The organism is Bartonella rochalimae ATCC BAA-1498 (assembly GCF_000706645.1).
In the GTDB taxonomy this organism is placed as follows: Bacteria; Pseudomonadota; Alphaproteobacteria; order Rhizobiales; family Rhizobiaceae; genus Bartonella; species Bartonella rochalimae.
The window spans coordinates 623,380-714,782 of the sequence record NZ_KL407337.1; the positions used below are offsets into that span (position 1 = coordinate 623,380).

79 protein-coding genes are annotated in these 91,403 nt (G+C 34.9%); 34 read left to right on the top strand and 45 right to left on the bottom strand.

Going from position 1 to position 91,403, the window contains the following annotated elements; translation table 11 throughout:
- On the top strand, nucleotides 1–873 hold an 873-nt coding region (locus O99_RS02750), incomplete at its 5' end, for a BID domain-containing T4SS effector (protein WP_035006232.1).
- Between the two features lie 336 nt (nucleotides 874–1,209).
- Here the strand turns inward: O99_RS02750 and serS are convergent.
- From serS to O99_RS02790, 8 genes are all read right to left on the bottom strand, one after another.
- Nucleotides 1,210–2,487, bottom strand: a complete 1,278-nt coding sequence (serS, locus tag O99_RS02755) for a serine--tRNA ligase (protein WP_035006234.1) — start codon at nucleotides 2,485–2,487, stop codon at nucleotides 1,210–1,212.
- A 56-nt stretch (nucleotides 2,488–2,543) separates the two neighbouring features.
- Entirely contained in the window at nucleotides 2,544–3,323 is a 780-nt protein-coding gene (tatC, locus tag O99_RS02760) for a twin-arginine translocase subunit TatC (RefSeq protein WP_035006235.1), read from the bottom strand.
- Nucleotides 3,320–3,763, bottom strand: coding sequence for a Sec-independent protein translocase protein TatB (gene tatB / locus O99_RS02765; protein WP_035006236.1), 444 nt, complete (start codon nucleotides 3,761–3,763; stop codon nucleotides 3,320–3,322). Before tatB ends, tatC begins: the two co-directional genes overlap by 4 nt.
- A 71-nt stretch (nucleotides 3,764–3,834) precedes the next feature.
- The gene (tatA, locus tag O99_RS02770; RefSeq protein ID WP_035006701.1) at nucleotides 3,835–4,131 is read right to left on the bottom strand and encodes a twin-arginine translocase TatA/TatE family subunit; all 297 of its coding nucleotides are present in this window, start codon (nucleotides 4,129–4,131) and stop codon (nucleotides 3,835–3,837) included.
- 205 nt (nucleotides 4,132–4,336) lie between these two features.
- Nucleotides 4,337–5,368, bottom strand: coding sequence for a beta-N-acetylhexosaminidase (nagZ, locus tag O99_RS02775; protein WP_035006704.1), 1,032 nt, complete (start codon nucleotides 5,366–5,368; stop codon nucleotides 4,337–4,339).
- Nucleotides 5,369–6,476: 1,108 nt separating this feature from the next.
- A complete protein-coding gene (locus tag O99_RS02780) occupies nucleotides 6,477–7,385 on the bottom strand; it encodes a 4-(cytidine 5'-diphospho)-2-C-methyl-D-erythritol kinase (RefSeq protein WP_035006237.1) in 909 nt (302 codons plus the stop codon).
- A gap of 251 nt (nucleotides 7,386–7,636) precedes the next feature.
- Nucleotides 7,637–8,485: a S49 family peptidase gene (locus O99_RS02785; RefSeq protein WP_035006238.1), complete on the bottom strand. Its 849-nt coding sequence runs from the start codon at nucleotides 8,483–8,485 to the stop codon at nucleotides 7,637–7,639.
- 82 nt (nucleotides 8,486–8,567) lie between these two features.
- Nucleotides 8,568–9,356 carry a tRNA1(Val) (adenine(37)-N6)-methyltransferase gene (locus O99_RS02790; protein ID WP_035006239.1) on the bottom strand — a complete coding sequence of 263 codons (789 nt, stop codon included), beginning with the start codon at nucleotides 9,354–9,356 and terminating at the stop codon, nucleotides 8,568–8,570.
- Nucleotides 9,357–9,569: 213 nt separating this feature from the next.
- On the opposite strand from O99_RS02790, the gene O99_RS02795 reads away from it, so the two are divergent.
- The 4 genes from O99_RS02795 to glyS all read left to right on the top strand — a co-directional run bounded on the left by O99_RS02795 (nucleotide 9,570) and on the right by glyS (nucleotide 15,576).
- Nucleotides 9,570–10,583: a polyprenyl synthetase family protein gene (locus O99_RS02795; protein WP_035006240.1), complete on the top strand. Its 1,014-nt coding sequence runs from the start codon at nucleotides 9,570–9,572 to the stop codon at nucleotides 10,581–10,583.
- A 99-nt stretch (nucleotides 10,584–10,682) separates the two neighbouring features.
- Complete coding sequence (locus tag O99_RS02800; RefSeq protein ID WP_035006241.1) at nucleotides 10,683–12,359, top strand: tetratricopeptide repeat protein; 1,677 nt, start codon at nucleotides 10,683–10,685, stop codon at nucleotides 12,357–12,359.
- 44 nt (nucleotides 12,360–12,403) lie between these two features.
- Nucleotides 12,404–13,348: a glycine--tRNA ligase subunit alpha gene (locus tag O99_RS02805; protein ID WP_035006242.1), complete on the top strand. Its 945-nt coding sequence runs from the start codon at nucleotides 12,404–12,406 to the stop codon at nucleotides 13,346–13,348.
- On the top strand, nucleotides 13,348–15,576 hold the full coding sequence (gene glyS, locus O99_RS02810; protein WP_035006243.1) for a glycine--tRNA ligase subunit beta: 2,229 nt from the start codon (nucleotides 13,348–13,350) through the stop codon (nucleotides 15,574–15,576). The genes O99_RS02805 and glyS overlap by 1 nt, the downstream gene beginning before the upstream one ends.
- Before the next feature lie 232 nt (nucleotides 15,577–15,808).
- On the opposite strand, the gene O99_RS02815 is transcribed toward glyS, so the two are convergent.
- A complete protein-coding gene (locus O99_RS02815) occupies nucleotides 15,809–16,678 on the bottom strand; it encodes a methyltransferase domain-containing protein (RefSeq protein WP_035006245.1) in 870 nt (289 codons plus the stop codon).
- Between the two features lie 236 nt (nucleotides 16,679–16,914).
- Between O99_RS02815 and O99_RS02820 the strand changes: the two genes are divergently transcribed.
- Nucleotides 16,915–17,658, top strand: coding sequence for a ComF family protein (locus tag O99_RS02820; protein WP_235692190.1), 744 nt, complete (start codon nucleotides 16,915–16,917; stop codon nucleotides 17,656–17,658).
- A gap of 43 nt (nucleotides 17,659–17,701) precedes the next feature.
- Nucleotides 17,702–17,959, top strand: a complete 258-nt coding sequence (gene grxC / locus O99_RS02825; RefSeq protein WP_035006247.1) for a glutaredoxin 3 — start codon at nucleotides 17,702–17,704, stop codon at nucleotides 17,957–17,959.
- Between the two features lie 21 nt (nucleotides 17,960–17,980).
- On the opposite strand, the gene ubiG is transcribed toward grxC, so the two are convergent.
- Nucleotides 17,981–18,724 (bottom strand): bifunctional 2-polyprenyl-6-hydroxyphenol methylase/3-demethylubiquinol 3-O-methyltransferase UbiG, encoded by a 744-nt coding sequence (gene ubiG, locus O99_RS02830; protein ID WP_035006249.1) that lies wholly within the window; start codon nucleotides 18,722–18,724, stop codon nucleotides 17,981–17,983.
- Nucleotides 18,725–18,908: 184 nt separating this feature from the next.
- On the opposite strand from ubiG, the gene O99_RS02835 reads away from it, so the two are divergent.
- On the top strand, nucleotides 18,909–20,162 hold the full coding sequence (locus O99_RS02835; protein WP_035006251.1) for an aspartate kinase: 1,254 nt from the start codon (nucleotides 18,909–18,911) through the stop codon (nucleotides 20,160–20,162).
- 725 nt (nucleotides 20,163–20,887) lie between these two features.
- Here the strand turns inward: O99_RS02835 and nhaA are convergent.
- A complete protein-coding gene (gene nhaA / locus O99_RS02840; RefSeq protein WP_035006252.1) occupies nucleotides 20,888–22,237 on the bottom strand; it encodes a Na+/H+ antiporter NhaA in 1,350 nt (449 codons plus the stop codon).
- Nucleotides 22,238–22,388: 151 nt separating this feature from the next.
- Nucleotides 22,389–24,095 (bottom strand): YdgA family protein, encoded by a 1,707-nt coding sequence (locus O99_RS02845; protein ID WP_035006254.1) that lies wholly within the window; start codon nucleotides 24,093–24,095, stop codon nucleotides 22,389–22,391.
- Between the two features lie 360 nt (nucleotides 24,096–24,455).
- On the opposite strand from O99_RS02845, the gene O99_RS02850 reads away from it, so the two are divergent.
- From O99_RS02850 to O99_RS02885, 8 genes are all read left to right on the top strand, one after another.
- Nucleotides 24,456–26,228, top strand: coding sequence for an SLC13 family permease (locus tag O99_RS02850; RefSeq protein ID WP_035006255.1), 1,773 nt, complete (start codon nucleotides 24,456–24,458; stop codon nucleotides 26,226–26,228).
- A gap of 558 nt (nucleotides 26,229–26,786) precedes the next feature.
- Nucleotides 26,787–27,458 carry a DUF2659 family protein gene (locus O99_RS02855; RefSeq protein WP_035006256.1) on the top strand — a complete coding sequence of 224 codons (672 nt, stop codon included), beginning with the start codon at nucleotides 26,787–26,789 and terminating at the stop codon, nucleotides 27,456–27,458.
- 4 nt (nucleotides 27,459–27,462) lie between these two features.
- A complete protein-coding gene (der, locus tag O99_RS02860; protein ID WP_035006257.1) occupies nucleotides 27,463–28,896 on the top strand; it encodes a ribosome biogenesis GTPase Der in 1,434 nt (477 codons plus the stop codon).
- A gap of 278 nt (nucleotides 28,897–29,174) precedes the next feature.
- Nucleotides 29,175–29,600 (top strand): AtpZ/AtpI family protein, encoded by a 426-nt coding sequence (locus O99_RS02865; RefSeq protein ID WP_035006258.1) that lies wholly within the window; start codon nucleotides 29,175–29,177, stop codon nucleotides 29,598–29,600.
- A gap of 2 nt (nucleotides 29,601–29,602) precedes the next feature.
- Nucleotides 29,603–30,361, top strand: a complete 759-nt coding sequence (locus O99_RS02870; protein WP_035006259.1) for a F0F1 ATP synthase subunit A — start codon at nucleotides 29,603–29,605, stop codon at nucleotides 30,359–30,361.
- Nucleotides 30,362–30,415: 54 nt separating this feature from the next.
- Entirely contained in the window at nucleotides 30,416–30,646 is a 231-nt protein-coding gene (locus O99_RS02875) for a F0F1 ATP synthase subunit C (protein WP_006589457.1), read from the top strand.
- 227 nt (nucleotides 30,647–30,873) lie between these two features.
- A complete protein-coding gene (locus O99_RS02880; RefSeq protein WP_035006708.1) occupies nucleotides 30,874–31,419 on the top strand; it encodes a F0F1 ATP synthase subunit B in 546 nt (181 codons plus the stop codon).
- Nucleotides 31,420–31,430: 11 nt separating this feature from the next.
- Nucleotides 31,431–31,925, top strand: coding sequence for a F0F1 ATP synthase subunit B (locus tag O99_RS02885; protein ID WP_035006261.1), 495 nt, complete (start codon nucleotides 31,431–31,433; stop codon nucleotides 31,923–31,925).
- Between the two features lie 1,175 nt (nucleotides 31,926–33,100).
- Here O99_RS02885 and O99_RS02890 read toward each other — a convergent pair.
- From O99_RS02890 to O99_RS02905, 4 genes are all read right to left on the bottom strand, one after another.
- The gene (locus O99_RS02890) at nucleotides 33,101–34,456 is read right to left on the bottom strand and encodes an L-cystine transporter (RefSeq protein WP_035006262.1); all 1,356 of its coding nucleotides are present in this window, start codon (nucleotides 34,454–34,456) and stop codon (nucleotides 33,101–33,103) included.
- Between the two features lie 293 nt (nucleotides 34,457–34,749).
- Nucleotides 34,750–35,163, bottom strand: coding sequence for an 8-oxo-dGTP diphosphatase MutT (gene mutT / locus O99_RS02895; protein WP_035006710.1), 414 nt, complete (start codon nucleotides 35,161–35,163; stop codon nucleotides 34,750–34,752).
- A gap of 132 nt (nucleotides 35,164–35,295) precedes the next feature.
- On the bottom strand, nucleotides 35,296–36,534 hold the full coding sequence (gene argJ / locus O99_RS02900; RefSeq protein WP_035006264.1) for a bifunctional glutamate N-acetyltransferase/amino-acid acetyltransferase ArgJ: 1,239 nt from the start codon (nucleotides 36,532–36,534) through the stop codon (nucleotides 35,296–35,298).
- A gap of 79 nt (nucleotides 36,535–36,613) precedes the next feature.
- Nucleotides 36,614–37,567 carry a peptidylprolyl isomerase gene (locus O99_RS02905; RefSeq protein ID WP_035006265.1) on the bottom strand — a complete coding sequence of 318 codons (954 nt, stop codon included), beginning with the start codon at nucleotides 37,565–37,567 and terminating at the stop codon, nucleotides 36,614–36,616.
- Nucleotides 37,568–37,974: 407 nt separating this feature from the next.
- Between O99_RS02905 and secA the strand changes: the two genes are divergently transcribed.
- The 4 genes from secA to prmC all read left to right on the top strand — a co-directional run bounded on the left by secA (nucleotide 37,975) and on the right by prmC (nucleotide 43,245).
- Nucleotides 37,975–40,689 carry a preprotein translocase subunit SecA gene (gene secA / locus O99_RS02910; RefSeq protein WP_035006266.1) on the top strand — a complete coding sequence of 905 codons (2,715 nt, stop codon included), beginning with the start codon at nucleotides 37,975–37,977 and terminating at the stop codon, nucleotides 40,687–40,689.
- Between the two features lie 16 nt (nucleotides 40,690–40,705).
- Nucleotides 40,706–41,119, top strand: coding sequence for a Fur family transcriptional regulator (locus tag O99_RS02915; RefSeq protein ID WP_035006267.1), 414 nt, complete (start codon nucleotides 40,706–40,708; stop codon nucleotides 41,117–41,119).
- Nucleotides 41,120–41,302: 183 nt separating this feature from the next.
- Nucleotides 41,303–42,382 carry a peptide chain release factor 1 gene (gene prfA, locus O99_RS02920; RefSeq protein WP_035006268.1) on the top strand — a complete coding sequence of 360 codons (1,080 nt, stop codon included), beginning with the start codon at nucleotides 41,303–41,305 and terminating at the stop codon, nucleotides 42,380–42,382.
- Nucleotides 42,379–43,245 carry a peptide chain release factor N(5)-glutamine methyltransferase gene (prmC, locus tag O99_RS02925; protein WP_035006269.1) on the top strand — a complete coding sequence of 289 codons (867 nt, stop codon included), beginning with the start codon at nucleotides 42,379–42,381 and terminating at the stop codon, nucleotides 43,243–43,245. The genes prfA and prmC overlap by 4 nt, the downstream gene beginning before the upstream one ends.
- On the opposite strand, the gene nrdF is transcribed toward prmC, so the two are convergent.
- Genes nrdF through nrdH form a run of 4 tightly spaced genes read right to left on the bottom strand, consistent with a single transcriptional unit; the run spans nucleotide 43,242 to nucleotide 46,979 of the window.
- A complete protein-coding gene (gene nrdF / locus O99_RS02930) occupies nucleotides 43,242–44,216 on the bottom strand; it encodes a class 1b ribonucleoside-diphosphate reductase subunit beta (protein WP_035006270.1) in 975 nt (324 codons plus the stop codon). The genes prmC and nrdF overlap by 4 nt on opposite strands.
- 11 nt (nucleotides 44,217–44,227) lie before the next feature.
- Nucleotides 44,228–46,378, bottom strand: a complete 2,151-nt coding sequence (gene nrdE / locus O99_RS02935; RefSeq protein WP_035006271.1) for a class 1b ribonucleoside-diphosphate reductase subunit alpha — start codon at nucleotides 46,376–46,378, stop codon at nucleotides 44,228–44,230.
- Complete coding sequence (gene nrdI, locus O99_RS02940) at nucleotides 46,360–46,758, bottom strand: class Ib ribonucleoside-diphosphate reductase assembly flavoprotein NrdI (protein ID WP_035006272.1); 399 nt, start codon at nucleotides 46,756–46,758, stop codon at nucleotides 46,360–46,362. The genes nrdE and nrdI overlap by 19 nt, the downstream gene beginning before the upstream one ends.
- Entirely contained in the window at nucleotides 46,758–46,979 is a 222-nt protein-coding gene (gene nrdH, locus O99_RS02945) for a glutaredoxin-like protein NrdH (protein WP_035006273.1), read from the bottom strand. Before nrdH ends, nrdI begins: the two co-directional genes overlap by 1 nt.
- A gap of 699 nt (nucleotides 46,980–47,678) precedes the next feature.
- On the opposite strand from nrdH, the gene O99_RS02950 reads away from it, so the two are divergent.
- The 7 genes from O99_RS02950 (at nucleotide 47,679) to O99_RS02980 (ending at nucleotide 54,764) form a co-directional block, all read left to right on the top strand.
- Nucleotides 47,679–48,419, top strand: a complete 741-nt coding sequence (locus tag O99_RS02950) for a metal ABC transporter ATP-binding protein (RefSeq protein ID WP_035006274.1) — start codon at nucleotides 47,679–47,681, stop codon at nucleotides 48,417–48,419.
- Nucleotides 48,420–48,434: 15 nt separating this feature from the next.
- Nucleotides 48,435–49,325, top strand: a complete 891-nt coding sequence (locus tag O99_RS02955) for a metal ABC transporter permease (protein ID WP_035006275.1) — start codon at nucleotides 48,435–48,437, stop codon at nucleotides 49,323–49,325.
- Nucleotides 49,318–50,229, top strand: a complete 912-nt coding sequence (locus tag O99_RS02960) for a metal ABC transporter solute-binding protein, Zn/Mn family (protein ID WP_035006276.1) — start codon at nucleotides 49,318–49,320, stop codon at nucleotides 50,227–50,229. The genes O99_RS02955 and O99_RS02960 overlap by 8 nt, the downstream gene beginning before the upstream one ends.
- 324 nt (nucleotides 50,230–50,553) lie before the next feature.
- Nucleotides 50,554–51,879 carry a sn-glycerol-3-phosphate ABC transporter substrate-binding protein UgpB gene (ugpB, locus tag O99_RS02965; RefSeq protein ID WP_035006277.1) on the top strand — a complete coding sequence of 442 codons (1,326 nt, stop codon included), beginning with the start codon at nucleotides 50,554–50,556 and terminating at the stop codon, nucleotides 51,877–51,879.
- A 98-nt stretch (nucleotides 51,880–51,977) separates the two neighbouring features.
- Entirely contained in the window at nucleotides 51,978–52,862 is an 885-nt protein-coding gene (gene ugpA / locus O99_RS02970) for a sn-glycerol-3-phosphate ABC transporter permease UgpA (protein WP_035006278.1), read from the top strand.
- Nucleotides 52,863–52,872: 10 nt separating this feature from the next.
- The gene (gene ugpE, locus O99_RS02975; protein WP_035006279.1) at nucleotides 52,873–53,724 is read left to right on the top strand and encodes a sn-glycerol-3-phosphate ABC transporter permease UgpE; all 852 of its coding nucleotides are present in this window, start codon (nucleotides 52,873–52,875) and stop codon (nucleotides 53,722–53,724) included.
- A gap of 2 nt (nucleotides 53,725–53,726) precedes the next feature.
- Nucleotides 53,727–54,764 (top strand): sn-glycerol-3-phosphate import ATP-binding protein UgpC, encoded by a 1,038-nt coding sequence (locus O99_RS02980; RefSeq protein WP_035006280.1) that lies wholly within the window; start codon nucleotides 53,727–53,729, stop codon nucleotides 54,762–54,764.
- Between the two features lie 57 nt (nucleotides 54,765–54,821).
- Here O99_RS02980 and O99_RS02985 read toward each other — a convergent pair whose 3' ends face one another.
- The 3 genes from O99_RS02985 to O99_RS02995 all read right to left on the bottom strand — a co-directional run bounded on the left by O99_RS02985 (nucleotide 54,822) and on the right by O99_RS02995 (nucleotide 58,676).
- Nucleotides 54,822–55,544, bottom strand: coding sequence for a glycerophosphodiester phosphodiesterase (locus O99_RS02985; protein ID WP_035006281.1), 723 nt, complete (start codon nucleotides 55,542–55,544; stop codon nucleotides 54,822–54,824).
- A 163-nt stretch (nucleotides 55,545–55,707) separates the two neighbouring features.
- Nucleotides 55,708–57,264 (bottom strand): glutamine-hydrolyzing GMP synthase, encoded by a 1,557-nt coding sequence (gene guaA / locus O99_RS02990; RefSeq protein ID WP_035006282.1) that lies wholly within the window; start codon nucleotides 57,262–57,264, stop codon nucleotides 55,708–55,710.
- Between the two features lie 125 nt (nucleotides 57,265–57,389).
- Nucleotides 57,390–58,676: an RsmB/NOP family class I SAM-dependent RNA methyltransferase gene (locus O99_RS02995; RefSeq protein WP_035006283.1), complete on the bottom strand. Its 1,287-nt coding sequence runs from the start codon at nucleotides 58,674–58,676 to the stop codon at nucleotides 57,390–57,392.
- A gap of 243 nt (nucleotides 58,677–58,919) precedes the next feature.
- Here O99_RS02995 and O99_RS03000 point away from each other — a divergent pair, with 243 nt between their 5' ends.
- Nucleotides 58,920–59,786, top strand: a complete 867-nt coding sequence (locus O99_RS03000; RefSeq protein WP_035006284.1) for a universal stress protein — start codon at nucleotides 58,920–58,922, stop codon at nucleotides 59,784–59,786.
- Between the two features lie 249 nt (nucleotides 59,787–60,035).
- Nucleotides 60,036–60,185: a hypothetical protein gene (locus O99_RS06880; RefSeq protein ID WP_167884994.1), complete on the top strand. Its 150-nt coding sequence runs from the start codon at nucleotides 60,036–60,038 to the stop codon at nucleotides 60,183–60,185.
- A gap of 165 nt (nucleotides 60,186–60,350) precedes the next feature.
- Here O99_RS06880 and guaB read toward each other — a convergent pair whose 3' ends face one another.
- The 3 genes from guaB to O99_RS03015 all read right to left on the bottom strand — a co-directional run bounded on the left by guaB (nucleotide 60,351) and on the right by O99_RS03015 (nucleotide 65,304).
- Entirely contained in the window at nucleotides 60,351–61,850 is a 1,500-nt protein-coding gene (guaB, locus tag O99_RS03005) for an IMP dehydrogenase (RefSeq protein WP_035006285.1), read from the bottom strand.
- 148 nt (nucleotides 61,851–61,998) lie between these two features.
- A complete protein-coding gene (locus O99_RS03010; RefSeq protein WP_035006286.1) occupies nucleotides 61,999–63,570 on the bottom strand; it encodes a phospholipase D family protein in 1,572 nt (523 codons plus the stop codon).
- Between the two features lie 351 nt (nucleotides 63,571–63,921).
- Nucleotides 63,922–65,304 (bottom strand): sigma-54-dependent transcriptional regulator, encoded by a 1,383-nt coding sequence (locus O99_RS03015; protein WP_035006287.1) that lies wholly within the window; start codon nucleotides 65,302–65,304, stop codon nucleotides 63,922–63,924.
- Nucleotides 65,305–65,508: 204 nt separating this feature from the next.
- Here O99_RS03015 and O99_RS03020 point away from each other — a divergent pair, with 204 nt between their 5' ends.
- A complete protein-coding gene (locus tag O99_RS03020; RefSeq protein ID WP_035006288.1) occupies nucleotides 65,509–65,883 on the top strand; it encodes a hypothetical protein in 375 nt (124 codons plus the stop codon).
- A 242-nt stretch (nucleotides 65,884–66,125) separates the two neighbouring features.
- On the opposite strand, the gene O99_RS03025 is transcribed toward O99_RS03020, so the two are convergent.
- Nucleotides 66,126–67,121: a KpsF/GutQ family sugar-phosphate isomerase gene (locus O99_RS03025; protein ID WP_035006289.1), complete on the bottom strand. Its 996-nt coding sequence runs from the start codon at nucleotides 67,119–67,121 to the stop codon at nucleotides 66,126–66,128.
- Between the two features lie 39 nt (nucleotides 67,122–67,160).
- Nucleotides 67,161–68,051 (bottom strand): UTP--glucose-1-phosphate uridylyltransferase GalU, encoded by an 891-nt coding sequence (galU, locus tag O99_RS03030; protein WP_035006290.1) that lies wholly within the window; start codon nucleotides 68,049–68,051, stop codon nucleotides 67,161–67,163.
- Between the two features lie 254 nt (nucleotides 68,052–68,305).
- Between galU and O99_RS03035 the strand changes: the two genes are divergently transcribed.
- Nucleotides 68,306–69,562 carry a lytic murein transglycosylase gene (locus tag O99_RS03035; RefSeq protein WP_035006291.1) on the top strand — a complete coding sequence of 419 codons (1,257 nt, stop codon included), beginning with the start codon at nucleotides 68,306–68,308 and terminating at the stop codon, nucleotides 69,560–69,562.
- Nucleotides 69,563–70,001: 439 nt separating this feature from the next.
- On the opposite strand, the gene O99_RS03040 is transcribed toward O99_RS03035, so the two are convergent.
- Complete coding sequence (locus tag O99_RS03040; protein WP_035006292.1) at nucleotides 70,002–72,020, bottom strand: M3 family metallopeptidase; 2,019 nt, start codon at nucleotides 72,018–72,020, stop codon at nucleotides 70,002–70,004.
- A gap of 315 nt (nucleotides 72,021–72,335) precedes the next feature.
- Here O99_RS03040 and mgtE point away from each other — a divergent pair, with 315 nt between their 5' ends.
- The 3 genes from mgtE (at nucleotide 72,336) to ppa (ending at nucleotide 76,297) form a co-directional block, all read left to right on the top strand.
- Nucleotides 72,336–73,715, top strand: a complete 1,380-nt coding sequence (gene mgtE / locus O99_RS03045) for a magnesium transporter (RefSeq protein WP_035006293.1) — start codon at nucleotides 72,336–72,338, stop codon at nucleotides 73,713–73,715.
- Between the two features lie 148 nt (nucleotides 73,716–73,863).
- A complete protein-coding gene (gene typA / locus O99_RS03050) occupies nucleotides 73,864–75,687 on the top strand; it encodes a translational GTPase TypA (RefSeq protein ID WP_035006294.1) in 1,824 nt (607 codons plus the stop codon).
- A gap of 67 nt (nucleotides 75,688–75,754) precedes the next feature.
- Nucleotides 75,755–76,297, top strand: coding sequence for an inorganic diphosphatase (gene ppa / locus O99_RS03055; RefSeq protein WP_035006295.1), 543 nt, complete (start codon nucleotides 75,755–75,757; stop codon nucleotides 76,295–76,297).
- A 53-nt stretch (nucleotides 76,298–76,350) separates the two neighbouring features.
- On the opposite strand, the gene O99_RS03060 is transcribed toward ppa, so the two are convergent.
- The 16 genes from O99_RS03060 to O99_RS03135 form a co-directional block, all read right to left on the bottom strand.
- Entirely contained in the window at nucleotides 76,351–76,656 is a 306-nt protein-coding gene (locus O99_RS03060; protein WP_035006296.1) for a DUF167 domain-containing protein, read from the bottom strand.
- 30 nt (nucleotides 76,657–76,686) lie between these two features.
- Nucleotides 76,687–76,980 carry a YggT family protein gene (locus O99_RS03065; RefSeq protein WP_035006297.1) on the bottom strand — a complete coding sequence of 98 codons (294 nt, stop codon included), beginning with the start codon at nucleotides 76,978–76,980 and terminating at the stop codon, nucleotides 76,687–76,689.
- A gap of 317 nt (nucleotides 76,981–77,297) precedes the next feature.
- Nucleotides 77,298–77,855 carry an invasion associated locus B family protein gene (locus tag O99_RS03070; RefSeq protein ID WP_035006298.1) on the bottom strand — a complete coding sequence of 186 codons (558 nt, stop codon included), beginning with the start codon at nucleotides 77,853–77,855 and terminating at the stop codon, nucleotides 77,298–77,300.
- 107 nt (nucleotides 77,856–77,962) lie between these two features.
- Nucleotides 77,963–78,484: an RNA pyrophosphohydrolase gene (locus O99_RS03075; protein WP_035006299.1), complete on the bottom strand. Its 522-nt coding sequence runs from the start codon at nucleotides 78,482–78,484 to the stop codon at nucleotides 77,963–77,965.
- A 59-nt stretch (nucleotides 78,485–78,543) separates the two neighbouring features.
- The gene (locus O99_RS03080; protein WP_035006300.1) at nucleotides 78,544–79,854 is read right to left on the bottom strand and encodes a S41 family peptidase; all 1,311 of its coding nucleotides are present in this window, start codon (nucleotides 79,852–79,854) and stop codon (nucleotides 78,544–78,546) included.
- On the bottom strand, nucleotides 79,844–81,088 hold the full coding sequence (locus O99_RS03085; RefSeq protein ID WP_035006301.1) for a murein hydrolase activator EnvC family protein: 1,245 nt from the start codon (nucleotides 81,086–81,088) through the stop codon (nucleotides 79,844–79,846). Before O99_RS03085 ends, O99_RS03080 begins: the two co-directional genes overlap by 11 nt.
- A gap of 130 nt (nucleotides 81,089–81,218) precedes the next feature.
- Nucleotides 81,219–81,701 carry a 23S rRNA (pseudouridine(1915)-N(3))-methyltransferase RlmH gene (gene rlmH / locus O99_RS03090; protein WP_035006302.1) on the bottom strand — a complete coding sequence of 161 codons (483 nt, stop codon included), beginning with the start codon at nucleotides 81,699–81,701 and terminating at the stop codon, nucleotides 81,219–81,221.
- Between the two features lies 1 nt (nucleotide 81,702).
- Nucleotides 81,703–82,146: a ribosome silencing factor gene (gene rsfS / locus O99_RS03095; protein ID WP_035006303.1), complete on the bottom strand. Its 444-nt coding sequence runs from the start codon at nucleotides 82,144–82,146 to the stop codon at nucleotides 81,703–81,705.
- Nucleotides 82,147–82,215: 69 nt separating this feature from the next.
- Complete coding sequence (locus tag O99_RS03100; RefSeq protein ID WP_035006712.1) at nucleotides 82,216–82,809, bottom strand: nicotinate-nucleotide adenylyltransferase; 594 nt, start codon at nucleotides 82,807–82,809, stop codon at nucleotides 82,216–82,218.
- Nucleotides 82,810–82,838: 29 nt separating this feature from the next.
- Entirely contained in the window at nucleotides 82,839–84,095 is a 1,257-nt protein-coding gene (locus O99_RS03105) for a glutamate-5-semialdehyde dehydrogenase (protein ID WP_035006304.1), read from the bottom strand.
- A gap of 38 nt (nucleotides 84,096–84,133) precedes the next feature.
- Nucleotides 84,134–85,273 (bottom strand): glutamate 5-kinase, encoded by a 1,140-nt coding sequence (gene proB / locus O99_RS06955; protein ID WP_407636704.1) that lies wholly within the window; start codon nucleotides 85,271–85,273, stop codon nucleotides 84,134–84,136.
- A gap of 9 nt (nucleotides 85,274–85,282) precedes the next feature.
- Complete coding sequence (obgE, locus tag O99_RS06960; protein ID WP_035006306.1) at nucleotides 85,283–86,296, bottom strand: GTPase ObgE; 1,014 nt, start codon at nucleotides 86,294–86,296, stop codon at nucleotides 85,283–85,285.
- A 173-nt stretch (nucleotides 86,297–86,469) separates the two neighbouring features.
- The gene (locus tag O99_RS03120) at nucleotides 86,470–87,192 is read right to left on the bottom strand and encodes an RlmE family RNA methyltransferase (protein WP_035006307.1); all 723 of its coding nucleotides are present in this window, start codon (nucleotides 87,190–87,192) and stop codon (nucleotides 86,470–86,472) included.
- A 457-nt stretch (nucleotides 87,193–87,649) separates the two neighbouring features.
- On the bottom strand, nucleotides 87,650–87,889 hold the full coding sequence (locus tag O99_RS03125) for a hypothetical protein (RefSeq protein WP_035006308.1): 240 nt from the start codon (nucleotides 87,887–87,889) through the stop codon (nucleotides 87,650–87,652).
- 549 nt (nucleotides 87,890–88,438) lie between these two features.
- Complete coding sequence (locus tag O99_RS03130) at nucleotides 88,439–89,011, bottom strand: invasion associated locus B family protein (protein WP_035006309.1); 573 nt, start codon at nucleotides 89,009–89,011, stop codon at nucleotides 88,439–88,441.
- 17 nt (nucleotides 89,012–89,028) lie between these two features.
- On the bottom strand, nucleotides 89,029–91,403 hold a 2,375-nt coding region (locus tag O99_RS03135), incomplete at its 5' end, for a YadA-like family protein (protein WP_154655490.1).

The following is a 91,403-nucleotide window of genomic DNA, read 5'->3' on the forward strand; positions in this document are numbered from 1 at the left end:
AGGCTGAGAAACAAAGGAGAGTACTCGGATACCTATAACACTACTGGTATTTATGAAAATCCGGATGCTCAAACACAGAACCTAAAAAGCGAAGAGGAAAATATCTACGAAAATTATAATTCAAGTGAAGCTCAAACACAGAATTCTAAGCGTTTTCTTATTCTGGTAAAAGCATTAGCTCCTTTAACCCAGAATGAAGTTATTAATAAAATTAAAATTGATTCTGCTGTTCAAGAGTATGCGGAAAAAGTGCAAAATCTTTCAGAACTCGTATTTGGAAACCGAGAATTATTGAACAACTATCTAACACAAATCATTAAGAATCCACAATTAGGAGAAACATATAGCCAAAAACTCAAAAACTCTCCTAAATCCTTCTCCAAACTTGCAGGTTTTAAAATATTTGGTTTTAAAAGTTTGCGGCGTATAAGGGCTGAAAATAATGTCCCAGAGCTCTGTAAAGCAACTAAAAAATATGCAAAAATTGTAGAAATACATCAGAAACAAATTCTTAAAAACTATGAAAAAAAGCAAGAACAGATCCACAAATCTGTAGTAATGCTTAGTAATGAAATACAGCATCTTTTAAATCTACCAAGTGATATGCGAAAAAATATTTTAAGAGAAAAAAATACTTCTCAAATTAACAAGAAACTTTCTGTTTTTTTAAATCAAGTTAATTCTCGTCTTTCAACATACGAACGTACGGCAATTAAAGAAAATGATTATCAGACACTTGCTAACAGTATTAAGGTGTCAGAAGTTCAAGCACAGAAAATTATAAATCTTGTTAAAGAAGCAAAAACATGTCAACAAGAAATTAAAGATATAATATCTTCGCAGAAGAAAAAATCGTTAGCTGTAGCTATTTAAAAGTAGTCCCTTCTTTTGATCTTTATAGAAAGAGAGCATTATAAAAAATATAATCTTACTTTAGACTTAGTGGAAAGTTTTTTATAATTCAAAAAGCTCTTGGATATGAATAATATGTAAAGATATTATAAACATGATAAAGGGATTTCATTTGTACTTCAATGATCTTTTTTGATACGTAAATAGATAGTTTCTCTTGATATAAAATAAAAAAATTTAAAATAAGAGAATATGATCCTATTTAAAGTGCTGATGGATGATAAAGATGATGAATTATTAGTTAAATTAGGTATTATTTATAAATAGCAAATGTGTACCTTATTTCTTTTTGTAAAATTAAACTGTAATATAATTCATATCTCGCATATAAGGTCGTAAAACATCCGGAATAATAATTGAACCATCGGCTTGTTGGTAATTTTCAAGAATAGCTATAAGACAACGACCAATAGCTGTCCCAGAGCCGTTTAAACTATGTACAAAGCGCAATGTTTTTTCACCTTCTAAACGATATCTAGCATTCATACGCCGTCCTTGAAAATCACCGCAAATCGAACAACTTGAAATTTCACGATAACATTCTTGCCCTGGAAGCCATACTTCAATATCATAGGTCTTACGTGCTGCAAAACCCATATCACCAGTAGAAAGAACTACAGTACGAAAAGGCAAACCAAGACGCTTCAAAACATTTTCTGCACATTCCGTCATACGTTCTAATTCCTCTAAGGATTGTTCCTCTGTGGTAATCGATACCAATTCTACTTTTCTAAACTGATGTTGACGTAACATACCACGTGTATCACGCCCTGCAGCTCCTGCCTCTGAACGAAAACAAGGAGTAAGAGATGTAAATCGCAAAGGTAACTCTGTAATATCAAGAATTTCACTGTTAACTAAATTGACTAAGGGTACTTCTGCTGTAGAAATAAGCCATCGGCCATCTATTGTTCGAAAAAGATCTTCAGAAAATTTAGGCAATTGGGCTGCTCCGTAAACAATCTCATCACGAACAAGAAGAGGAACTGAAATCTCTTGATAACCGTGTTCGTCCACATGCATGTCCAGCATAAATTGGCCTAAAGCACGTTCTAAACGTGCTAATGAACCTGAAAGAACTGTAAAACGTGAACCTGATAATCGACTAGCTCGTTCAAAATCCATTTGTTTAAGATTTTGACCAAGATCAAAATGCTCCTTTGGTAGAAAATCAAACGTTTGTGGTATACCAAAATAGCGCATTACAACGTTATCGTTTTCGTCTTTTCCTTCTGGAACATCATCTAATGGAATATTAGGTATTGCTGAAAGAGCTTCTTCTAATCTATCTGTTAACCGCTTTTCTTCTAAAACCGCAGAAGAAAGAAAAACTTTTATTTCTTCAACCTCAGCCTTAACACGATTAGCAGTTTCTTTATCACCAACAGCTAAAGCTTGCCTTATCTTTTCTGAAGCTGAATTGCGCAACTCTTGGGCCTGTTGTACTTTAGAAACATGCAAGCGACGCTCACGATCAAATTTCTGCAAATTTTCAGCTTGAGGTTCAAGACCTCTCTTTGCAAGCGCTCTATCCAATTCTTCAGGATGATCACGAATCCATTTAATATCAAGCATTTAAATCCCTTTTTTGCATCATTTTTATTCATTTCTTACTGTACAAAATAACTTCACTACGAAGATTTCTTGTTTTTTTCTATCCAGCGTGCAATAAAAATTGAGATCTCATAAAGAAGTACAGTCGGTAAAGCTACTGCAAACATAGTAAAAAAATCTGATGGTGTCACCATAGCAGCAACTATAAAAGAAATTAAAATAGCCCACTTTCGTTTTGATGTTAACATGTGGCTTGTCAATAATCCGACTCTCGTTAAAAGAGTTATGATAAGAGGCAATTGAAAAATTAAACCAAAAATTAAAATAAAAGATATCATAAAATTTAAATAATCTGAGATACGAGCTATAAACTCTATCCTTAAACGCAAATCCGGTAAAGCCTGCTGAGAAAGACTAAACCACAGCATTAACGGAGCTAAGAGACCATAAACAAATGTTCCTCCTACAATAAATAAAATTGGTGCGCTAATAAGAAATGGTAAAAAAGCTCGACGCTCATTTTTATAAAGTCCTGGAGCTATAAAACTATAAAGCTGAAAAGCCATATAAGGAAATGATAAAATAACTGCACCAAACGCAGCAAGTTTCATCTTCGTTAAAAAAGTCTCCCACACTTGTGTTGATTGAAGACGAATATTTCCAGGATAACTACCTGATATCTTCATCGCCCACTGATAGGGCCATATCAAAAAATTCAAAATATAATCTTTGATAAGAAAACACAAAGTAAAAGCTATAAAAAATACAATCAGAGCTGCAATAATTCTCTGACGAAGCTCAATCAAATGCTCTAAAAGAGTGACTTTGACATCAACTTCATCTTTTTTAGAAGTCACGATATATTTTCCTTATCTTTATCTTTAAAATCTGCATAGATAATTTTATGGCTATGAGAAGTAGACACAGTTAAATCTTCATTGACTTCATTTGTACCAAATTCAAAGATTTCTATATCTTTTTCTGATTTATGGAGTGCAGTATCAACATTAAAATTACCTGAAATATCTCCTTTTTTATTATATCTTGAGTCACAAGATTTTTTAAATTCTTTTTTAGAATTAAGATCACTAGTATTCGGCAATATCTTTTTCAAATCATCTAACTCAGCTTGTTTTATCGCATCATCAAAATGATGACGAAATTCATTAGCTGTTGAACGCATATATGCAATCGCTCTTGCTATAACTCTCAGCATTTTAGGCAAGTCCTTTGGTCCAACCAAGATGATGAAAATAAGCAAGATAACAAGAAACTCTGATCCATCAATCCCAAACATCGCTTATACTCAACTTCCCCATTTAAAAGACTATTGCTAAATTATGATTTCGTCTTTAATCACCCTGCACATTACTCTTTCTTAGCAGAATCTTTTCTCGCCTTATTTGAAGAGGTACTGTTTTTTAAACCTACCACATGCTCTTCTGATAACGGCTGAGAATACTGAGCAGCATCTATTGTTTTAGAGTAATCAGCTACTTCAAACTCGCTTTCAGGACTTCCCTCCTCTTCCTTCATATTACTTTTAAAAGCTTTTATACCCTTAGCAACGTCACCCATTAATTCAGAAACCTTACCACGGCCAAAAAGTATAAGGATAATCAACAAAATTACAATTAAATGTGTTGGCGAAAAAATATTACCCATAGCTTCATCTATACCCCTAAATTGGTTCATACTCATTTTTTTGAAGAAAGACGTACATCAATAAATATTATTATAGCCTTATGTTCTAATTAATATTATATTCTCTGCATAAATTAAAGGCAATAAAACGACCACTTTAAAAGAACATTTTCAATTCTGCACATCATATTATCATAGATAAAAATATTAAAATTACCTTTTTCATTTAAACAAGGGCTAAAAGACTTGAAAATTCCTCTCTTAAAGCACTTTCATTCGAATGATCTGGTGTTGTAACCTTAGAGCGAATACTACATACACGCTCCAATGCTTTTCCTTCCAAAAATGGAGCAGCATCAGCAACAGTATGCATCTCCTGTAGTTGACCATGACAATGAAGAACGATATCACACCCTGCTGCAAAAATTTTACTTGTTAGATCTGAAAGATTTTCTGATAATGAACTATCTGAAAGAGCTTTCATTGACAAATCATCCGACATTAAAAGTCCATCAAAACCTATTTTTTGACGGATAACATTTTCAATAACTTTTTTAGATAACGTCGCTGGTAACTTATCATCAATCGCTTTATAAACAATATGAGCAGTCATTGCAGCTGGTAAATCAGCTAAATTTTTAAATGGAATAAAATCACTCTGCTCCAAAATATCAAGTGGCATATCTACGTATGCTAATTCCAAATGCGTATCAGAAAATGCTCGCCCATGCCCAGGTATATGTTTTATCACTGGTAAAACGCCACCATCCAAAAGCCCTTGAGCAGCAGCACCCCCTAACGCAGCAACAACTTGTGGATCTTGAGAATAAGCGCGCGTTCCAATTACATCATGAGCTCCTACCACCGGCACATCTAAAACAGGGAGGCAATTCGCGTTAATACCATATTTCATCAAATCAAAAGCATGAAGCCGTGACATAATCCACGCAGCACGAAGTCCTTTATCTTGATCTTTTCTATAAATTTCTCCTAAAGTTTTAGCTACTGGATAATCCGGTGCCAAAGGCGGACGTAAACGCTGTACTCTTCCACCTTCTTGATCAATAAAAATAAAAACATCATCGCGTTTACTTATCTCTCGTAAAGAAGTAGTAAGTCCTTTCAACTCATCTGCTGTTCCTATATTTCGCGCAAATAAAATAAAAGCCCAAGGCTTATGTTCAATAATAAATTCTTTTTCATAATCTTCTAAAAAAATACCAGAAATACCAGAAATTATAGCTTTTATTCCTGACATCATAATAGTACCTCCCCAATATTAACTTCTCTGAGATTTTTATAAAAATTCTATTTTAGCTAAAATAATTTCATATCCCACACCAATTTTTAAAAGCTATATCTTAGATATCATATATTATGCACAAAAAGCTGTTGCTTAATATAAAAATTATCCCTTAAATAATAAGTCATTTCCTATAAACTTATCATCTGGCAAATTGTAAGTGAGAAAAATATAAATAAAGATAATGGATAACTGTTCACTAAATTTGCACAAAATAATTACTAACGAATTATTATAATGGTAAATACAATACTTTATCTTAAACTCACAAAAACTGCTTCAGATAAACCGATTAAAATTGATAACATACTCCATTTTAAAATTTGTTCAACAAAACCAAACTTTTTCAATTTATGTTGATACTAAACTACTCTGAAGCAATATATTAGAAAATAACTGGACATAACCACTTAAATTACTTTTATCATTTGAACCAAATCCCATAAATAAAAATTCTCCAATGTATATATTGCAGCAATATACTCGCAATCTTCTAACATCATATACTCGAAATAATCTTCCTTAGTTTTAGCAAAGCTTATAATGTCAGATATCAACACATCATGCAGAACAGATTTATAAGATACAATATAAATTGATTAGCTTTATCATAATTTCAGCTAATAACAAACTATATGATATGATAACGTGATTAATGATTTTGGATACATCCAAATACTTGCATTTAAACCATAGTAAGTAGGTACTATTTTAAACTACACTTACAAAAGTGATGATCTTACATTTAATCGTATTAAGATAAGTGAAAGAAATAAAACTATTTCACATAATGAGACATAAGTGTAACGCTATCAGAAATTATGATCATTTCACTAAAGAGTTTTTTCCTTTATTGATAGTTCTATTTCGTTATCATTTTTCTTTTCTAATATTTCACTACTTAAATAATAAGCCACTATCTTTGTTAGACTTAAAAAAACTCCTGCCATAAATTAAATCTATCAAACTAAAGTCCATAAGCATCTAGCTCAATGAGCACTCAGCTAAAAATATTCCTTTATATACCCAATACAAAAGACCAAAATTCTTTTTCTGATTACTGTTATCGCGTACCTAGAGTTATGATAGGTTTCACAAACCAATCGGGATACATCGATTTAATAAGAAAAGCTGCTTTTTGCGCTGCCTGCTGATTTTTAAAAATCCCAAAACATGTCGCACCTGAACCAGACATACGAGAAAAAAGAGAACCACTTTTATCCAACGCATATAAGACTTCAGCCAACTGAGGAGCTATTTTTAATGCAGGAATAAAAAGATCATTACGCGTTTTTTTCAAAGAATCAACCAACGAAAAAACCGTCTTAAAAGCAGATGAATGAATTTTTAAACGGGAATGATTACACTTTTCTAAAGCTTTAAAAATAGTCTCTGTAGCAATGTGTTGACCATGATTAACCAATACCATTGCAAGAGAACAAGCTCCTTTTATTGGCACTATATCCTCGCCAATTCCTTTAACAAAAAGTGGCTGTTGATACTCCAATGCAAATAAACACATCGGCACATCAGCTCCAAGAACTAAACTCATTTCTGCTAACTTTTCACAAGAACAATCAAGCTTCCATTGCCGACGTAACATATGTAATACACTTGCAGCATCACCTGATCCACCTCCAATACCTGATGCAACGGGCAATGTCTTAACAAGCCTAAAAAAACTAGGTTTAGCACTTTTAGGAAATTTCTCACGCATAAAATCACGAGCGCGGATAACCAAATTTTCTGTGCCTGCAATAATTCTATTTGCAAAAGGTCCTGTTACAACAAAGCGATCACTTTCAAAAGGCGCGTAACCTAAACAATCACCGCTAAGACTAAAATAAACCAAGCTTTCTAATAAATGATAGCCATCAGCACGCTGACCCACAACATGCAAAGCTAAGTTCAACTTAATAGGTGTAAATACATAAGAACACTTTTTAAGCGAAATATGTATATTTGATGTCATTGAACGTAATATTCACCTATACAAGAATCTTTCACGTGCACTCCTTTTTTACATTTGCGCATAGTGTAACTCTCGAATGAAAATATACTGAGATACCCATTTTAATGATATTTCAATACATAAAGCTATAAAAAGCTATGGTATATGGCAAACTAAATAAAATAAAACTCACCACTATTCATTTCTGCTCCTGTGAGCACTTTCTAAAGTCACTATCAACTTTTTAAGCATTTAATGAAACGCTATTGGCATTACAAGCCATAACGTTGCCAAAGTGCCCGCTCTTCTGCTGCCATCATAACACCATCCACTGCCGTATAAGCGGTATCAGCAGAAATACCTAAAGGTACTTTAGAAGACAAAAGACTTTTTGGAGGAGAAATTAAGCGTAACTTTGCATTATCACCAAACCGTTTTTTAATAACAGAACGAATATCACCTAATTCATCAATTAAGCCAAGTTCAACGCCTTTTTTTCCGCTCCAAAACATTCCTGTAAAAATATTTGAATCATCTGATAATTTTGACATACGTCTTTCCTTGACCAAATCAATAAAAGTTTGATGAACTTCAAGTTGCAAAGATTTCAAATGATCAACATCTGTTTTCTTTTCTGGTTGAAATGGATCTAATGTAACCTTGTTTTTTCCTGCTGTATAAACACGACGCTCCACACCAATTTTCTTCAAAAGTTCAGGAAAACCAAAAGAAGCTGAGACAACACCAATAGAACCAACAATAGAGGAAGGATCAGAAAAAATTTCATCTCCAGCACAAGCAATCATATAACCACCTGATGCAGCTACGTCTTCAACAAATGTAAGAACCTGTTTGTTTTTTTCATTTGCTAAATCGCGAATACGCTGAAAAATAAGACGTGATTGCACGGGAGAACCACCAGGAGAATTGATAACTAAAGCAACTGCTGGTGCTTTTTTATAAGAAAAAGCTTTATCCAAAAGGCTTGCACACCTCGCCAATGACAATGTACGTGATATCGACGAATTTGATGATATAATCGCCCCCTGAAGCCTTACTACAGGGATTTGAACCGTATTAGAACGAAAACAACGTGATATTAAATTCTTTATACAACCCATAAAAATAAAAGCTCCCTATAAAAATCGAAAAAGCAAAATAATTCTTATCTAAATTTAAGAAATAAATTTAAAAACGCAAGTATTAAAAACTTTCCCACAAGCTGATATATCCATTATTAATCGCATTAACCCGCGGTAAAAAAACATGGCTACCACTCTCATGCATAACCAATGGTGGCAATATAGACAAGCCAGCTCTGCTCCCACGTTTTGCATAAAATAAAATGCGAATCGCTGCTGTCTCAGCGTGAGAATGAACAGGAACTATACATACATTACCAAAACGCCCTTTTAAAGCATATAATATATCATTCAGAGATTGCGGACGTGCAATTAATCCTAAATATCCACCTGGTCTAACAATTGCTGACGCACACCGAAACCAATTCTCAAACATTGCTTCAGACATAACATGTGCTTCTAATTTTTCCTCATCAGGTGTTTTACGATCTTCTGAACTATTAAAAGGAGGATTCATAATTGCAAAATCAAATGCATTATCCATCAGTCCTGCCTTCAAGCGTTCTTTACCTCTTAAGGTAATATCTACTTTTAATAAACAAACTCTGCTCGCTAACTTCTCATTCTGTTGTAGCATAAGTGTTTTCTGAGCATAAGATATCATAAAAGAAGACCGTTCAACCAATGTAATATGAGCTTCATCACAACGTGAAGCAACCGCTAATCCTGCTGCACCAGCGCCTGCACCTAAATCAACAACTTTTCCTTTAAAACCACTAGGAACCAAACCAGCAAGCAACATAGCATCCATACCAGACCGATGCCCTCGTAAACGTGGTTGTACTAAATAAAACTTACCACGATGAAAACCATCTATTGTTTCATCATTATAATTGTTTACTCTACTCATCTAAAAGCTTAACATTATCCTGATTATTTCATTCATATTTTTGAAATTGCTATTTAAACTATCTTATTTAAACTGATATGATTAGTATAAAAAAAAATATTTTTTCAATATTATCAAAATTTTTATTTCCAACTAGCACCAAAGCTTGAGTCAAAACTCATCCCTCTTTATGCTATAAGGATATCTATCTGAAATATTTTAGGAGTGAACAAATTGGGAGCCACCACACAACTGCAGCATAAAAAAAAACAAGACTCCCTCCATCCTCTTTTCAGTCTTACCAAAGAAGATATGGAGTGTGTAAATCAATTGACTATTTCTATGGCTAAATCGAATGTTGCGATGATTCCTGAAATTTCTAATTATCTTATTTCATCGGGCGGTAAACGAATACGTCCAATGATTACCTTAGCAACCGCCCATATGTTTGGTTATCAAGGCGATAAACATATAAAACTCGCAACAGCAGTTGAGTTTATGCATACAGCAACCCTATTACACGACGATGTTGTTGATGAAAGCGCGTTACGACGGGGAAAGTCTACAGCACGAATAATTTGGGGCAATCAAGCAAGTATTCTTGTCGGTGATTTTTTATTAGGACAAGCTTTTAAAATGATGGTAGACGTTGGTTCTTTGGACGCACTCTCTGTCTTATCAAATGCTGCTGCGATCATCGCTGAAGGGGAAGTTATGCAACTTTCTGCTGCAAAAAATATAGAAACTAATGTTTCCGATTATCTCAAAATTATAAATGCAAAAACAGCTGCTCTTTTCTCAGCAGCAGCTGAAGTCGGACCCATTATTGCTGGTTATGGGCCTGAAGAACGCTCTGCATTACATCAATATGGTCTATCATTAGGGTTAGCTTTCCAATTGATTGACGATGTTCTTGATTACAGTAGCAGTGCTCAATATCTAGGAAAAAATATTGGGGATGACTTTCGTGAAGGTAAAATTACAATGCCTGTTATTTTATCATACACACGCGGAAATGACATAGAAAAAATATTTTGGAAACAAGCTCTTGAAAATAACCATAACGATGATGAAGCCTTAAAGCATGCGCAACAATTAATAGAAAAATACGATGGTCTAACCGATACAATAGAGCAAGCTCGAATTTACGGAAAACGTGCCATTGATGCTCTTTCCTCAATAAAGGACAATCCTGCTAAAAATGCATTAATTGATATTATCGATTTTTGTATTGAACGCGTAAACTAATTCTTTGTAAGAATCACAATATAATATTTTTAGTAAAACACTCAGAAATACTTTAGAAACTATAGAAATAATTGATTATCTTTAAGAAGGATTAACTTTATGCGCAGGGCAATAGCATCGCGTTTTTTTACTCTCATAGGAATCATACTGATACCACTGCCCACTTACAGTGCAGTTGAAAAAACTCTTAATCCAAGTTCATTTACAGGTTCCTATCTAGCAGGACGAATTGCGAATTATGAAAACAAGATGAATCTTGCTATCCACTATTTTAAACAAGCGCTCACTTATGAACCTAATAATCTTGAGACACAAAAAGAAATTTTTCAGGCAATGCTAAATGTAGGAGCATTCACAGAAGCTGTTCAACAAGCAAAAAAATTGAAAGAAAAAGGTATTATTACGCCACTCATTTCCTTAACATTATCAATAGAAAATCTTATCAAAAAAAATTATAAAGAAGCTCAACTGCTTCTACAAACTCAAAAATCTCCTCCTGATAATAATCCAATATTTGAGCTGACCAATGCTTGGGCTGAATTCGGATCAGGTAATCATATTAAAGCAATCGCTAAACTTGAAAAACACTCAAAGCCCTCTTGGTATACTCTTTATCATCTTGCTCTTATGAATGATTTAGCAAAAAATCCAAAAGACGCAAAAAAATACTTTATTCAAGCATTCAACAATCAACAAGGAGCTATTACAGCTCCTTATACCTATGAACGTATTATTATAGCCTATGCCTCATTCCAATTACGTCAGAATATGCGCAGCGATGCTATAAAAACTCTCCTACATGGAGAAAAGATATTATCAGGGCACAAAACACTCGAAAATATCCGTAAAAAAGTTGAAAAAGGAGCTAATATAGAAAATCCTATTATAACACCTCAACAAGGAATTGGTGAAGTATTATATAATTTTGGAACAACTCTTAACAAAAAAGGCTCAGAAAGAATCGCACGTATTTTTCAGCAATTCTCGTTAGCTCTGTATCCTAAAAATGAAGCAGCCCTGTTTCAATTAGCAAAAATTTCTACAAAATTAGATGATTTTAATCAAGCCATTAAAATTTATCGTTCTTTACCACTTAGCTCCCCTTATTATAGAGATGGACAATTCCAACTTGCGTTGACTCTTGCTGAAAATGGTGCTTACGATGAAGCTATTAAATTATTAACGTTATTAGAGAAAAAATTTCCTAATGACCATCATATTTTTATCGCTCTAGCTGCTATTTATATGCAGATAAATAATTTTCCTAAAGCGATCAAAATCATAGATCACGCTATCGCGCAAATAACAGACCTTCAACAAGATAATTGGAGACTTTTTTATCAACGTGGTATTGCATTTAATTATTTAAACCAATGGTCAAAAGCTGAAACTGATTTTCGCAAAGCACTTACACTTGTTCCTGATCAACCGCAAGTACTCAATTATTTAGCTTACTCCCTTATCAATCGTGATCAAAAACTTGAAGAATCATTAAATATGCTTAAAAAAGCTGTTATGTTACAATCTCAAAATAGTTATATCCTCGATTCTTTAGGATGGGCCTATTACAAACTGAAACAATATCCCCAAGCTGTTACAACATTAGAAACCGCCGTTAAATTGCAACCTAGTGATCCAATACTTAATGACCATTTGGGTGATGCTTATTGGCAAGTTGGACGTAAACGTGAGGCAATATTTCAATGGAACCATGCAATTGATGGAGAAACAAACAATCCGGAAAAAATTAAAGAAAAAATAAAGTTTGGTCTATAAAAGATCTTGAATTATCGGTTAAACATTAAAATGGTATTCAAAGAGTGAATCTACCCTCAAACTTAAATCCCAAGCATTCTTTTCAAGGACTTATTCTAAGTCTGCAAAATTACTGGGCTCAACATGGATGTGCAATTTTGCAACCTTACGATATGGAAGTAGGAGCTGGAACATTTCATCCAGCGACAACACTACGTTCATTAGGCCCACGTCCTTGGAAAGCAGCTTATGTCCAACCTACCCGACGTCCAACAGATGGCCGATATGGTACAAATCCTAATCGTCTGCAACATTATTACCAATTTCAAGTGCTTCTCAAACCCTCTCCTCCCAATTTACAAGAGCTTTACATTGGCTCTCTACAAGCTATTGGCCTTGACACAAAACTTCATGACATACGTTTTGTTGAAGACGATTGGGAAAGTCCAACACTTGGTGCTTGGGGGCTTGGATGGGAATGCTGGTGCGATGGAATGGAAGTTTCTCAATTCACTTATTTTCAACAAGTATGTGGCATTGAATGTGCTCCAGTCTCAGGAGAAATCACTTATGGGCTTGAGCGATTAGCAATGTATATTCAAGATGTCAGTAATGTTTACAATCTTAACTTTAATGGCTTAGATGGTGCAGATCGAATAAGTTATGGTGATATTTTTTTACAGGCCGAACAAGAATATTCACATTATAATTTTGAATTTGCTAATATTGATCTTTTGCAACAACATTTTATTGACGCAGAACGTGAATGTATCGCACTTCTTGATGCTGGAAAACCTAATAAAGAAAATAACTTCCACTTATGCGTCTTTCCAGCTTATGATCAATGTATTAAAGCAAGCCATATTTTTAATCTCTTACAGGCACGTGGTATTATTTCCGTCACTGAACGACAAAATTATATTCTTCGTGTTCGTGATCTTGCACGCCGCTGCGGTGAAGCCTTTTTATTAACAGAAGCTGGTAATATAACCACAAATGGAGATGTATAATGCCTGATCTCCTGCTTGAGCTTTTTAGTGAAGAAATCCCTGCTCAAATGCAACACAAAGCTGCTTCTGATCTTAAAAAATGTGTCACAGATAAACTTATTAATGCAGGCTTAACTTATAAAGCAGCCTGTGAATATTGGACTCCTCGTCGATTAACATTAAATATACGTGGTCTTTCTAAAAGCTCGCCAGATGTTCATGAAGAACGTAAAGGACCTAATGTACAATCACCACAACAAGTTATTGATGCTTTTTTACGTGCTACAGGTCTAAATGATATTTCCAAAGTGCACATTGCACATGATGATAAAAAAGGTAACTTTTATATCGCTAAAACAACTAAAAAAGGTCGTTTAGCCGAAGAAATTATTGCAGATATTTTACCTGATATTATTTATAATTTTCCATGGCCAAAATCGATGCGTTGGGGACAAGAGTCAGCAAAAAATGGCTCCTTAAGATGGATACGCTCTTTACAAAACATTCTGTGTGTTTTGGGATCAGCAATAGGTGAAACAAAAATTATTCCATTTACAGTTGGTTCCCTCAAAAGTAATAATTTAACCTATGGTCATCGTTTCTTAAGTAATGGAAAACCTATCCAAGTACGCCGTTTTGATGACTATGTCTCACAACTTGAAAACCATAAAGTTATTTTAGATGCAGAGAGACGAAAAGACATTATTCTAGCAGATATTCAAAATCTTTGCTTTGCAAATGGCTTGGAACTAGTTGAAGATAAGGCTCTTTTAGAAGAAGTTTCAGGACTCGTTGAATGGCCTGTTGTCCTCATGGGCACTTTTGACAAAACTTTTCTCAGTATTCCTCCAGAAATTATTCGCTTGACTATTCAAACGCATCAAAAATGCTTTGTAACACGCAAACGAGGTGAAAAGAGCAAACTCTCTAACTATTTCATTCTCGTTGCTAATATCCTCGCCAGTGACAAAGGAATAGAAATTTCTAAGGGAAATAGTAAGGTTGTACATGCTCGTCTTTCTGATGCGCTCTATTTTTGGGAAACAGATCAGTGTAATTTACCTAACACTATACATTTAGAATCTTCAGCTAAAAAGCTTGATCTTGACTTAAATAAACCTCTTGATCAGCGAGTAGCACACCTTGACTATTTAAATGTTACTTTCCATGCTAAATTAGGAACACAAGGCGCAAGAATAGAAAGAATTGCTGCTTTAACACAAATAATTGCACCCTTAGTACAAGCAGATTCTATATTAGCTAAACGTGCAGCAGTATTAGCAAAAGCTGATTTACAAACGGAAATTATTGGTGAATTCCCTGAACTACAAGGATTGATAGGACGAAAATACGCATTACTTCAAGGAGAAAATCCTCTTGTAGCTGAAGCTATTGAAGACCACTATAAGCCTTTAGGACCTAAAGATCGTATTCCAACTGAATCTATTGCGGTAACAGTCGCATTAGCGGATAAAATTGATACACTCATTGGTTTTTGGTTCATTAATGAAAAAGCAACAAGCTCAAAAGACCCCTACGCATTAAGACGAGCAGCGTTAGGAGTTATCAAACTTATGCTTTCAAATGATTTGAAAATAAGACTTATACCGCTTTTCTATCAGGCAATGAATTTTTTATTACAACAAAGAGTTAAGTATGCAACATCTGAAACAGAAAGCGCACACCTTCAAAACATGCCTGTAGAAAAAAAAGAAAATATTGTACTCGACTTGTTAGCATTCTTTCATGAACGACTAAAAGGTTATCTCAAAGATGAAGGGGCACGTCATGATATTATTGAGGCCGTTTTAACAAAAGACGCCGATGATATTTTATTAATTACACGTCGAGTTGAAGCACTCACTTTCTTTATCAACTCCAACGATGGAGACAGCCTTTTAATTGCAATAAAACGTGCCATTAATATTCTTGAAAACGAAACCAAAAAAGGAACGATAATAATAAACAAAATTAAACCTGAGCTTTTTATTGAAACAGAAGAAAAACAGCTTTATCAAGCAATGCTTGAAACAGAAAAAAAGATTGCTAATCATATTCATATAACAGAATTATCATCTGCACTGAACAGTTTAGCACTCCTCAAAAAGCCTATTAATGCATTCTTTGAAAAAGTATTTGTAAATGATGATAATATCAATATTCGAGCTAATCGTCTTGCTCTTCTTGACCGTATTCGGATAGTTACACAAAATGTTGGAGATTTCTCGAAATTACAGTCTAAAATATAATGCACTTCTCGATGAAAAAATCATGATGCATCTCTTTTATTTTTAGTGCTTTTTGCACTAAATATCTTAAATGAAAAGCTATAATATAATTGCTCAAACAATTTTATTCTCTCATCAATTTCTTTAATGATATGCGAATAAATAGTTTTTCTTGTCTTAAAATAAGCAAATATTCTTTTTTCAACTTTAATTTAACATAATACATGATGGACTATTTTTATACATTAGCATGTTATTTTTTAAAAAAGTCTACAAGAGATATTTGAGCTGATCCTGGAGGTATAGGCTTTTGTTGTTTTTGGTCAGGAGCCCAACCAGAAAGCCAAAGAAAAGAGAAACTCGCACGAATACGACCATCGGAGTCACTGAATTTTTTTGCATAAATTTCGTTAGCGAGAAAGAAAAATCGCTTAGATACAAAACGTCGAGAACGACTAATAAGTGCATTTTGCATTCCCATAGCTCTAAGATCAGACATAAGATCAAACATCGTATTGTAGCGTATAATGACATCTTCAACATCTACTACGGGCATAGCAAAACCTGCACGCTGTAAGAGAGATCCTGCATCACGAATATCTGCAAAAGGATAAATTCTTGGACTAACACCACCGTAAATTTCATTTTCAGCTTGTAGCAAACTTTCACGCAACTCCTTTAACGTACCAGCTCCAGCCATAACAGCGAGAAATAGACCATCTGGCTTAAGGATATTTTTTATTTGGCTGAGAACTCCTGGAGTATCATTGGTTAACTGCAGAGAAAGAAGTGAAACAATAAGATCACAATAATGTTGAGGAAAATCAAGAAATTCTCGATGACGCAAATGAAATGGATTGTCGTAATTTTGGTAAAGCATATTGGTTTCAACACGTTCTATAGAACCAATTTTACCCAATTTTTTTAAAATTGTTACCGCAAGACCTGTATGACCATGTAAATCTAAAGCTAATGAAAAATTACGATTCACAGCATCTAGACGTTTGTAGAGATCATCAACCACATAAGAAAGTAAAAAATCATGTCCTTTTTTTGCTCTTTTGAAAGCACGTTGACGAAATTGTTCCATACAATTGTAATCAAAAATCAAAGGATGAGACATATTTTATAGCACGATTAATTTATGGCATGATAAGATTTAAAATAGGATTATTTCATACATACTATATCAATTGCATAATACAAAAAGAAAAGAAAAAAGATTTTATAAAAGAGAAGAATAGTTAAAAATTAAATTTTATTCTTCTAAAATATGAAATAAATTCTGCACATTATTATAGTAATTTGATAGCTTATTTACAGTGTTTTAAAGACATTTTTTTGATTAATGGTGATATATTGAATAAATTAATCAAGCGCCTAATAAAAATTTTGTATCCACCAACTTGTCATGGATGTGCAAAAATTGTTTCCGCTTATGGAACTATTTGTTCTGATTGCTGGAAAGATCTTCAGTTCATCACAAAACCTTATTGTCCTGTTATGGGAACTCCTTTTGCATATGATATGGGAGAAGGATTTCTTAGCGGTGAAGCTATTCAGAATCCTCCTCCCTTTTCGTCTTTACGCTCAGCTGTTGTTCATAAAGGTTTAGCACGAGTTTTAACAACACGATTGAAATATGGTGACCGTTTGGAATTAGCACCTTTTATGGCAAACTGGATGATATTTGCTGGACATGAAATTATAAATGATTGTGATTTTATTATTCCTATCCCTTTACATTTTCGTCGTTTTTTCGTGAGACGTTATAACCAATCTGCTGAGCTTGCTCGTTACATTGCAGAAAAAAAGAAAAAACCTTTTAAACCTGGCTGGCTTGTGCGTTATCGTTACACACGCCCACAAGTTGGTTTATCCGCCAAAGAACGCAAAATGAATGTGCAGAATGCTTTTAAAGTACCTAATGAAGTTAAAAAGTATTTGGAGGGACGCTCTATTTTGCTTATTGATGATGTTTTGACAACAGGTGTGACAGTTACTACAGCAACTAAAACATTAAAACATGCAGGTGCACGACAGGTTAATGTATTAACATTTTCGCGTGTCTTAAAAAATAATTTTTCTTTGCCTTATTTTTGAAAATCTATTTAAAGTATATCTATATAGAAATTTGGAGAGTATCATGAGAGAAATTACACTTTATACACGTCCTAACTGCCCTTATTGCATAAAAGCACGGGCTTTGCTTGATCAAAAAGGAGTAAAATACACTGATATTGATGCATCAACTTCTCTTCGTCAACAAATGGTGCAACGAGCCAATGGCCGTAATACATTTCCGCAAATTTTTATAGGAGACTATCATGTTGGGGGGTGTGATGACCTTTATGCTTTAGATACTGAAGGCAAGCTTGATTCTCTTCTGAAAGATGCTCAATAATTATTTTCTGTGATGTGTTTATTAAAACCGTTTTGCAAGAAGTATATAATTAACATCCATATCACATGAGCGATTCCAGCTATCAGTTAATGGATTATAAGTAATCCCGATTTCATCAATAATAGATAAGGAATTTTTGCACAATATTTTTTTAAGCTCATGAGGTTTTAAAAATTTTTTATAGTCATGTGTCCCCTTTGGAAGCCATTTTAAAATATATTCAGCAGCTACAATAGCAAGCCCCCATGCTTTCCATGTGCGATTTAGTGTTGCAATAAACATGAGTCCTTGTGGTTTAAGCATCTTAGCCGTAGCCTCTATAAAAAAATCAACATTCACAACATGTTCAACAACCTCCATATTAAGAATTACGTCAAATTGTTCACCTTCATTTGCAAGAGCTTCTGCAGTAGTAGTGCGATAATTAATGGAAAGACCACTTTGAATGGCGTGGATTTTTGCGACTTCAATATTTGTTTGCGCAGCATCAGCTCCTATAACAGTAGCTCCAAGACGTGCCATTGGCTCGCATAACAAACCACCTCCACAACCGATATCAAGAATTTTCAAACCTTCAAAAGGCGTAAGCGAAACAGGATTACGATTAAATGCCAAACAGATTTTTTCTTTTATATAAGCAAGGCGTGTTGGATTGAAATTGTGAAGTGATCGAAATTTTCCCTGTGGATCCCACCACTCAGCAGCAATACGCGAAAAATGATCAATTTCATTCTGATCAATCGTTGTAGGCGTTTCGTTTATCATATAGCTCTCCTTTTACTTGATTTATCAAGTCATGTGAATTTTTTCTAAAGTCAAGCATAAATTTACATAAACATATCAGACTTGTGAAAATGATAGATATTGGTTATGTCAAAATGGAAACTTAATATAGCATAAAGCTTTACTCCCATTGGTACCTAAAATAAAAATCGTAAGAGTGTCATAAATAATGCGTATTGTCATGAAATTTGGTGGAACATCTGTTGCAAACATTGAATGTATTCATAATGTTGCACAACATGTTAAAAGGGAAGTAGATGCAGGTAATGAGGTTGCAGTGGTGGTATCAGCAATGGCTGGTACAACCAATAAACTTGTGCAATGGACGCGTGATGCTGCACCATTGAATGATGTTTATGAATATGATGTCGTTGTTTCTTCTGGTGAACAGATAACAGCTGGTTTATTGGCTATTACACTTCAATCAATGGGAATAAACGCGCGTTCATGGCTTGGTTGGCAAATTCCTATTCATACTGATAATACTCATGGTAGCGCACGAATTACAAATATTGATGGATCTTCTTTGATACAGCCTTTTCAGGAAGGTAAAGTAGCAGTAATAGCCGGTTTTCAGGGTTTAGCTCCAGATAATCGGATTTCTACATTAGGGCGTGGCGGATCAGATACAAGTGCCGTTGCGATGGCAGCCGCGTTAAAAGCTGATCGTTGTGATATTTATACGGACGTAGATGGTGTCTATACAACCGATCCCCGTATTGAACCTAAAGCACGTCGTTTACCCAAAATAGCCTTTGAAGAAATGCTTGAAATGGCTTCTCTTGGAGCAAAAGTTTTGCAGGTCCGTTCTGTTGAACTAGCTATGGTTCATAAAGTTCGGATTTTTGTGCGCTCAAGTTTTGAGGATCCTCATGCTCTTAGCATGGACAATCCAATTACCCCCCTTGGAACACTTATTTGTAGTGAGGATGAAATTGTGGAACAACAAACTGTTACTGGTATTGCCTTTGCCAAAGATGAGGCACAAATTTCGTTACGCCGACTTGCAGATCGTCCAGGTATCTCTGCAGCAATTTTCTGTCCTTTAGCTGAAGAGCATATTAATGTTGATATGATTGTACAAAATATTTCTGAAGATGGTTCAAAAACTGATATGACTTTTACAGTACCATCCGCAGATGTAGAAAGAGCGGTTAGACTTCTTGAAAAAAATCGTAAAAAAATTGGATTTGATGTTATCCAATCTGAAAGTAATCTTGCAAAAATTTCTATTATTGGGATTGGAATGCGTAGCCACGCAGGTGTTGCTGCTACAGCATTTAAGGCTTTAGCGGAAAAAGGTATTAATATTCAAGCAATCACTACTTCAGAGATTAAGATCTCTATTCTGATTGATAGCGCTTACACTGAACTTGCGGTTAGAACATTACATGGTGTTTATAACCTTGATAAAGAATAGGCATTTTTTCTCTTTAAAATCTCCAGAATTAGGTATGTATTCTCTGCTTAATATACGTATTATTCTCTTCTTAATACCCCATAGATATCCTGTAAAATATCTTCACATATACAAAATATCAAAAATGGTTGTGCTAAACTTAAATTTGAAAACTTTACTCTCTATTCTTAAATAATATGCACTATCTAAATTGAAATACAATTTTAATCATAACATCAGCTTTGTTTTTACTAGCTTGCTTAAATATAAGGTAACGCATTAGTCCTTTTATATTTGCATAGCTAAACTTAATATTATTACACCTCAAATAAAAATTTTCTTTCAATAAGAAATAAAAAAATTATAAGAAAAATAATAATAATACAATAGCTTTTAACTCTGAAAAAAAACAGAAAACTACTATATCTTTACCCTTCTACATTATAAAATATATACTTCTGAAGATGAATCTTAAAATATAATTTCAGCGTATTGTTCGCAAAATAAAGAAAAACGCAGCTATTGAATTTTATTCTTATTATGTCTTACATACTTGGGATTTTTTAAGTTTATACAGCTTGTAAGTTTAATTGTTACCCTATGCAGTGGAATTGTGCTCTCACTTATGAGAGTTAACTATTATATTTTTTAGGATTATGAGAAAATTATATATCAGTTAAATACAGCACCCCCCTCTTAAAGGATCTGGTTAAAATTGTATCATTATTTTCTTTAATTAAAATCTATCATATATTTTTTTTATGTTTTTTGATATAAAAGAAGCCATATCCAAGACCGAGAAAAGCAGATAAACCAGACCCACAAAGTACACCAATTTTTGCAGAATCAAGCTGCACAATATCTTTAAAAGCAAGCATTGAAACAAAGATAGACATCGTAAAACCAATACCCGCTAAAAATCCAATCAATAAAATTCCTTCCCACGTCATGTGAGGCGGAAGACGGCAAAGGCCTGATTTTACAGCAAGATAACTAGCAGTTATAATACCCAGCGGTTTACCAACAAGTAAGCCAATAATAATACCGAAAACAATAAAGAATGATTTATCAGAAGAAAGATCAAAATTTGCAAAGCTAACGCCAGCATTTGCAAAAGCAAAAATTGGCATTATACCGTATGCTACCCATGGATGTAGGGCTTTTTGAACACGAATGACGGGCGCAATCATATCACGTTGTCCTTTGCGTACTTTTTTTAATGTCATTGAGACGTAGTGTAGATCTTTAACATCATTTTTTTCTTGAAGAGATTTTACCGCATTACTGAGCATTGTGAGCGGAGCTACGAAATGACGAGTAGGAAAAACCGGAGTCATCATACCTAAAATTACACCAGAAAGTGATGGATGAACCCCTGTTACCATTAAACCGCACCAAATAATTGCACCTGGTACAATATAAAGCCATGCTGATGCAAATCCGATCCACTGAAAAAATAAAACTAATACAATACCTGCTGATGCAATGGCTAGACCACTAGGATCAAGGTTGGTTGAATAAAAAAATGCAATGATTAAAACAGCAATTATATCATCAATAATAGCTAATGATAAAAGAATAATATGAAGATTGGGAGGTATAGCTTTTCCAAGAAGAGCAAGAATCCCTAAAGCAAAAGCAATATCAGTAGCTGTTGGGACAGCCCAACCATAAGTGTGTCCACCATTTAAATTGAAGCTAAGATAAATAACCGCAGGAAAACAAACACCTCCTATTGCTGCAACAATTGGCAAAACTGCTTGTTTGAAATTTGCAAGAGCTCCTTCGTGAATTTCTCGCCGAATTTCCATTCCTGCTACAAGAAAAAATACAGTCATAAGCACATCATTGACCCAGAAATGTAGATCCCATGAAAGATTAAAATGACCAAAATTAAAACCAAGGGATGTATGCCAAAATGCTTCATAAAGAGCAATATATTTAGAATTGGCAAAAATAAGAGCTGCAGTCGCCGCAACTAACAGAACAATCCCGCTAAGAGCTTCTATATGGAGAAAACCTTCAATAGCAAAAAGCGCTCTCTTAGTTACAATAGAAGCACGATTAGGTAAGCGATTGGATGATAAATTAGGCATAAAACAACTCCAAATATCAACAATTTTGCTAATATATATTTTTGTTTATAGATTGCTTTCGTAATATTTTTTGATAATATCATATAAAGATGAAAAGAGAAACGATAGCTTTTTAATTTACACCTCAATGATTTGAAATTAATTACATGTTTTAAAAAGATGCTTTATTTTTTACAGTTAAATTCATTTTATTTAAAATATTTGATAAATCATTTTGTAAAATATTTTTAAGATCAACAGCTGTAAAACCTTTATTATCCTTCGCCCTCATTTTAATTGTTAATGTTTGTGGATTTTTAGCAAAGTCCCCAAAAGATTTTGAAATATTTTCATATTCATCATGATCTTTTAATAACATTTTCAAACTTTCGGTTACTATTAAATAAAAATAATCATAAAGCTCTTCTTTAAGATTATGCTCATTATCACTATCGTTGAGATTCTGTGCAAGATAAGAGAAAAATTTATCAATGAATCCAGCATCTTTATAATGCAAATCAATTTCAGGTATACTAAGATCTTGGGTAGAAAAAATCATTGCGTCTTTTTGACCTGAGAAAAATGCTTGATCAATATTTATTATTTTTGCTGATATATTTCCAGACCCTATATCTTTTATATTAAAAGACATTGCATCTAGGAAAAGTGTACGCTTTTCTTCGTTATATGAAGCATCAATTTTTCCTGATAGATTTAAAGATTCAAAATTTATTTTTTTAAGAAAATCTAAATCATTTTTTTCCATTCTTTTAGATACCATTGAAAGACCATTCAGAGACACTAAAAGTTTTTGAGGTATAGATTGCTGCCATTGACTTGGTCTTAATTCAAATGACTCAAGTTGTGTTTTAAGCTGTGGCATATCAATTGCTGCTTTATTAATGATCAAATTAATAGAAGTTATCGCTGAAAGACTATTTAAGAGAGCAGAATTCCGCACTGCTTTTACACCTTCCTGATTATTTTCCTTTCTTGCATTAAGATAGGTTTTAATAAGTTGCTCAGGTGAGTGAGCCATTGGTTTCATTTTCAGACAAGATGTTTTAAACTTGCCAAGAGAAAAAGAGATATTTTTGTCTTTTTCCTGAAAGAGATCGACTATCATATTATCCAAGACAATAGATCCAATAACAGTCTTGCTTTTCTTCGTTTTACTTGTACCAAAAATGATAGAGTGCGCATAACCAACATTGATATTATAGGCTTTCATTGCATCACTTTTAATGATTAAACCTATTTGCCGAGTATCATTTTCAGCTGTTGATGCAAGATTTATGTTCGTTATTATATTGTTGATACCAATAGAACGAATTTGTCCATTTTTAAAATCAGAAATTTGAAAGTTCTTTATGCTTATTTCTTCAGTTGATTTATTACCATTGTTTATGAAAAAAAACAGATCTGGTGCAAAAATTGATGCAACATTAAGACGCATAAGCGGTTGCAAGATACGAGATTTAATTGTGATGTCTTTTTCCTTTAAAGACACATTACTAATAAACATTTTTGGTATTTTTAAATGAATATTATCATATTTTAAATCAATATTATAAAGTGTGAAACTCCCTGGAATGAAGGTAATCGGTGGACGAGCTGAAATAGCACCAATTTTAAGTGATATGCCTGTAGGAGTTGGTAAAATAATATTGGTTAAGTTAACTTTTCCTATAATACTAACCTCCGATGTTTCGGCATAGATAGAATGACGAACCATTTGTTTTTTTATAAAGCTATCTAGATAGGGTTTTGTTATATAAAATCCCCCAACAAATATGAGAACTAAAATAAAGATAAATCCAATGATATACATCGACCAGTTCTTGTGGTCATTTTGATATTGACTATTAAAATTGGCCATTCTTTTTTCTTTCAGTTTTATCATTCATAACTAAATACAGATAACTTACCTTACAATTCAGAGAAGCTATAGCATCCATTAAACAACAGTCGATTTTTATCACTTTATCCATGTAGAGTTATTATTTCATTTCTTTCAATAAACTTTTATTAACTATCACTAAATTTTCTTTAGTTTAATTTTTGCAAAAACTATGACAATTAACAAGAAAATATATGCAAATATTATCTTTTGATCATTTTTAATCATCCATTTAATTAATTACAATCATGTTTGGTTTGATCTTGTTTCTAATGATAGGAACAGTTAAAAACGATATGTGTATTTGTAATAATGCTAAAACAGGAAAAGATAAATGTCATGACAGAAGATCAAATAATGGCTTTTTCTCTCATTTGTCTCATGATGATTGTTTTCATTTGGGATCGATTTCGTTATGATCTTGTTGCTGTTTGTACATTATTGATTGCTTGCACGGTAGGTCTTATTAGTCCAAAAGAAGCGTTTAGTGGTTTTAGTAATGATATTGTCATTATTGTCGGTAGTGTATTTGTAGTTAGTGCAGCTGTATCACGCTCTGGTGTGATGGAATTAATTATTCAACATATATGGCTTGATGTAAAATCGATACGGCTTCAGCTTGCTTTTTTAGTTCTCTCTGTCATGCTTTTATCAACATTTGTTAAAAATATTGGTGCTTTGGCTATCATGCTACCAATAGCTTTTCAGTTTGCTCGTCGTTCTCAGGTTACACCATCAGTATTTTTAATGCCAATGGCATTTGGCTCTTTATTGGGTGGTCTTATGACGCAAATAGGCACATCTCCTAATATCGTTATTTCAGCTATGCAAGAACGTTTGACAGGAGTTCCTTTTACTATGTTTGATTTCATGCCAGTTGGCATAGTAGTTGCTATTTCTGGAGTATTGTATTTGGTGTTTTTTTCCTGGCGGCTGCCTATCCGTACACATCCAAATGTATCATTTGATGATGCTATTGATATTCGTAACTATGTTTCAGAAGTACATATTCCAGCTTATTCTCCAATTATTGGCAAAACCATTATTGATCTTGTTAAACCATCAAATGGTGAAGTTATGGTTCTACAAATTATTAGAAATAAATGCTGTATTTCTCCCTTACCAGATTTTGTTTTTTCTGAAGGAGACATTGTGTTATTGGAGGGATCACATAAAGGTTTAGATATTGTCATTAATTCTTCCCGTTTGGAGTTTTTTAATGGCTGCACTGTACCTACAAATGATAAAGACAGTGAAATTGATATTATTGAAGCAGTTATCTCACATGACTCACCTCTTATCGGCATTAGTGCTAAAAATTTTTCACTTTTTGAGCGTTATGATGTGAACATTCTTGCATTAAGCCGTCAACATGAAAGGATTCGAGGAAGGCTTAATGACATTGTTTTCCGTCTTGGAGATGTAATTGTTTTACAAGGGCAAGATATAGTTATTCCAAATTTGTTACGGGAATTAAAATGCCTACCATTAGCAAAGCGTAATATTATGTTTGGTAATTTACGACATAGTCTTGCAGCTTTGTCTATTTTATTTATAGCAATTGCTTTAACCGCTTTTCAGATTATTCCAGTTGCATTATCTTTCTTTGCAGCAGCCGTCGCAATGGTTGTTTTTCGTGTCCTTCCGATACGAAATTTATATCAAACTCTAGATGGTCAAATATTGATATTATTGGCTGCTCTCATTCCAGTAAGTGAAACATTAGAAAAAACAGGATGTACAAATTTAATCGGTCATTGGCTAAGTCAATTAGCTGTATTTTTACCACCATCTGGAGCATTGGCGCTTATTTTAATTACAGCAATGTTGGTGACACCATTTTTGAATAATGCAGCTACAGTAATGGTAATAGCGCCAATTGCATCAAGCTTTGCGCATTCTCTCCATTATAAACCTGAAGCTTTCCTAATGGCTGTCGCAATAGGTGCTGGATGTGATTTTCTCACACCTATTGGACATCAATGTAATATGTTGGTAATGGGGCCAGGGGGTTACCGTTTTAGTGATTATCCACGTTTTGGTATCCCATTAGCTATATTAATAGCAGTCGTCTCTGTTCCCATGTTAATGTGGGTGTGGCCACTACAATAAAATACTTTTTAGATAATAGATGTATTAGATAATAGATGTACGCCGTAGAAAAAACCGCTTAGATAAAAAAAGCGAGATGGGATAATATTATTGAAATTGTATAAACTTATATAAACTGAATATTCAGAATATGATTATTTTCATCTAAATGCTATATTTAAGTATTTATTCTCTATAAAATTATTCGTATAAAATTTTTACAAACAATAAAAACTATCGATAATAAGATTAACTTACGCCGTACCTGTGTATTCAGTCATTATCATGACAGATTTATTGCAAAAAATAATAAAGAATTAAATAATCTGCAATGTATTTGAATGAGTCATTGAAAATAGCTTTTCATGCTTTTATAAAGGTCAAGCACATCAACACCGAATATCAATCGACAAATTTTACAGAAATTTTAAGTAGTATATAATTAAAAAATTCAATTGATAAAAACAGACACTCATTCTAATTTTGTCAATCCAAATTATAGAATTCTTTGTTGATTAAGATTACTAATTTTATACATTTTATGTAAAAACGCAGAATATTTTTTTCAAGGCAAACTATATGACACATGATAATTTTATTTATGAAGTTAATGAAGAACTCCGTCAAGAAAAATTCTATAATTTTTGGAAACGTTATGGTTTTTTGGTTATTGGTGCAGTTATTATTTTTGTTTTGACGATCATTGTCTATCAAATTTATCAGCAGCAGCAGATAAATAAAGCCAATAATGTTGGTGATATATTTATAACAAGCCTTGATTTAGCTGATGCACATCATTTCGATGAAGCAATTAAAAAATTAGAAAGTGTTAAACAATCTAATTTTGGTGGATATCCTTTTCTTGCAGGTTTACTTGAAGCCTCTTTGTGGACGCAACGAGGTGATAATGCTAAATCAGTAAAAATATTTGATATGATCGCAGCAGATGAAAAAGCACCACAGATTTTACGGGAAGTTGCAAAAATTCGAGCAGCTTATATTTTAATTGATATAGGAACATTTGACGATGTAATGCAACGTGTTAAAGAAATGGCCAATGATATTGATCCTATGCGCATGTCTGCAAGAGAAGCCTTAGGCTTAGCTGCTTATAAAGCGAATAAAATGGAAAAGGCAGTTTATTATTTCAAAAAAATTGTTGAAGAGAACGCTCTAGGATTTAAAATAACAGATCGAGCGAAAATTATGCTTGAGCTTATTCAAGCAAGTGGAAAGGTAAATAAGGAATAAATTGATGAGCCTTACCATTGCTATAGTTGGTCGACCTAATGTTGGGAAATCAACACTATTTAATCGTTTGGTTGGACAAAAGTTGGCTCTCGTTGATGATCAACCAGGCGTAACCCGTGATCGACGTATCCACTCAGCTAAGCTTCAGGATCTACATTTTGATGTTATTGATACAGCAGGGTTAGAAGAAGCAGATAACCATACACTTGAAGGACGTATGCGTGCTCAGACAAAAATTGCCATTGATGAAGCAGATCTTATTTTATTTGTTCTTGATGCTAAAAGCGGAATAACACCAAGTGATCTGGACTTTTCTTCACTCATTCGTAAATCAGGAAAACCAATCGTACTTGTTTCCAACAAATCTGAGTCAAAAACAGCAATAGCAGGAGAATATGAAGCATGGTCATTAGGATTGGGTGAACCTTGCCCAATATCAGCTGAACATGGTCATGGTCTTTCTGACCTTCGTGATGCTATTGTAGCGGCTATTGGTGCAGATAAAGTTTTTAATCTGAGGCAAGAAAAAGAAAAAACTTATACTACTGCACAGATTTCATCTATTAGCGATAATATTGATAACACAGTAGAAGAAGATCCTGTTTACGATGAAAAAAAAACCATACGGATAGCAGTTGTTGGTCGTCCAAATACAGGGAAATCAACACTTATTAATAGCATGTTGAAACAAGATCGCTTACTGACAGGGCCTGAAGCTGGTATTACTCGCGATTCTATTTCTGTAGATTGGGAATGGAATAATCGTCGCATTAAACTTTTTGATACTGCAGGTTTGCGTCGAAAATCAAAAGTTCAAGAAAAATTAGAAAGACTTTCTGTTGTGGATTCCTTACGTGCAATCCGTTTCGCGGAAGTTGTTGTAATTGTTTTTGATGCAACGACATCTTTTGAAAAACAAGATTTACAAATTTCTGATCTTGTGATTCGTGAAGGACGTGTTCCTATCATTGCTTTTAACAAATGGGATCTTATTGAAAATCGTCATGAAGCATTAAATACTTTATATGAAAAATGTACTCGCCTTCTTCCTCAAGTGCGTGGCTTAAGAGCCGTTCCTTTATCAGGTCTATATGGTCAAGGAATTAATAAATTGATGGAAAATATTACGATGATGCACCGTGTATGGAACCGTCGTATTTCTACAGGAAAACTGAACCGCTGGCTTGAAACGATGATTATTAATTATCCACCACCCGCCGTTTCTGGACGTCGACTTAAGGTTAAATACATAACACAAGTTAAGACACGGCCTCCTGGATTTGTTATTTCTTGTTCAAAATCAGAAGAAATGCCTCAATCATATTTGCGTTATCTTTCTAATGGACTGCGAGACAAATTTGATATGCAAGGTGTACCAATTCGTCTATCTTTGCGAACATCCGATAATCCTTTTGCAAAACAAGCAAAAAAGAAGTGATTTTCTTTTACATATTGTTTAATTTTATAAAATTAAAAATCGATATTCGATCACTTATTATCAAAAATAAGTGTTTGTGAATCTGTTGAAATTTAAGATATGATATTTGTTTTATTTGATTTTCTACCTAATAAAATAAATTTTAGATGTTTTTATTTATATACAAAAATCTTTGTGGTAGAGCTCTTTTGAGGACTTGACGAATAAATCTGACAGCAATATGCTAAATAAAGTCTAATACAGTGTATTTTAACCTTTTTTTGATTAAGGAGCCAATTATGGCGAAGGGCGATGAACCCGATATGCCACAAAATGATGTTGAGAGACGCAAACACAAACGAGTCTCTTCTCTTTATTCAGAAGATTTAGAATGTCGTAGTCGGAATTTAGAGTTAGCTTTAATCAGTAAAAAAATATTAACGAAAGAGCAGTCTAAAGTCGGAGGACAAGAGCAACAAAAAAAAATGGCATATGCTGTTAAGTTGTCAAGTGAATTTCTGGCAAATATTATCGTAGGAGCTGTTTTAGGATTTGGGTTTGATAAATTAGTAGGTTCGTTACCATGGGGATTAGTATTTTTTCTTTTTCTTGGATTCGTTGCTGGTATACTAAGTGTTCTTCGGTCTGTAAAATATATTGCTCCCAGTCGATTAGAACAACGTAGGACTTTGCAACAAAGTAAAGAAGATAATAAAGAGGTTTAAAAGTGACATCGCACGCTCCGGATCCTATACATCAATTCGAGGTTTCACGATTGATTAATATTTCCATTGGAAACATGGATTTGTCATTTACAAATGTATCATTTTTTATCGTTTTGACAGTTATTCTCTCTTCATTATTTCTTTTCATTTCATCATCAAGTCGACGATTAGTTCCAACACGAATGCAATCTGTTTCCGAAATGCTTTATGAATTTGTGGCATCAACTTTGCGAGAATCATCTGGTACACAGGGAATGCAATTTTTTCCTTTAGTTTTTTCGTTATTCGTTTTTGTTCTTATTGCTAATTTTATTGGTTTATTCCCTTATTTTTATACAATTACTTCTCAGATTGTAATTACTTTTTCGTTAGCAATGTTGGTAATTTTAACGGTAATTGGGTACGGTTTTTATAAACATGGGTTAAATTTCTTAAAACTCTTTGTTCCTAGTGGTGTTCCTGTGATCGTACTGCCTTTAGTTACAATGATTGAGATTATCTCTTTTTTATCTCGTCCTATTAGTCTTTCATTTCGTCTGTTTGCTAATATGCTTGCAGGTCATATTACACTTAAAGTATTTTCTGGCTTCATTGTTTCAATGGTTGGGGTTGGAATCATAGGTTTGGGCGGTGCAATTTTATCACTTGCTATGACTGTAGCAATTACGGCTCTTGAATTTTTGGTTGCTTTTCTTCAAGCTTATGTTTTTACAGTTCTAACTTGTATGTATATTAATGATGCAGTCCATCCAGGACATTAATAAAACCGACGGATTTCCGTCAAATTATGCAATTTCGTTTTAAAGGAGAATGATATGGAATTAGTACTTGCAGCAAAATATATTGGAGCTGGTCTTGCTTGCTTTGGTATGGCTGGAACCGCATTAGGTCTTGGAAATATTTTTGGAAGCTACCTTTCTGGTGCTTTACGAAATCCATCAGCAGCAGATAGTCAATTTGGTCGTTTAGTATTTGGTTTTGCTGTTACAGAAGCTTTAGGTATTTTTTCATTGCTTATTGCTCTTTTACTGCTTTTCGCCGTCTAATTACCTTCAAAAAAGCATGTCTGTTTTATAAATTATTTGAGAACAGGTACAATTTTTAGTTCTTAAATAAAAAGAAAGTTACTGCTTATCAGAAACTTTGATTTAATAGAGACAGAGTGATTATTTCGAAGGAAAATAAAATGTTAATTGCCAGCAATGATGTAGAAGATACTAAAATGCCAGATCATTTTGATGATGGGACAGAATTTGATCATGATAATACTGAAATGCCAGAGTGTCATGATGGTAAGGGAGAGCTTAATAGTATTACGGAGCATGCGAGTCGTACCTTTCCACCTTTCGATTTTGTGTATTTTGGTTCGCATTTTCTTTGGTTAGCTATTTCTTTTGGATTTTTTTATCTCTTCATTTCTCGTGTAATCGTACCACGTATCGGTAGTGTTATTGAAACACGTAGAGATCGAATTGTTTCCGATTTAGATCAGGCAATGCGGATGAAACAAGAAGCGGATACTGTAATTGAAATTTGCGAAAAGAAATTAGCAGAAGCTCGTTTAGAAGCAAAAACTATAATACAGGTAGCAAATAATGAAATTAAATTAAAAGCTGAGCTCCAGCGAGAAAAAATCGAAGCAGCTTTGGAGAAAGAATTAGAAGATGCTGAAAATAAAATAAAAAAGATTCAAAACAAAGCAATGCAAAATGTTAATTTAATCGCAGAAGAAATTGCTTTTGAAATCATTAAGAAGTTAATTGATGTTGATATTAGTAAGAAATCTATTAGTTCAGCTATTAAAGCTGTAAGTCATTAAGGATTGCGGAAATGACTGATACATTTTGGGCTTTTATTGGATTAGTTCTTTTTTTGGCTCTTTTAGTCTATTTTGAAGTTCCCAATGCAATAATACGTAAACTTGATACACGTGCCAAACACATTAAAGATGAACTTGATGAAGCTCTTCGTCTTCGTGAAGAGGCACAGAAAGTGCTTGCTGAATATCAGCGTAAACATTTGGAAATAGAAAAAGAAACACAAGAGATAATTGCTGATGCTAAAGATAAAGTTGAAGCTATGCTTTCTGAAACTCGCATAAAAACAGAGGAATATATAAAAAATCACAGTCGGTTAGTGGAACAAAAAATTGCTCAAGCTGAAGCAAATGCAATTCGGACGCTTTCTTCAACTGCTGTTGATTTAGCAATCTCTGCCATAAATAGACTTCTTATGAAAGAATTAGATGCTGAACAAGCTAATAGCTTGATTAAAGAGCCTCTTGTTAAAGAATCTCTAAAAAAGATTGAAACATATTTTAATTGATATGTTTTTATTAGCATTTTTTAAAATATTTAAAATAGATATTGTCCTTGTTAATTATCAAGGTTATTTTTGGCTTTTTAGATATATCATTGAGGTAAAATCTGTTCTATCATCAACAGAATCTTAAGAGAAAAATTACTTTATAAATCATTAAGTTGAGCTAATAAAAAAGCAATTGATCGTTTGATTTTTACTTATTTCAATTTTATCACAAATTTTAAAATAAGTAAGGTAATGATTAATTTAAATCTTGCTTTATGACTAGAAATTTCTAGTTTAAATAACAAAGCGCTTTAATCTGATTAATAATAAAAGCTTTATTTGCCACAAGTGTGATATAAGAGCTCAATACTAAAGACCTCTCTTTTGAAAAAGAGAAATACTCTTAATTCAGAAAATAATATTAAAATTAGAGTTTTAATCATAGCCTTATAAAAAAGCATTTTATAATGCGCATCAGCTACTACGTGAACATTAGAAGTGAAATCCAAATTTACTAGATAAAACCATTTTAATAATATTCTTTTACCAATGGCAAAATCTTATAATCTTAGTCAATTTTTATCAAGTCAAGATAGAAACGACCATCTTACAATAGGCATTAAAGTGAGCAATTATAATATAGCATTATAATTTATTTATTATAATAAGAAAAAGTAGTATCTCCTTGGCTCACAGATTATAAACATTTAATACATTAAACATTAAGTTACTACATACAAAAAAAGATATCTTATATCTAAAAACCTGCAATCCAAAATATGAACTTCTAGAAGAAATCAAATAATAACTAATAATTATAAACTTTATTGTACTAGAGTTCCTAAAGACTTCAGAAATATAAAAGAAGGTAACTTCAGTAAGTTTTTCTAAAGTAAAAAGCTACCACACAAAAGCAATTGCTTGATCTATTCCAAACTAGCATCTATGAAGATAACAAAATTTTAAAAGTATGTAAATTTCCAGAAACATTAAAATTGATAAAAGAGCTAAGATAGTAGTCCTAAGGTTATAAAAATTCAGATTTACCACAAAACTATATTTGTGATAATGTGTAGCTTTGTGAGATATTATATTTTGTGGAAAAAAGCTACTCTATAAGAAAATAAAATTATTAATCAATGACAGAGATTATATCGAAATAAACATGAAAAGCGATCATCTCAATATGAAAATCATCCTTCAAAAATGCTTTTATCCGTTGTATGCAATATCTGACTTGTCATAGTTCCAGCTAACATTGAGCCATTTACGTTAAGAGCCGTACGGCCCATATCAATTAGAGGTTCAACAGAAATGAGTACAGCTAACAAAGTAACAGGAAGTCCCATAATTGGTAAAACAATTAATGCGGCAAAAATGGCTCCTCCTCCAACACCAGCAACACCAATAGAACTTAATGTTACAACACCAACAAGGGTAGCTATCCAGAGAGGATCGAAAGAGTTAATGCCAACAGAAGGGGCTATCATAGTCGCGAGCATTGCTGGATAAAGTCCTGCACAACCATTTTGACCAATTGTTGCACCAAAAGAAGCGGCAAAACTTGCAATTGTCTGCGGGACACCAATCCATTGAGTTTGTGCCTCGATATTCAGAGGAATACTAGCAGCACTTGAACGACTACTAAAAGCGAATGTTAAAACGGGAAAAACTTTTTTGAAAAAACGGAATGGATTAATACCTGAGATACTCAGTAATATACCATGAATTGCAAACATAAGGGTAATGCCAACATAAGAAATAACAATAAAAACCAGTAATTTTAAAATATCTGCAGCATTTGAAGTTGCTCCTACCTTAGTCATTAGAGCAAAAACACCGTAAGGTGTTAAAGAAATTATAATACGCACTAATCGCATAACCCAAGACTGCATAATTTGAATCAATAAAAGGACTTTCTCCCCTTTATCCGGTTCATCCTTTTTTAAAAGAATAGCCGCTGCTCCTAAAAAAGCTGAAAAAATAACAACGCTAATAATTGATGTAGGCTTTGTTTCTATTAACTCAGCGAATAAGTTTTGAGGAATAAATGATAAAATCAACTTTGGTATACTGATATTTTCAAGCTGAGAAATATGGCTTCCAAGAAGAGTAGATATATCTTCTCCTTTATGTACTAGACTACTTGCAGTGAGTCCGAAGAAATTAACAATAAAGATACCAATCAATGCAGAAAAAGATGTCGTTAAAAGGAGTATTGAAATTGTTATTATGCCAATTCTACCAACAGCATAAATAGAATGTAAATGTGCTACTGCAGAAACAATAGAAACAAAAACCAATGGTATAACAATCATTTTTAATAACGATATATATCCATCGCCAACAATGTTAAACCATTCAACAGACTCTAATAGAATAGGATTGCCTTCCTTATAAATAATCTGCAAAATACTACCAAAAATTAAACCAACTATAAGACCTAGTATAACTTGCAATGTAAGATTTTTTTTAATTTTTTTGTAATGGAAAAGACATAACAAAAAAACAATAAATAAAAATAAATTAATAAAAAAACTAAATGTCATTATTTATTCCTAGTATTATTTTTTTTAAATTTAAAAATATTTTTTATCTACAAATAATTTATTTCTAATAATTATTTTATCTAAAATAACGTAACTTAATAAAAATAAATGTACGCACAATAACTCTCGTAATCCAACGCAAAACACTGCACAATCAAATGTGCAAAAATAATCAAACAATTTATCTCAAAGGCCTTACTTTTAAAATACAACCACTTAAGATTCCTTGATCAGAAAATATTTAGTACAAGAAATTTCCCATTGTTTATAAATATTTTCTCTTTATCAGAATATTAAAGAACAAAATTTTTTAGAGCTTGAATCAATGGCTTATCAGCATCAGGCATAGAATATTCATCAAGACTGCTCATGCAAACCCATTCTAAATTTTGTCCTTCTCGTCCTTTTGGAACGCCCTCATAACGGTGGCAAATATACAATGGCATTAACAGGTGAAAGGTTTCATAATTATGGCTTGCAAATGTTAAGGGTAATAAATTATCCTGCCGAACATGAATACCAAGCTCTTCTGCTAACTCACGAATTAACGATGTCTCTGGCGTTTCACCATTTTCAATTTTTCCACCGGGAAATTCCCATAAACCAGCTAGCGATTTTCCTTGAGGCCGTTGCGCAAGCAACACTCGATTATCATGGTCTAATAAAGCACATGCAACAACAAGAAGGAGTGAATTTTTTATATGCATACTATGACCAAAAGAATAATAGATAACTATCATTCTTGCTATTGTAAAGCCCTATTCCAGAATAAACAACTAAATATCCAGTATTCTTTAAAAGTATATAAATACTAAATATTCGAGTTTATATTTTATGAATCAACTTCTATAATCACCATTAATCGCAACATATTCTTTTGTTAAGTCACAAGACCAAATTGTTGCTTTTCCGCTTCCAAGACCAATATCAACACAAATTTTAATATGTTGACCTTTCATATAAGCACTCACTGCTTCCTCATTATAATGAGGATCACGTTCACCATTAACAGCCAAACGATGTTCACCAAACCAAATTTTTAATCGATCACGATCTGCTTCAACACCTGCCTTACCAATCGCCATAACAACTCTTCCCCAATTAGCGTCTTCGCCTGCAATAGCTGTTTTTACAAGTGGTGAATTTGCAATTGATAAAGCAATAGTCTTAGCAGCACTATTTGTTGTAGCACCAATAACAGATACCTCAATTAAATGACGAGCTCCTTCACCATCACAAACAACTTGTAATGCAAGTTCGTGCAAAAGCTCACGCAGGTGCTTTACAAATATCCAATAACGAGGATCTGATTGGCTTGTCAAACAAGGAAGGCAACTCTTCGCTTTTCCTGTTGTGAAGATCATTAATGTATCAGACGTCGAAGTATCACTATCAACAGTAATTGAATTAAAAGTTTCCTGAACAGCCTCTGATAACATCATTTGGAGTATATCTGAAGAAATCGCTGCATCGCTTACCACAAAAGAAAGCATCGTTGCCATATCTGGTGCAATCATACCAGCACCTTTTGCAATCCCATTAATAGTAACAAGCTCTCCCCCAAAGTCAAATTGACGCGTTGCAAGTTTTGGAAACGTATCAGTTGTCATAATAGCTTTCGCAGCTTCTAACCAGCATCCCTCCTCTGCTGTAGAAGCCATATCAGGTAAAAGATTTAAAATACAAGCCTCATCCATTGGCTCACCAATAACACCCGTAGAAGCTATAAAAATTTCATCTTCTCTCGCTTTCAAAATACTAGATGCAGAATGAACTATTGCATTTGTCGTCTGCTTACCTTTGTGCCCCGTAAAAGCGTTGGCATTGCCAGAATTAACAACAAGACCTCTAGCAATCCCATGAAGAAGGGACGCACGACAATGATCTACAGCAGAAGATCTACATTTTGAACGTGTAAAAACACCTGCCACATTAGCTGGCTTATCAAATACAATTAAAAGAAGATCTGTACAATCTTTATACTTAATACCAGCTTTAGCTGTAGCTATCCGCACACCGGATAATAGTGGAAGTTCTGGTGGTTGTTTATGTGAAAAAAGCGATATTTTTACAGCCATTAAATGCTTTTCCATAAATGCAATTGAATATACTTTAATAAAAGTGCTGGGCTTTATAAAATGACCCAGCATAAAAAAATTATTCCCCACCCTCTACATTGGATGTTTCACCTAGAAATGGTGCTTCATTTTCATTAAGCGATTGCATGTGTTTTGCAATATTAGAATCAGGATACTCTACATTAATCTTACCCCGTAAATCGGTAATAAGTGTTTGATAATGTTCTCTTATAAGCTGTGTACGCAATACATCCTTAACATCATCAAAGACAGGAGGTTGTTTTAAACGACGATCCTCTATCTTAATAACATGCCAACCAAATGGACTTTCAACAGGTTTTTTAGTATATTCTCCCACCTTCAAATTAAATGCAGCCTCTTCAAATGGCTTAACCATCTGACCGCGACTAAAATAGCCAAGATCTCCACCAACGGCAGAAGAACCATCTGTTGAGTCTTTTTTTGCAATTTCCTCAAAGCTTTCACCTTTATTCAAACGCTTAATAACTTTTTCTGCTTCTTCTTTTGTTTTGACTAAAATATGACGCGCTTTGATTTCATCTTCTTTAGGTAAAGCAGCAATTTCCTTATCATAAAGAGCTTTCACATCAGCATCTGCAATTTTATCAACAACCATCTCTTTAAAATAAAGTTGCTGAAGAATATTATCACGCATTATTGCCATACGTTTATCATAGGCTTCTGTCTTATCTAGACCTTTCTGCAGTGCTGCTTTAGCAAGTGCCTGCATATCTAAATACGCTTTTAAGACTGTTACACGGCGTTTTTCATCTGGAACACGAACTAAATTAGGATTTATTTCGAGTGCTAGCTCATCTAACTGCCCGGCCGTAATATTTTTCCCATCAATCACTGCTATTACATGAGAAAGAGGAACTGGTTTTTCAGCAGCGTTCTCCAAAGTACTTAAATCATTTTTTGCAGACTTTACGCTTTCTTGAGCTATCACACCGGCATGTATGCCAACTAATAAAGTTGAGGCCAAACATAGTACCCTAAAATTGAATCTCATAAATATATTCCCTTTTTAAAATCAATGTACTTTCAAATTTAATTTTTTTACCATAGCACTTTAAAATCTAAACATAGATAAATTTTATTTCACAAAAATAAAAAATGATCCTTCCATTTTATTACATTTTGATTCCAGATAATACAAAACATGATAATATAGAAAAATGTCACATTATACCCTAAATTACTTCATACCTTAATTATTCAAATAATATCACTAAAGTTGACACAATGGTTTTAGCCCCTTAATCTCTATTTTATAAAAAATGAAAAAACATTATACGTCAGTTACCATAAAGCACTGCATGCATCTAATTATACCAAACGTTTTAGACGGTGCAGAGCCATAGATACAATTTAATAAACACCCATTATGGTGATAACAAATGAAAGAAAGGACCAGAAATGGTCAATTTAGGTGCTCTCGCGCATAAATTCTTTGGTTCGGCTCATGAACGCCGTATTAAAGCATTTCGCCAAAAAATAACACAGATTAATGCCTTAGAAGAACAATTGCAAAAATTAAGCGATATGCAATTACGCCAAAAAACTGCTGAGTTTCGTAAAAGATTAACTGAAGGTGCAACGGTTGATTCGCTATTACCAGAAGCATTTGCAACTGTCCGTGAAGCAGCAAAACGTGTTTACGGCATGCGCCCTTTTGACGTACAGCTTATTGGTGGGATGGTTCTTCATAACCGAGGAATTGCTGAAATGCGTACTGGTGAAGGTAAAACATTAATGGCAACCTTACCAGTATATCTTAACGCCCTAGAAGGAAAAGGGGTCCATGTTGTTACAGTTAATGATTATCTTGCTGGTCGTGATGCTGAAACAATGGGTAAAATCTACGATTTTTTAGGTATGACAACTGGTGTTATTCTCAATCATCTTGATAATGATTCTCGCCGAACAGCTTATGCATGTGATATTACTTATGCAACAAATAATGAATTAGGATTTGATTATCTTCGCGATAATATGGCTTTTGACCGTAACCAAATGGTACAGCGTGGTCACTATTATGCAATTATTGATGAAGTTGATTCAATTCTTATTGATGAAGCACGAACCCCTCTTATTATTTCTGGTCCCTTAGAAGATCGTACTGACTTTTATAATCTTATTGATGCATTTATTCCTTTCCTAACACCAGAAGACTACGAAATAGATGAAAAACAAAAAACCACAACTTTTACTGAAATTGGTACTGAAAAAATTGAGGAAATGCTAAAAAAAGCTGGACATCTCAAAAATGAAAGCCTCTACGACATAGAAAACGTTACAATTGTCCACCATGTTAATAATGCTCTGAAAGCGCATAAATTGTTTATCCGTGATAAAGATTATATTGTCCGAAATGGTGAGGTCGTTATCATTGATGAATTTACTGGTCGTATGATGCCAGGACGACGTTACTCTGAAGGATTACATCAAGCATTAGAAGCCAAAGAACATGTCACTATCCAACCAGAAAACCAGACCTTAGCTTCTATTACTTTTCAAAATTATTTTCGTATGTATAAAAAATTATCCGGTATGACTGGAACAGCTACAACGGAAGCTGAAGAATTTAGTAATACTTATGATCTTGAGGTTGTTGAAGTTCCTACAAATTTACCTGTTCAACGCCGCGATGAAGATGATGAAATTTATCGAACAGCAGAAGAAAAATATCGAGCCATTGTTCGCGATATTCGTCAAGCTCACGAAAAAGGACAACCTATTCTGGTTGGAACTACTTCTATTGAAAAGTCGGAACAGTTAGCAGAGCGCTTACGGAAAGAAGGTATCACTGATTTTCAAGTTTTAAATGCTCGTTATCATGAACAGGAAGCACATATTATAGCACAAGCAGGTGTTCCTAAAGCGTTGACTATCGCCACCAATATGGCCGGTCGTGGTACCGATATACAACTTGGTGGTAATGTTGAAATACGTATTCGGCAAGAATTGCAGAATGTACCTGAAGGCCCAGAACGAACTGCTAAAATTGAAGAAATCAAGAAAGATGTTCAACAACTGAAAGAGAAGGCATTAGCTGCTGGGGGTCTTTATGTTATTGCTACTGAACGCCACGAAAGTCGTCGAATTGATAACCAACTTCGCGGTCGTTCTGGTCGCCAGGGTGATCCTGGACGTTCAAAATTTTTTCTTTCTCTTCAAGATGATCTCATGCGTATCTTCGGTTCTGACCGTATGGATAGTATGCTGCAAAAGCTTGGACTAAAAGAAGATGAAGCCATTGCCCATCCATGGATTAATAAAGCTCTTGAGAAAGCTCAAAAAAAGGTTGAAGCACGAAATTTCGAAATTCGTAAAAATCTTTTAAAATATGACGATGTCATGAACAATCAACGCCAAGTTGTTTTCGAACAACGCATGGAAGTTATGAATACAGAAAATTTAACTGAAATGACTGTTGAAATGCGTAATGAAGTCATTGAAGATCTAGTAGAAACCCACATTCCATATGGAGCATACGCAGAAAAATGGAATGTGAAAGATTTACAAAAAGCACTATATCAGATTTTTAATTTGAACCTTCCAATAGAAAAATGGGCAAGCGAAGAAGGAATTGCTGAAGAGCAAATTGTAGAACGCATAACAAAGGCTGTTGAAAAATTTGAAAAGGAATGCTCTGAACGCTATAGCCCAGAAATAATCGCTTATTTTCATAAAGCTATACTACTTGAAACAATTGATACACTATGGCGTGAGCATTTGGTTCATTTAGATCATTTACGTTCTGCTGTTGGCTTCCGTGGTTATGCACAACGAGATCCTCTCAATGAGTATAAAACAGAGTCATTCGAACTCTTTCAAACTATGCTTATCAATCTCCGTAAAAATTTTATTTCTAAACTCATGCATTTTGAAATTATTCAAAAACCCGTAGAATCGCAAACACCTGAAAGATCACGCTCCCAGTATCCTTCTAATACTCAGAACGCAAAAAATAACACCACAGCATGGGCACAGATAAACGAAAATAGGTTAGTTAATCCCGAAAAACGCAATCCTAATGATCCAACAACATGGGGAAAAATTGGACGAAATGAATCTTGCCCTTGTGGTTCAGGCAAAAAATATAAGCATTGTCATGGGTCATTTATCTGAAAAGTCAAATAATTAAATGAATAAACAAACTTATGAAAAAGAATTACGAATTGCCGGCTTAAGAGTAACACGTCAAAGGTGTATTATTCTTGACGTCTTAGCCGACACAGATGATCATCCGAATGCATTTGAAATTTTTCAACGTGTTCATAAAATAGATCCTAGTATTTCGCTATCAACTGTTTACCGCACAATGAAAACATTAGAAGAAAATGGAACTATTCATCGCCATATCTTCAATGGAGGACCTTCTCGTTTTGAACAAGCAAAAGGCGAGCATCACGATCATCTTATTGATATAGACACAGGAGAAGCTATTGAATTTCATTCTGCTATCATTGAAAAACTGCAAGAAGAAATTGCCCATTCCCTTGGTTATGATATTGTTTATCATCGTCTTGAAATTTACGGGAAAAAACGCAATTCCTAAATTAATAGACCTATATGTATAATGAAAAATATTATTTATGCACACCAAATTTTTACATAAATTTATTTTAAAATTCTATAATTTGGTTGGCAAGAGCATTTTTCTTCTTTATCACCCCCTGTAATAATATAATATATAATATTATCAACTATCTAATACTCAATAAATTAGGCCAATATTGCCATGGTTTCTTTGCCACAAGACCGCATGAAGCAACTTGAAAAACGCTTCAAAATAATCGAAAGCCAAATGGCTGAGAATCCAAATGCGGAAACATATGTAAAACTAGCGTCCGAATACGCAGAATTACAGCCAATTATAGCTCCTATACGAACATTAAATTCTCTCCATAAAGAAATAGCAGAGCTCGAAACTATAATAAGTGATACACAAACAGATACAGAAATGCGTAATTTAGCTCAAGAAGAGCTATCATCATTATCTCAAAAAATTCAAGAACTTGAGCAAGAACTCCAAATTCTTCTTTTGCCCAAAGACATTGCTGATGAAAAAAGTGTTATCATTGAAATTAGAGCAGGAACAGGAGGATCAGAAGCAGCACTTTTTGCAGGAAATCTTTTTCGTATGTATGAACGTTATGCAAATACTCACAACTGGAAAGTTGAAATCATTTCTTTGAGTGATGGTGAAGTTGGTGGATATAAAGAAATTATTGCAACCATTTCAGGAAAAGGTGTATTTTCCAAGCTTAAGTTTGAATCAGGTGTCCATCGCGTGCAACGCATCCCTGAAACAGAAACAGGAGGACGCATTCATACATCTGCCGCCACTGTTGCAGTTTTACCAGAAGCAGAAGAAATTGATATCGAAATTCGCCCAGAAGATATCCGTATTGATACAATGCGCGCATCTGGTGCTGGTGGGCAACATGTCAATACAACTGATTCAGCTGTTCGTATTACGCATATTCCAACAGGAATTATGGTTGTTCAAGCAGAAAAATCACAACATCAAAATCGCGCACGCGCTCTCCAAATTTTACGTGCGCGTTTATTCGATATTGAACGGCAAAAAGCAGAGAGTGAACGTTCAGCATCCCGAAAAACTCAAGTTGGTTCTGGTGATCGATCAGAACGTATCCGTACCTATAATTTTCCACAAGGACGAGTAACTGACCATCGTATTAATCTGACTCTCTATAAACTTGATCGTATCATGGAAGGAGATTTAAATGAGTTGATTAATGCACTCATTTCTGATCATCAGACAACGCTCCTTACTGAAATGGATCATAGTAGATGAATGATCATTCGCTTAGTAAGGTCATCCAAACAACACAAGAAAAATTGCGCTATCAAGGAATTTCTGAAGCCGATCTTAACGCAAAAATACTCGTTGAATGGATAACAGGAACCACTGCATCTGATAGAATTCTTCAACCAAATATGTATCTATCTTCTCAACAGCTCGTACAATTAGAACAAGCTATAAATCGACGTATTGCAGGTGAACCGGTCTATCGTATTATCGGAACACGAGAATTTTATGGTATACCATTTACTTTGTCTAAAGATACGTTAGAACCACGTCCTGATACAGAAACACTCGTTGATCTTGTTTTACCAATCCTCAAATCACATCTAGAGAAATCAGAACAAGCTACATTGCTTGATATGGGAACAGGAAGTGGAGCTATCGCTATTGCGATTCTCAAACAAATCCCTCAAACCTATGCTGTAGCTGTTGATATTTCCGAAGATGCTTTAAAAACAGCTACAAAAAATGCACAGCATGCGAATGTTGCCCATCGTTTTATACCTCTTCTCAGTAATTGGTTTGATTCCATCAAAGGGCAATTTGACCTCATTATTTCTAATCCGCCTTATATTCCAGAAAAAGAAATTAAAAACCTTGCAAAAGAAGTACGCCAACATGACCCTTGGCGCGCTCTAAATGGTGGAGAAGATGGCCTTTATTTTTATCGAAAATTGGCTTATGAATCAGCAAATTATTTAAAAGAGAAAAGTTATATCGCCGTTGAAATTGGCTATTCTCAAGAAAAAAAAGTTCGTGATTTATTTGAAAAAAATGGATTTAAATGTCTTAAAATACGCGAAGATTTAAATAAAATACCCCGTGCACTTCTTTTTTCCTTCACGCATTAAAATGCCCAATCCTCGTCGACAGTTGCTACTGCTTTACCAATAACATAAGAAGAACCTGATCCCGAAAAGAAGTCATGATTTTCATCAGAATTCGGTGACAAAGCTGCTAAAATGGCAGGATTAACACGGCACACTTCAGGCGGGAAAAGAGCCTCAAAGCCTAAGTTCATTAATGCTTTATTTGCGTTATAATGAAGAAAAACCTTAACATCTTCTGTCAACCCAATAGCATCATAAAGATCTTCAGTATATTTACACTCAATATTATAAAGATCAAAAAGTAGATTAAAAGCAAAATCTTTTATTTCTTGTTTTTTAGCTTCATCAAGTTTTGCAAACCCCAATTGAAATTTATAGCCGATATAATAACCGTGAACAGCCTCATCACGAATAATAAGCCGAATTAAATCAGCCGTGTTCGTCAGCTTAGCACGACTTGACCAATACATGGGCAAATAAAAACCAGAATAAAATAAAAAACTCTCAAGGAAAGTCGAAGCAATTTTTTTCTTTAGTGGTTCATCTGCTTCATAATGTTCAAGTATTAATCTCGCTTTCTTCTGCAAATAGGTATTTTCTTCCGACCATCTAAACGCATCATCAACTTCCACTGTCGAACATAAAGTTGAGAAAATAGAGGAATAAGAACGTGCATGAACTGCTTCCATAAATGCAATATTAGTTAATACTGCTTCCTCATGTTCTGTTACAGCATCAGCCATAAGAGAAATAGCACCCACAGTATTCTGAACCGTATCAAGGAGAGTAAGGCCTGTAAAAACACGAATTGTCAGTTTTCGTTCTTCCTCAGTCAAACTAGCCCATGAAGGAATATCATTGGACAACGGTACTTTCTCAGGCAACCAAAAATTACCAGTTAAACGATTCCAAACTTCAAGATCTTTTTCATCATAGAGTCTATTCCAATTTACAGCACAAACAACAGGATTTTTTGTTGTAATTTTGGTCATATAATCATCTCCTATAAGCTACATGAAACACAACCATCAACTTCTGTTCCACTCAATGCCATCTGCCGTAACCGTACATAATAAAGGCTCTTTATGCCTTTTTTCCAGGCATAAATTTGCGCACGATTAATGTCACGTGTAGTTGCTGTATCTGGAAAAAATAACGTTAACGAAAGCCCCTGATCAACATGCTGCGTAGCAACAGCATAAGTATCAATAATTTTTTCAGGCCCAATTTCATAAGCATCCTGATAAAACTCTAAATTCGTATTATCCATATAAGGGGCAGGATAATAAACACGTCCAATTTTTCCCTCTTTGCGAATTTCAATCTTCGAAGCAATCGGATGAATAGAAGAAGTCGCATAGTTAATATAGGAAATAGATCCCGTAGGTGGTACAGCCTGAAGATAGCGATTATAAAGCCCATATTGAGCAACTAATTGCTTCAGCTCTTGCCAGTCTTTTTGGTTCGGAATAACGATATTATTACGCGTAAAAAGCTTTTGTACTAGTTCAAATTGCGGTTTCCATTCTTTCTCAATATACTTTGTAAAAAAATGTCCATCTGCATAAGCTGATTTTTCAAATCCTACGAACACCTCCTTACGTTCACGCGCAATTAAATTAGAAGCACGTAATGCGTGATATGTAACTGTATAAAAATAGATATTAGTAAAATCAATTGCTTCTGGTGTTCCATAATAGATCTTTTCACGTGCTAGAAAACCATGCAAGTTCATTTGCCCCAAACCAATCGCATGACTCTCGGCATTGCCTTTTGCAATAGAAGGCACACAAGCAATATTACTCATATCAGAAACAGCTGTTAAGGCACGCACAGCTATTTCCACTGTCCTCCCAAAGTTGTCACTCTCCATTGCTTTTGCAATATTCATCGAGCCAAGATTACAAGATATATCATTGCCAACAGCACGATAAGTTAAATCTGTTTCCAGTTCACTTGCTTCACTTACTTGCAAAATTTCTGTACACAAATTGCTCATACTAATACGGCCTGCTATTGGATTTGCCCGATTAACGGTATCTTCGAATAAAATATATGGATATCCTGATTCAAACTGAATTTCTGCTAACGTTTGAAAGAAAACCCGCGCACTTATTTTCTTTTTGCGTATCTTTGAATTATCAACAAAAGAACGATAATGCTCCGTCAAAGAAATATCACTAAAAGGTTTTCCTGTAACCTGCTCAATATCGTACGATGAGAAAAGATACATATCCTCATTATTACGAGCAAGCTCAAAAGTGATATCAGGAATAATAACACCAAGTGAAAGCGTTTTAATTCTGACTTTTTCGTCAGCATTTTCTCGCTTTGTATCCAAAAATTTCATAATATCTAAATGGTGTGCATGTAAATAAACAGCACCAGCGCCTTGTCGCGCACCAAGTTGATTAGCATAAGAAAAGACATCTTCTAACATTTTCATCACAGGTAAAACACCCGATGACTGATTTTCTATTTTCTTAATTGGTGCCCCTGCTTCTCGCAAATTCGTTAAACAAAGGGCCACACCTCCACCGCGTTTAGAAAGCTGTAAGGCTGAATTAATCGAACGGCCTATCGATTCCATATTGTCTTCAACGCGTAACAAAAAGCACGATACCAATTCTCCTCTTTGCTTCTTGCCCGCATTCAAAAATGTTGGTGTTGCTGGTTGAAACCGTCCCGTAATAATTTCATCAACTAAGCCCTCAGCAAGGGATTTACTCCCTTGTGCTAAATATAAAGCAACAAGACAAACACGATCCTCATAACGCTCAAGATAGCGCTTACCATCAAAAGTCTTTAACGTGTAACTCGTGTAATATTTGAACGCACCCAGAAAAGTAGGAAAACGAAATTTAAATGCATAAGCACGCTTAAAAAGCTTTTTGACAAAAGAAAAATCATAAAGTTCAAATAATTCTCTCTCATAATACTTTTCTTCTATCAAATAATCTATTTTCTCCTTTAAATTATGAAAAAAAACCGTATTCTGATTAACATGTTGGAGAAAATACTGCCGAGCAGCAAGTTTATCCATATCAAATTGAATATGACCATTCTCATCATAAAGATTAAGCATTGCGTTGAGTGCATGATAATCTGTAATTTGATCTGGCGTCTCCAGTTTTTTTACACTTGTTGTTTCCAAAACTTTTCCAATCCTTTTTTAACACAAATAACGTCTTCCTTAGTTCCTCGCAGCTCAAAACGATAGAGGCAAGGTACACAACATTTCTCTGCAATGATCTTGCTCGCTAAATTATAATAACGACCAAAATTACGATTTCCGCCACCAATGACACCACGAACCAATTTGCGGTTTTCCTCCTCATTAAGAAAATGAATAACTGCTTTTGGCACAGCCAATCTACCTTCACCATCTGCATAAGTAGGTACAGCTAACACATACGGCTCTCTAACCAATATTGACGGATTTTTTTTATCAATTTTGAAAAGCCGTTGACCAAGCTGAGAAACAAAATATTCAGTATTACCCGTTGCACTCGAATAATAAACAATAAGCCCCATTAGCTACAAAGACCATTAATCATATCTGGTCTAAAACCCGACCAATGATTATCACCGCAAATCACTACAGGCACTTGGCGATATCCTAAAGACTGAACAAAATTATACGCTTGTTCATCACAAGAAATATCAATAACATTATAATCAATACCCTTAGCATCAAAAGCACGACAGGTAGCATCACATTGAACACAAGATGGTTTACTATAAATAGTGATCATTCTTTTCAACTTTCATAATTCAAAAAAAATAACTCAGAAAAACATTAATTCTGATAATCTCACAATATTTACACAATAATTACATACAAAACGCCTAGTCATATTTTAGTTAAAATGACTTATAAACTGTCGAACGCATCTTTAAATCACTACATTTTCTTTAAAAAACATAGGACAAACGAAGAAAGGCCTTGCGATCCTAATAACTGTTCTTCGTTACACAACAACTATTCACTAGCATTTTTCTTGTTTCGCTATTTTTTAATTAAACGTATCATAAAGCCAATTAACCTCGTAGCCTTTGCAGCCATTTTGTTAGCGTCTTCATCTGTTTTTCATCGCAAAAAACTTTAATATACAGACAATGAACAAAAAAACTCCCCTAAGGTGATACTTTAATTGAACTGCTACTCTAAAAATAATAATACTTTACTGTGAAATAATCTAGTTTCAATAAAATGAACAATGTATTCACATTTAGCGTTTATTTTGAATCACCGATCATTTTAGTACTATATATAGTATACATACACATGATTTCGTCAAGAGAAATTCAAAGCTATTTTTAATTTTCCACGATCTTCCCATTACCATGCAAAGTCTCTTAAAAACATAAGAAAATAATATAATACTTTATTGACATATGTAATTATATAACATAACTTTTTAAAATATTAAAAGATAGAGAATGGTATCAATATGAGCTTACAGTTCAACAATGTGACATTCGGTTACACAAACAGAATTGTTATAAAAAATTTTTCAGCAAAACTGACAACAAATTCATTAATTGCCATAACCGGTGATAACGGTTCTGGGAAATCTACACTTCTCAAAACTATTGCCAGATTAATTAAACCTATCAGTGGTAAAATTACAAAACTCACAAAAAGCCGCATTGCTTACCTAGGTCAATACTGTGATATTGATCGAACATTCCCAGCTGATGTAGAAACACTCGTTAAAATGGGACTATGGTCTTTCTGTGGATTATGGAAAAGCCAGCGTTCCTATCAATATAAAATTCAAAATGCGCTAGAAGTAGTTGGGCTTGCAGCGCTCGCTCACCGCTCCCTGAATACACTATCAAATGGACAACTACAACGTGCTCTTTTTGCACGTATTATTGTCCAAGATTCGGATATTATATTGCTTGATGAACCTTTCAATGGTGTGGATCTTAAAACCCAAAAGGATCTCCTAACACTGATCACTCATTGGCAACAAAAAGGCCGCACAATTCTTATAGCACTTCATGATCCTTTTATTGTTCAAGAATATTTTCCACAAATGATTCATATCCATAAACAGCATGCTTTTTATGGAGAAACGACACAGTTATTAAGCGCCAATAATCATCTTGTTACGCCATCTCTCATATCCAATTTTTCCATGTTATTCCACAAGAACAAGCCTTTGCGGTCAAGTAATTTTATCTAAACTGGATCATCACACGTGTACGCATTTTTTTTCGCGCCTTTTATTGATTTCCAATTTATGCAAAATGCTTTAATTGGTTCTGTTTTATTAACGATCAGTGCTTGTCCCATTGGAGTATTTTTAATGTTACGTGGTATGAGCTTAACAGGTGATGCAATATCACACGCTATTCTTCCTGGTGTTGCCATTGCTTTTCTTTTCTGTGGTTTTTCTCCAATATTCATGACTCTTGGTGGAGTTGGAGCTGGTATTATTGTTTCATTAGCAACTACTTTAATTTCAAGAAATAGTTTTCAAAAAGAAGATGCCTCAATGACTGTCTTCTATCTTTTTGCATTAGCAACAGGTGTCATAATTATTTCACTCAAAGGATCAACAATTGATTTATTGCATCTTTTATTCGGTTCAGTGCTTTCTATTAATATACAAGCCATTTTGCTTATTACTGTTATAATGCTCATAACAATAAGTAGTCTGTGTATTTTTTGGCGAGCTCTTGTAGTAGAAAGTTTTGATTCACTATTTTTAAAATCACTTTCTCCACTAGGAAAATATGTTCACATGTTATTACTTGGGCTCATGGTATTAAACCTTGTTGGCGGTTTTCAATCATTAGGAACACTTATGTCCGTCGGCATTATGATGATTCCAGCCATCACTGCCCGTTTTTGGCTTTCGCGTTTGGGCTCTATTTGTATATTATCGATTATTTTAGGAATCATTGCCAGTGTATTTGGCCTTCTGCTCTCTTTTCATAAATCCCTACCCTCTGGTGCGTCTATTATTATAGTTGCAGGCTCTATCTATCTTCTCACCTGTCTTATAAGTCCACGTGGACTCATTGCAACCTGGTTTCCTCGTCTTTTTCTATACATCCTTTCCATCATAAGGAAACAGCATGCATAAATTTGCTAAACTATTTTTTCGTCTGATCTCTCTTCTATTACTTCTCTTCCCACTTTCTGCCATTGCACATCAAAAAATTAATGTTGTCACAAGCTTTTCTATTCTTACAGACTTAGTAAAAAATGTAGGAGGCCATCATATCTCAATCACCACCTTTGTTGGTCCTAATACAAGCATCCATAGTTACGAACCAACACCCCGTGATGCAAAAACTATTAAAAATGCTCATATTATTTTCATCAACGGTCTGTATTTAGAAGATTTCATTAATCGGCTCACGATAGCAACTGGAACAAAAGCACTTCTTGTAGAAGTTAGTGCTAATATTTCCCCATTAGAAATTAAACATGAACAACGTAACAAGACACATTACCACGGTAGTATTGATCCACATGCTTGGCAAACTATCCCCAATGTTGAAACATACGTTAAGAATATTGCTGCTGCTTTCTGTAAAATAGATCAACAATCATGTGAAAATTATAATAAAAACGCTCAGACTTATATTCAAAAACTAAAAGCACTGCATACAACTATTACAACACAAATTTCTACTATCCCGAAAGACAAGCGAACTATTATCACATCTCATAATGCCTTTAGTTATTTTGCTCATGAATATGGATTCACCATCCTTGCTCCCGAAAATGCTTCAAAAGAAGCTACTGCAGCAGATGTTGCCAAACTTATTAAACAAATTAAAAACAATAAAGTATCCGCATTATTTGTTGAAAACATCTCTAATCCTCGTCTTATAGAACAAATTTCAAAAGAAACAGGTTTAAAAATCGGGGGCGTACTTTATTCCGATGCATTATCCGAAAAAGAGGGTCCTGCTGCGACTTATCTTGATATGATGGAATACAATGTTAACACCATCATTAACGCAATAAACAAATGTTAGGGCACATAATATTACTGGAATGTTAAACAATAACCCTAAAGACTATCTCACTTCATCTAAATGTCCTTAATTGTTTGCCTCTCTCATTACCTTTTTCATTTTTTTTTAGAATTATTGTCATTTTATAATGCAACCGTTACAGCTACATCCAGACAATCATAAAAGTTGTAAAATTGGTCAATTTACACAAATTCGTTTGACCTTTGCATGGTTCATGTTTAAATGAAATGGCATCTTTGCGAAATAGAACCATCATGATATATTTATGAATTATATTAATAGTTCTGAAAAAACCGTGCTCAATCAATTCAAAAAGGGTGAATCATGAATCGTCTTTATCTTTTCTCGGCAGCATTTATGATTGCTATAACTGCAGCAACAGCTGGTTTTGCACAAACAAAAATTAGCTTTTGGCACTCTATGAGTGGAGATCTAGGAAAACAAACTGAAAATCTTATCAATGATTTTAATAAAAGCCAATCTGATTACAAAATTATTCCTTCATTTCGTGGGGAATATGAAGAAAGCATGATATCACTTATCGCAGCATTTCGAGGGAAAAAACAACCGGTTCTCGCTCAAATTTATGAAATTGGCACAAGTACTATGATGGCTGCAAAAGGTGTGATCTATCCACTTTATCAACTCATGGCTGACACAAAGCAAGAATTTGATACCTTAGACTATTTACCTGCTATCAGTAGCTATTATTCTGATACGCAAGGACGTATGCTCTCTATGCCATTTAATGTTTCAGCTCCAATTCTTTTTTATAATAAGGATATTTTTAAAAAAGCGGGGCTTGATCCAGAACAACCACCCAAAACATGGAAAGATATAGAAGATTTTTCACAAAAAATTCTTGATAGTAAAGCTGCAAGTTGTGGTTTTACAATGACTTATGCTGCACAATGGATTGGCGTAGAAAATTTTTCAGCATTTCATAACATTCCTGTAGGAACAAAAAGAAATGGACTTGATGGACTTGATGCAGAACTAACATTGAACAGTCCTTTGCAAATACGCATGTGGACAGATTTTAAAAGATGGTCAGATAAAGGTATTTTTCGTTACGGTGGCCCAGCTGGTGCACTCGATTCAACACCAATGTTTATGGCACAAAGTTGTGCAATTTTAATACAATCATCAGGATCACGTGGTGGAATCGTTTCAGAAGCCCAATTTAATGTTGGATTTGGTATGCTTCCCTATTATGATGATGTAAAAGATGCACCACAAAACTCAATTATTGGTGGTGCTTCTATTTGGATTTTGAAAGGTCATACATCTAAAGAATACGCGGGTGCAGCAGCTTTTCTTAAATTCCTCTCACAAACAAATAATCAAGCTAAATGGCATCAAAAAACAGGATACCTTCCTCTCACAAACGCCGCTTACGAATTAAGTCGAGAACAAAATTTTTATGATAAGAATCCAGGTGCAGATATTGCTATTCAACAAATCAATTTAAATCCACCAACAGAAAATTCAAAAGGAATAAGGTTTGGTAGCTTACCGCAAATTCGTTCGATTCTTGATCAAGAATTAGAGGCTGTTCTAAATGGTTCTAAATCACCAAAAGAGGGATTAGATGAAGTAGTTGAACGTGGTAATAAACTTTTACGTGAATTTGAAAAAGCCAATCATTAACGTTTCATGATCATTGTTCAAAGTTGAAAAATTAGATCTTGAAAAACGGTATATTTCAATTCCTTTTTCCCGATGACTCTTATTAAAGAGCCCTGCACATGCAAGAAAAACATGCATATTTCAGAAATAGCCTCCTTCCTTATTGGCTACTTTTTCCTCAACTTGTGGTAACTTTTTTATTTTTTCTTTGGCCCGCTGCTCAAGCAATAAAATCGTCCTTTGAACGTGAAGATCCTTTTGGTTTCTCAACAACCTTTATTGGTCTTGAAAACTACATAACTATCTTTTCTGATACTACTTATATACAATCACTGCTGACAACGATCATATTTTCTATTTCTGTCACACTTGTTTCGATGACAATATCACTTCTTCTAGCTGTTTCTGTTGACCGTGTTATTCGTGCAAAAAAAGCTTATACTATGCTTTTACTTTGGCCATACGCTGTTGCTCCTGTATTAGCAGGTGTATTATGGTTGTTTATTTTCCATCCAACTATCGGTACTTTTCCTTTTCTCCTTAAAAAAATAGGTATTATATGGAACCATCGTATTAACGGTGTGCAAGCTATGATTCTGGTTGTAATTGCTGCTAGCTGGCAACAAATTTCCTATAATTTTCTCTTTTTCCTTGCTGGTCTCCAATCCGTTCCTCACTCGCAAATAGAAGCAGCTGCCATTGATGGTGCCGGTCCTTTTAAACGATTTTGGACGATAATCTTTCCACAAATTTCACCAACAACTTTTTTTCTACTGATCATCAATATCAATTATGTCATGTTTGATACATTCGGCATTATTGATAACATGACTTCTGGAGGACCTGCACGAGCAACCAGCACAATCGTCTATAAAGTGTATGAAGATGGCTTTAAAAATCAAATGATTGGTGCATCAGCTGCACAATCAACCATATTAATGCTGATGGTTATTATTTTAACATTAATCCAATTCCGCTGGATTGAACGTCGGGTCCAATATTAGGAGAGAAGTTATGGTTGAAAACCGCCCTTTTTTGAACTTTTTAACTCATTTCATTCTCATTATTGGTATTCTTATCATCTGTTTTCCAGTCTATATTGCCATTATTGCATCAACACATAATTCAGCAACATTTAATGGAGGGACACTTCCACTCTTACCAGGACAATATGGCTTAGAAAATTATAAAGCAATTTTTGGTGATGGCCTTGTAAAACTTGGTCTTCCACGTCTCTGGCCACTTTTAATGAACTCATTTATTATGGCTGTTGGCATTAGTATTGGAAAAATTACTATTTCACTCTTCTCTGCTTATGCAATTGTCTATATGCGTTTTCCCTTTCGTAAAACTGCTTTTGCTCTTATCTTTATTACATTAATGCTTCCTATAGAAGTCCGCATTATTCCAACATATACAATAGTTGCACAATTAGAAATGATAAACACTTATAGTGGAATGATTATTCCATTAATTGCATCAGCAACCGCTACATTTTTATTTCGTCAATTTTTCCTTACTGTCCCTGATGAGCTCTTAGAAGCTGCCCGCGTTGATGGTGCAGGACCATTGAAATTTTTTAAGGATATTGTTCTCCCCCTTAGCAAAAGCAATATTGCTGCTTTATTCATCATTATGTTCATTTACGGATGGATACAATATCTCTGGCCTCTTATTGCTACAACAGATCAAGACCATCAAACTGTTCTTGTTATCTTAAAACAACTCATTGTTGAATCACTTCAACATGATCCTCAATGGAATATCCTTATGGCAGTAGCGGTTGTTGCTATGGCCCCGCCCGTTTTAGTCGTTATCTTCATGCAGCGGCTTTTTGTCAAAGGTCTCATTGAAACGGAGAAATAATTGTGGCTACAATCCAACTATTTAATATAATGAAACAGTATGATAATGATAGTCTGGTTATTAATGACTTGAATTTAACTGTTTCTGATAAAGAACTTCTCGTTCTTGTTGGTCCATCAGGATGTGGAAAATCAACCCTATTACGTATTATTGCAGGACTTGAACAAGTTACCTCTGGTGAGCTCTATATTGACAATGAGCTTATTAATAATCGTGAACCTGCAAATCGTGACATTGCTATGGTTTTTCAAAACTACGCACTTTATCCGCATATGACTGTACGTGGAAACTTAGAATATGGCCTCAAGAATCGAAAAACGCCTAAAGAGGAAATGAACAAACGTATTGCTCATGCTGCAAAACTTTTAGAAATAGAACCATTTCTTGATCGTAAACCGCGACAATTATCAGGAGGACAACGCCAACGTGTTGCAATGGGACGTGTTATTGTTCGCCAACCACGTGTTTTTCTCTTTGATGAACCACTCTCAAATCTTGACGCAAAATTACGCGCTCAAATGTGCATTGAAATTAAAACACTCCAGCGTTCATTAGGAACAACGAGCCTTTATGTCACACACGATCAATTAGAAGCTATGACATTAGCTGATCGAATAGTTGTCATGAATAAAGGACGTATTGAACAAATTGGAACGCCAATGGAAATCTATGATTACCCAGCTACAATCTTTGTTGCTGGCTTTATTGGTTCTCCACCTATTAATTTTCTTGATCGTCAAATCTTAGAGCAATATTTAGGCTTCTCATTTTCTTGTAACAAAGAAACTGATATTTTAGCATTTAGGCCAGAAGCGACTTTGTTGGGTGAATATCCGGAACAAGGGCCTGTTTTTCATGCACATATCGAACTTATAAAACCTGTAGGCACAGGATGCCATGTTTTAACACGTTGGAACAATATTATTTTCACTGTTGAAATCAAAGAACGTCTTACAAATGATTATGGACAAAAACTAAGCTTCACTGTTCCCAATCAGAATTTTCACACTTTTAATAAACAAACAGGAAAACGCACATAATCAACCTAGAAAAATTTTCTTCCAGATTACTTAATCAGTAAGAAAAGCTCTCTTTTTTCATTTTTGCGAACGTAATCGTAAAGCAAGATCAGGTTGGTCGGTTGTAATATAATGCACTGGCATATCAAGCCAATGAGCCAAACGAGACACTCCATTGACCGTCCATACACCTACATTGAAGCCAGAATCAAGAGCCGATTCAATAAAGTCTCGTGATACAATAGAGCTATCCAAACTTAGATCAGAATACCCTAATTTTTTCCATTCAGAAAAACAACAGGACATATCACCTTTAAAACTATCAATACATGGCCCAGATGTTATTCCTGCTTCAATAAAAGGACGAAGACTCCTAGCATCAAAACTAATTGCTGAAACTCGTTTTTCTAAGTTTCGACTTTTGATCAATTCAAGCGCTCTTTGAGATAAAAGAGTTTCACGCTCAATTTCACCACATGTTTTGATTTCAAGATGAAGCGCTACATTGGTTGGCACCAAAAGATCAAGTAGCTCTTCTAGTAAAGGAGGTGCTTCAGTACTCCCTTTCACACGGAGTTGCTGACGTGTGTCATTATCGATCTCATGAATATATCCTTTTTTCCCAATCAATTGTTCAAGGGAGAAATCATGAAATATAACAATTTCACCGCTTTTAAGAAGGTGAATATCGCATTCAATTTCGTCCACTCCCAATGCAATCGCATGACGAAATGCTGAAAGTGTATTTTCAGAATAAAGACCAGCTCCACCACGATGAGCTATAATTTTTTTTTTAAGCATATTTTCAAACTTCTCTTAATTTCAAATAATATTCGTTAAATAGGATTAATGACGATTAAAAATCATTAATACAAAGCCTTTAACAATTTTCTTTTTTTATTTTTTCTAATTTTCTGAAATGCTCTATCCTAAAAAACTATATCTTTACTATTCTTAATTTCAATCATTCCCACTCAATAGTCCCAGGAGGTTTGGAAGTTATATCGTAAACAACACGGTTAATACCCTCGACTTCATTAATAATACGTGTTGCCACTTTACTCAAAAATTCCATATCATACGGATAAAAGTCAGCGGTCATACCGTCTACAGATGTTACAGCACGAAGAGCGCAGACAAACTCATAAGTACGTGCATCACCCATTACACCAACGGTTTGAACAGGAAGAAGAACAGCAAAAGCTTGCCAAATTTTATCATAAAGGCCAGCTTTTCTGATTTCATCAAGATAAATAGCATCTGCCTCACGCAAAATTTCTAATTTTTCGCGTGTAATTGCACCCGGACATCGAATTGCCAAACCAGGTCCTGGAAAAGGATGACGCCCAATAAACTGCTCAGGTAAACCTAATTCTCGCCCTAAAGAACGAACATCATCCTTAAAAAGTTCACGCAATGGCTCTACAAGTTGCATTTTCATCCGTTCTGGTAGCCCACCTACATTATGATGACTTTTAATCGTTACGGCTTCACCAATCGCTGAAACACTTTCAATGACATCTGGATAAAGGGTTCCTTGTGCTAAGAACTCGGCGCCTCTTATTTTTTTTGTTTCTTCTTCAAAAACTTCAATAAAAAGGCGACCAATTATTTTCCGCTTTTTTTCTGGATCTGTTTCACCTTCAAGCGCATTGATAAACATATCAGCAGCATTCACATGAATCAGCTTTATATTATAATGTCCTCGAAAAAGCGTAAGAACTTCTTCTACCTCATTTTTACGCATCAACCCATGATCGACAAAAACACACGTTAGCTGATCGCCTACAGCCTCGTGAAGTAATATAGCTGCAACAGATGAATCAACACCACCTGAAAGACCGCAAATTACATGACTTTTTCCAACCTTTTCGCGTATTGCAGTAACTGCCTGTTCACGATAAGTAGCCATTGACCAATTACTTTTAAGACCAGAAATTTTATGAACAAAATTTTTTAAGAGTTTTGCTCCATCTGTTGTATGAACAACTTCAGGATGAAATTGCACTGCATAAAAACGACGTTTCTCGTCAGCAATAGCAGCATAAGGAGCTCCTTGTGATGCTCCAATGACATGAAAGCCTTCTGGCAAAGCAACCACACGATCACCATGACTCATCCAAACTTGATGGCACGATCCTTTCTCCCAAACACCATCAAAAAGAACACTTTCTTCTTTTATATCTAACAAAGCGCGTCCAAATTCACGTTCATGCCCTCTTTCAACTTTTCCACCAAGCTGAACACACATAACTTGTTCACCATAACAAATACCAAGAATCGGAATACCAGCATTAAAAATCTCCATTGGAACACGTGGCGAACCATCATCGACAGTCGAATAAGGACTGCCTGATAAAATAACAGCTTGAGGCTCGATTCGCTTAAATCCTTCTAAAGCAGATTGAAAAGGAACAATTTCAGAATAAACACCTATTTCTCGCACCCGTCGTGCAATAAGTTGCGTAACTTGTGAACCAAAATCAATGATAAGAATAGTATCTGAACGCAATGTGCTCATAAAAAACCAATCAATAATTACCTAAAATAAAAAAATGTATTATTCAATCTCTCTCTTTTCACAAGTCTATTGACGTAAGAAAAAGGTTATTGCCAATACAAGCGCGAAAAAAATCAAGATACGCATTAGAATTCCTTTTGTAAAATAGATAAAAAGAAACCATCTGTTTTAGTTGCTGCTGGTGATAAAGTCAGTCCATAATCTGAAAATGCCGGTTGCATAATTGAGGAACTAAAATGTCTATACCAAAGTTTCTGCATATTAATTGGAAGAAAATTAGAATGCTTTTGAAGAAACCGAGAAATTTGTTCTTCATTTTCATCATTAAAGAGAGAACAGGTAATATAAACTAAACGCCCTCCTGGCTTTATATAAATTAAGGCTTCATTCAAAATAGCGAACTGTTCTTCCTGACGTTGTTGCACTTTTTGTAAGGTCAAACGCCATTTCGCATCTGGATGACGGCGCCATGTTCCTGTCCCACTACATGGAGTATCCAATAAAACGATATCCATTTGACCTATTAATGATTTTAATTCTTCTTTATATACTCGTGGTTGTACATTATGAATACCAGCCCGTTGAAGTCGATTAAAGATAGGAGCCAAGCGAATCTTCTCTGAATCATAAGCATAAATTTGGCCTCGATTCTCCATATTGGCAGCTAATGCTAATGTTTTCCCCCCAGCTCCTGCACAATAATCTAATAACTGCATACCTGCTTTTGCTTCTACAAGATAAGAAACAAGTTGAGATCCCAAATCCTGTATTTCAAAATATCCTTTTTGAAAAGCGGGCTCAGCTTGAACATTAGGATGGCGCTCAAATTTTTCAATCGGTTCAATCCTTAATGCTTGCTGAAACCATGAAAAAGGCTTAACCTTTGTTTTTTCTAAGGCTTTAAGAACCTTCTTAGGCGTTGCCTTTAAACTGTTCACACGTAAATCTAAAGGAGGACGTGTTGCTAAAGCAGCTGCTTCCTTAATCCAATTATCTGCAAATAAAGGATATAGATGAGCTTTACACCATTGGGGAATATCAGCGCGAATATAGTCTGGTGCATTTACCAACTGACGTTGTTGCCATGCTTTCCTCTGCTGAGGTGCCAATAACTGCGGTGCAAATCGATCTCCCTCTAAAACTTTATCAACTTGCTCAATCGTTAACATACCAGAATCGAACAAAGTACCAAAAACTACATCTCGAATATTATTGCTATCCATACGCCATTGCAATGAATAACGCCGCCTTAAAGCATCATACACAATCGTCCCAATTGCTGCACGATCATTTACCCCAGCAAAACGATGAGAAAGTCCCCAATCTTTTAAAGCTTCACCCGCAGGGCGATAATACGTTTCTATTTCTTGTAGAATATCTATTGCGGCCTGCAATCGCCCACCCAATCGCATTTACTTCTCCTATTCAATCTCTATACAATCTAAATGATTTAACTCAAAAACAAAAACTATCGTACTTATTTTTTAGCATTAACTTTAAAACAATAAAAATGGATATCGAAAACCGAATAGTGCTAGTACTATAACCTAGAATGTTTTATTCTAATGTGAAAGAGGGGCAATCATCTTATAATTTATAAACCTTAATAAAACTAATGAAGTATTCTATAACATGACAACATTGAGAAACTAGCAATGACAAAACCAATACTCGCTCTTATTGATTCTTCAATATATGCAAATCCTGTATGTGATTTAGCTTTATGGGCTGCTAAATCTATGCAAACAACAATTCGATTGTTATATGTATTAGATAAATCAGAAGAAGAAATTCATTTACCAGATACACAACAAATGGATATTAATAGCAATATCCTGAATCCATCTCTCCTAGCACAACAAGATCCCACTCTTGCTAAAGCACTCCTTGCTCAAAAAATCGGACAAACCGCTTTAGAAGAAGCCAAAAATTATCTCAATTCTCAAAGTCAAATCGAAGTTGAAATACGCCTGCGTCATGGAACTCTTTTAGATGCATTAAATATTTATACGAAACAATCATCAATGATTGTAATTGGAAAACGCGGTGAACAAACAGGACTTGATAAAAAGCGGTTAGGACTCAACTTCGAAAATATCGTACGCTCTTCTGAACTTCCAATTCTAGTTGCCTCCCGTCATTTCCAGAATATTCAACGAATTCTAATAGCCTTTGATGGTGGCCCATTAATTATGAAAGCTATTGATTTTATTTGCACACAAGAATTTTTTAAAAATGTAACCTTTATATTAGGGATGGCAGAACAGCAAACACAAACCATACAAAATAGCTTTGATGAAACCTTAACGCGGTTACAATCTGCAGGATTTAATGTTGAACCGCTTAGAACAGAAATTAATTTCGAAGAAATGGTTCTTCATAATATAAAACCACTTAATCTGAATATGCTCCTTATGGGTGCTTTCCATCATTCTAAAATGCACAATTTTTTATTTGGCTCTAAAAGTCAAACTATCATCCACAACGCACCTATTCCGGTCATGATTATGAGAGAATTATAAATTATTATCAAATCAGTAAAAACAAACATTGATTGCCTAAATAGGCAACTATAAATATTCAAAAGATGATATTCTGCAGAATTTTATTTTTCTGTGAAAAATGAAAATACATTTGAAAACATTCTATAGATTTATCTCTCCTCCTCAAAAAGCATAAACGAACTTTTTAGAAAATTATTGGAACTACTCTCTAGCATGACCGTTTGTCTTACAATTGGTATATGCCAAATAATTAAAAAGGAGAAAATAATGAAGACTTCTAGTCATGGAAAAACAACTGCATCCAAAAGCAGCCAAAATAAAATGCCCTCAAACGGTAGCAAGAAATCCGTCCAAGGTGATATGGCTAACAATCGCCAATATGCATCAAAAACAGGACGGAAGAACGTAAAAAGTTAACTTTATTTATATAACTTCTACATAACTACAACTTCCAGAAAGAATTGGAAATTAATACTCCAATTCTTTCCTTTTATTAAGTCTGAAATAATTAAAGAGGAAAACTCTTTACAAAGTAATCAACACCTTAATTATTCCATTCTAAGTACTGATAACCTTTACATATCAAATAGGTCCGCGATAATTCGGACTTTCACGCGTAATAGCAACATCATGTGTATGGCTTTCATAAAGACCAGCATTGGTAATACGTACGAAAGTTGCTTTTTCACGAAACTCAGCTAAATTTTGTGCTCCAACATACCCCATAGAAGCACGCAATCCACCTGCCAGTTGATGTAAAACTGATGCGATGGGGCCTTTATACGCCACTTGCCCTTCAACACCTTCAGGCACTAATTTGAGTGTATCTCGAACTTCAGCCTGAAAATAACGATCTGCTGATCCCCTTGCCATAGCACCAACTGACCCCATACCACGATAAGCCTTAAAGGATCGGCCCTGATATAGATAAACTTCTCCTGGACTTTCTTCTGTACCAGCTAGAAGAGAACCAATCATAGCGGCACAAGCACCACCTGCTAAAGCTTTAGCAAAATCACCGGAAGCTTTGATACCCCCATCAGCAATAATAGGAATGCCTGCTTTATCAGCAATTTCTGCAGCTCCCATAATAGCTGCAAGTTGAGGAACACCAACGCCTGCAACAATTCGCGTTGTGCAAATAGAACCAGGCCCAATACCAACCTTTACCGCATCGGCACCACTATCAATCAAAGCTTGTGTTGCTTGAGGAGTTGCTACATTACCAGCAATAACAACCGTAGAAAAGGTCATTTTTTTAATACGTTTAACCATATCCAATACACGTTGAGAATGACCATGAGCCGTATCAATTACTAATAGATCAACGCCCGCATCAATTAAGTGTTCAGCACGTTCGATTCCTTCATTCCCCACACTACTCGCAGCAGCAACACGCAAACGACCTTGAGAATCTTTTGCAGCATTCGGATTTAATCGTGCCTTTTCAATATCTTTAACTGTCACCAAACCAACACAGCGATCTTGTTCATCTACAACAAGTAACTTTTCAATACGATGATGATGTAAAAGATATTTTGCTTCATCTAGTTGAACATTTTCACGCACTGTAATTAAATTTTCATGCGTCATTAATTCATAGATTTTTTGTTTTGGATCTGATGCAAAACGCACATCCCTATTCGTCAAAATGCCAACAAGTCGACCAGAAATTTTGCCTTTAGCACCACTTTCAACAACTGGAATACCTGAAATACTATGAGCACGCATCAAATCCTTAGCTTCTTCAAGTGTTGCATCAGGACCAATGGTCACTGGATTAACAACCATACCGGATTCAAATTTCTTCACTTGACGTACTTCTTCAGCTTGCTCCGCAGGAGACATATTCCGATGAATAACACCAAGACCACCCGCTTGAGCCATAGCAATTGCTAAACGAGACTCTGTAACCGTATCCATTGCAGCAGAAAGGAGTGGTAAATTCAACTCAATATCTGCTGCAATACGGGTTTTAAGATCCACTTGGCTAGGCATAACGAGAGAATGACCTGGCTGCAAAAGCACGTCATCAAAGGTTAGTGCCAATGCACCTGTGCTTGTTTCAATAATTTTTGCCATAGCCAAATTCCTCTAATACTAAAACACTGTGACAGTTATAGGGGCAACTTTAGTTCTCTTAAGTCACGAATTGGCGATCAATTATGCCATGTGACCGATAAAATGAAAAGAGAAAATAAATATTTTTCTAAAATAGAACGTGTACAATCTATAACTGCGACTCAATGGGTAACCAACTCATTATTTTTGCAAATGCACGACGCTTCAAATTACTTTCTGGTTCATAATCAACGCTGTATTTTTTCTCATTTTCAACAAAATCCCAGTAAATACGATCATTATCACCAAGACGTAAACAATAACTCATTTCACCAGTCGTTTCTTCAGAAAAAAGCAAATCTAATCTCGTTGCTATTGGTGGGCATTCAAAAAGAATCCCCATTTCTGTATTCAATGAAACGGAACGAGGATCAAAATTTAAAGATCCAATAAAAGCAGTTTTACAGTCAATTAAAAAAGCTTTTGTATGCAAACTCGCCTTATTAGATCTAAACAACCGCAATCGGTGAGTTCCTCCATCTGGTTTTAGTTCATAGAGTTGAACACCACTTTTCAATAACACTTTACGATAAGGCGCATAACCTCCATGTACAATGGCCACATCAGTAGCTGCCAAAGAATTAGTAAGAATTTTGACATTAATACCTTTTGATACCAAATTGCGGAAACTCCGTGTTCCTTCTTTACCCGGAACAAAATAAGGCGATGTAATCTGAATTGTTTTTTTTGCGCTATCAATAACCTGTGAAAGAGCTTCCATCAACCAATTTGCCGTATGCTTCCGTAATGCCTTTTCTGGAGGATCTGAAAGAACATCTACTTTATCTGCTACAAATAATCGTTTACCTATTTGAATAAAATATTCAAAATTGATATGCTTATTGACATAAGTTAAATAAACTTTGGCAACTTTTGAGTTACGGAATTTACGTAATTTAGCTTTCCAAATATCGAGATCTCCTTCTCTGTCAGGAACAACCAAAGTATGTATCGGTAAAACCACAGCGCTATTCCAAAAATTATCAAAGATCGTTTCTATTTTTTTAACCGATGGTCCAATTAACATGAGATCTAAATCTCGAAAACTTGACTGTTTATTTACACCCAAATAAGCATCTGAAAGATTTCTCCCTCCTACTAAAGCTACACGCCCATCAACAATAAAGGCTTTATTGTGCATTCTGCGCGTTACCATAATCGCCCGTAATATAATCTCTAAACCACGGCGTAAACCACCTTTACGTACGCGCCCTGGATTAAACACTCTCACCTCAATATGAGGATGTTTATCAAGTGCAACATAAGCCGGATCACGCCCCTGAGCATTAATATCATCTAAAAGAAGACGCACTCGTACACCACGATCAGCTGCCTTAACTACTTCGCTAAGCAGCAAACGGCCTGTTAAATCATCATTCCAAATGTAATACATCAGATCAAGACTGCGTCCAGCTTTTGCTGCACCTATCGCACGAACACAAAATGCATCTAAATTGCTTACAATAAGTGAAAGAGCATCCTTATCAATTCCCACTCCATTTGTCTCTTTTGCTAATCTGCTTACTATACGATCAATTTCAGTCTCACTTTTCTCAACATTTAGTGCATAAGAAGACTCTCCTCTAGCACTTCTAATGAAACAACCATAAGTATAAATTGCTAACATAGAAGCAATAACGAAAAGTGCAGTGAAGCCAACAATAATGTTTAATAACGTCAAAGAGAGAAACTTTCTTTCTAAAAAATATCATACACTCAATAAATACGTAAAGAAACATTAGAATCAATGGTTCTATCTTTTAATCTGTAGAAAAGAGAATATGATCATTTTCTATAAGATATAACAAAAAACATCATTATTTTTAAAACTTTGATGTTCATATTCAAAAATTCTAAGCAACTTTACTATTGTTGTCCGAAAATATTTGAAACAAACAAATTATTACAATAAATGACATTTCATTTTTATGGCTAATTTATGGCTAAAAAGACTTCTTTTTTGATGATAAAACAATCACACTCTGTTGAACTATTATAATTCGTAGATACAGATGTTTTGTTAAAAATTTTATTACTGCTTTTGATTATTTATTGTCTTCAATTCCTCTATTTTACGATAAAGAGTAGAACGCCCAATCTGAAGACGTCGAGCAATTTCACTCATACGTCCTTTATAATGTGCAACTGCCTTTTTAATAATATCACACTCCATCTCAGAAAAAGTGCGTACATGCCCATCAACATTAAAAAGTCGTATAAATTTTCTTTCATAGCGTTCTTGAATATCATTATCAGTTATCTTTGAAATATTCATGTGTGGATTTTTTATTAATTGCGGAAAATCTCTCACAGTTAATAATGGTCCTTCGCTCATCAAAACCGCACGAAATAGCAAATTTTCCAGTTCTCTATAATTACCAGGCCAATCATACTGCATAAACATAGAAATAACCGTCCCTCCTAAACCATGCACATGCGATTGCCCGGTTTCAGCAATAATATAGTCAATCAAACACTGAGAAATTTCTGGAAGTTCACCTCTCAACTCTCGCAAAGCAGGTATATTAATATATAATTGGGAAATTTTTTCAAAAAAACTATGTGTAAAAAAACCTACCTGGACTAAATCTGCAAGACGCGATGTTGAAAGAGCAATAATGCGAAAAGGCAGATTTTTATCTTTTGCTGCTTCTGCTCTCTCTTGAAGATAATGCGCAAAACGTTTTTGCTGTATTGGCTCTAATCGATCAATATCACATAAGCAAAGTGTCCCATGCTTAAGAGAAGAAACTAGCGGTACAAACTCTTTAAACCAAAAACGATTCTCTTCCTCTGGATCAAAAACTGGTAAACATTGGAAGCGAACAAAATTCCCCTTTGAAAAAAAACTTTCATCATGAATAATACGAGCTAATTTCTCACGACCAGTCCCTACTTCACCTTCTATCAAAAGATTCTGAAAAGAAGTTGCTGCACTTTTTGATTGTTCTAAAATGGCCTGCATTACAGTGCTTTTTTTATAGATATCAAAAAATCGTAAATGATTTTCTTTTTGCCTACGAACATACTGAATTTCATTTTCTAATGCGGAAATGAATGCAAGATTATTCAAAGTAACTCTCAACCGTAATGGGGTAACTGGATAGAACCAATAATCAATAGCTCCAGCTTTTAAAGCTTTTTGAATTAATTCTTGATTATCTTGCTTTGCTATAACAATGACTCGAATAGAGATTCGAGCCATTCTAATCATTTTAATTAGATCACTTACGCCTAAATCACTAATAGTAACATCAAGCAACACAAGCGTAATATTTTTACGCCTATATAAAAGATCAATTATGCGTAAGCTATTTTCTGCTTCAATAACGCGGTAGCCAAATCCTCGAAGCATAGTAGAAAGCTCTGCACGCTTTCCGTGATCTTCCCCCGCAACGAGAATAGGACCAACCATAGCTTTAATAATCTCCTCTGAGACTACTAAATATATTTATAATAAGATTCATTACAAACCACAAAATATATTTTACCTTTTGTAACCGGCATGCTAATTTTACCAAATTATTCATTAAACACAATGTTTAAGAGTCTTTTCAATTTTTTGCCTTTACTTTAAACTTGTCATAAAAAGAAAACGAAAACATATAGAGTAAAAAACATGAAACATATTTGCTGTATTTTATACCTGACAATAATTGCTTTAATATTAGTTGCTTGCAATCCTTCGCAAAATCGCAATAAATTCTTATTTATCAACAATATGCCAACTAGAATCGATGGAGAATGGATCGACACAAATGGTATTATTTCTTCTTTTCGTAGTGGTATTTTTGAAACACGAGCAGCAGATACAAAAGAAAAGCTTTCAGAAGGTACCTACAATTATATCAACACTCACCACGTAGAAATTGAGATATATTCGCTTGTTCGTGGAACCGTTTCTAGAGCAAGTTGCACAATATCTAATGATACAATGCAACTCCTCTGTACATCAAACACTGGTTCACAATTCTTCCTCAAACGCAAAACCTAAATAAAATTTAAAACTTTTTATAAAAATATAAAAAGTACTCTCACAGGAGAAAGTTCTTTCTTCCTGTGAGGAAATTATTATTAAAAGATATTACTATATCTATGATCTTACATTACCATAAACTTAACAAATAACCATTCACCAATAGATATATCTCAAGCATTCTTCCTCTCAAAAAGATTACTGCTATTATCTCATCATTTTTTGCTGATAAATATATTGGCCTCTCAATATTAATTAACTTATGCCACACCAATACGCAAAAGATCGTGAAAATGAACAATTCCAATAGGCTTTTTATTTTCAATCACGAAAAATGCTCCAATATGATGATCATTAATAAATGCTGTTGCTGCACCAACGAGTGTATCTGGGCCAACAGTCTTTGGATTTTTAGTCATTACCTCATCAACATTGAATTGTGACAAATCATTGTGAATATTGCGTGCAAGATCACCATCTGTTATAATTCCAATTAATTCACCTCTTGGATTTACAACACCAACACAACCAAAGTGTTTTTCAACCAAAATCTCCATAGCTGCTGTCATGGGCACTCCCTGTGTAACTAAAGGGACACGATCCCCTTGATGCATAATATCACGCACGTATTTAAGGTTTGCCCCAAGAGATCCCCCAGGATGATAAATTTTGAAATCAGTCGCAGTAAAACCTCGCATTTCCAAAAGAGCAATAGCTAATGCGTCTCCTATCACTAATTGCATAGTTGTTGAAGTTGTCGGAGCAAGACCATGAGGACAAGCTTCCTCTACTTTTGGCAATAATAACACAATATCAGCTTGCCGTCCTAATATAGAGTGCTCACCAGATGTTATTGCAATTAGTGGTATACGAAAACGTGCAGCATGGCTTATAATACCACTTAACTCTGTAGTTTCCCCAGACCACGATAAAGCAAGAATAACATCATCAGAACAAATCATACCAAGATCACCATGATTAGCTTCCGCAGCATGGATAAAAAAAGCAGGTGTTCCAGTTGAAGCTAAAGTCGCGGCAATTTTTGTCCCTATATGACCGCTCTTACCAAGTCCAGTAATTACCACGTGACCATTTGCATTGCTAATGGCTTGGACAGCTGCTTTAAAAGAATCTGCAAGCTTCTCCTGAAAAGCCTTTTCAAGAACTTCAAGCCCTCGTTTTTCAATAGAAATAGTCTTAAGCGCTAAGATAACTGCATTTTGTAGATTTAACGTATTAGAAGACTGTATCGTCATAACTGAATTCGATAAATGAAATCACTCTTAAAGTCTATATCATTTTTCAACGTTAATTTTTTCAAGTAAGTTTTTCAGCGATGTAAAAAGTTGCTGATGCATATCAGTACGTGAAAGAGCAAATGCAACATTAGCCTCAATAAAGCCAATTTTAGATCCACAATCAAAAGTGCGCCCATCTAATTGAAAACCAAAAAAAGCTTGTTCATTTGAAAGTCGCACCATAGCATCCGTTAATTGAATCTCATTTCCTGTTCCTCGTTTTTGATCAGATAAAATATCAAAAATCTCTGGCTGCAAAATATAACGTCCATTAATATACAGATTAGATGGAGCCCTTTCTATAGCTGGTTTTTCTACCATTTGTGTGATTTCAAAACCATTTGCGACCTGCTTTCCTTTTCCTACGATACCGTATTTATATACTTCTTCATGATTGCACTCTTGAACAGCAATAATATTACCTCCTCCTATTTTTTCATAAAGATGTATCATCTCAGAAAGACAACCTTTTTTAGTTTGCATGAGCATATCCGGTAATAATAAAGCAAAAGGCTCTTTTCCAACAAGCTCACGCGCACACCAAACAGCATGTCCTAATCCTAAAGGCTGCTGTTGCCGAGTGAAAGAAGTCATTCCTGGCTGCAATTGCAAATTTTTTAAATGCTCTAGCTCCTCTATTCTTTTACATTCAGCAAGAGTTGTATATAATTCAACCTGAGCATCAAAATAATCTTCAATAACTGCCTTATTGCGCCCAGTAATAAAAATGAAATGCTCAATACCTGCTTCACGTGCCTCATCTACCACGTATTGAATAACAGGCTTATCAACAACAGTTAGCATTTCTTTAGGAACTGCTTTTGTTGCTGGAAGAAAACGAGTACCAAGACCGGCTACAGGAAATACTGCCTTACGGATTTTACACACATTCATCTTCCTACTTACCAATACAATATTTGTTAGATAATCCTCTGATACAATTTATCATTATATTTTAACTACAAATAAATAAAAATGTTCTATTTTCTAAATTTTTATATAATAAACATAGAAAAGACGCAATAATTAATTAAATCGTTTCATTTTAAGACAAATTTTACTTGATCTGATATAGATTTTATTAAATACGAAAATAAAATAACTGCACATCCGAACACTTTTACATAGATAAAAATTAGAAAATGAAAACAATAAAATTTAGTCCATTATTTTTTTTAAAAAAAACTATAAATCAAAGGTTATCTTTCATTCGCTTACTCTCTACCTTTGCCACTCTTCTAATAGTTTTTTCCTCGCCTACATATGCCGATAGTAGTTTTCAACACTGGATTAATGAATTCAAAAAAACGGCTTTAGCCAACAATATTTCACCATCCACATTTGATATGGCTTTTAAAACAATTCATACAATTGACCAAGAAGTCTTAAAAAAAGCAGCATATCAACCAGAGTTTGTTGATATGCCATGGGAATATTTTGACAATCGCATTCATGACGATGCAATTGTAGAAGGAAAACAGCAAGCTAAAAAATGGCAACAGTGGTTACAAAAAATTGAAAAGCGTTTTGGTGTTAATCGTAATCTCCTCCTCGCCATTTGGTCGATGGAAAGCAACTATGGAAAAATTTTAACAAATAAAGGCATAATGCGTGATACTATCCGTTCACTTGCAACTTTAGCTTATGCCGACCCAAAACGTCAAAAATACGCGCGCACGCAACTTATTGCAGCAATGAAAATTCTACAAAGAGGTGAAATTCACCGCTCTCAACTCGTGGGATCTTGGGCAGGAGCACTAGGACATACGCAATTTATTCCAAGCAGTTATCTCATCTACGCTATTGATATGGATGGAAGTGGGCGCTCTGATATTTGGAATTCGATTCCTGATTCACTTGCTACTTCTGCTAACCTTCTCTATACGAATGGTTGGCAATCTAATCTTGTCTGGGGAATTGAAGTTAAATTACCAAATAACGAAAAATTACCTGAAAATTGGTTATCCTTTAAACAATGGAAAGAGTTAGGTGTTCAACACGCACATGGAAAACCTTTTCCTTCTTTATCTGAACAAGCAATATTGAAATTTCCTGACGGTCCAAAAGGACCTGCATTTCTGGTAACAAAAAATTTCTTTGTGCTTAAACGTTATAATAATGCAGATCGTTATGCTTTCGCTGTTGGCCTTCTTTCTGATCGTATTGCTGGACATCCTAAATTATTCCAAGATTGGAATCGACCATTTAAACCTATTACTTTCAAAGAGCGTATAGAATTGCAATCTCGTTTAGCAAAACTTGGAGATTATGAAGGAGAAATTGATGGTAAAATTGGTATAGCTTCCAAGAAAGCGATTAAAGCTTTTCAGCTACGTCATGGTTTAGAAGGAAATGGATATCCAAGCTACGAAACTCTCTCTCATATCAGAAAACAATAACCTTAAAGTCAAACACTTATCTCATGGTTTATTTTCCTTAATGATTATCTAACATCTTAAAATTGAAAAAAATTCTTAGTTTTATGGTGATTGTCTTGTTTATAAAAAGATTTCTAAAATAAATTGAAGTGAAACCTGCACTTTATGAAACGCATCATGCAATTAGAAAAAATGCTATAACTGCTAACTATGCTTTTCAAAAATAAAGACTTCGTTGCATTATTCAAATACAATCATATCTCTAAAAATTTTAATAAAATTATTTAAAACTATAGATTTATCATTTAATAATACCATAAGAAATATGAGCTTTAGTTAAAGCTAAAATTAAAATAGATAACATACAAAATTTTAGTTCTAGATTTCAAAAATCATAGTATTTCATCAATGTCTTAATTTATCCGCAGATAAAATCGTATATCGACACCCTACTTTATCTTTACAATCCACGTTTCTTTATCATTGATTCTGGTGAAGGTAATCGCCCTCGAAAAGATTCATAGAGTTTCTCAGGATCATAACTTCCTCCAGCAGAATAGACAAAACGCTTTAATCGACTAGCAAGTTCTGGATTGAAAACATCACCTGTTTCTTCAAAAGCTTGAAAAGCATCAGCATCAAGGACTTCTGACCACATATAAGAATAATAACCAGCCGCATAACCATCACCTGAAAATATGTGTGCAAAATGCGGAGGACGATGACGCATAATAATTGTATCAGACATTCCTAATTTTTCTAATTCCTTACGTTCAAAAAATGTTGGATCCACCACTTTTTCTTCTTGATGAAAAGCCATATCTACTAAAGCAGATGAAAGAAATTCAACAGCATTAAAACCAGCATTAAATGTATGTGCTGACAAAATTTTATCCAACAAAGCTTGCGGCAAAGAAGTACCTTTTTCCACATGCGTAGCATATGATTGCAATACTTCTGGTACAATGAGCCAATGCTCATAAAGTTGAGAAGGAAGCTCAACAAAATCACGCACAACTGATGTTCCCGCAACAGATGGCCATGTAACATCAGACAGCAAACCGTGCAATGCATGCCCAAACTCGTGGAAAAGTGTGCGTGCATCATCAAGCGATAAAAGAGCAAGCTTCCCTTTAGAGGGCTTCGCAAAATTACATACATTGTAAACGATAGGCTTTTGCCCTCTGTTCAATTTATGCTGTGATTGTAATCTGCTCATCCACGCTCCAGATCGTTTTGAAGAACGTGCAAAATAATCACCAATAAAATGCCCAAGTAAACTTCCATCAGATTTTTTGACCTCCCATAAGCGTGCATCAGGATGCCAAAGTGCAACATCAGTTTTTTCTTCAAATGAAATCCCAAAAAGTTTTTTTGCAACGAAAAAAGCTGCTTCAATCATGCGATCAAGCTGCAAATAATATTTTACTTCTGTTTCATCAAATAAAAACTTCTCAGTGCGCAACTTTTCAGCATAATAACGCCAATCCCAAGCTTTTAAAGGCTCATTATCTCCTTGATTTTTTGCAAAATTTTGTAATTCAGCCTGTTCAGTAGCAGCCTTAACTTTTGCCCGCTCCCATACAGGGATAAGCAAATTCATAACTGCATCAACATTTTTAGCCATAGTATTGTCAAGCTTTAAATCCGCAAAAGATTTATACCCCAACAATTTTGCCTTTTCGCTCCGAAGTGCAATCATCTCCACAATAATTGCTTTATTATCATGAGTATTTTCACCCCGTTGAGACCAAGCTTGAAAAGCTGTTTTACGCAAATCACGACGATGAGAGAATTTTAAAAAAGGTTCAACAATCGAGCGCGTTAAGATTAATGCATACAGTCCATCACGGCCTCTCTCACAAGCAATTTCTTTCATAGAAGCAATAAGATCATCTGGTAAACCAGATAAATCTGTTTGTTCCAAAAACAAAATCCATTCAGCCTCATCTTTTAAGATATGCTGACCAAAAGTAGCACCTAAAAGGGCAAGCCTTTCATCAATTTCAACAAGACGTTTTTTACCCTTTTCATCAAGTTTTGCACCATTATGAACAAATCTCTTCCACCCTAATTCAAGCACACGTTCAGTTTCATGGTCATACAAACCTTGCTGTGCTTTTTTATAGAGCATATCCATTTTCGCAAATATCCGCGTATCCATCATAATTTTTGAAGAATAACGTGAAAGTTTAACAACAAATTCTTGTTCTAATTTTTGAATCAATTCATTACTGTGTGCACTCGCACGCAGAAAAAATATAGAGCATACGCGATCAAGATTCTTACCAGCGAGCTCAAAAGGCTGCAAAAAATTCTCAAGTGTTGGTAATTCTTCCAAAGCAGCAATAACTTCTATTTCCTCTTCAGCCTCTTTCAGTGCCTGTTCAAAAGCAGGTTTAAAATCATCATCATTTATTGAAGAAAAATCAGGAAAACCTGACAATTCCATCCAGTCGAACATTGCTGCTTGTGTCATAATATTATACTGCCTACATTAGTAAATTTAAAATCAAATAGTCACCTATGTGATATGGCCTATTAATAATAACTTTATACTCTAAAATAGCCTTGTAAATTTAAATTTTTATATAAAAATATTATTTTATTATTTTGGAATATGCACAAAAAATTCTTTTTCTGGCCTCATGAAATTGTTTACAGTTTTTACAAATTGCAATCTATCCTTGACTTTATTTTGAATATTAACAATTGAAAAACTTGTATTCTAAGTTGTCTATAATTTTGATTCATTCTATCTATATATCTCTAATCTTTTAGAAGGCACTTCGCTATGACTGAAATCAAAACATCTACTAGCAACCTCAAAGATTTACCTTCTGAAGCCCTTGCTGAAGAATTAAAAAATCTTCATTTTGCCGACTCGATTGATATCATTAATGGTCTTGATATTATGGAACGGGTAATTATCCTCAGTCTTTTGCCTATTGATTATGCCATTGAACTTTTTGACAAACCAGAACTTGAAAGCCCAGCTGCTATTCTTGAACTTTTGCCCGTGAATCTTGCTGTCGAAATTCTTGACGGTATGTCTGCAGATGCTGCTGCGGACGTCTTCCAAGAAATGAATCAAGAAACGCGTAAACGGTTTTATGCTTTACTAAAATCTTTAACTCGGACTGAACTCAAAAAACTTACTAGTTATCCAGATCATACAGCTGGTGCATTGATGACAACAGAGTTTATAGCAGTACCAGCGAATTGGACTGTAAAAAAAACTTTAGATCATATTCGGGATGTTGAAAGAACACGTGAGACAGTATACACAAGCTATGTCATTGATCCGAAAACAAGTACCCTTCTCAAAGCCGTTTCTCTCCGTAACCTTATTCTTGCCTCACCTGATGATAAAATTTTAAACGTCTCCACACACGATACACCTATCACAATATCACCCTTTACACACCACGAAGATATTGCTCGTCTCTTTCAACGTCATGATCTTCTTTCTGTACCAGTTATTGATGACAGCAATCATGTGATTGGTATTGTAACAGTTGACGATGTACTTGACTCTATGGTCGATGAAATGAATGAAGATGCCTATAAATTTGGAGGATTGGAAGCTTTAGATAAACCATATATGCAGATAAATTTTTTGGGAATGATGAAAAAACGCGGTGGCTGGCTGGCTTTACTCTTTATGGGTGAAATGTTAACAGCAAGCGCCATGCAATATTTCGAAACAGAACTTGAAAAAGTAATTGCTCTTACATTATTCATTCCTCTTATTATGAGTTCAGGAGGAAACTCTGGTTCACAAGCAACGTCTCTTATTATTCGTGCATTAGCCTTACGGGAACTCACACTCAAAGACTGGTGGAAAGTCATTATTCGTGAAATTCCAACAGGCATCTCCCTTGGTATTTTACTCGGAATCATCGGTATTATACGGATTGCTGTTTGGCAACAACTCGGAATTTATAACTATGGTGATTATTGGTTTTTTATTGCTATAACTGTAGGAATAGCTTTAGTTGGAATTGTTACATTCGGTTCTTTAGTCGGATCTATGCTGCCCTTTATTCTTAAACGCTTAAAATTTGACCCGGCAAGTGCTTCGGCTCCCTTTGTTGCGACCTTAGTAGATGTCATGGGTATTATAATTTACTTTTCCGTTGCTTCTTTTATTTTAACTGGAATCTTACTTTAATATGGCACGTATTAAAATCTCTCCTTCATTTTTATAAAAAATGTTCTTCCTCTTCCCAAAGTCTAAAAAAAACTGTAAAAGATCTGAAACTGTAAAGAGAAAAGCTTTACTTCAAAGAGAATTTCATTAAACGAAAAGAAGAAAATTTATGCAATTGCGTAATATTGCTATCATCGCCCACGTTGACCACGGTAAAACAACACTTGTAGACGAACTCCTCAAACAATCAGGAAATTTTCGTGATAACCAGCGCACAAGCGAGCGCATGATGGATTCAAATGATATCGAAAAAGAACGCGGTATTACAATTCTAGCAAAAGTAACATCTGTTGTTTGGAAAGATACCCGAATTAATATTGTTGATACCCCTGGTCACGCCGATTTCGGTGGTGAAGTAGAACGTATCCTTAATATGGTAGACGGAGCTATTGTCCTTGTTGATGCTGCTGAAGGTCCTATGCCACAAACCAAATTTGTTGTTGGAAAAGCGTTAAAAGTAGGATTACGTCCTATTGTTGCAATCAATAAAATTGATCGACCTGACGCCCGAGCTGATGAAGTTGTCAATGAAGTTTTTGACCTTTTTGCAGCTCTTGATGCAACCGATGAACAATTGGATTTCCCTATTCTTTATGGATCAGGTCGTGATGGATGGATGGCTGTATCTCCTGAAGGACCCAAAGATCAAGGATTAAGTGCCTTGTTTGATCTTGTAGTCCGTCATGTACCTACACCAACCATTGCTGAAGGACCATTCCGCATGATCGGTACTATCCTTGAAGCCGATCCTTTTTTGGGACGAATCATTACAGGACGCGTTCATTCGGGCTCAATTAAACCCAATCAAAATATTAAAGTTCTGGGACAAGATGGAAAACTTTTAGAAACTGGGCGTATTTCAAAAATTTTAGCATTCCGTGGATTAGAACGACAACCTATTGAAGAAAGTGCTGCTGGAGATATTATAGCAATTGCAGGACTCCAAAAAGGAACTGTTGCTGACACCTTCTGTGATCTTTCCGTCAATGAGTCTCTTATTGCTCAACCAATTGATCCACCCACTGTTACTATGAGCTTTCTTGTGAATGATAGTCCCCTTGCTGGTACAGAAGGAGATAAAGTAACAAGTCGAATTATCCGTAACCGTTTGTTAAAAGAGGCAGAAGGAAATGTAGCTCTTAAAATTGAAGAATCAGATGATAAAGACTCTTTTTATGTTTCAGGACGAGGAGAATTACAGCTCGCGGTCCTTATTGAAAACATGCGTCGTGAAGGATTTGAACTAAGTGTTTCACGACCACGCGTAGTTATGCAAAAAGATGAAAATGGAATAACTTTAGAACCAATTGAAGAAGTTGTAATCGATGTTGATGAAGAATATTCCGGAACCATTGTTCAAAAAATGTCAGAACGCAAAGGAGAAATGATTGAACTCCGTCCATCAGGTGGAAATCGTGTACGCCTTGTGTTTTATGCACCAACCCGCGGACTTATTGGCTATCAATCTGAACTTTTAACGGATACACGTGGTACAGCAATTATGAATCGTCTTTTCCATGCCTATGAGCCTTATAAGGGAGAAATTAGTGGCCGTACCAATGGTGTAATGATTTCAAATGATAATGGTGAAGCTGTTGCCTATGCGCTTTTTAATCTTGAAGATCGTGGCCCTATGATGATCGATGCTGGCGTAAAAGTTTATCAAGGTATGATTGTTGGCATACACTCACGCGATAATGACTTAGAAGTAAATGTTTTAAAAGGGAAGAAGCTAACAAACATGCGTGCTTCTGGTAAAGATGAAGCCGTAAAATTAAGCCCTCCAATCAAAATGACCTTAGAACGTGCACTGTCATGGATACAAGATGACGAGCTAGTAGAAGTGACGCCTAAAAATATTCGTTTGCGTAAACTCTACCTAGATCCAAATGAACGTAAACGTTTCGAAAAAACACGTTCATCACTTGCCTGATGATGAATCTCTTTACCTTAATGTACTATTCTGTTTGATTTTATTTAATTCTAGAAAGGGTAATTACGTGAACATTAATGAAATACCTATCGGCAAAAATCCACCAGAAGATGTTAATGTTATCATTGAAGTTGCTATTGATAGTCAACCAATAAAATATGAAATGGATAAAAAATCTGGATTATTATTTGTTGACCGTTTCCTCCATACACCAATGACTTATCCTGGAAATTATGGCTTCATCCCGCATACACTTTCGGAAGATGGTGATCCCGTTGATGTTCTCATCAGTAGCACCCGTCCTCTTATTCCAGGTTGTGTCATTAATGTATACCCAATCGGTGTTCTTATGATGGAAGATGATGGCGGCAAAGACGAAAAAATTATTGCTATTCCTGCTCAAAAATTAACAAAACGCTACATTAATGTTCATAATTATACAGATCTTCCAGAAATCACATTAAAACAAATTGAGCATTTTTTTGGACATTACAAAGATCTTGAACCTGGAAAATGGGTTAAAATTGAAGGTTGGCGCGATAAAGACTATGCACATGAATTGATTAAAAAAGCGATTGAACGTAATAAACAACATAACTGTTCGCTTTAAATAAAAACACAGCCTGTATCTTCACAGGCTGTCATCTTCTTAATTTTATAGGATTATACTCTAAAAGATTGTAATATTTTCTCTACTTCTTTTAAATATTTTGAAAAATAAAGCTGTTTATAGTGTGATGTTGCTCCACTTCCAAGAGAGATGCAAGACGATGGTATCTTCCATTGCTTCGCCAAAAATTTAATCAATGCTTTATTTGCTTTGCCGTTTTCAGGAATAGCACGCAGACGTATAATTAAATACTGTTTCCCATCATCTCTATTCTCAACCTTTATTATACTATCAACTGAGGCTTTTGGAATCAAACGGACAAATAAAATCAAACGATGAGCATCAACTCGATAAAACATCTTATTTCGCCTAAGGAAATATCTTCACTTTTATAAAAGCATTCCTGCATAAGCACGCCACATGAAAATACGAATAAAGTAAATAATCATAAAAACCACAATAGGTGAAATATCAATTGTCCCAAGATTAGGTAAAAAACGTCGAATATAGCATAAAATTGGTTCTGTTGTACGATATAGAAAATTACCGATCATAGTGACAAAAACATTCCGGGTATTGACAATATTAAATGTATAAAGCCAAGAAAAAATAGCATGAGCTACTAAGATAGCAATGTAAATACTAAAGATTAGATCCAGCACACTAAGAAAAGCATAGATCATTCGTATTTCCTTTACCAATCAATAGAATGGAGGTTCATATAGAAAACTTTATGCAAATAAAGTCTTTATTAAAATAGTCTCACCAATTATTCTTCTTTTTCATTTCAAATAAAAATTAATATTTTTAGCATATATCATCATACCGCAATGTCATAAAATATTAAAGTGAAGCAATAATACACCAAAATAGAAAAAGAATTTACAAAAGTTCTCATCCTTCATTTAATTAGTCAGCTGGCTAATTAATTTTTGTTTTCCTCATAAACTATTCTAAATAGTATCGGCCTTTAAAGGCCGATTTTCTTTTTATTATAAAATTACATTTGCAAAGCAATAAAACGATTCAGTGCATCGCTAAAACCACTTAATTGCACAAACAAATCATTCAGAGCTGGCTCTCCTGGAGTAGAAACTGTCATCGCTAAATTCAACTTTTTTCCTGCACGTAAAGCTGCCACATAATTTTTGTCAAAAGCTACTGGAACAATGCAACCTGCTGGTATACAAGTCCGAATGTTTGTTTCAATAACATTCTTTCCACCATCTACTTGTAAACGAATAGGTTTAGAAACTAAAATACCAAAAGGAACTGTCAAAGTTCCTGTCAAAGTACCATCAGAATTGGAAGAAATGTTCATAGCTAATATGACACGATTTTGATCATTAACTTCTTGGCGATACATAAAGCAAACTTTTTTTCCGTCCTGTAGATTACAGTTAACATTCCACAAACCATAAGTCTCGGTTAAAGAAGAAGCACCGTTCGGCAATGAAGCTTCAGAAAGCTTTGTTGTAGTCGGCTTTGTACTCTGCGCAAATGCAACAGAAACACTCAAGAGTGTAAAAGTTATAAAGAAATTAAATATTTTTTTCATCTCACATCCTAATTTTTAAACACACAATAGAATCACTGCTATTATTTCTGATAACAAGACATAATACAAAGCTTCTTAAGAAAAAATAGCTTTTACAATTATAAGATTTATAAACATCTAGCACTATTTCGAAATTCTTTCACAACTTTTGTATAAACATGCTTTTTAAAAGAAACAACAATTGAAGGAATCTCTTCCAAATCAATCCATTTCCACTGATCAAACTCTGCCGTATTACCATCAGGTGGTGGATTAATGGTAATTTCAGAAGTCTCTCCCGTAAACTGAAAAGAAAACCATTTTTGTATTTGACCACGATATTTATTATTTAAAACATGTCCCATAAGTTCTTGTGGGAAATCATACTTAAACCAATCCTGAGCTTCCTTAATCAACTTAATGGATTGGATACCTGTTTCTTCATAAAGTTCACGTCGTGCTGCATCTATCGGCTTTTCTCCTGGATTAATTCCCCCCTGTGGTAACTGCCAAAGTTTGGACATGTCAACTTGTGCGTCAGCAACTGCCATCAAACGGCGTCCAACCCAAACTTTACCTTCATGATTAAACACAAGAATTCCCACACATTTCCGATAAGGGAGAGCTTTAAAACCAACAATTGTATCCACCTCATTATCCCTTATAAAAATACAGCTCATATAAAACTATAAGCTGTACAGCTTTCTTCTTATTTTAAAATACCTTGATGAGGATCTGGTGGAAATGCCTTATGCGTTATCTCACCCCGTAAAAGCTTATAAGCTTCATTCAATTGCACATCATCCTTAGGATCTTTAGGAACAAAAGCAGCTGAACCAGAGCCTTTCTCACTTTCTTGTTTTCCTTTGATATGTCCTTTTAACTCAGATTCACCAAGCGTTACATCATAACCCTTATATTTTTCAGGCAATGGCTGCTCAACAATAATATCAGGGGTAATCCCAGTTCCTTGAATTGATGTACCCATCGGGGTGTAATAAAGCGCTGTCGTTAAACGTAAAGCTCCATTTTCACCTAAAGGAATAATGGTTTGAACAGATCCCTTACCAAAAGATTGTGTTCCTAAAATTGTAGCGCGACGATGATCTTGTAAAGCCCCTGCAACAATTTCAGAAGCACTTGCTGAACCACCATTAATAAGAACAATGAGAGGCTTCCCATTAATCAGATCTCCTGGTCTAGCATCAAATCTCGTCACATCTTTCTTTCTACGACCACGAATCGATACAATTTCGCCTCTATTAAGAAAAGCACCTGAAATACTAACCGCCTGTTCTAAAAGGCCTCCAGGATTAAGGCGTAAATCAAGCACATACCCTTTCAAACGATCTTGAGAAATTTTGGATTGAATGTCTTTAACTGCAGCTTGAAGATCACCAAAAGTCTGCTCAGAAAATTGAATAAGTTTTAAATAACCAATATCATTTTCAACACGATACTTAACCGCCTTCACTTTGATAATATCACGAATAACTTTGATCTCAAGAGGTTTATCAACACCAGAACGAATAATTGTTAGCGTAACCGGTGTACCAACAGCACCTCTCATTTGATTCACAGCTTCATTCAAAGACTGACCTTTTACCTGTTTACCATCAATCTTTAAAATCACATCTCCTGCTAAAATACCAGCTTTTGAAGCTGGTGTATCCTCCATCGGGGAAACAATCTTAAGAAGACTCTTTTCCATGGTTACTTCAATACCAAGACCACCAAACTCTCCCTTAGTAGAAGCTCTCATGTCTTTAGCGGCTTCAGCATCCATATAAGAGGAATGAGGATCAAGCGAAGAAAGCATTCCATTAATAGCATTCTCAACAAGCTTTTTATCATTTGGAACTGTAACATAGTGCATCCGCACTCGTTCAAAGATATCACCAAATATAGCCAACTGTTTATAAATATTACTGTCATTATTCGCAGCAACAGATTGCACTATAATCGTTGAACTGACGCTGAGCAATATCACAGCGACCGAAAGTATAACTTTACGAATCATTTTTGTTCCTTTTTAATTGTTCAGTCTGCCACCAAGGTTTTGGATCCACAGGTTTTCCATGCTTTCTAAACTCAATGTAAAGCATTGGAGTCTTTTTGCCTATATCCAATGCAATAGTATTCGCAATAAATTCCGTTCCCATCATACCAATAGGTTCACCTGAAAGAACAAACTGCCCCTGTGTTACATTGATTTTAGCCATTCCGATAAGAGTAATATAGTAACCATGTCCAACATTAAGAATAATTAATTGTCCATAAGAACGAAATGATCCAGAAAAAGCCACAAGGGCATCAGCGGGAGCTATAACTATAGCTTCTGGTTCTGTTGCAATAATTTCACCAAAACGCGCAACATGCGAACTATTATTAAAATGTTGAATTTTTTTTCCTGAAACAGGTAAAAGAAAATGACCCTTTTTATTTTGAAGATCTCTCTGCTCTAATAATTGTAAACTTTTCCGTATATTCTCTGATGAAGTGGAATCAGACTGTGCTTGATAATCAAGCTCTAAAATTAATTCTTCTAAAGACTGCGCTTTCTTAATAAGAGTAATATTTTTCTGTCGCAGCATTATAAGCTCTTTTTGTGATCTTTTCTGTAATTTTTCTTTTTCATCTAACAAAAACTCTAAATATTTAAGCTGCTCTGCTTGATTTTGCATTTTAGCTTTTAAATCTACGCATTCCATAGCAATAACATGACCTAAATTAGTCAATTTTTTTAGATTTTTTGTTAAATTCTGTGTTTTTTCTTGCATATCAGGAATGATAGCTCCCAATAAAATAGAGCTGCGTATGGAGGCAAGAATATCTTTAGGTTGCGCTATAAGAGCAGGAGGTGGTTTTAATCCTGTCCGTGCTAAAATAGCTAATATCTCTGAAAATTCAGCCTGGCGATTTTTTAAATTTTGATACACTTGCGTCTTCTGTTCTAAAAGTTGCTTAAGCTTTTCCTCCCTTTCAATAATATCATTTGCTAAATTACGCTCTACTTTAGCAACTTTTATGAGTTCATCAGTCAAAGCACGTTGATCTTTTTTCAAAAGGTCAACTTGTTGTATCAATGAAGCAATATGTTTACGCGATATAGAGATATTATTGCGAATGTCCATTAATGTTTTTTGTACTACTTCGCGACTGTCCATATCTTCAGCATATGAAATAGATGTCTGAATATCCGTACTTAATATCAGCAACAGCAATATCATGCACTTCTTGCATAAATATTGCATCTTTATCTTTTCATGAAGAAACCTCTTCATTTATTCAACCATCAAACTCAATTATATAAACTAACAATGCTTTAAATGCTGTCACCTAAAACAATGTTAACAAGTGCATGAATAGGTATAAAAATAAAATTTAAAAACGATGATAAGGGTGATGACCAATAATTGTTATGGCTCTATACAGCTGTTCTATAAGTAATATACGTGCGATCTGATGCGGCCAGGTCATAAACCCAAAAGATAAAATAAAATCAGCGTGGTTTCTAACTTGTTCACTATGCCCATCAGGTCCTCCTAAAGCAAGTATTAAATCACGAACACCCTCATCACGATAAAATACTAATTTCTCAGCAAAAATAGATGATGATATTGACTTTCCACGCTCATCCAATACAATTAATCGGCATTTTTCAGGTAAATACTCAAAAAGTTTTTTTCCTTCTTCTTTCATACGTTGACAGGGCGTCTGAGCACGACTTTCTGATATTTCTTGCATTTTTCCAAACTGAAAACCTATAGCCCCAGCACTTTTAGAAAAACGATCTAAATAACGGTGAACTAATATCTGTTCAGCACCTTGTTTCATACGACCAACAGCAAAAATAGAAACTTGCATATCAGTTGTCTCCAACAAGAATTGATTCAATATTCTCCAAACCTGAATCAAGCCATATTTTTTCTAAATTATAAAAAGTGCGAATTTCCGGACGAAAAAGGTGAATAATGATATCGCTTGCATCAATTAGTACCCAATCCCCTCCAGCCATTCCCTCTACCCTCGCGTTACCATATCCACTTCCTTTCCAAACAGATAAAAGACGATCAGTGATAGCCAAAACATGACGCTGAGAACACCCAGAAGCAATAACCATATAATCAGCTAAAGAAAACCTTCCCCGTAGATCAATAGAAATAATATCTTCTGCTTTTATATCTTCTAAACTACTCAGAATAATTTTAAGACCATTCGTAACTGACAAGCATTTTTCTTCTGCTGAAGAAGCAATAATATTACAACGTTTTTGTACAAATTTTTCCAGACTAATATCCTTTCTTATTATTATTTAAAACATAAGAGTTAAGAGTAAAAGAAGAATACTCTAAAATAGTTGCAGAATCCTATAAAATCTTCAAGAAGAATCATTTCCTTCCAAACGCAGCTTTGTTGAAGATTGAAAAGATAAAGGCCCATGTAAATAAATCCAAGCAGGTGGTGCCATAAAAGGCAATAGCGTACTTGCTCTCTCATCCACACGAGAATAACAATAAGTTCTAGCCATAGGAGAAGAAAGTGCTGACATCCGTGCTAAAGGGCGATCAATGATTGCAACAGGAATCATAGACATAATATCCCGCCACCTATGCCAATAATGAAACGTTGCTAAATTATCTGCTCCCATAACCCACACAAAATGCACTCTCCTATAACGTTTAAGGATATAAGAAATCGTATCAACTGATATTTTACTTCCTATAGTCTTTTCAAAACCTGTTACGCGAATTTTGGGATGATTAAGAAATTCCGAGCTTAACTGCATTCTCTTATGCAAAGATGGCAATTGTATACAATCTTTTAAAGGATTTCCTGGAGTTATCATCCACCATAATTGATTAAGACGCAAACGCAAAATTGCAGTTTTTGCAACAAGAAGATGACCCGCATGTGGTGGATTAAATGATCCACCAAAAAGGCCAACAACATTGGACTTTTCAACATGTGGTATACGATTTTCCCATGGAAAAAAAAGTTGTTTCAAGGCCTAACCTGCCCATTTCCACTAATGTGATATTGAAATGATGTCAACTGTTCAACCCCTATCGGTCCACGTGCATGCATTTTCCCTGTTGCAATACCAATTTCTGCTCCAAAACCAAATTCCCCTCCATCAGCAAATTGTGTTGATGCATTATGAAGCAAAATGGCTGAATCTAAACGATCAAAAAACATTTTAACCACTCCCATATCCTCACTAATAATTGATTCAGTATGTCCTGACGAATAACGCTGAATGTGTGCAATGGCTCCCTCAATACCATCAACCGTTTTAGCAGATAAAATTGCATCAAGATATTCACAAGACCAATCTTCTTCACAGGCTAATCTAGCTCCTTGCATAAGCGAGATGATATCTTCTGTCACACGAACTTCACATCCCTTCTCCTGTAAAGCAATGAGAACAGGAAGAAACTTTTTTAATGCCTGACGGTCAATCAAAACTGTCTCAACAGCTCCACATATACCTGTACGCCGTAATTTTGCATTTAATACAATTTCACGTGCCATATCTAAATCCGCTGACTTATCAATATAAATATGACAAAGGCCTTCTAAATGTGCAAAAACAGGAACACGCGCATCAGATTGAATACGTGCTACCAGATTTTTCCCACCACGGGGTATAATAACATCAATTGCGCCATCTAAACCCTTAAGCATTTCTCCAACAGCATCACGATCTTTTGTTTTCACTATTTGAATAGCGCTCTTAGGCAAGCCTGCTTGTTCCAGCCCTTTTACTAATGCCGAATGAAGCGCAAGTGCAGAATGAAAACTATCTGAACCACCACGCAAAATTGCAGCATTTCCAGATTTTAAACACAAAGCACTTGCATCAATCGTAACATTTGGCCGACTTTCATAAATAATACCGATGACACCAAGTGGTGTTCGCACACGACGGATATGAAGCCCATTTGGACGCGTCCATTCACTAATCACTTCTCCAACAGGATCCGGCAAGCAAGCGATCTGACGAACACTATCAATTATTGCATGTAAACGCGATTCATCCAATTTCAGCCGATCCATCATCGCGGATGATAAACTATTCCGAGCAGCATTTTCTAAATCTTGACGATTAGCACATAAAATTTCAACCGACCGAGATTCTAGATTTAGAGCAATCATTTCCAAAGCACTTTTTCTTTGGTCAGCAGAAGCACTTGCAAGTATTGAAGCAACATCACGTGCTTTCTGCCCTATAACTCTCATCTGTTCTGCTAAAGTCATATCATCACTCATTCACAAAAAAAGAAGAACTTTTATATTCAATCCGATAAGCAACGTAAAACCATATCATTGCGATGCACTACAACGGAACGCACTCCATTCCCAAGAATATAGTCTATTTCTTCACTCTTACGGCCTATAATAACTCTCGCTTCATCTGCCCCATAATTTACAAGACCACGAGCAATCTCAATTCCATTTTTATCAACAATTGCAACCATATCGCCACGATCAAACACTCCCTCAACCGCAGCAACTCCGGCAGCAAGTAATGATTTTCCAGATTCAAGCGCTTTAATGGCCCCCTGATCAATAGTCAAAATGCCCGATGGATCTAAATGACCAGAAATCCATTTTTTCCAAGCATTTACCGGCTTCTCACTTGCAGCAAAAAAACTACTGCGTTCTCCTTTGTCAATTGCTAAAAGGGGATTCATACGCTTTCCTAAAGTAATAACCATTGCTGTTCCAGCAGCAGTAGCTATTTTCCCTGCCTCAAGTTTAGTCTTCATTCCACCCCGTGAAAACTCTGAAGCAGCAACACCTGCCATGTTCTCAATATCACGTGTAATTGATGAAACAAAAGAAATAAATTCAGCATCTGGATTCAAATGAGGAGAACACGTATAAAGACCATCAACATCAGATAAAAGGATTAAAAGATCCGACCCTATCATCGTTGCAACACGTGCTGCTAAACGATCATTATCGCCATAACGAATTTCACTTGTCGCTACGGTATCATTTTCATTGATAACAGGAACGACTCCAAAACGTAAAAGTGTATCAATAGTAGCACGTGCATTAAGATAACGGCGACGTTCTTCGGTATCGGATAATGTCAGCAAAATCTGACCTGTTCTCAATCCATGTTGGGCCAATACATCGCTATAAGCTTTAGCAAGTTCAATCTGACCTAAGGCAGCACACGCCTGACTCTCTTCTAATTTTAAAACACCCTTAGAGAGATGAAGTGAGGTACGCCCTAAAGCAATAGCACCAGAAGAAACAAATAAAACCTCAACACCTTTTTGGCGTAATTGAACAGCATCATTAATTAAACTTTTAAGCCACTCAACGCGTAAACCTTTTTGAGGATCCACTAAAAGCGCAGAACCAACTTTAATCACAATACGCTTATATTGTGAAAGTTTTCGCATTCCAATGGTCACCGTCATGAATCCTATTTACGCTTCACGAACATTATTTGTTCGTTCTTTTTCAATGATATGTGCAATAGCACGCAATACATGATCTAAGCCTTCATGACTTACCGCAGAAACCATCATAACCGATTTACCAGATGCCTTTTGCAACATTTCCTGTTTGACGACACGCTCTTCAATAGGCAGAGTATCGATTTGGCTTAAAGCCACAATTTCAGTTTTATCACTCAAATGATGTCCATATAGTGTGAGCTCATGGCGAATAGTGTGATAAGCTTTTGCCACATCTTCTTCTTGAGCAGAAACCAAATGAAGTAAAACACGGCAACGTTCCACATGCCCTAAAAAGCGGTCACCGATTCCCACACCTTCATGAGCTCCCTCTATCAAACCAGGAATATCAGCCAAAACAAATTCACGAGCATCAACAGATGCAACACCAAGATGAGGATGCAAAGTAGTAAAAGGATAACTAGCAATTTTCGGCTTTGCGGCCGTTACTGCCGCCAAAAAAGTTGATTTTCCAGCATTTGGCAAACCAATAAGCCCCCCATCAGCAATTAATTTCAAACGTAGCCAAAGTGTACGTTCTTCTCCACTCAAGCCTGGATTTGCATGCCGAGGTGCTCGATTCGTAGAAGTTGTAAAATGAAGATTACCGAAACCGCCATTGCCTCCTTTAGCCAGACGATAACGTTGACCAACTTCTATCAAATCACAAATCAATGTTTTATTATCTTCTTCAAAAATCTGTGTTCCAACTGGCACTTTAAGAATGACATCATCACCCTTTACGCCTGTCATATTGCGCCCCTTACCATGCCCTCCTGTTTTTGCTCTAAAATGCTGCTGATAACGATAATCAATCAGTGTATTGAGCCCATCGACAACAAGAGCCCATACATCACCGCCACGTCCGCCATTCCCTCCATCTGGACCTCCAAATTCTATAAACTTTTCACGACGGAATGATACTGCTCCTGCTCCACCATTACCAGAACGAATATAAACTTTAGCCTGATCAAGAAATTTCATAAAATGCTCATTGAGGAATTCGCTTTTTCTATTTATACAAAAATACGTTTATTTGTTTATTTTATGGGTTTTTATTCTGTACAAAAAACAAACAATAATTACTATAAATTGATTAAAAAAGTTTTTGTGTTATCAATCAAATCAAATAACTTTTAGCTTTTTATATATAAAAGCTATTTTTGTGTTTCAGTTATACCCTTAAATTCAAGAGCTAAAAGATAAAGTTCAACTGATTCTGCTCGGCTTGCAGGAGGTTTGACATGATGAACCGTTTTAAAATTCTGTTTTAATGTAGTGAGAAGAGTATTCTCTGCTCCTCCCTGAAAAGCCTTTGCTAAAAAATGACCTCCAGGTTTAAGAACGGAAAGAGCAAAATCCGCAGCCACTTCACATAAATATACTGTTCTTAAATGATCCGTTTGACGATGCCCCGTTGTTGGTGCTGCCATATCAGAAAGCACTATATCTGGCTGTTCTCCTAAAGCATTCATCAACTTCTGCGGTGCATTTTCATGTAAAAAATCCATCTCCAATATGACAACTCCCGGTAGTGGATCCATTGGTAAATAATCAATACCAACAACACTAGGCTTTTGATCACTTGATTCCACTTTACGGGCTGCAACCTGACACCATCCCCCAGGAGCAGCTCCTAGATCAATGATTTTCTGGCCTTTTTTGAAGATCTTATAACGCTCATCAATTTCAATAAGTTTATAAGCGGACCGTGAACGATAACCATCCACTTTTGATTGATGAACATAAGGATCATTCAAATGCCTCTCTAACCATCGCCGTGATGATGCTTTAATCGTTCCTGCTTTCTTTTTCACACGCTGATATAGCACATGTGATCCCGAACCACCTCTACCACCTTTTGATGTTGTTTTTTTCATAAACTTACTATTTCTACATTCTGATAATTTTTAATACTTAAAACACTTGTTTTTATGATGATACCCCAAACACTATCATTCAACATTCAGTTGTAGTAAAATTTCTTACTTTGCTTCATAAGCTGCGACTCTTGAATCACTCACTGAATAAAATTTAAATACCATCTAAAATAGCACAACTCGCTCAAACTACATTTTTCCTTTTGTCTTCAATACAAAAAGTAGTTACCCATTTTTCTATATCCTACGACAATAAATTTTTTATCATAAGGATCATAGCTACTTAAGCTCTTGATCAAAAAATCCTCAATTTGGCTCTGATCATACTCTTTGTAATTGAGATGGATCCCTACTCAATAAAATCATTATTATTCCAGAAGTTCCCAAAAGATAAAATTTTAAGCCTTGCAATAAAATGTCTCATCTATAAGGATCTGAAAAATTCTCACATAATTTTTCAAGGATCTGAAACCATCTGACCACATATCTTTTTTCTAAAAATTAAAAAATTGAATGAGCATAACAACTCAAATAAATAAAAATACCCAATCTGTTTCTTCTCAACAATCTTTAATTCAAGACCAGTTTCATCTAAAATACGCTCAATAAAACAGCATGTATCCACTGCAACTAAACGATAACATTTAATGAGTCTTTTCTTCAATTTTAAACGACAAACTTTTAACCCTTCAGTCACATAATTTATTGTTTTTATAATAAAAAATCATCTTTTTTCTAACCTTAAAATCAATGAACAAGTCGCGCGATAAGAAAACGACAATTACTGGTTTGCAAACCAATTGCCACATAAAAGATAAAGATTTTAAATGAGAAAAATTTTTGATGTTACAACTGCAACTATTTAATCATACAATTTATGCACTCTATCCAGTTGAATAAGAATATTGATCTCTACCATTTCTTGCGTGGTTGCTGTTGCTTCATAATAAAATAAAGTTAACTTTATCTACCACAACACAAAACGATTATTTAATCATTCCTACGAAAATACACACTTTCTTCTTAAGAGTGTTTATCATGTAAAATTGATATACAAAAATATACTCTTTTTCTAAAATCTATTAAACTTATCTATAAAAATAAAATACAATTGTTCTTGATATTATATATACTTAAAAGTAAATATAGCTGATCAGTTTTTTTATTTTATTATTTCAATTCAAAAAAAAATAATGACTACTTAGCTAAAATAAAAATCTCTTTTTTCTTCAGCTTATTACATCTCTTATCGTTGTAAAGAAAATAGTGCTTCACTCAACCCATTAAATGGTAAAATAAAAGAGAGTGTTTTTCCTTCTTTAAGGTTATAAGAAATACGTACACTCTTCTTTTTTTCTATTTGATCACTTAAGATAGGACTCAAACCTGACTGTGCTAAACAGACTGTTTCATCACACTGCGTATAACGAACCAAACTAGGTTCTTTAATACCTTCCATAAATATTTTTATAGGGACAGTCGTATCAGCATTTGGCAATGTACGGAAGAGTATAGCTGGTTGACCATTTTTTGTAGAAACAAGAGACCAACTAAAAACTGTATTATCTTCTTCATCATGGACCGTTTGCGTTACATTACATACACCTTGGTTCAAGATTGTGTTTTCATCACAAATTAAGGTCCAATTATAAAACTGCATAATGAGTCGTCGTATTTCTCCAGGTTTTCCTGACGGAACAGACAATTGAGGTGGCTGCACTGTATATGTATTATTTTTTTCATGAGCAAAGCTTTCCCCTTTGCCTAATAAGGCAAAGGGGAAAAAAATACTTACAAAAATACTCGAACGTTTTATCATTATTATTTATCTCATCATTACTTCAGTCTTACACTTATACCTGCGCCTATACCCCAATGACCACCCGCAGTTGTTACAGAGAAATTAGAGCGAATATCTCCACTTTCAGATGTATAGCCAGCACCGAACGCAATTGCAGATTGGCTGTGCCATGAACCGCTACTAAATGCAACACTTAATGCACCAGGAGCATCTTCATAACGCAAATTAGCTGCTGCTAGACCAATAGCTGCTGCTTGTCTTGCTTCCTTTTTTACGCCCTCAATATTATAATTCAGGCTCTCAAACTTCATGTCAGTGTAATCTTTAGCTTCCTGTACCTTCTCGTCTGTATACTTCTTTGAATCATCGAGAACAATTGCCATTTTCTCATACAATTGACCTCCATTAATAGCTTCTTTCGAATCTTTCTCAACTTTACCATCACCAACATTATCAATCACAACAGGTGCACTGGCATCGCCTCCTACTAACGTAACTTTATTGGTTTTCTTCCCATCCTTATCTTTATCATATTGAACTGCTCCCTCTGCCTTCTGATTAGTTTCATTCTGGAACTTGTCAAATTCATTTTCAAGTTTATCAACTCTTTGATTCGTATCCCAAAGTTGTCCACCATTAACTGCTTCAGTAGAGCCTTCGCTTACATCACCATCTTTCACACCAGTAATTGTTGTGCTTTCCATTTTTCCATCTTTATTTTTACGGCTTGCGTCATAAGCACCTTTATTCTCATCCCATTTTATCGTATCATCTTTTGTCTGTTCTACCTGATTTTTGACATCATCTAAACGATTATTCAAATTTTTCAGACCTTCATTAACACCATCAAAAGCACTAGCTACACTCTTATACTCTTTGTCTTCCGGTCCACCACCTTTACCACCAAAATTGAATTGAACAATATTAAACGTGGGACCAGTCCATACACCATCTTTATATTCAGCTCCCCCACCTAAATATTTAGCAAGTTGCATGTTTGCTTCATCAAATCGTGTGTTTGTTTTATAAAGCTGTGCTCCTGTGATCGCTTCAGTCGAGCTCGCTGAAAGCGTTCCATCTTTCAAGCCAGAAAGCGTACGACCCTCTCCATTTTTATTCGTAAGATTAACTTCCGTTCCACCTGTATTCGCACCTATCGTGATCCGGCCACTCTCATCTTCACTTTTTTCTTGTTGTATAAGATTAGTCTCTAAAGCTGTTGTGAAGGAGCTGCTAATATCCTTTAATGCATCCGCTACATTCTTATATTCTTTCTTTTCTGTAGAACCATCTTCTTGTAGCACATTAATCGTGAAAGTAGGATCTACCCATTCTCCATCTTCATAGCCTGCTCCACCACCTAAATATTCAGAGACCTTCTTATTCGTAAGGTAAAGTTGGTTTCCAGTAACTGCATGGTTCGAGCCTTCCGAAATAGCTCCATCACCCAAACCAGAGAGAACACGTGCAACTGACTGATTATTCAATAAACTAATTTCCGTGCCACCCGTCTTCGCACCTATCGTGATACGACCACTCCCATCTTCACTTTTCTCTTTTTGAACAAGGCTCTTACTTCCAGATCCTGATAGTTCCTTATAAATATCTGAAAAGGAACTATCAACGCCAGCAAAAGCTTCACCCACATTACTGTAATCATTACCCTGGACTTTATAACTTGGTGCTATGCCTCCAAGAATATCCGCTCCGCCTCCTAAATATTTCGACGTATTATTTGCAATCGTTGAGACATCTCCTTGGACTTTATCCATACTCGTGCTCAAATTAGAAACTGTTTCTTTTGTCTCTTTCAGATTGCTATCAACTTCATAAAGCTGTTTTCCAGTAACTGCTTCAGTCGAACTGTCAGAAAGCTCTCCATCTTTCAAGCCAGAAAGCGTCCGAACTTCTCCATCTTTGTTCGTAAGATTAATTTCCGTTCCACCTGTATTCGCACCTATCGTAATGCGGCCACTCTCATCTTCACTTTCTTCTTGTTGAATTAGGTTTGTCTCTACAACCGTCGTAAAGGAGCTGCTAATATCCTTTAATGCATCCGCTACATTTGTATACTTTTTTTCTCCCATAGAGCCATCTTCTTGCAGCACATTAATCGTGAAGGTAGGATCTGCCCATTGCCCATCTTCATAGCTCGCTCCTCCACCTAAATATGCAGCAAGTTTTGTGTTTGTTTCATAAAGCTGGTTCCCAGTAACAGCCTGATTCGAGCCTTCCGAAATAGCACCATCACCTAAACCAGAAAGAACACGTGCAACTGACTGATTATTCAATAAACTAATTTCCGTTCCACCCGTCTTCGCACCTATTGTAATACGATCATTCTCTCCTTCTTCTTGTTGAACAAGGCTCTTACTTCCAGATCCTGATAGTTCCTTATAAATATCTGAAA

What these genes read in the sequence shown, in the direction of transcription:
- serS (WP_035006234.1), bottom strand. Translation starts at nt 2,487, where the DNA reads ATGCTTGATATTAAATGGATTCGTGATCATCCTGAAGAATTGGATAGA.
- tatB (WP_035006236.1), bottom strand. Translation starts at nt 3,763, where the DNA reads ATGTTTGGGATTGATGGATCAGAGTTTCTTGTTATCTTGCTTATTTTC.
- tatA (WP_035006701.1), bottom strand. Translation starts at nt 4,131, where the DNA reads ATGGGTAATATTTTTTCGCCAACACATTTAATTGTAATTTTGTTGATT.
- nagZ (WP_035006704.1), bottom strand. Translation starts at nt 5,368, where the DNA reads ATGTCAGGAATAAAAGCTATAATTTCTGGTATTTCTGGTATTTTTTTA.
- O99_RS02780 (WP_035006237.1), bottom strand. Translation starts at nt 7,385, where the DNA reads ATGACATCAAATATACATATTTCGCTTAAAAAGTGTTCTTATGTATTT.
- O99_RS02785 (WP_035006238.1), bottom strand. Translation starts at nt 8,485, where the DNA reads ATGGGTTGTATAAAGAATTTAATATCACGTTGTTTTCGTTCTAATACG.
- O99_RS02790 (WP_035006239.1), bottom strand. Translation starts at nt 9,356, where the DNA reads ATGAGTAGAGTAAACAATTATAATGATGAAACAATAGATGGTTTTCAT.
- O99_RS02800 (WP_035006241.1), top strand. Translation starts at nt 10,683, where the DNA reads ATGCGCAGGGCAATAGCATCGCGTTTTTTTACTCTCATAGGAATCATA.
- glyS (WP_035006243.1), top strand. Translation starts at nt 13,348, where the DNA reads ATGCCTGATCTCCTGCTTGAGCTTTTTAGTGAAGAAATCCCTGCTCAA.
- O99_RS02815 (WP_035006245.1), bottom strand. Translation starts at nt 16,678, where the DNA reads ATGTCTCATCCTTTGATTTTTGATTACAATTGTATGGAACAATTTCGT.
- grxC (WP_035006247.1), top strand. Translation starts at nt 17,702, where the DNA reads ATGAGAGAAATTACACTTTATACACGTCCTAACTGCCCTTATTGCATA.
- ubiG (WP_035006249.1), bottom strand. Translation starts at nt 18,724, where the DNA reads ATGATAAACGAAACGCCTACAACGATTGATCAGAATGAAATTGATCAT.
- nhaA (WP_035006252.1), bottom strand. Translation starts at nt 22,237, where the DNA reads ATGCCTAATTTATCATCCAATCGCTTACCTAATCGTGCTTCTATTGTA.
- O99_RS02845 (WP_035006254.1), bottom strand. Translation starts at nt 24,095, where the DNA reads ATGGCCAATTTTAATAGTCAATATCAAAATGACCACAAGAACTGGTCG.
- O99_RS02850 (WP_035006255.1), top strand. Translation starts at nt 24,456, where the DNA reads ATGACAGAAGATCAAATAATGGCTTTTTCTCTCATTTGTCTCATGATG.
- O99_RS02855 (WP_035006256.1), top strand. Translation starts at nt 26,787, where the DNA reads ATGACACATGATAATTTTATTTATGAAGTTAATGAAGAACTCCGTCAA.
- der (WP_035006257.1), top strand. Translation starts at nt 27,463, where the DNA reads ATGAGCCTTACCATTGCTATAGTTGGTCGACCTAATGTTGGGAAATCA.
- O99_RS02865 (WP_035006258.1), top strand. Translation starts at nt 29,175, where the DNA reads ATGGCGAAGGGCGATGAACCCGATATGCCACAAAATGATGTTGAGAGA.
- O99_RS02875 (WP_006589457.1), top strand. Translation starts at nt 30,416, where the DNA reads ATGGAATTAGTACTTGCAGCAAAATATATTGGAGCTGGTCTTGCTTGC.
- O99_RS02880 (WP_035006708.1), top strand. Translation starts at nt 30,874, where the DNA reads ATGCCAGAGTGTCATGATGGTAAGGGAGAGCTTAATAGTATTACGGAG.
- O99_RS02885 (WP_035006261.1), top strand. Translation starts at nt 31,431, where the DNA reads ATGACTGATACATTTTGGGCTTTTATTGGATTAGTTCTTTTTTTGGCT.
- O99_RS02890 (WP_035006262.1), bottom strand. Translation starts at nt 34,456, where the DNA reads ATGACATTTAGTTTTTTTATTAATTTATTTTTATTTATTGTTTTTTTG.
- mutT (WP_035006710.1), bottom strand. Translation starts at nt 35,163, where the DNA reads ATGCATATAAAAAATTCACTCCTTCTTGTTGTTGCATGTGCTTTATTA.
- argJ (WP_035006264.1), bottom strand. Translation starts at nt 36,534, where the DNA reads ATGGCTGTAAAAATATCGCTTTTTTCACATAAACAACCACCAGAACTT.
- O99_RS02905 (WP_035006265.1), bottom strand. Translation starts at nt 37,567, where the DNA reads ATGAGATTCAATTTTAGGGTACTATGTTTGGCCTCAACTTTATTAGTT.
- secA (WP_035006266.1), top strand. Translation starts at nt 37,975, where the DNA reads ATGGTCAATTTAGGTGCTCTCGCGCATAAATTCTTTGGTTCGGCTCAT.
- O99_RS02915 (WP_035006267.1), top strand. Translation starts at nt 40,706, where the DNA reads ATGAATAAACAAACTTATGAAAAAGAATTACGAATTGCCGGCTTAAGA.
- prfA (WP_035006268.1), top strand. Translation starts at nt 41,303, where the DNA reads ATGGTTTCTTTGCCACAAGACCGCATGAAGCAACTTGAAAAACGCTTC.
- prmC (WP_035006269.1), top strand. Translation starts at nt 42,379, where the DNA reads ATGAATGATCATTCGCTTAGTAAGGTCATCCAAACAACACAAGAAAAA.
- nrdF (WP_035006270.1), bottom strand. Translation starts at nt 44,216, where the DNA reads ATGACCAAAATTACAACAAAAAATCCTGTTGTTTGTGCTGTAAATTGG.
- nrdI (WP_035006272.1), bottom strand. Translation starts at nt 46,758, where the DNA reads ATGGGGCTTATTGTTTATTATTCGAGTGCAACGGGTAATACTGAATAT.
- nrdH (WP_035006273.1), bottom strand. Translation starts at nt 46,979, where the DNA reads ATGATCACTATTTATAGTAAACCATCTTGTGTTCAATGTGATGCTACC.
- O99_RS02950 (WP_035006274.1), top strand. Translation starts at nt 47,679, where the DNA reads ATGAGCTTACAGTTCAACAATGTGACATTCGGTTACACAAACAGAATT.
- O99_RS02960 (WP_035006276.1), top strand. Translation starts at nt 49,318, where the DNA reads ATGCATAAATTTGCTAAACTATTTTTTCGTCTGATCTCTCTTCTATTA.
- ugpB (WP_035006277.1), top strand. Translation starts at nt 50,554, where the DNA reads ATGAATCGTCTTTATCTTTTCTCGGCAGCATTTATGATTGCTATAACT.
- ugpA (WP_035006278.1), top strand. Translation starts at nt 51,978, where the DNA reads ATGCAAGAAAAACATGCATATTTCAGAAATAGCCTCCTTCCTTATTGG.
- ugpE (WP_035006279.1), top strand. Translation starts at nt 52,873, where the DNA reads ATGGTTGAAAACCGCCCTTTTTTGAACTTTTTAACTCATTTCATTCTC.
- O99_RS02985 (WP_035006281.1), bottom strand. Translation starts at nt 55,544, where the DNA reads ATGCTTAAAAAAAAAATTATAGCTCATCGTGGTGGAGCTGGTCTTTAT.
- guaA (WP_035006282.1), bottom strand. Translation starts at nt 57,264, where the DNA reads ATGAGCACATTGCGTTCAGATACTATTCTTATCATTGATTTTGGTTCA.
- O99_RS02995 (WP_035006283.1), bottom strand. Translation starts at nt 58,676, where the DNA reads ATGCGATTGGGTGGGCGATTGCAGGCCGCAATAGATATTCTACAAGAA.
- O99_RS03000 (WP_035006284.1), top strand. Translation starts at nt 58,920, where the DNA reads ATGACAAAACCAATACTCGCTCTTATTGATTCTTCAATATATGCAAAT.
- O99_RS06880 (WP_167884994.1), top strand. Translation starts at nt 60,036, where the DNA reads ATGAAGACTTCTAGTCATGGAAAAACAACTGCATCCAAAAGCAGCCAA.
- guaB (WP_035006285.1), bottom strand. Translation starts at nt 61,850, where the DNA reads ATGGCAAAAATTATTGAAACAAGCACAGGTGCATTGGCACTAACCTTT.
- O99_RS03015 (WP_035006287.1), bottom strand. Translation starts at nt 65,304, where the DNA reads ATGGTTGGTCCTATTCTCGTTGCGGGGGAAGATCACGGAAAGCGTGCA.
- O99_RS03020 (WP_035006288.1), top strand. Translation starts at nt 65,509, where the DNA reads ATGAAACATATTTGCTGTATTTTATACCTGACAATAATTGCTTTAATA.
- O99_RS03025 (WP_035006289.1), bottom strand. Translation starts at nt 67,121, where the DNA reads ATGACGATACAGTCTTCTAATACGTTAAATCTACAAAATGCAGTTATC.
- O99_RS03035 (WP_035006291.1), top strand. Translation starts at nt 68,306, where the DNA reads ATGAAAACAATAAAATTTAGTCCATTATTTTTTTTAAAAAAAACTATA.
- O99_RS03040 (WP_035006292.1), bottom strand. Translation starts at nt 72,020, where the DNA reads ATGACACAAGCAGCAATGTTCGACTGGATGGAATTGTCAGGTTTTCCT.
- mgtE (WP_035006293.1), top strand. Translation starts at nt 72,336, where the DNA reads ATGACTGAAATCAAAACATCTACTAGCAACCTCAAAGATTTACCTTCT.
- typA (WP_035006294.1), top strand. Translation starts at nt 73,864, where the DNA reads ATGCAATTGCGTAATATTGCTATCATCGCCCACGTTGACCACGGTAAA.
- O99_RS03060 (WP_035006296.1), bottom strand. Translation starts at nt 76,656, where the DNA reads ATGTTTTATCGAGTTGATGCTCATCGTTTGATTTTATTTGTCCGTTTG.
- O99_RS03065 (WP_035006297.1), bottom strand. Translation starts at nt 76,980, where the DNA reads ATGATCTATGCTTTTCTTAGTGTGCTGGATCTAATCTTTAGTATTTAC.
- O99_RS03070 (WP_035006298.1), bottom strand. Translation starts at nt 77,855, where the DNA reads ATGAAAAAAATATTTAATTTCTTTATAACTTTTACACTCTTGAGTGTT.
- O99_RS03080 (WP_035006300.1), bottom strand. Translation starts at nt 79,854, where the DNA reads ATGATTCGTAAAGTTATACTTTCGGTCGCTGTGATATTGCTCAGCGTC.
- O99_RS03085 (WP_035006301.1), bottom strand. Translation starts at nt 81,088, where the DNA reads ATGCAATATTTATGCAAGAAGTGCATGATATTGCTGTTGCTGATATTA.
- rlmH (WP_035006302.1), bottom strand. Translation starts at nt 81,701, where the DNA reads ATGCAAGTTTCTATTTTTGCTGTTGGTCGTATGAAACAAGGTGCTGAA.
- O99_RS03105 (WP_035006304.1), bottom strand. Translation starts at nt 84,095, where the DNA reads ATGACTTTAGCAGAACAGATGAGAGTTATAGGGCAGAAAGCACGTGAT.
- proB (WP_407636704.1), bottom strand. Translation starts at nt 85,273, where the DNA reads ATGACGGTGACCATTGGAATGCGAAAACTTTCACAATATAAGCGTATT.
- obgE (WP_035006306.1), bottom strand. Translation starts at nt 86,296, where the DNA reads ATGAAATTTCTTGATCAGGCTAAAGTTTATATTCGTTCTGGTAATGGT.
- O99_RS03120 (WP_035006307.1), bottom strand. Translation starts at nt 87,192, where the DNA reads ATGAAAAAAACAACATCAAAAGGTGGTAGAGGTGGTTCGGGATCACAT.
- O99_RS03130 (WP_035006309.1), bottom strand. Translation starts at nt 89,011, where the DNA reads ATGATAAAACGTTCGAGTATTTTTGTAAGTATTTTTTTCCCCTTTGCC.